The organism is Geodermatophilus sp. URMC 65 (assembly GCF_053502545.1).
On record NZ_CP199954.1, the window covers coordinates 5,333,947 to 5,448,500 of the forward strand.

At 72.6% G+C, this 114,554-nt stretch carries 101 protein-coding genes, 1 tRNA gene and 4 pseudogenes (2 of these 106 only partly in view); 66 read left to right on the forward strand and 40 right to left on the reverse strand.

Annotated elements, in window-relative coordinates; all coding sequences use genetic code 11:
• On the forward strand, positions 1-899 hold the 3' portion of the coding sequence (locus ACWIX7_RS25690) for a hypothetical protein (protein ID WP_448619234.1). 28 nt of this gene lie to the left of the window's left edge; the window shows 899 of its 927 coding nt (coding positions 29-927); its start codon lies beyond the left edge, outside the window; it ends in the stop codon at positions 897-899.
• Positions 896-2,059 carry an alpha/beta hydrolase-fold protein gene (locus ACWIX7_RS25695; RefSeq protein ID WP_448619235.1) on the forward strand — a complete coding sequence of 388 codons (1,164 nt, stop codon included), beginning with the start codon at positions 896-898 and terminating at the stop codon, positions 2,057-2,059. The genes ACWIX7_RS25690 and ACWIX7_RS25695 overlap by 4 nt, the downstream gene beginning before the upstream one ends.
• A gap of 363 nt (positions 2,060-2,422) precedes the next feature.
• Here ACWIX7_RS25695 and ACWIX7_RS25700 read toward each other — a convergent pair whose 3' ends face one another.
• Positions 2,423-3,220 carry a MerR family transcriptional regulator gene (locus ACWIX7_RS25700; protein WP_448619236.1) on the reverse strand — a complete coding sequence of 266 codons (798 nt, stop codon included), beginning with the start codon at positions 3,218-3,220 and terminating at the stop codon, positions 2,423-2,425.
• Positions 3,221-3,298: 78 nt separating this feature from the next.
• Here ACWIX7_RS25700 and ACWIX7_RS25705 point away from each other — a divergent pair, with 78 nt between their 5' ends.
• The 3 genes from ACWIX7_RS25705 (at position 3,299) to ACWIX7_RS25715 (ending at position 5,782) form a co-directional block, all read left to right on the forward strand.
• On the forward strand, positions 3,299-3,655 hold the full coding sequence (locus ACWIX7_RS25705) for a nuclear transport factor 2 family protein (RefSeq protein ID WP_448619237.1): 357 nt from the start codon (positions 3,299-3,301) through the stop codon (positions 3,653-3,655).
• A 381-nt stretch (positions 3,656-4,036) separates the two neighbouring features.
• Entirely contained in the window at positions 4,037-4,786 is a 750-nt protein-coding gene (locus tag ACWIX7_RS25710) for an alpha/beta fold hydrolase (RefSeq protein WP_448619238.1), read from the forward strand.
• Between the two features lie 87 nt (positions 4,787-4,873).
• The gene (locus ACWIX7_RS25715; protein ID WP_448619239.1) at positions 4,874-5,782 is read left to right on the forward strand and encodes an NAD-dependent epimerase/dehydratase family protein; all 909 of its coding nucleotides are present in this window, start codon (positions 4,874-4,876) and stop codon (positions 5,780-5,782) included.
• Between the two features lie 482 nt (positions 5,783-6,264).
• On the opposite strand, the gene ACWIX7_RS25720 is transcribed toward ACWIX7_RS25715, so the two are convergent.
• Entirely contained in the window at positions 6,265-6,861 is a 597-nt protein-coding gene (locus tag ACWIX7_RS25720) for an RNA polymerase sigma factor (protein ID WP_448619240.1), read from the reverse strand.
• 888 nt (positions 6,862-7,749) lie between these two features.
• On the opposite strand from ACWIX7_RS25720, the gene ACWIX7_RS25725 reads away from it, so the two are divergent.
• The 4 genes from ACWIX7_RS25725 (at position 7,750) to ACWIX7_RS25740 (ending at position 12,709) form a co-directional block, all read left to right on the forward strand.
• Positions 7,750-8,349 (forward strand): FHA domain-containing protein, encoded by a 600-nt coding sequence (locus tag ACWIX7_RS25725; RefSeq protein WP_448619241.1) that lies wholly within the window; start codon positions 7,750-7,752, stop codon positions 8,347-8,349.
• A gap of 47 nt (positions 8,350-8,396) precedes the next feature.
• Entirely contained in the window at positions 8,397-10,454 is a 2,058-nt protein-coding gene (locus ACWIX7_RS25730; RefSeq protein WP_448619242.1) for an RCC1 domain-containing protein, read from the forward strand.
• A 369-nt stretch (positions 10,455-10,823) separates the two neighbouring features.
• Complete coding sequence (gene sbnA / locus ACWIX7_RS25735) at positions 10,824-11,810, forward strand: 2,3-diaminopropionate biosynthesis protein SbnA (RefSeq protein ID WP_448619243.1); 987 nt, start codon at positions 10,824-10,826, stop codon at positions 11,808-11,810.
• Positions 11,811-12,466: 656 nt separating this feature from the next.
• A complete protein-coding gene (locus ACWIX7_RS25740; RefSeq protein ID WP_448619244.1) occupies positions 12,467-12,709 on the forward strand; it encodes a tyrosine-type recombinase/integrase in 243 nt (80 codons plus the stop codon).
• A 420-nt stretch (positions 12,710-13,129) separates the two neighbouring features.
• Here the strand turns inward: ACWIX7_RS25740 and ACWIX7_RS25745 are convergent.
• The 5 genes and pseudogenes from ACWIX7_RS25745 to ACWIX7_RS25765 all read right to left on the reverse strand — a co-directional run.
• Positions 13,130-13,590 (reverse strand): annotated as a pseudogene (locus ACWIX7_RS25745) (transposase); the annotation flags it as partial.
• A gap of 95 nt (positions 13,591-13,685) precedes the next feature.
• Positions 13,686-15,452, reverse strand: a complete 1,767-nt coding sequence (locus ACWIX7_RS25750; RefSeq protein ID WP_448619245.1) for an ABC transporter family substrate-binding protein — start codon at positions 15,450-15,452, stop codon at positions 13,686-13,688.
• Complete coding sequence (locus ACWIX7_RS25755) at positions 15,437-17,497, reverse strand: ABC transporter ATP-binding protein (RefSeq protein ID WP_448619246.1); 2,061 nt, start codon at positions 17,495-17,497, stop codon at positions 15,437-15,439. Before ACWIX7_RS25755 ends, ACWIX7_RS25750 begins: the two co-directional genes overlap by 16 nt.
• Complete coding sequence (locus tag ACWIX7_RS25760; RefSeq protein ID WP_448619247.1) at positions 17,494-18,435, reverse strand: ABC transporter permease; 942 nt, start codon at positions 18,433-18,435, stop codon at positions 17,494-17,496. Before ACWIX7_RS25760 ends, ACWIX7_RS25755 begins: the two co-directional genes overlap by 4 nt.
• Positions 18,432-19,439: an ABC transporter permease gene (locus ACWIX7_RS25765; protein ID WP_448619248.1), complete on the reverse strand. Its 1,008-nt coding sequence runs from the start codon at positions 19,437-19,439 to the stop codon at positions 18,432-18,434. Before ACWIX7_RS25765 ends, ACWIX7_RS25760 begins: the two co-directional genes overlap by 4 nt.
• Before the next feature lie 101 nt (positions 19,440-19,540).
• On the opposite strand from ACWIX7_RS25765, the gene ACWIX7_RS25770 reads away from it, so the two are divergent.
• Complete coding sequence (locus ACWIX7_RS25770) at positions 19,541-19,870, forward strand: tyrosine-type recombinase/integrase (RefSeq protein WP_448619249.1); 330 nt, start codon at positions 19,541-19,543, stop codon at positions 19,868-19,870.
• 397 nt (positions 19,871-20,267) lie between these two features.
• Here the strand turns inward: ACWIX7_RS25770 and ACWIX7_RS25775 are convergent.
• A pseudogene (locus ACWIX7_RS25775) lies at positions 20,268-21,440 on the reverse strand (IS701 family transposase).
• Between the two features lie 137 nt (positions 21,441-21,577).
• On the opposite strand from ACWIX7_RS25775, the gene ACWIX7_RS25780 reads away from it, so the two are divergent.
• Together ACWIX7_RS25780 and ACWIX7_RS25785 are read left to right on the forward strand one after the other, a co-directional pair.
• Positions 21,578-22,383, forward strand: a protein-coding gene (locus ACWIX7_RS25780; protein WP_448619250.1) for an IS5 family transposase whose coding sequence is annotated in 2 segments (ribosomal slippage) — positions 21,578-21,917 and positions 21,917-22,383 — 807 coding nt in all. Because the reading frame shifts where the segments join, the coding sequence is not laid out codon by codon here.
• Between the two features lie 43 nt (positions 22,384-22,426).
• Complete coding sequence (locus ACWIX7_RS25785) at positions 22,427-23,200, forward strand: enoyl-CoA hydratase/isomerase family protein (RefSeq protein WP_448619251.1); 774 nt, start codon at positions 22,427-22,429, stop codon at positions 23,198-23,200.
• Positions 23,201-23,660: 460 nt separating this feature from the next.
• Here the strand turns inward: ACWIX7_RS25785 and ACWIX7_RS25790 are convergent, their stop codons facing one another.
• Entirely contained in the window at positions 23,661-23,960 is a 300-nt protein-coding gene (locus ACWIX7_RS25790; RefSeq protein ID WP_448619252.1) for a hypothetical protein, read from the reverse strand.
• Positions 23,957-24,724 (reverse strand): ParA family protein, encoded by a 768-nt coding sequence (locus ACWIX7_RS25795; RefSeq protein ID WP_448619253.1) that lies wholly within the window; start codon positions 24,722-24,724, stop codon positions 23,957-23,959. The genes ACWIX7_RS25790 and ACWIX7_RS25795 overlap by 4 nt, the downstream gene beginning before the upstream one ends.
• A 239-nt stretch (positions 24,725-24,963) precedes the next feature.
• Here ACWIX7_RS25795 and ACWIX7_RS25800 point away from each other — a divergent pair, with 239 nt between their 5' ends.
• The 5 genes from ACWIX7_RS25800 (at position 24,964) to ACWIX7_RS25820 (ending at position 30,014) form a co-directional block, all read left to right on the forward strand.
• Complete coding sequence (locus tag ACWIX7_RS25800) at positions 24,964-26,856, forward strand: DUF4407 domain-containing protein (protein ID WP_448619254.1); 1,893 nt, start codon at positions 24,964-24,966, stop codon at positions 26,854-26,856.
• 16 nt (positions 26,857-26,872) lie between these two features.
• On the forward strand, positions 26,873-27,364 hold the full coding sequence (locus tag ACWIX7_RS25805) for a tyrosine-type recombinase/integrase (RefSeq protein ID WP_448619255.1): 492 nt from the start codon (positions 26,873-26,875) through the stop codon (positions 27,362-27,364).
• 332 nt (positions 27,365-27,696) lie between these two features.
• Complete coding sequence (locus tag ACWIX7_RS25810) at positions 27,697-28,056, forward strand: MmcQ/YjbR family DNA-binding protein (RefSeq protein WP_448619256.1); 360 nt, start codon at positions 27,697-27,699, stop codon at positions 28,054-28,056.
• 169 nt (positions 28,057-28,225) lie between these two features.
• Entirely contained in the window at positions 28,226-28,882 is a 657-nt protein-coding gene (locus ACWIX7_RS25815) for a TIGR03086 family metal-binding protein (protein ID WP_448619257.1), read from the forward strand.
• Between the two features lie 196 nt (positions 28,883-29,078).
• Positions 29,079-30,014, forward strand: a complete 936-nt coding sequence (locus ACWIX7_RS25820) for an NAD-dependent epimerase/dehydratase family protein (RefSeq protein WP_448619258.1) — start codon at positions 29,079-29,081, stop codon at positions 30,012-30,014.
• 440 nt (positions 30,015-30,454) lie between these two features.
• Here ACWIX7_RS25820 and ACWIX7_RS25825 read toward each other — a convergent pair whose 3' ends face one another.
• Positions 30,455-31,060 (reverse strand): dihydrofolate reductase family protein, encoded by a 606-nt coding sequence (locus tag ACWIX7_RS25825; protein WP_448619259.1) that lies wholly within the window; start codon positions 31,058-31,060, stop codon positions 30,455-30,457.
• A 563-nt stretch (positions 31,061-31,623) separates the two neighbouring features.
• Between ACWIX7_RS25825 and ACWIX7_RS25830 the strand changes: the two genes are divergently transcribed.
• Complete coding sequence (locus ACWIX7_RS25830) at positions 31,624-31,956, forward strand: tyrosine-type recombinase/integrase (RefSeq protein ID WP_448619260.1); 333 nt, start codon at positions 31,624-31,626, stop codon at positions 31,954-31,956.
• 228 nt (positions 31,957-32,184) lie between these two features.
• Here the strand turns inward: ACWIX7_RS25830 and ACWIX7_RS25835 are convergent, their stop codons facing one another.
• Both ACWIX7_RS25835 and ACWIX7_RS25840 read right to left on the reverse strand, forming a co-directional pair.
• On the reverse strand, positions 32,185-34,527 hold the full coding sequence (locus tag ACWIX7_RS25835; RefSeq protein ID WP_448619261.1) for a penicillin acylase family protein: 2,343 nt from the start codon (positions 34,525-34,527) through the stop codon (positions 32,185-32,187).
• A 45-nt stretch (positions 34,528-34,572) separates the two neighbouring features.
• Positions 34,573-35,484 (reverse strand): polysaccharide deacetylase family protein, encoded by a 912-nt coding sequence (locus ACWIX7_RS25840; RefSeq protein ID WP_448619262.1) that lies wholly within the window; start codon positions 35,482-35,484, stop codon positions 34,573-34,575.
• A 459-nt stretch (positions 35,485-35,943) separates the two neighbouring features.
• Here ACWIX7_RS25840 and ACWIX7_RS25845 point away from each other — a divergent pair, with 459 nt between their 5' ends.
• From ACWIX7_RS25845 to ACWIX7_RS25865, 5 genes are read left to right on the forward strand one after another with little or no spacing between them, the layout of a single operon-like run.
• Positions 35,944-36,672, forward strand: a complete 729-nt coding sequence (locus ACWIX7_RS25845; RefSeq protein WP_448619263.1) for a DUF5058 family protein — start codon at positions 35,944-35,946, stop codon at positions 36,670-36,672.
• 23 nt (positions 36,673-36,695) lie between these two features.
• A complete protein-coding gene (locus tag ACWIX7_RS25850) occupies positions 36,696-37,442 on the forward strand; it encodes a hypothetical protein (protein ID WP_448619264.1) in 747 nt (248 codons plus the stop codon).
• Between the two features lie 18 nt (positions 37,443-37,460).
• Positions 37,461-38,708, forward strand: coding sequence for an amidohydrolase (locus ACWIX7_RS25855; protein ID WP_448619265.1), 1,248 nt, complete (start codon positions 37,461-37,463; stop codon positions 38,706-38,708).
• Positions 38,708-40,156: an amidase gene (locus tag ACWIX7_RS25860; RefSeq protein WP_448619266.1), complete on the forward strand. Its 1,449-nt coding sequence runs from the start codon at positions 38,708-38,710 to the stop codon at positions 40,154-40,156. The genes ACWIX7_RS25855 and ACWIX7_RS25860 overlap by 1 nt, the downstream gene beginning before the upstream one ends.
• A 60-nt stretch (positions 40,157-40,216) precedes the next feature.
• A complete protein-coding gene (locus tag ACWIX7_RS25865) occupies positions 40,217-40,594 on the forward strand; it encodes a tyrosine-type recombinase/integrase (RefSeq protein ID WP_448619267.1) in 378 nt (125 codons plus the stop codon).
• A gap of 282 nt (positions 40,595-40,876) precedes the next feature.
• Here ACWIX7_RS25865 and ACWIX7_RS25870 read toward each other — a convergent pair whose 3' ends face one another.
• Positions 40,877-41,236 (reverse strand): hypothetical protein, encoded by a 360-nt coding sequence (locus ACWIX7_RS25870; protein ID WP_448619268.1) that lies wholly within the window; start codon positions 41,234-41,236, stop codon positions 40,877-40,879.
• 340 nt (positions 41,237-41,576) lie between these two features.
• Between ACWIX7_RS25870 and ACWIX7_RS25875 the strand changes: the two genes are divergently transcribed.
• The 3 genes from ACWIX7_RS25875 to ACWIX7_RS25885 all read left to right on the forward strand — a co-directional run bounded on the left by ACWIX7_RS25875 (position 41,577) and on the right by ACWIX7_RS25885 (position 45,650).
• A complete protein-coding gene (locus tag ACWIX7_RS25875; protein ID WP_448619269.1) occupies positions 41,577-41,720 on the forward strand; it encodes a hypothetical protein in 144 nt (47 codons plus the stop codon).
• Between the two features lie 462 nt (positions 41,721-42,182).
• Positions 42,183-44,420, forward strand: coding sequence for a malate synthase G (locus ACWIX7_RS25880; RefSeq protein ID WP_448619270.1), 2,238 nt, complete (start codon positions 42,183-42,185; stop codon positions 44,418-44,420).
• Positions 44,421-45,203: 783 nt separating this feature from the next.
• Positions 45,204-45,650: a hypothetical protein gene (locus ACWIX7_RS25885; RefSeq protein ID WP_448619271.1), complete on the forward strand. Its 447-nt coding sequence runs from the start codon at positions 45,204-45,206 to the stop codon at positions 45,648-45,650.
• 235 nt (positions 45,651-45,885) lie between these two features.
• On the opposite strand, the gene ACWIX7_RS25890 is transcribed toward ACWIX7_RS25885, so the two are convergent.
• Complete coding sequence (locus ACWIX7_RS25890) at positions 45,886-47,598, reverse strand: L-lactate permease (RefSeq protein WP_448619272.1); 1,713 nt, start codon at positions 47,596-47,598, stop codon at positions 45,886-45,888.
• A gap of 491 nt (positions 47,599-48,089) precedes the next feature.
• Between ACWIX7_RS25890 and ACWIX7_RS25895 the strand changes: the two genes are divergently transcribed.
• Positions 48,090-49,247 carry a hypothetical protein gene (locus ACWIX7_RS25895; protein ID WP_448619273.1) on the forward strand — a complete coding sequence of 386 codons (1,158 nt, stop codon included), beginning with the start codon at positions 48,090-48,092 and terminating at the stop codon, positions 49,245-49,247.
• Between the two features lie 58 nt (positions 49,248-49,305).
• On the opposite strand, the gene ACWIX7_RS25900 is transcribed toward ACWIX7_RS25895, so the two are convergent.
• The 3 genes from ACWIX7_RS25900 to ACWIX7_RS25910 form a co-directional block, all read right to left on the reverse strand.
• Complete coding sequence (locus ACWIX7_RS25900) at positions 49,306-51,720, reverse strand: TOTE conflict system archaeo-eukaryotic primase domain-containing protein (RefSeq protein ID WP_448619274.1); 2,415 nt, start codon at positions 51,718-51,720, stop codon at positions 49,306-49,308.
• Between the two features lie 67 nt (positions 51,721-51,787).
• Positions 51,788-52,072: a hypothetical protein gene (locus ACWIX7_RS25905; RefSeq protein WP_448622191.1), complete on the reverse strand. Its 285-nt coding sequence runs from the start codon at positions 52,070-52,072 to the stop codon at positions 51,788-51,790.
• Between the two features lie 5 nt (positions 52,073-52,077).
• Positions 52,078-52,320, reverse strand: coding sequence for a hypothetical protein (locus ACWIX7_RS25910; RefSeq protein WP_448619275.1), 243 nt, complete (start codon positions 52,318-52,320; stop codon positions 52,078-52,080).
• A 353-nt stretch (positions 52,321-52,673) separates the two neighbouring features.
• Between ACWIX7_RS25910 and ACWIX7_RS25915 the strand changes: the two genes are divergently transcribed.
• The 3 genes from ACWIX7_RS25915 (at position 52,674) to ACWIX7_RS25925 (ending at position 55,077) form a co-directional block, all read left to right on the forward strand.
• Entirely contained in the window at positions 52,674-53,474 is an 801-nt protein-coding gene (locus ACWIX7_RS25915) for an alpha/beta fold hydrolase (RefSeq protein ID WP_448619276.1), read from the forward strand.
• An 87-nt stretch (positions 53,475-53,561) separates the two neighbouring features.
• Positions 53,562-53,843, forward strand: coding sequence for a hypothetical protein (locus ACWIX7_RS25920; RefSeq protein WP_448619277.1), 282 nt, complete (start codon positions 53,562-53,564; stop codon positions 53,841-53,843).
• An 856-nt stretch (positions 53,844-54,699) separates the two neighbouring features.
• Positions 54,700-55,077 carry a nuclear transport factor 2 family protein gene (locus ACWIX7_RS25925; protein WP_448608567.1) on the forward strand — a complete coding sequence of 126 codons (378 nt, stop codon included), beginning with the start codon at positions 54,700-54,702 and terminating at the stop codon, positions 55,075-55,077.
• A 12-nt stretch (positions 55,078-55,089) separates the two neighbouring features.
• Here ACWIX7_RS25925 and ACWIX7_RS25930 read toward each other — a convergent pair whose 3' ends face one another.
• Complete coding sequence (locus ACWIX7_RS25930; protein ID WP_448608566.1) at positions 55,090-56,376, reverse strand: MFS transporter; 1,287 nt, start codon at positions 56,374-56,376, stop codon at positions 55,090-55,092.
• 680 nt (positions 56,377-57,056) lie between these two features.
• Between ACWIX7_RS25930 and ACWIX7_RS25935 the strand changes: the two are divergent.
• Positions 57,057-57,224, forward strand: a pseudogene (locus tag ACWIX7_RS25935) (tyrosine-type recombinase/integrase); the annotation flags it as partial.
• A 101-nt stretch (positions 57,225-57,325) separates the two neighbouring features.
• Here the strand turns inward: ACWIX7_RS25935 and ACWIX7_RS25940 are convergent.
• A tRNA-Leu gene (locus ACWIX7_RS25940) sits at positions 57,326-57,410 on the reverse strand.
• A gap of 68 nt (positions 57,411-57,478) precedes the next feature.
• On the reverse strand, positions 57,479-58,513 hold the full coding sequence (locus ACWIX7_RS25945) for a GGDEF domain-containing protein (protein ID WP_448619278.1): 1,035 nt from the start codon (positions 58,511-58,513) through the stop codon (positions 57,479-57,481).
• Between the two features lie 83 nt (positions 58,514-58,596).
• On the opposite strand from ACWIX7_RS25945, the gene ACWIX7_RS25950 reads away from it, so the two are divergent.
• Complete coding sequence (locus tag ACWIX7_RS25950; RefSeq protein WP_448619279.1) at positions 58,597-59,916, forward strand: M20/M25/M40 family metallo-hydrolase; 1,320 nt, start codon at positions 58,597-58,599, stop codon at positions 59,914-59,916.
• Between the two features lie 6 nt (positions 59,917-59,922).
• Here the strand turns inward: ACWIX7_RS25950 and ACWIX7_RS25955 are convergent, their stop codons facing one another.
• Positions 59,923-60,780 carry a LysR family transcriptional regulator gene (locus ACWIX7_RS25955; protein WP_448619280.1) on the reverse strand — a complete coding sequence of 286 codons (858 nt, stop codon included), beginning with the start codon at positions 60,778-60,780 and terminating at the stop codon, positions 59,923-59,925.
• Between the two features lie 98 nt (positions 60,781-60,878).
• On the opposite strand from ACWIX7_RS25955, the gene ACWIX7_RS25960 reads away from it, so the two are divergent.
• Both ACWIX7_RS25960 and ACWIX7_RS25965 read left to right on the forward strand, forming a co-directional pair.
• On the forward strand, positions 60,879-61,577 hold the full coding sequence (locus ACWIX7_RS25960) for an aspartate/glutamate racemase family protein (protein WP_448619281.1): 699 nt from the start codon (positions 60,879-60,881) through the stop codon (positions 61,575-61,577).
• A 7-nt stretch (positions 61,578-61,584) separates the two neighbouring features.
• Positions 61,585-62,388, forward strand: coding sequence for an SDR family oxidoreductase (locus ACWIX7_RS25965; RefSeq protein WP_448619282.1), 804 nt, complete (start codon positions 61,585-61,587; stop codon positions 62,386-62,388).
• A gap of 16 nt (positions 62,389-62,404) precedes the next feature.
• On the opposite strand, the gene ACWIX7_RS25970 is transcribed toward ACWIX7_RS25965, so the two are convergent.
• Positions 62,405-62,974: a class I SAM-dependent methyltransferase gene (locus ACWIX7_RS25970; protein WP_448619283.1), complete on the reverse strand. Its 570-nt coding sequence runs from the start codon at positions 62,972-62,974 to the stop codon at positions 62,405-62,407.
• A gap of 100 nt (positions 62,975-63,074) precedes the next feature.
• On the reverse strand, positions 63,075-63,281 hold the full coding sequence (locus ACWIX7_RS25975; protein ID WP_091214422.1) for a DUF5703 family protein: 207 nt from the start codon (positions 63,279-63,281) through the stop codon (positions 63,075-63,077).
• A gap of 120 nt (positions 63,282-63,401) precedes the next feature.
• Here ACWIX7_RS25975 and ACWIX7_RS25980 point away from each other — a divergent pair, with 120 nt between their 5' ends.
• The gene (locus ACWIX7_RS25980; RefSeq protein WP_091438014.1) at positions 63,402-63,668 is read left to right on the forward strand and encodes a hypothetical protein; all 267 of its coding nucleotides are present in this window, start codon (positions 63,402-63,404) and stop codon (positions 63,666-63,668) included.
• Positions 63,669-63,786: 118 nt separating this feature from the next.
• Positions 63,787-64,140: a hypothetical protein gene (locus ACWIX7_RS25985; RefSeq protein ID WP_448619284.1), complete on the forward strand. Its 354-nt coding sequence runs from the start codon at positions 63,787-63,789 to the stop codon at positions 64,138-64,140.
• Here ACWIX7_RS25985 and ACWIX7_RS25990 read toward each other — a convergent pair.
• The 3 genes and pseudogenes from ACWIX7_RS25990 to ACWIX7_RS26000 form a co-directional block, all read right to left on the reverse strand.
• Positions 64,047-64,775 (reverse strand): annotated as a pseudogene (locus ACWIX7_RS25990) (IS5 family transposase); the annotation flags it as partial. The gene ACWIX7_RS25985 and the pseudogene ACWIX7_RS25990 overlap by 94 nt on opposite strands.
• A gap of 110 nt (positions 64,776-64,885) precedes the next feature.
• A complete protein-coding gene (locus ACWIX7_RS25995) occupies positions 64,886-66,460 on the reverse strand; it encodes an alpha/beta hydrolase (RefSeq protein ID WP_448619285.1) in 1,575 nt (524 codons plus the stop codon).
• 233 nt (positions 66,461-66,693) lie between these two features.
• Positions 66,694-68,301, reverse strand: coding sequence for an alpha/beta hydrolase (locus tag ACWIX7_RS26000; RefSeq protein WP_448619286.1), 1,608 nt, complete (start codon positions 68,299-68,301; stop codon positions 66,694-66,696).
• Positions 68,302-68,498: 197 nt separating this feature from the next.
• On the opposite strand from ACWIX7_RS26000, the gene ACWIX7_RS26005 reads away from it, so the two are divergent.
• A complete protein-coding gene (locus tag ACWIX7_RS26005) occupies positions 68,499-69,260 on the forward strand; it encodes a DUF2470 domain-containing protein (protein WP_448619287.1) in 762 nt (253 codons plus the stop codon).
• On the opposite strand, the gene ACWIX7_RS26010 is transcribed toward ACWIX7_RS26005, so the two are convergent.
• Together ACWIX7_RS26010 and ACWIX7_RS26015 are read right to left on the reverse strand one after the other, a co-directional pair.
• Positions 69,257-71,218: an AAA family ATPase gene (locus ACWIX7_RS26010; protein ID WP_448619288.1), complete on the reverse strand. Its 1,962-nt coding sequence runs from the start codon at positions 71,216-71,218 to the stop codon at positions 69,257-69,259. The two genes, ACWIX7_RS26005 and ACWIX7_RS26010, sit on opposite strands and share 4 nt — an antisense overlap.
• Positions 71,215-72,195 (reverse strand): aldo/keto reductase, encoded by a 981-nt coding sequence (locus ACWIX7_RS26015; protein WP_448619289.1) that lies wholly within the window; start codon positions 72,193-72,195, stop codon positions 71,215-71,217. The genes ACWIX7_RS26010 and ACWIX7_RS26015 overlap by 4 nt, the downstream gene beginning before the upstream one ends.
• Positions 72,196-72,362: 167 nt before the next feature.
• On the opposite strand from ACWIX7_RS26015, the gene ACWIX7_RS26020 reads away from it, so the two are divergent.
• Positions 72,363-73,196 carry an undecaprenyl-diphosphate phosphatase gene (locus ACWIX7_RS26020; protein WP_448619290.1) on the forward strand — a complete coding sequence of 278 codons (834 nt, stop codon included), beginning with the start codon at positions 72,363-72,365 and terminating at the stop codon, positions 73,194-73,196.
• Positions 73,197-73,312: 116 nt separating this feature from the next.
• Here the strand turns inward: ACWIX7_RS26020 and ACWIX7_RS26025 are convergent, their stop codons facing one another.
• Complete coding sequence (locus ACWIX7_RS26025; RefSeq protein WP_448619291.1) at positions 73,313-74,176, reverse strand: alpha/beta fold hydrolase; 864 nt, start codon at positions 74,174-74,176, stop codon at positions 73,313-73,315.
• A gap of 50 nt (positions 74,177-74,226) precedes the next feature.
• On the opposite strand from ACWIX7_RS26025, the gene ACWIX7_RS26030 reads away from it, so the two are divergent.
• From ACWIX7_RS26030 to ACWIX7_RS26045, 4 genes are all read left to right on the forward strand, one after another.
• A complete protein-coding gene (locus tag ACWIX7_RS26030) occupies positions 74,227-74,682 on the forward strand; it encodes a MarR family winged helix-turn-helix transcriptional regulator (protein WP_448619292.1) in 456 nt (151 codons plus the stop codon).
• Between the two features lie 172 nt (positions 74,683-74,854).
• Positions 74,855-75,556 (forward strand): histidine phosphatase family protein, encoded by a 702-nt coding sequence (locus ACWIX7_RS26035; RefSeq protein ID WP_448619293.1) that lies wholly within the window; start codon positions 74,855-74,857, stop codon positions 75,554-75,556.
• Between the two features lie 48 nt (positions 75,557-75,604).
• A complete protein-coding gene (locus ACWIX7_RS26040; protein ID WP_448619294.1) occupies positions 75,605-76,156 on the forward strand; it encodes a DUF3090 family protein in 552 nt (183 codons plus the stop codon).
• A 19-nt stretch (positions 76,157-76,175) separates the two neighbouring features.
• Positions 76,176-76,931, forward strand: a complete 756-nt coding sequence (locus tag ACWIX7_RS26045) for an SCO1664 family protein (RefSeq protein WP_448619295.1) — start codon at positions 76,176-76,178, stop codon at positions 76,929-76,931.
• A 127-nt stretch (positions 76,932-77,058) separates the two neighbouring features.
• Here ACWIX7_RS26045 and ACWIX7_RS26050 read toward each other — a convergent pair whose 3' ends face one another.
• The gene (locus ACWIX7_RS26050; RefSeq protein ID WP_448619296.1) at positions 77,059-77,415 is read right to left on the reverse strand and encodes an ester cyclase; all 357 of its coding nucleotides are present in this window, start codon (positions 77,413-77,415) and stop codon (positions 77,059-77,061) included.
• A gap of 86 nt (positions 77,416-77,501) precedes the next feature.
• On the opposite strand from ACWIX7_RS26050, the gene ACWIX7_RS26055 reads away from it, so the two are divergent.
• Positions 77,502-77,888 (forward strand): VOC family protein, encoded by a 387-nt coding sequence (locus ACWIX7_RS26055; RefSeq protein ID WP_448619297.1) that lies wholly within the window; start codon positions 77,502-77,504, stop codon positions 77,886-77,888.
• Between the two features lie 81 nt (positions 77,889-77,969).
• Here ACWIX7_RS26055 and ACWIX7_RS26060 read toward each other — a convergent pair whose 3' ends face one another.
• Entirely contained in the window at positions 77,970-78,686 is a 717-nt protein-coding gene (locus ACWIX7_RS26060) for a maleylpyruvate isomerase family mycothiol-dependent enzyme (RefSeq protein ID WP_448619298.1), read from the reverse strand.
• A 105-nt stretch (positions 78,687-78,791) separates the two neighbouring features.
• On the opposite strand from ACWIX7_RS26060, the gene mshC reads away from it, so the two are divergent.
• A complete protein-coding gene (mshC, locus tag ACWIX7_RS26065) occupies positions 78,792-80,129 on the forward strand; it encodes a cysteine--1-D-myo-inosityl 2-amino-2-deoxy-alpha-D-glucopyranoside ligase (protein ID WP_448619299.1) in 1,338 nt (445 codons plus the stop codon).
• Positions 80,129-81,157, forward strand: coding sequence for an HD domain-containing protein (locus ACWIX7_RS26070; RefSeq protein WP_448619300.1), 1,029 nt, complete (start codon positions 80,129-80,131; stop codon positions 81,155-81,157). Before mshC ends, ACWIX7_RS26070 begins: the two co-directional genes overlap by 1 nt.
• 215 nt (positions 81,158-81,372) lie before the next feature.
• Here the strand turns inward: ACWIX7_RS26070 and ACWIX7_RS26075 are convergent, their stop codons facing one another.
• Positions 81,373-82,233: a PAC2 family protein gene (locus tag ACWIX7_RS26075; protein WP_448619301.1), complete on the reverse strand. Its 861-nt coding sequence runs from the start codon at positions 82,231-82,233 to the stop codon at positions 81,373-81,375.
• 114 nt (positions 82,234-82,347) lie between these two features.
• On the opposite strand from ACWIX7_RS26075, the gene metH reads away from it, so the two are divergent.
• Positions 82,348-86,157 (forward strand): methionine synthase, encoded by a 3,810-nt coding sequence (gene metH, locus ACWIX7_RS26080; protein WP_448619302.1) that lies wholly within the window; start codon positions 82,348-82,350, stop codon positions 86,155-86,157.
• Here metH and ACWIX7_RS26085 read toward each other — a convergent pair.
• Entirely contained in the window at positions 86,073-87,266 is a 1,194-nt protein-coding gene (locus ACWIX7_RS26085; protein WP_448619303.1) for a GNAT family N-acetyltransferase, read from the reverse strand. The genes metH and ACWIX7_RS26085 overlap by 85 nt on opposite strands.
• A gap of 312 nt (positions 87,267-87,578) precedes the next feature.
• Between ACWIX7_RS26085 and ACWIX7_RS26090 the strand changes: the two genes are divergently transcribed.
• The gene (locus ACWIX7_RS26090; RefSeq protein WP_448619304.1) at positions 87,579-88,283 is read left to right on the forward strand and encodes an HAD family hydrolase; all 705 of its coding nucleotides are present in this window, start codon (positions 87,579-87,581) and stop codon (positions 88,281-88,283) included.
• Here ACWIX7_RS26090 and ACWIX7_RS26095 read toward each other — a convergent pair.
• Both ACWIX7_RS26095 and ACWIX7_RS26100 read right to left on the reverse strand, forming a co-directional pair.
• The gene (locus tag ACWIX7_RS26095) at positions 88,280-89,461 is read right to left on the reverse strand and encodes an amidohydrolase family protein (RefSeq protein WP_448619305.1); all 1,182 of its coding nucleotides are present in this window, start codon (positions 89,459-89,461) and stop codon (positions 88,280-88,282) included. The genes ACWIX7_RS26090 and ACWIX7_RS26095 overlap by 4 nt on opposite strands.
• Positions 89,462-89,605: 144 nt before the next feature.
• A complete protein-coding gene (locus tag ACWIX7_RS26100; RefSeq protein ID WP_448622192.1) occupies positions 89,606-90,568 on the reverse strand; it encodes a RecB family exonuclease in 963 nt (320 codons plus the stop codon).
• Positions 90,569-90,659: 91 nt separating this feature from the next.
• Between ACWIX7_RS26100 and ACWIX7_RS26105 the strand changes: the two genes are divergently transcribed.
• The 8 genes from ACWIX7_RS26105 to pafA all read left to right on the forward strand — a co-directional run bounded on the left by ACWIX7_RS26105 (position 90,660) and on the right by pafA (position 100,027).
• Positions 90,660-91,550, forward strand: coding sequence for a tRNA (adenine-N1)-methyltransferase (locus ACWIX7_RS26105; protein WP_448619306.1), 891 nt, complete (start codon positions 90,660-90,662; stop codon positions 91,548-91,550).
• Between the two features lie 197 nt (positions 91,551-91,747).
• Positions 91,748-93,472: a proteasome ATPase gene (gene arc, locus ACWIX7_RS26110; protein ID WP_448619307.1), complete on the forward strand. Its 1,725-nt coding sequence runs from the start codon at positions 91,748-91,750 to the stop codon at positions 93,470-93,472.
• Between the two features lie 272 nt (positions 93,473-93,744).
• Positions 93,745-95,250, forward strand: a complete 1,506-nt coding sequence (dop, locus tag ACWIX7_RS26115) for a depupylase/deamidase Dop (RefSeq protein ID WP_448619308.1) — start codon at positions 93,745-93,747, stop codon at positions 95,248-95,250.
• A gap of 113 nt (positions 95,251-95,363) precedes the next feature.
• Positions 95,364-95,573, forward strand: coding sequence for a ubiquitin-like protein Pup (locus ACWIX7_RS26120; RefSeq protein ID WP_448619309.1), 210 nt, complete (start codon positions 95,364-95,366; stop codon positions 95,571-95,573).
• A 21-nt stretch (positions 95,574-95,594) separates the two neighbouring features.
• Complete coding sequence (locus ACWIX7_RS26125) at positions 95,595-96,320, forward strand: endonuclease VII domain-containing protein (RefSeq protein ID WP_448619310.1); 726 nt, start codon at positions 95,595-95,597, stop codon at positions 96,318-96,320.
• Between the two features lie 140 nt (positions 96,321-96,460).
• The gene (prcB, locus tag ACWIX7_RS26130; protein WP_448619311.1) at positions 96,461-97,303 is read left to right on the forward strand and encodes a proteasome subunit beta; all 843 of its coding nucleotides are present in this window, start codon (positions 96,461-96,463) and stop codon (positions 97,301-97,303) included.
• A 5-nt stretch (positions 97,304-97,308) separates the two neighbouring features.
• A complete protein-coding gene (gene prcA / locus ACWIX7_RS26135; RefSeq protein ID WP_448619312.1) occupies positions 97,309-98,172 on the forward strand; it encodes a proteasome subunit alpha in 864 nt (287 codons plus the stop codon).
• Between the two features lie 496 nt (positions 98,173-98,668).
• The gene (pafA, locus tag ACWIX7_RS26140) at positions 98,669-100,027 is read left to right on the forward strand and encodes a Pup--protein ligase (RefSeq protein WP_446767004.1); all 1,359 of its coding nucleotides are present in this window, start codon (positions 98,669-98,671) and stop codon (positions 100,025-100,027) included.
• A gap of 106 nt (positions 100,028-100,133) precedes the next feature.
• On the opposite strand, the gene ACWIX7_RS26145 is transcribed toward pafA, so the two are convergent.
• On the reverse strand, positions 100,134-101,237 hold the full coding sequence (locus tag ACWIX7_RS26145; RefSeq protein ID WP_448619313.1) for a DUF3866 family protein: 1,104 nt from the start codon (positions 101,235-101,237) through the stop codon (positions 100,134-100,136).
• A 55-nt stretch (positions 101,238-101,292) separates the two neighbouring features.
• Here ACWIX7_RS26145 and ACWIX7_RS26150 point away from each other — a divergent pair, with 55 nt between their 5' ends.
• From ACWIX7_RS26150 to tatC, 5 genes are all read left to right on the forward strand, one after another.
• On the forward strand, positions 101,293-102,276 hold the full coding sequence (locus ACWIX7_RS26150; protein ID WP_448619314.1) for a helix-turn-helix transcriptional regulator: 984 nt from the start codon (positions 101,293-101,295) through the stop codon (positions 102,274-102,276).
• Positions 102,273-103,268 (forward strand): helix-turn-helix transcriptional regulator, encoded by a 996-nt coding sequence (locus tag ACWIX7_RS26155; RefSeq protein WP_448619315.1) that lies wholly within the window; start codon positions 102,273-102,275, stop codon positions 103,266-103,268. The genes ACWIX7_RS26150 and ACWIX7_RS26155 overlap by 4 nt, the downstream gene beginning before the upstream one ends.
• Positions 103,269-103,278: 10 nt before the next feature.
• The gene (locus ACWIX7_RS26160) at positions 103,279-103,473 is read left to right on the forward strand and encodes a hypothetical protein (protein WP_448619316.1); all 195 of its coding nucleotides are present in this window, start codon (positions 103,279-103,281) and stop codon (positions 103,471-103,473) included.
• Positions 103,474-103,551: 78 nt separating this feature from the next.
• Entirely contained in the window at positions 103,552-103,875 is a 324-nt protein-coding gene (gene tatA / locus ACWIX7_RS26165; protein ID WP_448619317.1) for a Sec-independent protein translocase subunit TatA, read from the forward strand.
• Positions 103,876-103,895: 20 nt separating this feature from the next.
• Entirely contained in the window at positions 103,896-104,882 is a 987-nt protein-coding gene (tatC, locus tag ACWIX7_RS26170; protein WP_448619318.1) for a twin-arginine translocase subunit TatC, read from the forward strand.
• A 130-nt stretch (positions 104,883-105,012) separates the two neighbouring features.
• Here the strand turns inward: tatC and ACWIX7_RS26175 are convergent, their stop codons facing one another.
• On the reverse strand, positions 105,013-105,177 hold the full coding sequence (locus tag ACWIX7_RS26175) for a hypothetical protein (protein ID WP_448619319.1): 165 nt from the start codon (positions 105,175-105,177) through the stop codon (positions 105,013-105,015).
• Between the two features lie 402 nt (positions 105,178-105,579).
• Here ACWIX7_RS26175 and ACWIX7_RS26180 point away from each other — a divergent pair, with 402 nt between their 5' ends.
• The 3 genes from ACWIX7_RS26180 (at position 105,580) to ACWIX7_RS26190 (ending at position 110,081) form a co-directional block, all read left to right on the forward strand.
• Positions 105,580-106,464 (forward strand): diacylglycerol kinase family protein, encoded by an 885-nt coding sequence (locus ACWIX7_RS26180; protein WP_448619320.1) that lies wholly within the window; start codon positions 105,580-105,582, stop codon positions 106,462-106,464.
• A 127-nt stretch (positions 106,465-106,591) separates the two neighbouring features.
• Positions 106,592-109,450 (forward strand): DEAD/DEAH box helicase, encoded by a 2,859-nt coding sequence (locus ACWIX7_RS26185; RefSeq protein ID WP_448619321.1) that lies wholly within the window; start codon positions 106,592-106,594, stop codon positions 109,448-109,450.
• Between the two features lie 28 nt (positions 109,451-109,478).
• Positions 109,479-110,081, forward strand: a complete 603-nt coding sequence (locus ACWIX7_RS26190; RefSeq protein WP_448619322.1) for a DUF4333 domain-containing protein — start codon at positions 109,479-109,481, stop codon at positions 110,079-110,081.
• 4 nt (positions 110,082-110,085) lie between these two features.
• Here the strand turns inward: ACWIX7_RS26190 and ACWIX7_RS26195 are convergent, their stop codons facing one another.
• A complete protein-coding gene (locus ACWIX7_RS26195) occupies positions 110,086-111,003 on the reverse strand; it encodes a 5'-3' exonuclease (protein WP_448622193.1) in 918 nt (305 codons plus the stop codon).
• Positions 111,004-111,069: 66 nt separating this feature from the next.
• Here ACWIX7_RS26195 and ACWIX7_RS26200 point away from each other — a divergent pair, with 66 nt between their 5' ends.
• Genes ACWIX7_RS26200 through ACWIX7_RS26210 form a run of 3 tightly spaced genes read left to right on the forward strand, consistent with a single transcriptional unit; the run spans position 111,070 to position 113,841 of the window.
• On the forward strand, positions 111,070-112,227 hold the full coding sequence (locus tag ACWIX7_RS26200; RefSeq protein WP_448619323.1) for a M24 family metallopeptidase: 1,158 nt from the start codon (positions 111,070-111,072) through the stop codon (positions 112,225-112,227).
• Complete coding sequence (locus tag ACWIX7_RS26205; protein WP_448619324.1) at positions 112,202-112,687, forward strand: Lrp/AsnC family transcriptional regulator; 486 nt, start codon at positions 112,202-112,204, stop codon at positions 112,685-112,687. The genes ACWIX7_RS26200 and ACWIX7_RS26205 overlap by 26 nt, the downstream gene beginning before the upstream one ends.
• A gap of 35 nt (positions 112,688-112,722) precedes the next feature.
• Positions 112,723-113,841 carry an Rv2578c family radical SAM protein gene (locus ACWIX7_RS26210; protein WP_448619325.1) on the forward strand — a complete coding sequence of 373 codons (1,119 nt, stop codon included), beginning with the start codon at positions 112,723-112,725 and terminating at the stop codon, positions 113,839-113,841.
• 414 nt (positions 113,842-114,255) lie between these two features.
• Here ACWIX7_RS26210 and ACWIX7_RS26215 read toward each other — a convergent pair whose 3' ends face one another.
• Positions 114,256-114,554: the 3' end of a hypothetical protein gene (locus tag ACWIX7_RS26215; RefSeq protein ID WP_448619326.1), read on the reverse strand. Its footprint extends 559 nt past the window's final position; 299 of the gene's 858 nt are visible here — the last part of the coding sequence; the start codon falls outside the window, past its right edge; it ends in the stop codon at positions 114,256-114,258.

The following is a 114,554-nucleotide window of genomic DNA, read 5'->3' on the forward strand; positions in this document are numbered from 1 at the left end:
CGCAGCGGCGTCCGACCTTCGATCGGGTCCTGTCGTCCCTGGGCGTCGAGGGGCCGGTCGCGGTCGTCAACGCCGGCTGGCAGGAGCGGGAGGCGGACGACGCCGAGATCCTCGCCCTCGCCGGCGGTCAGGCGGTGAACCTGCGGTTGTTCGCCCGGTGGATGACCGTGCTGCAGGCCGATCCCGAGTACGCGGAGGCCGAGCGCGAGCACCGGTTGGTGCTCGACGAGATGCAGCAGCTCTACCTGATCCGGCTGGAGCACGCCCTGCAGGCGGTGTCCGCGGTGGCCTCGCGGACCGACGGGCACGCGCACACGCAGGCGATGGCCCTCGACGACGCGCTCGCGGCGCTGCGGTTCCTCGACGCCACGCACCTGGCCAGGGTCGGTGAGCTGCAGGAGGCCTTCTACGGGACGTGGCGGCCGGAGGAGCGGGGCACGATCGCGGGGCACCGCGAGGAGGTCCGCGGGCTGCTGTCGGCTGCCGAGTGCCTGGTCGTGGCCGGCGGGCACGTCGGCGACCTGCTCCGGGTCCTGCACCTGTTCCACCTGTCGCCGCACCTGCCCCCGCGGGTGGTGGCGTGGTCGGCCGGGGCGATGGCGCTGACCCCGCGGGTGGTGCTCTTCCACGACCGGGCGGCGCAGGGCGCCTCGCTGACCGAGGTCTTCGACGCGGGGATCGGCGTGGTTCCCGGCCTGGTCCTGCTGCCGCACGCGCGGCGGCGGTTGCGGACCGACGACCACCTCCGGATGTCGATCCTGGCCCGCCGGTTCGCGCCGGCGTCCTGCCTGGTCCTGGACGACGGTGTCCGGGTCGACCTCGGTCCCGACGGAGCCCTGCCACCGGATGCCCGGGTGATCGACACCGACGGGCGGATCGCGGAAGGACGCGCGGCGTGACCGCCGCCCAGCCCCGGACGGGCCGGCTGGCCATCAACCGGCTCAAGTCGGCGAAACCCCTGGACCGCGAGACGGTCGATCGGTTCCTGGGACGGCACGAGGTCCCGGTGGTCGAGGGGGACCGGTGCACCTTCCTGTGGCGCGGCGAGGCGGACGAGGCGTGGGTCTGCCAGCGGATCGTCGGGCTACCCGACCGGATCCCGCTGCGCCGCCTGCACGGCACCGACCTGTGGTACCTGGTGCTCGAGCTGCCGGAGGGCTCGCGGGTCGAGTACCAGATCGAGATCCGGCGCGGCGACCACTACGAACGCTTCAACGACCCGCTCAACGAGAAGCGGTCGCACAGCCCCATGGGCTCGTCGTCGGTCTGCTTCGCAGCGGGCTACGAGACGCCGGACTGGGTGCTCCCGGACCCCGAGGCACGCCCGGGCGAGTTGAAGGAGCTCGTGCTGCGCAGCCGCGCGCTCGGCCGCGACGCGCACGTCACGGTGTATCTGCCGGCCCGGTTCCGGCCGACGGCGTCCTATCCGCTGCTGGTGGTGCACGACGGCGGGGACTTCCTGCAGTACGCCTCGATGAAGACCGTCCTGGACAACCTGATCCACCGGCTCGACGTCGCGGAGACCGTGGTCGCCTTCACCCACCCCGGCGAGCGCTTGGACGAGTACGCGAACTCCGCGGCGCACTCCCGGTTCCTCACCCGGGAGCTGCTGCCGGAGCTGGAGTCGTCGCTCCCGCTGGTCGAACAGCGTGCCGGGCGGTGCCTGCTGGGCTCGTCGTTCGGCGGGGTGGCCGCGCTGTCGGCCGCGTACCGCTCGCCCGACACGTACGGGTCCCTGGTGCTGATGTCGGGATCGTTCGTCTTCACCGACATCAGCAGCGATCACGGCGGGGGGCCGGTCTTCGATCCCGTCGTCAAGTTCGTGAACCGGTTCCGGGCGAAGCCGCGCTGCGTCGCAGACAGGATCTTCATGTCCTGCGGCGTCTACGAGCAGCTCATCGTGCCCAACCGGTCGATGGTGCACGTGTTCGAGGACGCCGGCATGCAGGTTCGCTACACCGAGGCGCGCGACGGCCACTCGTGGGAGAACTGGCGGGACCGGCTGCGCGACGCGCTGTCCTGGGTGTACCCGGGGCCACAGAAGCTCTACTACGAGTGAGCACGTGCCGCGGGTCGTGTCGGAGGTTCCGCGTCACCCAGCGGGGGAAGCGCAGGCGCTGCGCTCGGCCGGGGGAGTAGGGGCGACCGTCGGGACCGAGAGCCACCGACGCGCTCGCGGGCATCCGCACGAAGGACGGCTCACCGTCGCCCGTGCTTCGGTCGTCGCACCACTGTGGCCGTCGAGTCGTGGGGTTCAACTCGGTGTCCCAGGGGCGACACGGTACATGCGCACACGGCTCTCGCCTGTCGAGTGACCGCTCCGTGCTGTGAGGGGGCCATCGGCCGGAACACCGGCCAGGCGCGCAAGACGCTCGTCGCTCACCGCCAGAGGCGGGGCTCCTCCACCGCTGTCCTCCGCTGGTCAGGGCCGGGCCATCCGGAAGACGGGCCAGCCGATCTCGGTGCGCCAGGCGGCCGGTTCTGCAGTGTCGCGGGGCCCGACCAGGTAGGTCTCCCGGACCGGTCCGGCCACCACGAGCGCGTTACTCACGACCCAGGCGCCCAGTTCTCCGTAGGTGACGTCGATGTCGTCGTGCTCGCCGACGTGGGTGGTGACGGCCAGCTCGACGGCCGGCAGCGTCACCGGGTGCACCCGGCCGCTGTGCGGGGCGTACGCCGTCGCCCGGTACACCAGCAGGTGCCCGCGGCCGGTCTCGAACAGCGCGTTGTCGTACAGGCCGCCCGGGGGGCCGGTCGGCTGCCGCACCACGGCGTCCAGCTCGGCCATGGCACCGGCGTACCAGTCGAGGACGTGGTCGTGCTCCACGTCGTCCTCGACCGCGGCCACCGTGGTCGCCCGCACCGCACGCAGCTCGACGTCGAGCGGGGCGGGCTCCGGCCGCAGCAGCCGACGCAGCGACGCGACCGCGGCACGGGTCCGGTCGAGCTCGGACTCGAGTCGCTGCAGGTGGTCGGAGACCAGACAGGCACGGGTGCTGGGGTCGGCGGAGCGCAGGATGCGCTGGACGTCGGACAGCGGGACGTCGAGCTCGCGCAGGCGGTGGATGACCTGGGCGGTCGGGATCTGGTCCGCGTCGTAGTACCGGTAGCCGCTGGCGGGGTCCACCGTCGCGGGCTCGAGCAGGCCCGCGTCGTGGTAGCGGCGCAGCGTGCGCACGCTCAGGTGGGTCAGCCGGGAGAACTCGCCGATCGCCAGCACCGGAGCACTGTGCACCCTCTCCCCGGGGAAGAGTCCAGTGCTCGACCCTCCCGGAGCGGGAGGCCGCACCGTCGGGGCATGACCACACCGACCAGCATCCAGCCCAGCGAGCTCCCGGCCACGATCGGGGGCTTCCTCACCGCCCACGCGGCCCGCGACGTCGACGCAGCCATCCACGCCTTCAGCTCCACGGCCGTGGTCGTCGACCAGGGACAGACCTTCCGCGGGACCGACGAGGTCCGCGAGTTCCTGCGGAACGCCGGAGCCGAGTTCACCTACACGACCGAGCTCATCGGCGCGCAGCGCATCGACGACACGCACTGCGCGGCCACCAACCGTCTGGAAGGGAACTTCCCCGGCGGACTGGCCGAGCTGGACCACCGCTTCGTGATGGACGGCGATCTCATCGCGGAGCTGGTCATCACTCCTCGATGACTCCGGTCCGCCGGGCGACGGGTGCATGGCCCCGCAGCGAGCCGAACCGCAGCGGCTCCGCACGCCGCAAGGCCGGGAGTGAACCGCTCGAGGACCGTGGCGCGTGCGCGGTTGCCGGGGATGGTCACGAGCACGCCGTGCAGCTCGTCGTCGGCGCGGAGAGCAGCTTCGACGTCGCCGGCCTCGATGGCGGCGGCAACGGCGGTCGGCGTCGCGCATGGTGGCCAGGTCCGCCGCGACGAGGCCGGTAACCGGCATGCGGCGATCAGCACGAGAGCGAGCCGGTCCGGCTCCTTCCTCGTGCCCTTGCAGACCCGCAGCCCCTGGGCTGCGGCGTCGAACCGGGCGGCTCAGCTGCCCACGACCGGAGAGGAACGAACCATGTCCGCGAACACCGCAGCGACCCTCACGGACGCGTCGAAGCCCACGGTGGTGCTGGTCCACGGGGCTTTCGCCGACTCGTCCAGCTGGAACGGCGTGATCGCCCAGCTCAGGGGTGACGGCTATCCGGTGATCGGGGTGGCCAACCCGCTCCGTGCCCTGGACAGCGACGCCGAGTTCCTGGGCAGCGTCCTGGCCAGCGTGGACGGGCCGATCGTGCTCGCCGGCCACTCCTACGGCGGAAGCGTGATGAGCGAGGCCGCCGACGGGAACCCGGAGGTGAGGGCGCTCGTGTACGTCGCCAGCTTCGTCCTCGAGGAGGGCGAGAGCACCGGCGAGCTGGCCGGGAAGTTCCCCGGCAACGAGCTCGGGCCGGCGCTGCGCCCGGTGCCCGTCGTTGGTCCCGACGGGCAGACGGTGCACGACCTGTACATCGATCAGGAGGAGTTCCGGGAGGTCTTCGCCGCGGACGTGCCGGAGGAGGTCGCCGCGCTGCTGGCCGTCACGCAGCGGCCCATCGTCGCCGACGCGCTCGAGGAGAAGGCGACGAAGACGGCCTGGAAGACCATCCCGTCCTGGACGCTCATCACACTCCAGGACCTCGCCGTCCCGGCCCAGTCCCAGCGGTTCATGGCCGAGCGCGCGAGGTCGCACGCCGTCGAGGTCGACGCCTCCCACGCCGTGACCGTGTCCCAGCCGGAGGCCGTCGCGCAGCTGATCGACGAGGCCGCACGCGCGACGGCCGGCTGACCGGACGACCGCCCAGCGGGCGCGCCCCGACGCCGCGACGTGCGGCGCAGCAGGCGTCGTCGTGTGGTCGCTGGCAGTGTGGACGGCATGGCCACTTCCGCTCCCGTCGTCGTGGTGACCGGTGCGAACGGGTTGGTGGGCGCCGCGGTGTGCCGGGCGCTCGTCGAGCGGTCGGCGCGGGTGCGCGCCGTCGTCCGACGCGTCGGCAGCGCGCCCGCACTCGACGGAGTCACCGAGCACGTCGGCGACTTCGCTGACGAGGGCCTCGCCCGCGCGGTGACCCAGGGAGCCGACGCGGTCGTCACGACAGTCCACCCGATGGGCGCGTCCCGAGAGGTGCAGCACCGGGTGGGCGTCGAAGGCACGCCGGTTCTCGCTCGGGCTGCCCGGGACGCCGGCGTCGCCCGGTTCGTGCACGTGTCCACGGCCGGGGTCTACGACCGCTCGGCCGGTGTCGGGGACGTGGCCGAGGACGGTGCTCTCCTGCCCGGGGGCAGCGGCGACTACCCCGACACCAAGAACGCCACCGACGTCGCGCTGGCGCAGGTCGGCGGGCTCACGACCGTGCTGGTCCGCCCGCCGGCGATCATGGGCGCCGGCGACACGTCCGTCTGGAACACGCTGCGACCGCAGGGGATCCGTGACGGGGAGCGCCGGGCGAACCCGGCCAAGACCTGGGCCTGGGTGCACGTCGACGACTTGGCGGCCCTGATCGCGGACGTCGCCACGGGCGCCGTCGCGACCGCCGACGACCCGGAGCGAGGCCCCGTGGCCGGCGGCGCGACCCCGGTCATCGTCGCGGGCGAGGCTGCGACGTGGCGGGACTACCTCGGCACGGTGACCGACGCGCTGGGCGTCGTGCCCGAGTGGACCGACGAGCCGGTCTGGACCGGGCAGCTGCTCACCGAGCGCGCGCGGGGGTGGGGCTGGGTGCCGCGGGTGAGCCTCGCGCAGGCCATGGACGAGCTGCGGCGGGGCCTGACGACGCGCGCGTGACAGCAACGCCGGGTCTGCCACCGGCAACCGAGAAGCGCACACCGAGCGGTGCGCCTCGACTGTGTCCGAGGGGCGACACGCCACACACGCACACGGATTCGCGGGCTTCGGTGAGACCCATGGGGCGCTCTCCGGTGGGTCCGGTCCGGGTGATCGTCGAGCGGGACACCACGCACCAGTAGACCGGCACGTCGTGGGTGACGCCGTGGCGCAGGTGCACCAGGGTGGTCCGCAGCCGGTCGAGGAACACCCGGTGCCGGGCACCGCTTCGACAGCCTGCTGGCGCGGCCGATCGGCCAGCCGTGCGCTCTGGCGCGTCCAGCAGCGCGGGCCCAGCTCGGCGACCAGCTCCGCCCGGCCCTGCGGGAACGGTCCGGTCACCCGGCGGTCGGCGACAGCAGCTCAGGCCGAGCTCCTCGACACGCCACGACCCTGCCCCGTCCTCCACGAGCAGGTCGTCCCGCTGACCATGCACCAGGTCGTCAGGGGACGGCCGGGGCCAGCGCCGTACGCAGCCGGGTGAGGAGACGGGCGCGGGTCGGGCCGATGCTGCCCACCGGCATGCCCAGCCGCGCACCGATCTCCTCGTAGCTCAGCGGCGGTGACGCGACCAGCAGCTCGAGCAGCTGCTGATGCCGCTGGGGGAGCTCGCCCAGCGCCTCGCGCACCATGGCCGCCCGCTCCTGCCGCAGGACGTGCGCCTCCGGGTCATCGGCCCGCCCCGCGACCTGCTCGAGGGCCGTGTGCCTCTGCGGGTCCACCGGGCACTCGCGGCTCGCTCGGCGGACGGTCTCCAGGCAGACTCGGCGCGCGGTCGTCCTCAACCAACCGGCCAGCCGCTCGGGTTCCCGGATCGCGTCGAGATTCTCCAGCAGTCGCACCCACGTCGTCTGGACGGCGTCGGCGGCCTGTGCGTCGGTCATCCGGAACCCGCGGACGACCGACCAGAGCAGGCGGCTGTACCCGTCGACGATGGCGTCCCAGGCGGCTTCGTCGCCGCCCGCGGCCCGCCGGACCAGCTGCGCTGTGATCTCGTATCCATCGGTCCGGGGAACGGTGGACTCGCGGCCGTGCGCCACGCCATCGGGACGAGTCCTGCCGGACCGTCCGATCGTCCGGTGCCCGAGCGCAGGCACCGGCCTCGAAGCCGGTCGCCCCGGCCGCGGACGGGAGGTGGGGTCCACGGTCAGTGCGGTGCTCCCGGGACGCCGGGATGCTGGGTCTGCGTGCCCTCGGTGGTGGGCGGTGGACTGCAGCGGACTGGCGACCACGGAGCACCTCAGGTCCTCGGCCGCGGCGGTGCGGCGCACTCCCGGGTCCGTGCCATCGAGGCTGCTGACGAGGCCGTCCGGTGACGATCGAGACGGCCTCCGATCCGCGGGGCGCTGCCCCAGCCCTGGGGATGGATCGGCGGTCTGGTGGCCGAGATGCCAGGCGGTGCATTCCGAGCAATAGGCCATCCATACTCCGGTGGCGTGGCGATGACAGGGACGATTGGCAGACGCGCCCCTGGCCTGTCCGAGTCGCAATCCGGGAGATTGTCCAGACATCGAATTCCTCTGACGTGTAGCAGCGCTCGCTGTGACCGGCGCTCGTGGTCTTGCGGACTTCTCCAGGATTGCCAGCGCGAATCCGACGCGGCATGGCGTCCGACGGCACACTTCCGGCACGGGCGGGTAAGTGTCTTGTCCTGGAATCATAAGGACGGCGGCCCTCCGGGGTCTGTCCACAGCTGTGCCCGCCCGCTCGAGAGGGCGTGGTGGTGGGAGCCGCCGGGGGCCCATGGCGACCCACTTCTCGGCCAGGATCGGGACTGGGTGACGGGTCAGGTCGGTAAGCTCGGCCAGCCGGGGCGGGTAGTAGTGGTCTCCAGGGAGACTTGCCATGTCGTCACGCTGGATCTGGGGGCTGGCCGGGGGATCGTCGGTGCGGAGCCGGGAGCCATGGCTCGGTGGCGGTCGGCGGGCATGACGGCGTATCTGGAGGTGTGGAAGCCCTCGGGTGTGGAGCTCGTGCTGCTGGAGACGCGCCGGGTGACGATCGGCCGCAACAGCAGCAATGACGTCCCCCTCGCTGACGACAAGACGGTCTCCGGCCTGCACGCAGTCCTGGAGCCGGTCGGCGGGGGCTGGTGCGTGCAGGACGTCGGTAGCCGCAACGGCACGTTCGTGCGGGGGGAGCGCATCCTGGGGATGTGCGCACTGCGGCACGGCGATGACCTTGCGGTGGGGCGGACGAAGTTGGTGTACCGAGCGGCGGAGCCGGCAGGAACCACGCGAACCGAGGGAGCAGCGCCGGCGCCGGAGCTGACCCGTCGCGAGCGTGATGTGCTGCGCGCGCTGTGTCGGCCCCTGGTCGGCGGTCAGGTGTTCACCGAGCCGGCATCCCTGCACGAGATCGCCACCACATTGGTCGTCACCGAGGCCGCGGTACAGCAGCACCTGCTGCGGCTCTACGACAAGTTCGGCATCGCCCCCGGCACGGGCAGCCGTCGAGGCCAGCTGGCCAACGAGGCCATTCGCCGCGGCGCGGTCCCCCTTGCCGACCTGTGGGACTCGCCGCCATGACCACCACCGGATCGCTGCCACCCGGTGCGGCGGTCGGCTCGTTCACCGTGGAGGCGCTCATCGGTCGGGGCGGAATGGGTGAGGTCTACCGTGCGGTGCACCGTGAACTGGGTCGCCCGGTGGCACTCAAGCTGCTGCTCCCGGCCCTGGCCATGCAGGAGGAGTTCGCCGCCCGGTTCGTACGGGAGGCCCGGATGATGCAGAGCCTCGACCATCCCTGCATCGTCACGGTGTTCGACGCCGGAGACGCCGACGGACGGCTCTACCTGGCGATGCGCCTGGTCACCGGGATCAGCCTCAAGGAACGGCTCGCCGAGGGCCTGCTCCCGCCCGAGCAGATCGTCTCGATACTCGAGCAGCTCGCCGAGGCGCTGGACCACGCGCACAGCCGCGGAGTGATCCACCGCGACATCAAGCCGTCCAACATCCTGATCGACCCGCAGGGCCGGCCGGTCCTGGTCGACTTCGGTCTGGCCAAGGCACTCGGCGACACCTTGGTCACCGTGAGCAGCCGGTATCTGGGGACGCCGACGTACATGGCGCCCGAACAGGCCTCCGGGGACCCGATCGGTCACCGCGCCGACCTGTACTCCCTGGCGTGTGTGGCCTTCGAGGTGCTGACCGGCACCCCGCCTTACACCGAGCAGGACACCTTGGCCCTGCTGCTCGCCCATGGAACCCATCCGGTGCCGCGTGCCACCGAGCGGAACAACGACCTGCCGGTGCCGGTGAACGCCGTCTTCCAGCGTGCACTGGCCAAGTCCCCCATCCAGCGCTACCCCTCCGCCGGCGCATTCGTCGACGCGCTCGAGACCGCGCTCCCGGCCGACCGCGAGCTCCCGCGGGCAACCCGCCCCGGTCTGAGCCGGCGCACCTTCCTACTGGCCGGCCTGGGCTCGGCAGCTGTGCTCGTGGCCGGCGGAACAGCCGTGGTCCGGAACATCGCCGCGCCCGGACCACAACCGTCACCGAGGCCGGCGGCTGGTCCCGGAGTGCGACAGGTCGCCGCCGGCGCCACGCACAACCTGGTCCTACTCGCCGATGGCACCGTCAAGGCTTGGGGCTTCAACGGTTCTGGTCAGCTCGGTGACGGCACCACCGCATCGCGGCGATCCAGGCCGGTGGCGCTGCCCGACCTGACCGATGTCACCACCGTCGACGCCGGTGACTGGCACAGCATGGCGCGCCTGCGGGACGGCACCGTCAGGATCTGGGGCGACAACCAGTTCGGCGAGCTCGGCGACGGCACCACCACCAACCGGTCCACCCCGACAGCGCTGCCCGACCTGACCGGTGTGACCGCCCTCGCCGTCGGCGGATTCCTGGGCAACGACGGCCGCGACGATCCGGTCAGCTTCGCGCACACCCTGGCCCTGCTGGCTGATGGCACGGTCAGGTCCTGGGGCAGCAACGACGACGGACAGCTGGGCGACGGCACCACCACCGACCGCCTCACACCGGCTGAGGTACCCGGCCTCACGGCTGTCAGCGCCATCGCCGCCGGCGGCACACACAGCCTGGCCCTGCTCACCGACGGCACCGTCGGGACCTGGGGAGACAACGGTCTACGCGGCCCGACCGGCAGAGGTACCTCGGCACAGACCGAACGGAGCGCCAACACCGCCCCGATGGCTATACCGGGACTGGCCGAGGTCACCGCCATCTCCGCCGGCAACTTCCACAGCCTGGCCCTGCTGGGGGACGGGACCGTCCGAGCCTGGGGCTGGAATGCCTTCGGTCAGCTGGGCGATGGCACAACGGACGACCGGCCGTCCCCGGTCACGGTGTCTGGGTTGACCGACATCACCGCCGTTGCCGCCGGCGACCGGTTCAGCCTCGCCCTACGCCGAAACGGCCGAGTCACGACATGGGGAGCCAACGAACGTGGCCAGCTCGGTAACGGCACCTTCGACGATCAACCCCTCCCCGTCGACGTCCTCGACCTCACCGAGGTGACCACCACCTCGACGTCGACCCAGCACAGCCTCGCGCTGCTCGCCGACGGCACGGTCATGGCCTGGGGTTGGAACGCGGAAGGTCAGCTCGGCGAGGGCACAGCGGATGACCAGGCCGTTCCCGTCGAGGTGTCCAGCTTGACCGCCTGAGAAACGGCGGCGAACCGATCATCACGCGGGTTGCCCGTTTGATGCCACGTTCCCTGATCCCTTTCGCAGCAGGTGCAGGCGCGGTCCGTCAAACGATCCGACCACACGAAGGGGCGGGGTCTGCTCGGCTCCAGCCCAGATGCCCGTAGAACATCGCAACTGTGCAGTGATTGCTTCTCGATCTCGGGGGGCCCGAGCGTCACACGACGATGCCACCAGCACGTCTTATATCGGTATAAGAAGCGCCTCACACGTGAGCAACGGAGTTGCTCCACGCACGGGATACTGCACCGGCGTAGCGGTCGCGCATCCTATGGACGTCAGGACGACACCCGTGAGGGAATCCGAGCGCACCAGGCGAGGGTGATCATGCCAGTCGTTGCTTCTCCCCAGGATTTCAACGAGCACGACCTGTACGTAGACCTGCAGTCGGTCTTCGGGCAGTCGCTGTTCCTGAAGTGCGAAGGCTTCAACTTCGCCGGCTCGGTCAAGCTCAAGGCCGCCACCGAGATGGTCGAGGCCGCCGAACGCGACGGGACCCTGCAACCTGGGGCGTTCCTGATCGAATCCTCGTCGGGGAACCTGGGCGTGGCGCTGAGCATGGTCGCCGCAAGCAAGGGCTACCGGTTCCTGTGCGTCACCGACTCCCGGTGCAACCTGGCGACCCGGCTGCTGATGGAGGCGCTGGGTGCACAGGTGCACACCATCACCGAGCCCGACCCGGTCACCGGTCTGCTCGGCGCCCGGATGGACTTCATCCGCGCGTTGTGCGCCCGTGACGACCGGTACGTGTGGCTCAACCAGTACACCAACCCCAATGCCTGGAAGGCGCACTACCGCACCACCGGCCCGGCGATCGCCCGGGAGTTCCCGCAGCTTGACGTGTTGTTCGTCGGCGCCGGTACCACCGGCACGCTGATGGGCTGCGCCCGCTACTTCCGCCAGCACCACCCCCACGTGCGGATCGTGGCCGTCGACCCGGTCGGTTCGGTGTCCTTCGGCGCTCCGGCGGCCCGGCGGATGATCCCCGGCCTGGGCATGGGGGTGCGGCCGCCGCTGCTCGACGAGTCCTACGTCGACGAGGTGATCTACGTCCAGGAGGCCGACGCCATCCGGGCCTGCCACCGCCTGGCTCGGCGTGGGTTCCTGTTCGGCGGCTCCACCGGCACCGTGGTCAGCGGCGCCATGGACTGGCTGGCCGACCACGGCACGCCTGACCTGACCACGGTGGCCATCGCCCCCGACCTCGGGGAGCGCTACCTCGACACGATCTACCAGACCAACTGGGTGGCCGACCTCTACGGCGAAGACGTCCTCACCTCCAACGAGCTGGCTGACGCCTCCCCGGCCGCCTGACCAGTGCCCCCGATGCCCCGCTCCGATGACTTCTCCCACCCGCTGCGCCGGTAGGGACCAACGGCCGGATCATCAACGAGCGGGAGCCCCCGTTGACCTTCGGTCGATCCATTGCACGCCGTGCCCTCGTCGGACGATCTCGTGGGCGACGGGGACCGCGGGCGGGTGTGCCCAGCGAGCGGGAGGGCGGTGGACAGGAAGTCGGACACGGGGTTCTCGTCACCGAGCAGAAGCGGCAGGAGGCAGGGTTCCGAGCCCGACGGGACCCGGTGATGTCGTCGGCGGAGGGCATCGGCCGTCGGGACGGACCGGCCCCCGCCGGTGCGATCAACCCCCGGTGAGGCCGCCAGCTCACTTCGACCCGACGCAGCGTGACCCGCCCGGAGTACCAGTCCGGACCGGTGTACGGGGCCGTCGGCGCAGATCGACGACGAGCCGGGTCGGTCCCGGACCGGTCAGGTCGAGACTGGACGTCAGGTGGCGCCGGCGTCGACCCAGCGGTGTGGCAGCCGACCTGCGAGCTCGCGGGCAACCTCGTCCTGGGCGGGACAGCGACTGCCCTGCAGCTCCTGGAGCCGAGGAGGTTGTGCTCGACGACCGGCCGCCGTTCGTCCTCAGGGCTGTCCAGCAGGGCTTCCTGCCGCTTCGCCGGCCAGGTGGTCCAGGCCCGCAGGGCGCGGGAGGAAGAGCGACTGCCGGTGATCCGGCTGCACGACCTGCGCCACACCCACGCCACCTTGCTGCTCGCCGACTGGGTGCCGGTGAAGGTCGTCTCCGAGCGCCTCGGTCACGCCAGCACCAGCGCCAGCGCCACCATCACGCTCACCGTGTACCAGCACGTCCACCCCGGCATGGGCCGCGAGGCGGCCGACCGCTTCGCCGCGCTGCGCGAGGGCTGATCCGAGGCGCGAAATCCCACGCGGGTGTCACGAGGGCCTGAGGAGCCCCGACAGCAAGACACCCCGGGCTCCTGAGCTGCAGGAACACCGGGGTGAGGCTGTGTCCGAGGGGCGACACAATACATACGCACACGTCTGCGCGTGAGCTGACGTCGCTCGCGTAGGGGGTGCTCCTGCGGCCCGGTTGCGGGAGCGTCGTCCGCCAGGCAGAAGGGAATCCCGGCTTCAGTCGATCGGCCCCCGTCGCACGCAGAAGAGAGTCATCCTCGTCCCCGGCAGCGTCCCCAGGAAGTCACCCGCGCCGATGGGCGCGTGCAGCAATTCGCGCCCCTAACGCTGATACTGGACAACCGAGTGTCCCTCAAGCCGCCGTTAGGGTTACGTCCCGCTCAATGGTGGATGTAGTCCTCACCATGTTGGTCAGCGGCGGGATGACCATGACGCGATCAGTGCCGGCTGCGCCACCTTCTCAACCGGCTCGGGTCGGTCGAGCAGGGCCATCGAGCCTTCGGGGAGATGGCGGTGGTCGAAGACCTGCCACTCGTCGTGGTCCTCGACCAGGACGGCGCCGGCCAGGCTCAGCAGCCCTGCGGGATTGGGATACACGCCGATGACGTCGGGGCGCCACTCGATCTCCTTGCTGAGGCGCTCCAGCGGATTGGTCGACCAATTTTTCTTCCAGTGGCTGATCGGGAAGTCGGTGAAGGCCAGCAGGTCGCCTTCGGATTCCCGCAGCATGGCTCGACGGCGGAGGCCGCCCGTAGGGCGAGCATTCCGGCGATGACGTCGAGCCGGGCGTGCACCTGCCCGGCGTCGGGCTGCGCGACAGTCGTGCGGATCGCGGCGGTGACCATCTCCGCGTCGTCCTCGGGCGCGTCGGCGCGCCTGCTGGGGTCTCGGGCTGTGATGTAGGACGCCCATCCGAGTGGCCCGTGTGGCAGGACGGCGCGGGAGGAGACCGCTGGCACCCGCCGACCTACTTCTGCCAACCGATCATCTCCGGGGTTGCCACGAAGAATCGCCCGGCTCCGTAGTTGGCGAGTCCGGTCTTGACCGCGACGATCGCCGGCGGGTTCACCGTGGGCAGTACGCCGTAGGTGCTCAGCGCCGTCGTTTCCGCGTCGGCGGCCTTCGCGTACTGGTCGTCGGGGGTGGGCAGCGTGTTCACAGACTTGATCAGGTCGTCGTTCTTCGGATCGTTCACCCCGGACTTGATGAGGCCGCTGTTGGAGCAGTAGACCTGGCAGATGTAAGCGATTCCAAATGGATCGGACTGCGAGATTCCCGAGTAGAACATGTCGAACTGCTTGCCGATGACGATCTTGGAGAAGTCGCCGGAGGGTACTTGGCGTATGTCCATCTGTGCCCCGATGTTCTTGAGCATGGCAGCGGTGCCGCCGGCGACGGCCTTGCCGACCGCATCGTCACCGGTGTTCACGTAGGTGAACTTCAGCGGCTGCCCGTTCTTTACGCGCACCCCGTCCGAACCGACGGCCCATCCGGCAGCGTCGAGGTCCTTCTTGGCCTGCTCCGGATCGAACTTGATGACGTTGGCGACGTTGTCGGTGTAGCCGTCCTGGAAGGGCAGCAGGATCATCGAGCCCTGCGGGTCGGCGGTGTAGTCCAGTCCGTTGAAGTGGAACTCGGCAATCTGCTTGCGGTCGATGGCCTCGAAGATGGCCTTGCGCACCTGCGGGTCGGACAGGATCGGGCTCTGGCCGTTGAGCGTGAAGTAGTCCAGGGACAGCGACGGGCCCTTGCGTACTTCGGTGTCCGGCTGTCCCTGCACCTGCGCGAGCCGGTCCTTGCTGCCGACGCCGACGGCGTCGATCTGACCGTTCTTGAAGGCGTTCAGGCTGGCGACGTCCTCCATCGTCAGGAACGTTCTGGTGTCCAGTTTGCCCGCCTTGCCCCACCATTTCGGGTTGCGCTCGAAGACGATGACGCCGTTCTGTTGGTCGTACTTCTGGACCTGGTAGGGTCCCGCGCCCCACTCGTTGTGCGGATTGTTGATGTAGCCCTGATTGTATACGCCCGGGTCGGCGGCCTCCGGGTTGAGCAGCACGTTGAACAGGCTCTGCCACCACAGGTTGATGCCCTGGAAGGTCACCACGGCTTGGCGGTCGTCGGCGCCGCGGACGACCGAGGTGATCCGGTCGTAGCCGTCGGTGGAGCTGACGAGGTAGGTCGGGTCCGAGCCGTTACTGGTCTTCCAGGTGGACTCGAAGGAGTGCCAGTCGATCGGCGAACCGTCGTTGTACGTGGCCTTCGGGTTGATCGAGTAGGTGATCTTGGTGTTCCCGTCGACTGTCTCCTGCTTGACATCGGTCAAGTAGTCCGGGTTGTAGACCGCGTCGCCCTCGGACGTGAAAGTGATCAGGATCGGGTTGTACCAGCGCCACACGGTGAGGGTGTAGGCCGTGCCGTCGGTCTGGAACGTATTGAACTGCGGCGAGATCTCCGGCAGCGACGTGGTCAGGGTGCCGCCGTCCCTGATGTTCTCGTAGGGCTGAGGGTTGTACTGGACCTTCTCGGCGAGCGACTGGGCGGTCTCGCCGCCGTTCGCGTCATCCGGGCCGGAGCCGCCAACGCAGGCGACCAGGGCCATCGACAGCGCGGCCAGCGCGGCGAGGGCTGCGTTCCTCTGCGCGGTTCTTCTCACAACGGTCATGAGCTTCTTCTCTACGAGGTCGGCGTGTTGCAGACGTTGTACGGCCAGGACCGGCGTCAGCGGAAGTGGCACGCGTTGCGGTGATCGGAGTCCGCTCCACCGGCCAGCGCCGGGGTCTCGTTCCTGCAGCGGGCCTGCCGGGCGCCGTCGAGCGCCAGGTGGAGGGGGCACCGGTTGACGAAGCGGCAGCCCGGGGAGGAGTCGGTCGGGCTGGGCAAGTCGCCGCGCAGCAGCACCCGTTCGCGGGTGCGCTCGACTTGCGGGTCGGGCACCGGTATCGCCGAGAGCAGGGCTTGGGTGTAGGGGTGCCGGGGGGTGACGAACACCTCCTCCACCGGGCCGACCTCCACGATCCGGCCCAGGTACATGACCGCGACCCGGTCGGAGATGTGGCGCACCACCGACAGGTCGTGCGCCACGAACAGGTACGACAGCCCCAGCTCGGCTTTGAGCTCGTTCAGCAGGTTGATCACCCCCGCCCGGATCGAGACGTCCAACGCGGAAACCGGCTCGTCGAGCACCACCAGCGACGGGCTGGTGGCCAGCGCGCGGGCGATGCCGATCCGTTGCCGCTGGCCGCCGGAGAACGCCGTCGGGAAGCGGCCGCTGTCCGCCGGGTCGAGCCCTACCAGCTCCATCAGGTCCTCGACACGCCGGGCGATCGCGGCGCGGTCGGTCACGCCGAGCACGCGCAGTGGTTCAGCGAGGATGTCGAAGGCGGTCAGCCGGGGGTCAAGCGACCCCATCGGGTCCTGGAACACCATCTGCAGCCGGCGGCGCAGGTCACGCTCCGCGTCGCGGCCACGCAGCCCGGCAACGTCGACGCCGCAGACCCGGATGGTGCCGTGCTCCGGCGGCCGCAGGTTCATGATCTCGAGCAGCGTCGTGGTCTTGCCGGACCCGGACTCGCCGACCAGGCCGAGGGTCTCGCCCTCCCGGATGTCCAGATCGACGTCGCAGACCGCGTGAACCCATCCCACCCGGCGCTTGAGCAGCGCGCCCTTGAGCAGCGGGTAGGTCTTGCTTACGGCGGTCAGCTCAAGCACGGCCGGGCGCTGGTCACGGGCTACCGCTGTGGCCCCTGACCGAGGCACCGAGGGGAGTGTGTAGACGAGCGCACCGTCGATCCGGCCGTCCTCGATCCCGTCGGCCCGGATGCAGGCCGCGCTGTGCTCAACTGAGGTGCCCAGCACCGGGGCGAGCTCAGGTTCCCCCTCCGCACACCGGGCGATCGAGATCGGGCAGCGGGGTTCGAACGGGCACCCTGGCGGCAGGTCGACCAGCAGCGGCGGATTGCCCTTGATCGGCACCAGCGGCGCACGGGCCGCAGCGTCGACCCGGGGGAGGGCGCCAAGCAGCCCGATCGTGTACGGCATCCGCGGCCGCGCGAACAGCTCATCAACCGGTGCCGTCTCCACCGGTCGCCCGGCGTACATCACCAGGACATCGTCGGCGGTCCCGGCCACGACACCGAGGTCGTGGGTGATGAGGATCAGGGCGGCGCCGGTCTCGGCCTGGGCGAGCTTGAGGACCTCCAGGATCTGGGCCTGAACCGTGACGTCCAGCGCTGTGGTCGGCTCGTCGGCGATGATCACCTTCGGGTTGTTGGCGATCGCGATCGCGATGACGACCCGCTGTCGCATCCCGCCGGAGAACTCGTGTGGGAACGACCGTGCCCGGGCCGCCGCGTTGGGAATCCCGACCAGGTCGAGCAGCTCGACCGCCCGTTTCCAGGCGACATCCCCGTCCAGGTCCTGGTGAATCTGCAGCGCCTCGACGAGCTGGCGCCCGACCGAGAAGATCGGGGTCAACGAGGACATCGGGTCCTGGAAGATCATGCCGAGCTCGCGGCCGCGAATCGTCGACAGCCGCCGGTCGTCGAGCCCGAGCAGCTCGCGGCCGTTCAGGGTGATCGACCCGGACACCGCGGCGTACTCCGGCAGCAGGCCCATCACCGCCAGGGAGGTGACCGACTTGCCCGAGCCGGACTCACCGACGATGCCCAGCGTCCGGCCCGGGAGCAGGTCGACGTCGACGCCGCGGACCGCATCCACCCGCCCGGCCTCGGACGGAAAGGAGACGTGCAGGTCGCGGACCGACAGCACGGGAGTGCTCATGCCCGGCCCCCGGACCGTGAGGTCGGGTCGAGGGCGTCGCGCAACCCGTCGCCGATCAACGCCATCGACACGGTCAGCAGAGTGACCAGGCCGGCGGGGACGTAGAACAACCACGGGGCGCTGGACACCGTGTTGGCCCCGTCACTGAGCATCGTGCCCAGCGAGACGTCGGGCGGCTGTACCCCGAACCCGATGAACGACAACGCCGTCTCGGACTGCACGGTCGCCACCACGCCGAGGGTGAACGAGACGATCAGCAGTGAACCGATGTTGGGAATGAGGTGGCGCACCACGATCCGGATCGGCCCGACCCCCATGTAGCGGGCGGCCTGCACGTACTCCCGTTCCCGCAGGGACGTCGTCAGGGACCACACGACACGGGCGCCAAACATCCAGCCGAACACGGTCAACACCAGGATCAGCACGGACCAGTCGCCGTGGGCCCGCTGCGAGACCAGCGCCAGGATCAGGAACGACGGCACCACCAGCAGGAAGTGGATGACCGCGAGGATGATCTTCTCGGCGAGACCACCAAGGTACGCCGCCGCTGCGCCCACGAACGCCGCGATCATCGTCGTCAGTGCCGACACAACCAGCGCGATGACCAGCGACCGCTGCAGGCCGTGCACGGCCTGGGCGTAGGTGTCGTTACCGGCGCCGTTGGTGCCGAACAGATGCTCGGGCGAGGGCGCCGAGCTCAAACTGGCGAAGTCGACGTCGGTGTAGGTGTAGGTGGTGAGCAGCGAGCCGAACAGAGCGAACAGGACCAGCAGGGCCAAGACGGCCAACCCGACCACCGCGCCCCGGTTCCGCAGAAACCGACGCAGGTAGAGCCGTCGCCGGCTGACGTGCGTTCGGCGGGTGCCCCGTTCCTCGGTCTCGCTCGGCGTCGACGCCACGTCGACAAGGGCCTCGAGGCCGGGGATGTTGGCGGTCACGAGCCGCTCACCCGCACGCGGGGATCGAGGGCCACCACGGCCAGGTCGGCCAGGATAGCGCCGACCGCGGTCATCAGGGCGCCGAACGCGGCGACGGCTACCGCGCCGTGCACGTCGTTCTTGCTGATCGTCGTCACGAAGTAGCGGCCCATGCCTTCCCAACCGAAGATCGTTTCGGTCAACACCGCGCCGGTGAACAGGGCGGGGACGGTAAACGCGATGGAGGTGGCAACCGGAATCAGCGAGGTCCGCAGCCCGTGCCGACGGATCGCCTCGGACCGAGTCAGCCCCTTGGCCCGCGCCATCCGCACGTAGTCGGCGTTGATGTTGTCCAGCAGTAGCGAGCGCTGCAAAAGATGGTAGCCGGCGTAACTGATCACTGTCAGGGCAATGGTCGGCAGGGCCAGATGCCGCAGCCGATCCAGCACCAGCGACCAGAACCCGGTGACCGTGGGGGATTGGGAGCCCGCCACAAAGAACAGCGTTTCGTCCAGGGATCGGTTGAGCGCGATCGCCAGCAACACCACCACCAGGCTCGCCACCGGAACCGGGATGTTCAACGTGATGATCGACAGGGTCTGGGTGAGCCGGTCGGCCAAGCGGTACTGACGGGCGGCGGTGTAGACGGCCAGCGCAATGCCGATGACCGTGGACAGGATCGTCGACAGCAGCACAAGTTGGGCACTGACCCCGATCCGGAACGCGATCTGGCCGTTGACGGCCTCTCCCTCAGGGGAGAATCCCCAATTCCAATGCAGCACAATGTTGCTGAGCCAATGCCACCAGCGCACGAGCAGCGGGGTGTCGGGGCTCAAGTCGTACTGCGCGAGAGCACGGTCGATCTGCTCCGGCGATCGAGGCGGGCGCAGCTGCAGGTAGTTCGCCCGCGGGTCGAGGAACCAGTTCGCCAGGAAATAGGTCAAGTTGGTAGCCACCACAATCATGAGCATCCAGCTGACGACTCTCCGGGCCACGTACCTCAGCACGGCGGCATCGCCCGACATCCACCAGAGGCTGCCCTGCGGCACGAGCCGCCGACGAACCTGACCGCCACGCGCCCGATCGTCCTCGTCGCCCGGTCACCGTCAAGACCATCGCAAGATCGGTGCAGCAGCGTGCCATGTCTGTAGGCCACCAACAGGGCCGCCCCCGTAGCGCTCCCGACGGGCTCGCCCCCGAAGCCACCCGCCGCTTCGCCGGCCAGGTCGCCCAGGCGCGCAGGGCGCTGGGGGAGGAGAGACTGCCGGCGATCCGACTGCACGACCTCCGCCACACCCACGCCACCCTGCTGCTCGCCGACGGCGTGCCGGTCAAGATCGTCTCCGAGCGCCTCGGCCACGCGAGCGCCACCATCACGCTCACCGTCTACCAGCACGTGCACCCCGGCATGGGGCGCGAGGCGGCCGACCGCTTCGCGGCGCTGCTCGAGGGGTGATCCGAGGCGCGGAGTATCACGCGGGTATCACGAGGGCCTCGAAGGCCCCTACAGCAAGACACCCGGGCTCCTGACCTGCAGGACCACCGGGGTGAGGCTGTGTCCGAGGGGCGACACGCTACATAGGCACACGGCTGCGTCCGCCTCGCTCGTAGCCGGTGGCGGGTTGACCATCGCCCTACCGTCTTGAGGGGCGAGACGTGTCCGCCGTCATGGCGGGTCCGGCCTTAGTACTGCAATGGCAGTTATGGGGGTGCCTGGCCTCGGGTGCGGTAGTGAGCGGCGCGGGCCTGGGCCTGGCGTCGTCGGCGCCACCAGGACCAGTCCGCGGCGTGGTCCAGGTCGGGCCGGGGAGCGCGGATGAGGGTGTTGAGCAGGCGCCGCAGCTCGGGCACGGTCAGCGCGATGAGCTGGTCGGTTCTGGCTGCGGATCCCCTTTTTCCGCGGTGGCGCGGGTGGCGGACAGATAGGCGTGGGCGAGCATCGCCAGGGTGATGTGCCGATACCAGGCGGTGTAGTCGCGCACCTGGTAGGAGGCCAGCCCCGCCTCGTTCCTGGCGGCCTGGAAGCACTCCTCGATGCGCCAGCGACCGCCGGCCACGGCGACCAGCTCCTCGAGGGTGGTGCCCGCCGGGCCGGCGCAGACGTAGAAGGCTAGCTCCGGCGTCTCCTCCGGGGTCTGCGGGATGCTGCGGCGGGCCAGCGCCCAGCGGGATCAGTCGGGATCGAACCCGGCTAGCAGCTCGACTCTTGCCCAGTCGTAGAGGCGCAGGCCGTGCGCGCCGGCGCCGGCCGAGCGCCGCTGCCAGTTCTCGGCCGGGACCTCGGCGATCAGCGCGCGGACCCGGCGCTGCCGCCAGTCGACGGTGGCCACCGTGTCGTTGCTGCGGGTGGCCAGCACGTAGGGCAGGCCGTGCTGTTCGCACCAGACCCGCAATCGCTTGTCCTGTCCGTAGATCTCATCGGCGGTCAGCCAGCCGACCGCCACCCCGGCGTCAAGGGTTCGCTGCAGCATGCTGCGGGCCAGCTCGGGCTTGGTGGCGAAGCCGACCTCGTCGCCGATGCCGGCGGCGCGGGCCCGCTCGCGGTCGTCGGTCCAAGCCTTCGGCAGATAGAGCTCCCGGTCGATCAGCGCCCGCCCGATGTCGGTGGCGTAGGCCAGAAAGACCCCGATCTGGCAGTTGTCGATCTTGCCGGTGGTGCCGGTGTACTGCCGGCCCACTCCGGCCGACCGGGTGCCCTTCTTGATGAACCCGGTCTCGTCGACGATGAGCACCCCGCCCGGGCCGAGCCCCTCGCTCACGTAGGAGCGCAGCTCGTCGCGCACGGCGTCGGCGTTCCAGTCCGCGGTGCGCAGCAGCCGCTGCATGCCATCGGGTGAGATCTCGCCGGCGGCCTCGGCCAGCGTCCAGCCGTTCTTGCGCTCCCGCTGGCCCAGCAGCCCCCGCAGATACGCCAGCACCCGGGCCCGCGGCTCCGCGCGGGCGAACACGCCGGCGATCCGCCGGTGGACCTCCTCCAGGCCCGCCGCCCAGTCCTGCACCTCGGCCACCAGGCCATCGCAGCGCATCGGCACACGCTGCTACCAGCCCTCAGCCGATCCCGGCAAGGACACGCGCAAGTGCCGTTGCAGTATTAGAGATCGTTTCAAGATGAACTCGGCGTGCCTCCCGCGAGGATCGGGCCGACCTGCTGAGGCTGTGGTGGGTGATCGAGGAGCTCGTACCTGACGGGTTGTGGGAGCGGGTCGCTCCCCTGTTGCCGCCGCGGAAGCCACGCCGCTACCGCCATCCGGGTCGGCGGCCGATCGATGACCGGGCCGCGCTGGCCGGCATCGTGTTTGTGCTCAAGACCGGGATCAACTGGAACCAGCTGCCCACGTCGCTCGTCGGCTGCTCCGGGGTGACCTGCTGGCGCCGGTTGCGGGACTGGACCGCCGCCGGCGTCTGGCCGGCCCTGCACGAGCTGCTGTTGGCGCAGCTGCGCGCGCTCGGTGAGCTGGACCTGGACCGGTGCGCGGTCGACGGCTCCCACGTGCGAGCGCTCAAAGGGGGGACCACGTCGGCCCGTCGCCGGTCGACCGCGGCCGGCCGGGCTCCAAGCACCACCTGATCGTCGACGCCGGCGGCATTCCGCTGGCGGTCAGCCTGACCGGCGGCGACCGCAACGACGTCACCCAGCTCATCCCGCTGGTCGATGCCGTTCCGCCGATCCGGGGCCGGCGCGGCCGACCCCGCCGCCGACCGCGGGAGCTGTTCGCCGATCGCGGCTACGACCACGACTGTTACCGCCGACAGCTGCGCGCCCGCGGCATCACCCCGCGGATCGCCCGCCGCGGCGTCGCCCACGGCTCCGGCCTGGGCAAGCAGCGCTGGGTGGTCGAGCGCAGTTTCGCCTGGCTGCACGCCTTCAAGCGGCTGCGCACCCGCTACGAGCGCCGCGGCGACCTGCACCTGGGCCTGCTCCAGTTGGCCTGTGCGCTGATCTGCTACCGCCACCTGCTGTCAATCTGAAACGAGTTCTTAGGGTCGGGCGACGGTGCGACGGGGAGGGCGGATGGCCGACTTCCTGCGGGTGACGGTGCGCGACCGGGTGGGGTGGATCGAGTACGACCGCCCGCCGGTCAACGCCTTCCACTGGGAGATGCTCCAGGAGGTCCCGGAGGCGTTGGAGCAGCACCTCGCGGACCCGGCTGTCCGAGTGGTGGTGTTCGGCAGCGCCCTGGACGCGCACTTCAGCGTAGGCGCGGACCTGCGGGTCTTCGCCGACATGGACGGCGAGGGCATGCGCAGCTGGGTCGACGTGTGTCACGACCTGGTGCGGAGGATGCGCGCGTCGCCGAAACCGCTGCTGGCGGCCGTCCACGGCACCGCGGTCGGCGGCGGTCTGGAGATGGTGCTGCACTGCGACGTCCGCTTCGCCGCGAGCACCGCCCGGCTCGGGCAGCCGGAGATCGGCATCGGGTTCATCCCGCCGGTCGGCGCGACGCAGGCGCTGGCCCGCCTGCTGGGTCGGCCGCGGGCGCTGCGCTTTCTCTACGACGGCACCCTGCTGAGCGCGGAGGAGGCCCACGTCATCGGCCTCGTCGACGTCGTGGTCGCTCCCGAGCGGCTCCACGGGGAGGTGCAGGACTACGCCGAGGGGCTGGCCCGGAAGCCGCCGCGGGCGCTGGCGGCGATCCGGCGCTGCATCACCGAGGGCGTCGACCTGCCCTTCGACGAGGGTCTGGCGATCGAGCGGGAGGAGGCGGTGGCGCTCGGTGCGACGGCGGACTTCCGCGAGGGGCTGGATGCCTTCCTCGGCAGGCGAGCACCGGTCTGGTCGGACTGACCGGGGGCCCGGGGCGCCGAGACAACCAAGGCCCTGGTCAGTGGTCCCTCAGCTGTGTCCGAGGGGCGACTCGCTACATACGCACACGGCTGCCTTCGTCCGACCGGTGACGCGGCGGGTGCGCTGGCTGAGGGTCCGGAGGCCGCTCACACAATGTGCGGCCACCGCCTTGTCGGCGATCGACGAGGCGGCGGCGCCACGCGCTTCTCCTCAAGCGCGGTCATCCCCGGGCCGAGGTGGGCGTCACTGCCGCGGCGGAGTCCTCGTCGAACTGGCGCATCAAGGGCCGCGGGGACGACGGCCAGCGCGGAGTCGGCGTCCAGCGCGGCGGCCAGCCCCTCGCGCTGCGGCGCGCCCTCCGATCGGTCGGTCTGCCGCCGTACCGTGAGTCACAACCGGCGACCCGGCACCCGATCAGTCGCCCAGCCATGTCGGCAGGCAAGCTCCGTGTGGGAGCCGGTCAGCGGACGAGGCCCGTCAGGGAGATCCGCACCGGCCCGGCGCTGAGTGCGACGCCATCGCGCAGGCGCCGGACACCGGGCGCCGCCCACTGCCAGAGCGTCACGCGCAGCTCCAGCGTCGGCCTCGGCGTCTGCGTCTGCACCCAGGCCGTGCCGCGGCGCCCCTCCGGCGGCGGAGCCGCGGGGTGCACCGGATGCGGGACCGGCATCGGCGCAGCCTGGCGCAGGTCGTCGAGCAGGTCGTCCTGCAGGGCTCGGGGGCGCTTGGCCCGTGGACCGGTCTTGTCGGCTGTTGTCATCGCTGGACCCTCTCGGCGGCGGTCAGGGCCTCGTCGGCGAGCGCGAGGTACGCGGTCGCCACCGGGCTCGTGGGGTGGGAGAGCACGACCGGACGCTTGGCCAGCGTGCTGGTCGGTACGCGTCGGGACAGCGGCACGCGCGTCTGGAGCAGGGGGAGGTCCGTGCCGTCGAGCGCCCCGGCGACCTCACGCGCCGCGCGACCGTGCTGGTCCCAGACCGCACACGCGACCCCGACGAGCACGGCCGAGGTGTTCTCGTACATGCGGTGCTGCTCCAGGAAGGCCGCGACGCGTGCGACGCCGACCGCGGAGCCGGGATCGCTGGTGAAGACGCTGAGGACGGCGTCGACCGCGCAGACGGCGGCGAGGGTGAGGCCACCGAGGTCCCCACGGGTGTCGAGGACGACGTGTTCGTACTCGCCCATCAGGGGTCGCAGCACGCGCCGCACGCTCGTCACCAGCCCGCCGGTCGTGGCCAGGTGGGCCGCCGCCGTCTCCAGCGACGGGTGGGACGGCAACAGGTCCAGGCCGGGCGCGACGTCGTGCCGGACCACGGCGCGCGCATCGGCGGAGGGGTCCTCGAGGAGTGCGGCCAGGCTGTCGTCGCCGGACTTGGCAACGACCCCGAAGGCCCGACCCAGGCTGTCTTGGGGGTCGACGTCCACGGCGAGCACCTTGCCGCGTCGGGCGAGGGCGACGGCCAGGTTCGCGGCCATCGCCGTCTTGCCCACACCGCCCTTGGAGGAACAGACAGCCAATCGCATGGGCGAAGTGTGCGGACCGCTCGCGGCCACGGGCGGGTGCCGGGCCGCCCACGCGGTGTCCGTTGTCCCACCCGACGCACTGTGCTCGATGTCACCACCGGCGGGTGCCCTGCGCCGGGTCGTCGAGTGCTGACGGCCGGAACCGCCCGGGCGCGATCACGCTTCTGGCACTGCCTGCCGATGAGGCAGGCGAGGCGACGGCCGACCCTCGACCTCCGTCGCCCGGGGAGAGCGCAGCGATGACTGATCCAGTCCGGCGGATCGGCGACGCGCTGGCCGTGCTCGCCGGCGCGCACCCGGACGTCCTCGAGGCGGCGCCTCGTGCCCGCGCGCGGTTCGTCGCGCTGGGTGGCGTCCTGCTGAGCACCGGCGCCCTCGCCGCCCTGTCGGCGTCGTTCGCGGTGCACATGGCGCTGGGCGCCTCGTGGCCGGTGGCGTTGCTCATCGGGCTGGGCTGGGGTGCGGTGATCGTCAACCTCGACCGGATGCTGCTGGTGGGGATGGCGCACGACCCGTCGCTCCGGCGGAACGTCGTCCTGGCGGTGCCGAGGATCGGGCTGGCGCTGGTGCTCGGCGCGGTCATCGCGACGCCGCTGACCTTGCGGGTGTTCGGCCCCGAGATCGACGCGGAGGTCGTCTCGATCCAGGCCGAGGCGGCGGATGCCTACAAGGCCGGCCTCGAGTCCGACGCCCGGTTCCGGCAGCTCCCTGCACTGCGGGAACGGATCGCCGCCCACCAGGCGGTCGTCGCCAGCGGTGGGCACGCGGACCCGGCGTTGGAGCCGGTGAACGACCGGCTGGCGACCGAGCAGGCCGCCTACGACAAGGCGGTCAGCAGCTACCAGCAGCTGGCGGCGAAGGCGCAGTGCGAGATGGACGGTACGTGCGGCACAGGGGACGCCGGGGACGGTGGGGCCTACCAGAGTGCCAAGGCGGCGGCCGAGGCGCAGGCCGCGGTCGTGACCGCAGCGAAGGCCCGTCTCGACGCCGCGGTGACCGCCGCCGAGGTGGCCGGGGCTCGCAGCGTCGCACAGGCACAGGCCGGCCTCGCCGCCGACGAGGCCACGCTCGCCGGCCTCACCGCGGAGCAGGACCGCCTGCAGACCGCGTTCGAGGCCACGAACGACAACGCTGACGGCATCCTGATCCGGCTGCAGGCGCTGAGCCGGCTGAGTGACCGCGACAGCACGCTGCAGATGGCACACCTGATGCTCTCGTTGCTCTTCGTCTGCATCGAGCTGCTGCCGGTGCTGATGAAGGTCCTGCTGAACTTCGCCCCTCCGAGTGCCTACGACCAGGTCACCGCGCTGCGCGACCACGACGACGTCGAGGCCATGCGGCTGCAGCAGAAGGTGCGGCTGGGGGTGGAGCAGGCGCAGGCGGAGCTGCTCCTCATGGCCGAGTCCGAACGGGTGGAGACCAGGAGACAGGGCATCCTCGCGCGGCAGCACGCCGCCGAGGCGGTGAAGGCGGCCCAGGAGCGCGAGGCGGCCGAGGCGGCCGAGGCGCGGCGGGCCGAGCGCCAGAAGCAGGTGATCCTGGCGCGTCAGCAGGCGGCCGAGGCGCGGCGGGCGGCCGAGGCGCGGGAGGCAGCCGAGGCGCGCAAGGCGGCGGAGGCGCGGCGGGCGGCGGAGGCCCGGCGGGCGGCCGAGGCGCGGCAGGCGGCCGAAGCGGCCGAGGCCCGCAAGGCGGCCGAAGCCCGGCGGGCGGCCGAGGCGGCCGAGGCGGCCGAGGCGCGGCGGGTGGAGCGCCAGAAGCAGGTGATCCTCGCCCGGCAGGAGGCGGCCGAGGCGCGGCGGGCGGCCGAGGCGCGGGAGGCAGCCGAGGCACGCAAGGCGGCCGAGGCGCGGCGGGCAGCGGAGACGCGCAAGGCGGCCGAGGCCCGCAGGGCGGCCGAGGCGCGGGAGGCGGCGGAGGCGCGGCGGGCGGCCGAGGCGCTGGAGGCGGCGAGGGCGGAGCTCGAGGCCGCGAGGCTCGAGCTGGAGCAGCAGGCGGCGAGGGACGCCGCGGCCGAGGGGAGCGCACGCTGGCCGTGGGGCATGGACCCGTTCGGCTTCGCCCGCGACGCCGCCGTGCGGACCGTCCGGACGGTCACCCGCCGAACCTCCGACCGGGTCCCGACGTCGGTCTGACGCCGGTCGGGTGGCCGTGAGCCTCGACGGTGCCCCTCGTGCCCAGAAGTCGGTGGCCGAGTCGGTGGCCGCGCTGCGTGCCTACCGGTCCGCCCGCGGAGGGCTGGCCTTGGACCTCGTGCGCGACTCGGCGCTCGTGCTGAGCAATCTGGACGGCACCCACCGGCACCCGGAGCGGTTCTCCTGTCGCTTCGCCGGCCAGGTCGCCCCGGCTCGCAAGGCGCTGGGGGAGGAGCGGCTGCCGGTGATCCGGCTGCACGACCTGCGGCACAACCACGCCACCCTGCTGCTGGCCGATGGCGTGCCGGTCAAGGTCGTCTCGGAGCGCCTCGGCCACGCGAGCGCCACCATCACGCTCACCGTCTACCAGCACGTCCACCCCGGCATGGGCCGCGAGGCGGCCGACCGCTTCGCGGCGCTGCTCGAGGGCTCATCCGGCGTGCGAAGTATCACGCGGGTATCACGAGGGCCTCAGAGGCTCCTACAGCAAGACACCCCGGGCTCCTGACCTGCAGGAACACCTGGGTGAGGCTGTGTCCGAGGGGCGACACGGTACGTACGCACACGGCTGCCTCGGTGAGCATGGGGCACGCCGAGGGTCAGAGGCCGCAGAGCCGTCCCTCCGACCTTCCGCGGGCCGGGATGGACGGCCCGGGCCGAGCGGACGTGTCACCACTCACCGGCGAACGCGACAACCGATGATTCCGGCCCGCTGCCGCAGTCGATCCGGTGTGCGACGCGGGAGGAGCGGACTGTGATAGCCGGTATCAAGCAGCGAGTCTCGGGTGACCGGCGGCGTACGGCAAGGCGGCCCGCCGGCCATGACGGATGAGCTCTGGCATGGCAGCGTTCGAGGACGTCCGGCCGCTGGGTGCCGAACTGGAGCGCTCGTACCAGGTGTACGTACGCGGCAGACTGAAGTTCCGCGTCAAGCAGATCGTCTACGTGGCCTTCTCCCTGGACGAGAGCGTGATGGGGTTCGCGTTCCCCAAGGAGGAGCGGGAGGTGCTGGTCCTGAGCGAACCGCACAAGTTCCAGATGCCGACGGCGTCGGATATGCGCTTCAACTGGGTCCACGCCGAACTTGCGGCATTGGACCCCACCGAAGCCCGCGAGCTCGTCGTCGATGCTTGGCGCATGGTCGTCCCCAAGAAGCTCTCGGACGCCTACGACATGACTCATCCCATCGGCCCGGAGTGAAGCCCAGTCTGTGTCAGTCGGCGGACAGCCCAGTTCGGAGGGCGCGAACCCGCTTGGCGAGTCGTCACCTTTCTCAACCTCTCAGTTGACCACGCCCGGTAGACCGCGTTAGCGTGGTTCTCAACCGGAAGGTTGACAACGATGTCGGCCGACCCGGCGTGACCTCGCCTTGCACGCCGGGGTCACCGAGGGCTTCGACGAGTCGACGACCTGCTCTCGAAAGGGACCCGACATGACATCCGCCCTCACGAGTCCGGCCCGGCGGCATGCCTACGAAGCGGCCCGGTTCACCGAGCTGGTCGAGTCAGCCTCGGCCGACGACTGGGCCCGATCCAGCCCGGTCGCGGAGTGGACGGCCCTGGACATCGTGAAGCACCTGGTCGAGTGGTCCCGCGGCTTCCTCAAGGGTGCCGGGATCGAGCTGCCGGCCCTGGACGTCGAGGCTGACCCCCTGGCCGCTTGGAAGCAGCACGTCACCGACATCCAAGCTGTCCTTGACGATCCCGCCGGACGGGTGCTCAGCAACCCGCACACGGGCCACAAGCCCGTGGACGAGGCGATCGACCAGTTCTACACCGGAGACGTCTGGATGCACTCCTGGGACCTCGCCAAGGCGCTCGGTCGCGAGCCTGACCTGGGCCAGGAGCGCTGCCGCGCCGCGCTGGCGGCCATGGAGCCGATGGAGCAACTACTGCGCGACAGCGGGCAATTCGGTCCCGCCGTGCCCGTCGGCCACAACGCCTCCCCGCAGGACCGGCTGATCGCCTTCATCGGCCGCGACCCGGCCTGGCAACCCGATGGTGGCTCGTCACAAACGGCAGGCTGAGTTCTCATCGACGACCAGGTTGAGCACGCAGTCATCGAGCACTGCGGCCCCTGACAACGCAGCCGCGTCGGTTCCCCGAACGACCCCTGCGAACAACGGCGCAAGAGACAGAACCCGCCTTGGGGCGAATCGTCCCGCCCGGTGTTGTGCCGGGCGGCCGACGCTGTGACGACGTCCCGGGTGGCGGGGGGCCATCGTGTCGTCGCTGGCAGTGTGGATGACATGGCTGATTTCCTCTCCCGTCGTCGTGGTGACCGGTGCGAGCGGATTGGTGGGCGCCGCGGTGTGCCGGGCGCTCGTCGAGCGGTCGGCGCGGGTGCGCGCCGTCGTCCGACGCGTCGGCAGCGCGCCTGCGCTTGACGGAGTCACCGAGCACGTCGGCGACTTCGCTGACGAGGGCCTCGCCCGCGCGGTGACCCAGGGAGCCGACGCGGTCGTCACGACAGTCCACCCGATGGGCGCGTCCCGAGAGGTGCAGCACCGGGTGGCCGTCCAGGGGACGCCGGTCCTCGCTCGGGCTGCCCGGGACGCCGGCGTCGCCCGGTTCGTGCACGTGTCCACGGCCGGGGTCTACGACCGCTCGGCCGGTGTCGGGGACATCGCCGAGGACGGTGCTCTCCTGCCCGGGGGCAGCGGCGACTACCCCGACACGAAGAACGCCACCGACGTCGCGCTGGCGCAGGTCGGCGGGCTCACCACCGTTCTGGTCCGCCCGCCGGCGATTCTGGGCGCCGGGGACACGTCGGTCTGGAACACACTGCGACCGCGTGCGATCCGCGACGGGGAGCGCCGGGCGAACCCGACGCAGACCTGGGCCTGGGTGCACGTGGACGATCTCGCAGCCTTCATCGCCGACGTCGCCACGGGCGCCGTCGCAACGGCCGACGACCCGGAGCGAGGCCCCGCGGCCGGCGGCACCACCCTGGTCATGCTGGCGGGCGAGCCTGTGACCTGGCGGGACTACCTCGGCACGGTGGCCGACGCGTTGGGCGTCGCGCCCGAGTGGACCGACGAGCCGGTCTGGACCGGGCAGCTGCTCACCGAGCGCGCGCGGGCGTGGGGCTGGGCGCCGAGAGTGAACCTCGCGCGAGCCATGGAGGAGCTGCGGCAGGGACTGATGACACCTTCGTGACAGCAGGTGGGGCGCCTGACGAGGGACGCCACCCCAGTGCCTGCACCAGGTCGGGGGCGGTTCAAGGGTCCGATAACGAGGACAACGGGCCGGCCGATGTGGTCCGTGAAGCATCCAGCGGGACGTGCCGACACCAGAAGCAGAAGAACCCCCAGTGGCCTGAAGGACGGGGGGGGTCAATCCAGTGTCCGAGGGGCGACACGCCACATGCGCACACGCCTCGGCTGGCTCGACAGCCGGACGTGAACAGGCCCACGACTCCTACTACGGCCGAGCTGTCGCGTGTGCACCTCGCGGCGGAGCAGTCGGCCAGGACGACGGGGGACGAGCCAGGTGCAGCACGTGCTCAGGCGCCAGGTACGTGACGACCGCGTTGCGCTCGACCAGTTCGAAGAGGCGGCGGGCGGTGGTGGCGTTCGGCACCGGCGGACGGGGCGACGTCACGCACGGGCGCCGAGCGGCGGGTGCTCGAGCACGCGTGGCTTGTACTCGACCAGCTGGATGCGGCCGTCGAATGTCCGGTGCTCGATCATCTCGAGGGCGACGTCCGGGTAGCCGTCGTAGATGCGTTCTTCCCCCGTGGCCCCGGTGATCACCGGGAACATCACGACCCGGAAGCGGTCGACGAGTCCGGCTTTCAGCAGGGACCGGCACAGGCTGAGGCTGCCGATCGTGCTGAGGAGCCCCGAGCCGTTCTCCTTCATGGCGCGGACCGCTTCGACGGCGTCGTCGCGGACGAGCGTGGAGTTGGCCCACGCCAGTGGCTCCTCGAGCGAGGAGGAGAACACCACCTTGGACGCTTGCGTGAGCTCGTCGACGGACGCCTCTTCCTCGGCCCTGAACTCGTCCTGGCCATGCGGGACCTCGCCCGCGGCGAAGCCCGACATCAGACGGTAGGTGTTCGCTCCCATCAGGTAGGTGACCTCGGGCTGCTCGCCGAGCCAAGCGAGGTACTCCGGGCCCTCAAGGCCCCAGAACCCGGGCCAGCCCTCTGCCGATGCGTAGCCGTCGAGGGAGGTGATGAAGTCGACGAGAAGCTCTGACATGGCGGTGTCCTCTCCCAGGGTGTTTCGAGCTTCGACCGGCCGGGAGCCACGAGTTCATCGGCCGCGCTGTGGGGAAACGAGGAACCCATCGGGCGGCGCCGACGGCCGGGGCGGCCTATCCGCGCGGACGGTGCGCTACGTGTTCACGATCCTGCGGTCGGCGCTGAACGACGCGGTCAAGCAGGGACGGCTCCCGGTGAACCCCACCGATCGCTCGACGGCCCCGAGCCCGTCGGAGGGCCGCCCACCGGAGATGCAGGCGTGGACCGCGCCGGAGCTCGCTCGCTTTCTTCGCTGGGCCGACCAGCAGGATCCCGACCTCGCCATGGGCTGGCGGTTGCTCGCGGCCACCGGGATGCGCCGAGGTGAGGCGCTGGCCCTGCGCTGGCGGGACGTGGACCTGGACCTCGGCCGCCTGGCGGTCCGCCGCAGTGTCGGCGTGGTCAAGGACAAGGGCGCCGGCGAGCGACTTGTCGAGGGCCCGACCAAGACCGGCCAGTCCCGGGTCGTCGACCTCGATGCCGGCACCGTGGCCGCGCTGCGCGCCTACCGCGCGGTTCGCGGTGCTGACGCTCGACCTCGTCCGGGACTCGGCGCTCGTCCTCAGCAACCTCGACGGCACCCACCGGCACCCGGAGCGGTTCTCCCGCCGCTTCGCCGGCCAGGTCGCCCAGGCGCGCAAGGCGCTGGGGGAGGAGAGACTGCCGGTGATCCGGCTGCCCGACCTCCGCCACACCCAAGCCACCCTGCTGCTCGCCGACGGCGTGCCGGTGAAGGTGGTCTCGGAGCGCCTGGGCCACGCGAGCGCCACCATCACGCTCACCGTCTACCAGCACGTGCACCCCGGCATGGGCCGCGAGGCGCCGGACCGCTTCACCGCGCTGCTCGAAGGCTGATTCGAGGCGCGGAGTGTCACGCGGGTGTCACGAGGACCTTTTGAGGCCCCTGCAGCAAGAGACTCCGGGTCCCTGGCCTGCAGGAACACCGGGGCGAAGGAGTGTCCGAGGGGCGACACGCTACATACGCACACGCCTCAGGACCTCGATGTGACTGCCCGCAGCAGCCGCTGCATCCAGGGACGCATGGGTGCAGCGGTCGTCGTCCGTGAGACGAACCGCTGGGGCTCATCTCTCCGGCTCGGGGCACTCACCGATCGGGCGCAGACGGATGCGCCGCTCGGTCACTGCCTCGACACGCGCACGGCTGTAGCACAGCGGAAACGCCTCCCCACGGCTCCAAGCCTCAAACAGGTCGGAGTAGTGCGGGCTGTCGGGGTCGCCCGACTGCCCTGGGCTGTTCATGACCAGAGAGCTGTCCCAGTCGCCGACGTCCACGACGATGCGGAAAGTCGCTCCGCCGGTCTGCACGAACGTGTCGGCGTTGTAGGCCGTGTTGCCGACGGTGTCGCCGCTTCCGCCGCGCGGCGCGGGCCCGACCGCGAGGCGCGCCCGGGTGTCCTCGCTCATCAACGGGGCCAGCGCATGCGCGAGGTGGGAGACGTGCAGCCGTCCCCACGCCCATGTCCCGCGGTCGGGGCCGAGTAGCTGCTCCACCTCGGCGACGGCCGGTGCGAGGGTCGACTGCAGGATCTCGTCGAGCACCGCCTCGCCGTCCTCACCCAACCAGTCGACGGGGTGCTCAAGGATCGCCAGGTCCGTCCGGGGGTCGGCGAGGAGACTCTCCTCGGGTGTCACCTTCCTCACGACGGTGTCCACCTGATCGGCCGGTACCAGCCGAGCCACCGCCGCACGCATCAGGGCCGGCCGGAGATGGCGCCGGTACCAGACCTCGAACAGCGCGCCCGGGGACGACTCCGGACAGAGGTCGCCGTCCCAGGTCGTAAGCAGCCGCAGCGCGTCGTTCGTGGTGTCGTCGTCGGCCGTCACAGAGGCCAGCCGCCGAAGGATCCGGCGGGCCGAAAGGCTGACGAAGTCCGATTGCAGCTGCACGCAGTCCTCCGGGGAGAACCGCCGGTCGCCCCCGAAGATCTCGGCGAGCCGCTCGGCTCTCGACGAGGGGTACCAGTCGAACGAGATCACCTTGTCGTGCGCCGGGTAATCCTCGGGCAGGTTCATCTCGTTCGCGGTGGCCAGCCAGCCCCGTTCCGGGTTGCTGGCGACCGGCAGTTCGTCCATGTCGCGGAAGCCGGCCCACTCGTAGCGCCCGTCGCCGGGCACCGGCAGCGTGCCCTTCCAGTTGGGCCGGATCGGGGTGAGTCCGGCCGGTTTCCAGCCGATGTTCCCGGCCGGGTCCGCGAAGAGCTGGTTCTCCGGCGGCGTGCCCCAGCGGTTCATCGCGGCGAGGAACTCGTCCCAGTTCGTCGCCCGCATGTAGTCCATGCTCCCGAGGTAGGGAGCCGTCCCCGGCTCCAACCAGGCCGCCCGGACGGCGAACGCGGTATGGCGCTCGGCGTCCTCGTGGATGACTGGGCCGTGCCGGGTGTACCGCAGCTCGACCTCGACGTCCTCGCTCCCCTTGACCCTGACCGTGTCACGGACCACTCGCATCGGCTCCCAGCGGTCCTGGTAGCGGTACTCCAACGGATTCTCCGGATTCGTCCGGTAGACGTACAGGTCTTCCTGGTCGATCGAGAAGATCGTCAGGCCGAAGGCGATCTGTCCGTTGTGACCTATGGAGATCCCCGGCAGAGCGGGTTCGCCGGCGCCGATCACGTCCAGGCCGGGCGCCGACAGGTGAGCCACGTAGCGCAACGAGGGGACCGACAGCGCCCGGTGGGGATCGTTGGCCAAAAGCGGTCGCCCGGTCGTCGTCCGGTGCGGGGCGAGCACCCAGTTGTTGCTGCCCTGCAGCGCCGGCTCCCTGACCCCGGTGAGGTCTGGTGGGTCGATCGCGAGACGGTAGATCCGCTGGACGTCGTCCGGGATCAGCGACAGGTCCAGGCCCTCGGGGACCACTAGATCGACGGGCGGCTCACGGCGCCGGCGCAGGTCCTCCACCCGGGGGTCGTGGTCGCGCAGGATCAGTGCGCGCGCGACCTCGGAGTCGAGGTTGTAGTACAGCCCGTTGGACCGGATGCGCGCGAAGTCCTCCGGCGCCCACAGCGCCGGTTCGTAGCCCAGCTCGCGGAACTCCAGCGGCAGCAGCCCCCGGTCCTGCAGGGCCAGGCGGACGTAGGCGTTGACGCCATCGACGAACGCGGTCGCGACCCGCTTGGTGTCCGAGCCGTACGACAGCCACTCCGGGTGCATGTCCCCGCGGTAGTAGAAGAGCCGGGACGCGCGATCGCGCTCGATCATCGACGGGCCGAACACCTCGGCGAGCAGGCCGAGCCCCCGGCGCCGCCAGAAGTCCAGCTGCCACAACCGATCGCGGGCGGCGTTGAACCCCTGCACCCGGAAGACGTCGTACAGAGTGGAGGCGTACATGTGCGGGACGCCCCAGCGGTCGATCAGGATCTCCGCCGGCCCTTCGAGGCCGGGTAGTACGAACTCCGCGTCAGCGGTCACGCCAGCCGTCCCTTCGACGACGAGATGCCGCATCTGGTCGCGGCGTCAGGAAGCGCCGCGCAGTCCGGGCTCGGCGTACTCGGGATGCTCGGTCTTCCACTGGTCGAGGGGGTTCGCGGCCTTCCACCGGTCCACGAACTCGCTGATCGTCTCGAAGACGACGCCGTCGTGGCCGGACATGTGCTGCAGGAGCCGTTCGAGCATGAGCATGCGGTGACCCCGGCCGATCACCTGCGGGTGCATCGTCAGCGCGTACACCGCGCCGTCGCCGTCGAGGTCGGCGTGCCGGTAGGCGTAGTCGAAGTCGCCGCGCCAGATCTCCTCGATGTCGGAGGGGCTGGCGAGGCCGGAATTGCTGCCCCACACGAACTCGAAGGGCGGGAAGTCGTCCAGGCCCCAGGTGACCGGGACCTCGACCAGCTCCACCGGTTGACCGAAGACGTACGGCTCCGTCGGGGATGCCTTGTCGCCCTGCCGTAGGTAGTACGGCTGGACGTCGTTGCCCATGCAGCTCGAGTCGTAGTCGAACCCGAACTCGAGCAGCAGGTCGATGGTGTTCTCACTGAAGTCCCAGGCGGGGGAGCGATAGCCGCGCGGGCGGATGCCGACCACCTTGTCAAACGCCTCGAACCCGCGCTCGAGGTTGCGCCGCTCCCCGTCCCGGTCGAACTTCTGCGGGTTCTCGTGGACCCAGCCGTGGTGGCCCAGCTCGTGGCCGCTGTCGTGGATGCGGCGGACCAGGTCTGGATAGGCGTAGACGCTGTGCCCGGGGATGCAGAAGGTCGCCCGGACGTCGTAGCGCTTCAGCAGGTCGAGGATGCGGGGAATCGCGGCCGCGCCGAACTCGCCTCTGGACATCATGCTCGGGCTGGTGGACCCCATCGACCCGATCCACAACGAGATGGCGTCGAAATCGAAGCCCAGGCAGACCGACACCCGTGCTGATCCGTTGGTCATGACGGCCTCCGCTCCTGCTGACGGCTGCACCGACCGAGGGGCCGGCGCGCTCGTGCAGGGGTACCGGTGCACGAGCACGGCTCCTCTGGTCCGGGTATCCCACCACGGAGCGGTGACGACCACCAGGGCATCGCGGACGGGGAGCCCGCTGGGCAGTCGCCTGTGCCGCCGTGTCCGCATGCAGGCCGCCAACGTCCCATCAATGGTGGGGAGGGCCTTTTGTCGTTTAGCAGCTCCACTGGCGGGAGCGTATGCGTCCGCTTGGCGGCTGCGGACTGGGCGACTGGAGCCCCTGGGGCTGTGCTGTCACAGATGCTGGGAGGCCGCAGCTCACCGACCGCAGATCGGGTCGCGCAGGATCCGACCGGACGTACTCCCGAAGAGAAGGAGTAGTCTGACGGGGTTTCCGCGCGGTCGGCGTCATGATCGGCCGGGTGCCGTCTCCTCCTGGAGCACGCCGTGGAAGAGCTCTCGACGTACGTGAATTCCCCGGTGTTGTGGCTCTTTGCCCTCGGGGTCTTCGGCGTCATCATCGTGCAGACCCTGATCTACATGCGCGCCGCACGGCGGGCAGGCCCGCAGCTCGACTTCCCCCGCAAGGACCTGAGGGCGTCGTTCCGTTCGGGTGCGGTCGCCGCGATCGGCCCGTCGCTGGCGATCGTCATCGTCGCGGTCGCGCTGCTCGCGCTGTTCGGAACGCCGGCCGTCCTGGTGCGCATCGGCCTGGTGGGGTCCGCTGCCACCGAAACCGCCTCGGCGAGCCTCGCCTCGGGAACCATGGGGGCGACTCTCGGCGGGGAGGGCTACACCCCCGAGGTGTTCACCGTCGCGTTCTTCGCGATGTCGCTGTCCGGTGGGATGTGGATGCTGGCCACCCTCGTCCTCACCCCGCTGCTCAAGCACGGCGATGTGAAGATGCGCGCCATCAACCCGGCGCTGATGGCCATCGTCCCCGCCGCGGCCCTGCTGGCCGCCTTCGCCTCCCTGGGCATCGCAGAGCTCGGCAAGTCCGCCGGCCACATCATCGTCGTCGTCGTCTCCGCGCTCACCATGACGGTGTGCCTCGCGCTGGCCAGGGCCCTGAACGCGGCCTGGCTCCGAGAGTGGGGACTCGGTTTCTCGATCATCGTCGGCCTGGTCGTCGCGTACTTCGTACACAGCACCGGTCTCGGCCCGCCACCGGCCTGACGCAAGCGGGAGGGGAGTCGACCATGACCACCGCCACCCAGACCGCGCAGTCGGCCTACGAGCAGTACGACCGCACCACGTCCCGGTGGGGGCGCATCACCATGGCGCTCGGCCTCCTGCTCTCCTGGGCCGGCCCCGTCTACCTGATCTTCTTCACCGACCTGCGGATCGCCCAGTCCGACCTGTGGACCGGTTTCCTGGCGGTCGGCGCCGTCTTCTGGGTGTTCTGGGTGCTCGAGCCGCTCACCTACTTCCCCGTCCTCGGTCCCGCGGCGATGTACCAAGCGTTCATGATCGGCAACATCGCCAACAAGCTGCTGCCATCGGCCGTCGTCGCGCAGTCCGCGATCAACGCCAGGCCCGGCACCAAACGGGCCGAGCTGGCCGCGGTGATGGCGATCTGCGGTGCCGCCACTGTGCACATCCTCTCGCTGCTGGTCTTCGTCGGGATCCTCGGTACCTGGCTGGTGAGCGTCGTCCCCGAGGACATCCGCAGCGTGACCCAGATCTACATCTTCCCGGCCATCATCGGGGCCGTCGTGGTGCAGTTCGCCGTGTTCGTCAAGCAGCACCGGATCACCGTGATCGCCGTCGTGGTGGCGGTCCTGGTGCAGCTGATCCTGGTTCCCAACGTCGCGGCGCTGGCCAACTACGCGACGGCCCTCGTGGTGCTGAGCACCGTCGTGCTGGCGTGGGTGCTGCGCGACCGGTCCGCGCACCCCGTTCCGCACCCGGAAGATCGCACCGAGCACATGGACGTCGGCGGCTGACCCAGGAAGGACCATCGGATGACGTCGGTGACGAGCGACACCAGGATCTCGCCGGAGCTCCGGGACGAGCTGCACGCGCTGTACCGGCAGCTCCACGCCGACCCCGAGCTGTCGATGCAGGAGCACCGGACCGCCGCGCTGATCACGGAGCGGATGGCTGCTCTCGGCTTCGAGACCTTCTCGTGTGGTGGCACCGGCGTGGTGGCGGTCCTGCGCAACGGTGAAGGTCCGGTCGTCGGCTTTCGCGCCGACACCGACGGCCTGCCCGTCGCGGAGGACACCGGGCTGGACTATGCGAGCACAGCCCAGGGCAGGCTGCGGGACGGTACCGAGGTGCCGGTCATGCACGCCTGCGGCCACGACACCCACATCACCTGCGCCATCGGCGTCGCCAGCCTGCTGGCGGGCGGCCGCGACAGCTGGTCCGGAACCGTGGTCATCCTCTTCCAGCCCGGCGAGGAGACCAGCGAGGGCGCCGCGGCGATGGTGGCGGACGGGCTGTGGGACCGCGCGCCTCACCCGGAGATCATCTTCGGGCAGCACGTCTGGCCCGGCCGGGCAGGGGAGGTGGAGATCTCCACCGGCCCGGCGATGGCGATGGCCGACAGCTGGCGGGTGACCGTGCACGGCCGCGGCGGACACGGCTCGCGACCGGAGGACACCATCGATCCCGTCGTTCTCGCCTGCCACATGGTGGTGCGCATCCAGAGCATCGTGGCGCGAGAGGTGCCCCCGCTGAAGTCGGCGGTGGTGACGGTCGGCAGCTTCCACGCGGGCCTGAAGGAGAACATCATCCCGGCGACAGCGGTGTTCACCCTCAACGTCCGCAACCTCGATCCCGAGGTGCGCGAGCGGGTGCTGGCCGCGCTGCGGCGCGTCATCGCCGCCGAGGCCCAGGCCTCCGGTGCCCCGGAGCCGGACATCGAGGAGCTGTACACCTTCCCGCTGCTGTACAACGAGCCCGAGGCGACGGAGCAGATCAAGGCGGCGCTCGCCGCGGCACTCGGCCCGGAGAAGGTCCGCGACACGCCGGCGCAGATGGGCAGTGAGGACTTCGGGCACCTGCCGGGCGCAATCGGCGTGCCCAGCGTGTACTGGTTCTTCGGTGGGATGCCGGACGAGGTGGTGGACGGCGACCAGCCGGTGCCGTCGAACCACTCGCCGTTCTTCGCGCCCGTGATCGAGCCGACCCTGTCCACGGCCGTCACCGCCGCGTACGCCGCGATCATGTCGCGGGTCGGGACGCCGCGCGGTGGGACGCCCTGATGGCGGCGTTCGAGGACCTGTCCGCCCGGGAGCTGGCGACCGCGATCCGGCGGAAGGAGATCTCGGCGAAAGAGGCCCTCGAAGCCCACTACGCCCGGATCGACGCGATCAACCCGGCGATCAATGCCGTGGTGACCCAGTGCCGCGAGCGCGCCTACGACGAGGCGGCCCGCGCCGACGAGCTCACCACGTCCGGTGCGGACCTGCCGCCGCTGCACGGCGTGCCGATGACGCACAAGGACACGAACAACACTCGCGGGATCCGCACCACCCAGGGATCGCCGGTGTTCAAGGACTTCGTCCCCGACTTCGATGACGTGATCATCGAGCGGTTCAGGGCCGCAGGCGTGATCAGCACCGGCAAGAACAACGTGCCGGAGTTCGGCGCCGGGTCGCACAGCCTCAATGAGGTGTTCGGCACCACGAGGAACCCCTACGACGCCACCCGGAGCGCCGGTGGCAGCAGCGGCGGGGCGGCAGCGGCGATCGCGGCCAGGATCCAGCCACTGGGCGACGGCAGCGACATGGGGGGTTCGCTCCGGAATCCGGCTGCGTTCTGCAACGTGTTCGGCTTCCGCCCTTCGCTGGGGGCGGTGCCGATGGCACCGACGCGCAACGCCTACCAGTGGCTCACGCGCACCGGCCCGATGGCACGGTCGGCCGAGGACATCGCGCTGGCGATGTCAGTGCTGACCGGCCCGGACCCCAGGGTGCCGTTCGCCTGCCCGGTCGACGCCGGCGACTTCACCGTCCTGCTCTCCGGTGCGCCGGCATCCGACGACGCGCGCTCGCTCGCTGGGGTGAGGGTAGGGCTGACCACCGACTTCGGTCTCGGCACACCCGTCGAGGCCGAGATCGTCGAGACCGTGCTCGAGCAGGCTGCCGTGTTCGAGGAGCTGGGGGCCGAGGTCACGCCCGCGCAGCCGGACCTGAGCGACGCCGACCAGGTCTTCGGGAACACCCGCGCCTTCGACATGGCGCTGAACCTGGGCACCGTGCTCGCCGAACACGGTGACCTCGTCAAGCCAGAGGTGCACTGGAACGTCAAGAAGGGGCTGGCGCTGACCGCGACAGACCTCATCGAGACGGCGCTCGCCCGGACCCGGCTGCTCCTGGCGGTGCAGCGGTTCTTCGACGAGTTCGACGTCCTGCTCGGTCCGACCACCCAGGTGCTGCCGTTCGACGCCAGCCTGCGGTACCCCGCCGAGGTGGCCGGCGTCGCGATGACCACGTACATCGAGTGGATGCGCTCGGTCTGCGTGATCTCCGCGACCGGCTGCCCAGCGATCTCGGTTCCCGCAGGGTTCAGCGCGTCGGGCCTCCCGGTGGGTGTGCAACTCGTCGCCGCAGAGGGCGAGGACGTCCTGCTGCTCCGGGTGGCCCAGGCGTACGACTGGGTGACGCGGCACGCCAGCCGACCACCGTCCCTTGCCGGGGCAGGCGCCTGAGCTGACTGCCCGTGGGATCGCCACACGTTCCGGTGAGGGAGCGCTGCGGGGTCCCGGCTCGTGCTCGGGGGACGTGATCGGCGTCCGGCCCGGCCGAGATCGGGGAGCCACTGGCCCTGCCCGCGAGATCCGCAGGACCGAGGTCGGGAGGGGGTCGAGCCGTCGCCGCAGCACTCCGAGCGGTTCGCCCGTCGCTTCGCCAGCCAGGTCGCCCAGGCTCGCGAGGCGCTGGGGGTGGAGCGGCTGCCGGTGGTCCGGCTGCACGACATCCGGCACACCCACGCCACCCTGCTGCTCGCCGACTGGGTGCCGGTGAAGGTCGTCTCCGAGCGCCTGGGTCACGCGAGCGCCATGATCACGCTCACCGTCTACCAGCACGTGCACCCCGGCATGGGGCGCGAGGCGGCCGACCGCTTCGCGGCGCTGCTCGAGGGCTGATCCGAGGCGCGAAGAATCACGCGGGTATCACGAGGCCCTCCGGGGCCCCTACAGCAAGACACCCCGGGCTCCTGAGCTGCAGGAACACCGGGGTGAGGCTGTGTCCGAGGGGCGACACGCTACATACGCACACGGCTGTCGCGATGTGAGAATTGACCTGCCCCATCCATTCGACAAGCCAACCGAAACGGAGAGAAGCCGTTCATCCCGAGCTCTGATGACACGCGGTGTGCGTCATCAGGGTTCGATCCGCCGGCGATCCTGAGCCCGACGGGCGACTCGTCAGAGGCCGGTGTCGTACAACCCGTGGTAGTAGCCCGACAGCCGGTCCTGGAAGCGGGCCGCCCGCATCTCCGCGCGCGTGACGTCCGGCGCGTCCTCGATCTCCTTGCGGGTGCGGTCCACGAAGACGACTCTCTTCTCGGGATCTATCCGTTCCACCGTGAAGGCCGGAAGAATGACCTGGTGGTCCGGGTGCCAGTCACCGGTGTCGATGACCAGATAACTGGCACTCACCTTGTTGGTCGCCTTGTCCACGACACCGATCGAACCATCGCGCCCCCTCACCTCGAAACCGGAGAGGTCTACATCCCCGGCGGAGACGGGCCGAAAGTCGCGAAAACTCCAGACGTCCGCGGTCATCGCCTTTCCTTTCCGTTGGGAATTCTCCTCTGGTGGTCGTGGGTCGACAAGACCCTCGGCCTCCGCCGATCACGATTTGGCGTGTTGTGAGCAGGCCTCAGCCGTCCAACCGACGTGGAGGAGCGATGCCCGGCACGCCCGGCCTCCAGCTCGGGACCGGTCGAGTGACTCCCGGGGGAAGGGCAGGGGAGAGGCCCGCCACGGGACCGGTGGGCCAGACAGCGCACACATCGCTCGTGGACATCAAGGCCATGACGGTCCTGCTGACTGACGGCTGCTCTCCGCCCTGCGCCGGTCAGCATGGCCGTGCTGGACCGCTGGCTGCGCCGGTGACGGGCAGGTGCATGAGGCGTTCGCTTCGATCCCGCTCACCTGGGCCCAGGAGTGCGCGGTCGACGAGGAGCGACTGAACCCCACCGGGGGCGCGATCGTGCTGGGACACACTCTGCCGCTGGCGGCGCCCGGTGATGACCACCATGGTTGACCAGGTGCGCGGCACCAGGATTCCGCTACGGCTTGCAGGTTCTGTGCGAACGCGGTGGCATGGCCAACACCACGCTCGTCGAGTTGCCCTGGATGCCCTGGACGATGGCGTCGAGCGAGCTCAGCGCAAGAGTGGGGACAAGCGTGACGACGTGCGCCGAGGAGTACCGCGAGCTGGCGGCGGGACCTCCGGAGGAGCGGGCACGGCGGCATCCGGGAGGGCGTCGCCAGAGCCCGGGACGCCTCGTCTCCGAGCTCGCCCAGCCGAGGACCTACGAGTGCGACGGGCTGACCACCCCGTCGAGCTGCTGGACGTCTCGATCCGCGAGGAGGACCGGATCGCCGCGACCAGGGATCACGGGACGGCCGCACATGTCGTGCTGACACGCCCGCGGCTCGGGGAACGAGACGGACGACGAGCGGGACATGGTCCCGAGCTACGAGAGGAATGAGGGTGGAGATCGTGACCGACGGAAACGAGACTGCAGGGCTGCGAGTGGACCCCGCTCTGCGGGACTTCGTGGCCGACGAGCTGCTTCCCGGGCTCGACCTGGAGCCGGCGTGGTTCTGGTCGACCGTCGCCGCCCTGCACGAGCGGTTCGCCGGGCGGGTCGAGCAGCTGCTGCGCCGCCGGGACGAGCTGCAGGAGCGCATCGACGGCTGGCACCGCGAGCACGGGACCGGTGACGTCGAGGCGCTGGAGGCGTTCCTCACCGACATCGGCTACCTCCTGCCGCTGGAGGAGCCCACTGTTCGCGTGGAGCGCGTGGACCGCGAGATCGCCGAGGTGCCCGGCCCTCAGCTCGTCGTCCCGGCGACCGTGCCCCGCTACGCGCTCAACGCCGCGAACGCCCGCCGGGGGTCGCTGTACGACGCGCTCTACGGCACCGACGCGCTGCCGACGGAGCACCAGCTGGCACCGGGCTACGACGAGCGCCGCGGTGCCCAGGTCATCGCCGAGGCCGACCGCCTGCTCGACCGCTTCTTCCCGCTCGCCGAGGGCAGCCACGCCGACGTCGTCGCCTACCGGGTGCCCTCGGCGGGCGAGCTGGCCGTCGAGACGGCGTCGGGGACCACCGGCCTGGCCGACCCGGCCCAGTTCGCCGGCCACCGGCCCGGCGACGGCGACGGCGACCGGCCGGCCGCGGTCCTGCTGCGCCGGCACGGGCTGCACCTGGAGCTGACGATCGACCCCTCGACCCGGGTGGGCGCCCAGCACCACGCCGGGGTGTCCGACGCCGTGCTCGAGTCCGCGGTGACCACCATCGTCGACCTGGAGGACTCGGTCGCCACGGTCGACGGGCCGGACAAGGTGGGCGCCTACCGGACCTGGCTGGGGCTGCGCACCGGAGAGCTGACCGCGTCGTTCAGCAAGGGCGGGCGCACCGTGACCCGCACCGTCCACGGCGACCGCAGCTACGTCGGGGTCGACGGCCAGGAGCTGACCCTGCCCGGCCGGGCGCTGCTGCTCGTGCGCAACGTGGGGCACCACATGCGGCTGGACGCCGTCCGCACCGCCGACGGCGAGCCGCTGCTGGAGGAGGTGCTCGACGCCCTCGTCTCCGCGGTTGCCGCGCTGCACGAGCTGCGCGGCCACGCCCGGGTCTCCAACACCCGGACGGGCAGCGTGTACATCGTCAAGCCCAAGATGCACGGCCCCGACGAGGTGGCCCTGTCCGTGGAGCTGCTGGCCGCCGTGGAGGAGGCGCTCGGCCTGGAGCCGACGACCCTCAAGATCGGGATCATGGACGAGGAGAAGCGCACCTCGACCAACCTGGAGGCCTGCATCGCCCGCGCGGCCGACCGGGTCATCTTCATCAACACCGGGTTCCTCGACCGCACCGGCGACGAGATCCACACCGACTTCGAGGCCGGCCCCGTGGTCCGCAAGGACGACCAGCGGTCGCAGACCTGGCTGAGGACCTACGAGGACCGCAACGTCGATGTCGCGCTGCGCGCCGGCTTCGCCGGGCAGGCGCAGATCGGCAAGGGCATGTGGGCCAAGCCCGCGGCCATGCGGGAGATGCTCGACACCAAGGGCGCGCACCCCAGGGCCGGGGCGAACACCGCCTGGGTGCCCTCGCCGACCGCGGCCACGCTGCACGCGCTGCACTACCTGGAGACCGACGTGCTCGCGGCGCAGGAGCAGCTGAAGAAGCGCCCGCTGGCCGACCGGCGCGGCCTGCTCGTGGCCCCGGTGCTGCCCGACGCCGGCGCCGCCCTGTCCGAGGAGGAGAAGCGGCACGAGCTGGAGACCAACGCGCAGTCGATCCTGGGCTACGTCGTGCGCTGGGTCGGCCTGGGGATCGGCTGCTCCACCGTGCCTGACCTGGAGGGCGTGGGCCTGATGGAGGACCGCGCGACGCTGCGGATCTCCAGCCAGCAGATCGCGAACTGGCTGCACCACGGGCTGGTCGACGAGACCCAGGTCCGCGAGACCTTCGCCCGGATGGCCGCCGTGGTCGACGAGCAGAACGCCGACGAGCCGGGTTACCAGCCGATGTGCGCCGACCTCGAGGGCAGCCCGTCCTTCCAGGCCGCGCTGGACCTAGTCTTCTCCGGACGCCGGGAACCCAACGGCTACACCGAGCGGGCGCTGACGACATGGCGGCAGCGGGCCAAGGCGACGACCGGCAGCGGCGAGGAGCCGCGGACCCGGGAGGCCGTCCTCGACGACAGTGCACCGAGTCCGGCCTCCTGAACCGGTCCCACGCCAGACGACCCCAGACGGGGAGTGCCTGACCATCGACCTGCGGACGGCCCGCACGGTCGGCGGGGATTGGCGGGCGTCCGCGCAAGGCTTGGAGCCGCTGACCGTCGTGGTCCTCGACGCCTGTGGGCAGGTCCTCGACGAAGAGGTTCGAGACCGCGTCGGCCACGGCCCACGGGCGCTCGCTCTCGGCATGGTCCTGGGCGCTCATGGCCAGGGCCGAGCAGCAGCCCTACTCGATCGCCGCGGCGACCGCGGCCGTCAGCGGTTCGCTGATCCCGGTCCCTGGCGGCGTGTTCGTCCGGGACCCGGCCGGACCCTGCTCGGCGCCGTGGGTTCCTCCGTTGAAACGTCCGACAACGACAAGGGCTGCCGCCGTGGCCGGCATCGAGGTGGCCGGTCGGTGGGCGCAGCCGGACTGAGCGGACCCGCAGGTGCACGTACGGCGACAGGCGCCCACCTCGATGGGAGGAAGACCCCCCGACCCCGGCTCTGACCACGCCGCGGGCGGCGAGCCGATCCGGGGGCACCGGTCCGTCCAGACAGAGAACGGGCGTGTCCGACGACTGCGTCCTCCTTCGCCGTGCTCCACGAAGCGGGTCAGGTCTGCGGTGCCCCGGCGCCGCGACGACCAGCGCTGGGCTGGGCCTCACGCTGCCGCGTGGCCATGTCCTTGCAGCGGGAGGAGCTACGCGCAGGCGGACTCGCGCTCGCCCCCGTGGCACCATTGCCGGCACGACGTGCCCTTGGACATCGGCGTTCGCAGGAGCGGAGATGACTCGCTATCTCGTCGTCGCACACGAGACGGTCACCAATCCGGAATTGCTCGATCAGGTTCGCGCCGTCCGAGAACAGGATGCAGAGGCGGAGTTCGTGCTGCTCGTACCGGCGACGCCGGTGCGGCACCTGCTGTTCCGGCGGGGCGACGAGCACGACGCCGAGGTCGCGGCCCGCAAGCTCGCAGACCGGGCCAGGGCACTCTTCGCCAAGAGGGGGGTGCCGCTCAGCGGCGTCCGGGTAGGCGCGCCCGATCCGGTCGCGGCGATCGACGGGGAGGTGGAGGTGAACCCGGGGTACGCCGGGTTCATCATCTCCACGTTGCCGGAGGAGAAGTCCCGTTGGCTGCGGATGGACCTGCCTCGCACGGTCCGGTCAAAGTACGGCCTCCCCGTCTACCACGTCGTGGCCCCCCAGGACTTCTCGCTCGGCGATCTGCCCTGACCGTGGCCGCGCCACGGCGAGCGCTGCCGCCGATCCCGACGAACACTCACCCGGGGCATCCGGACCAGCCCGCACGGTCCGCCGACGTCGACCCCCTGCTGTTCGAGGAGTTCCACCATGGCCTTGGCGGACTCCGGGAACGTCGGTCGTCGATGCAGGTCACGAACAGGGCGACCCCCCGGGGCTTCCTCGTCGAGCCCGTGGTGGAAGATGCGCGTCGGGTCGCTCCATCAGGTCACGGCAGCATCCAGGACAGGACATTGGACTGCAGGAAGATCAGCACGCAGAGCACGAAGATTAGGCCGATGCTCCAGAAGATCGTCTTGCGGAACAGGTCGGCCTCCCGCCCGACGATGCCCACGGCCGTCGCCGCGATCGTCAGGTTCTGCGGGCTGATCATCTTGCCCACGACGCCGCCCGAGGTGTTGGCGGCGACGAGCAGGGTCGGGTCGAGCCCGGCCTCCTGGGCCGCGGTCTGCTGCAGGGTCGCGAAGAGGGCGTTGGCCGAGGTGTCGGAACCGGTGACGGCGGTGCCCAGCCAGCCGAGGATGGGTGAGAGGAACGCGAACGCCGCGCCGGTGCCCGCGATCCAGGTGCCGATGGTGATCGTCTGACCGGAGAGGTTCATCACGTAGGCCAAGGCGAGCACCATGGCTACGGTCAGGAAGGCCCAGCGCAGCTTGACGGCGGTGGCCACCAGCTCGCGCAGGGCCCGCCCGAGCGGCACGCGGTAGACCAGCGCGACGATGAACCCGCAGATCAGCAACAGCGAGCCCGGCGACGACAACCACTGGAAGTTGTAGACCGTGGAGGTCACCGGCGTGCCCGCGGCGCTGAGCACGTTCTGGTCCAGGCCCGGCCACGGGATTTTGACGTCACGGCCGACCAGGAAGCTCGACAGCGGCGTCCACAGCTTCGCCAGCGAGAACACCACGATCACCAGCAGGTACGGGAAGAACGCCATCAGCACCTTGCCACGGGTGAGGCCCGCAGCGTGCTCGGCGAGCGCCTCCTGCTGCGTCTGCGTCTGCACGCCTGCACCCGCCGCCGTCACGGAGCCGGCCTCCCGCCGGTCCTGCGGGCCGGCCACCTCGGTCTCGTGCTCCCTGTGCAGTCGCGCCGCGGCCTCCTCGCCACCCCGCGGGTTCCACACCTTGAGCGTGACGACCGCCGCGACGAGGCCGGCGAGCGCGGCGACGATGTCGGTGAGCTCGACGGACAGGTAGTTGGCGGCCACGAACTGGCCGACCGCGAACGTCACACCGACGGACAGCGCCACCGGCCAGGTCTCCCGCAGCCCGCGCTTGCCGTCGACGAGCAACACCAGCAGCGCCGGCACGATGAACGCGAGCAACGGCGTCTGGCGGCCGACGTAGGCGCCGATCTCGGCGTACGGGATACCCGTCAGAGTGCCCGCGGTGATGATCGGGGTGCCGATCGCGCCGAACGCGACAGGCGCGGTGTTGGCCAGAAGCACCACCACGGCCGCGCGGACCGCGGAGAAGCCGAGCGCCATGAGCATCACACCTGTGATCGCGACCGGAGCGCCGAAGCCCGCGAGCGCCTCGAGCAGCCCGCCGAAGCAGAACGCGATGATGATCGCCTGCACCCGCGGGTCGTCGGAGATCAGGTGGAATGCGGCGCGCAGGTCCTCGAACCGCCCGCTGACCACCGTGACCTGGTAGAGCCAGATCGCGGTGAAGACGATCCACATGATCGGGAACAGGCCGAACACCGCGCCCTGCGTGGCCGACAGGAGCGCGAGGCCCACCGGCATGCCGTACGCGGCGACGGCCACGATGATCGCGACGACGAGCGACGCGAGGCCGGCCCAGTGCGCCTTCCACCGCAGAGCCCCGAGCAGGACGAAGATCGTCAGCAACGGGAGGAGCGCGACGAGCGCTGAGACGGTGACGCTGCCGAGTGGGGCGAGTTCCTGCTGGAACATGAGGTCTCCCGGGCGGTGTCGATAGTGACATGCAACTCGGTTCAACCAGCAGGAAGGACTTACCGCATAGCTGGCCGAAGAGCCAACTGAGCCCGACAGCCCGTCTGGTGCCCCGTCGCCACCACGAGAGCCGGAGCAGGTCGAGGCCCCGAGGTGCGGCGACAGGAGTCCGTCCCGCAGCACAGGACATCGGACTGCTGGGATCCTGCGATGGCGCTGGAGGGGCTGATCCGGCGCGCGGAGTATCACGCGGGTATCACGAGGCCCTCCGGGGCCCCTACAGCAAGACACCCCGGGCTCCTGAGCTGCGGGAACACCGGGGCGAAGGAGTGTCCGAGGGGCGACACGCTACATACGCACACGGTTGTGGCCCTGATCGGCCTGGGGCCTTCCCCCGGCCTTCCGGCCCCACCCGCAGGGAGGGGTTGTCGACGGTGATCCCGGCGCAGATGGTTGTCTCTCAGCCCAGTAACGCAGAGGACCTGATCGCGATGAGCGAATACCAGTACTACGAGTTCGCGGCCATCGACCGTCCACTGTCCGTCGAGGAGCAGGCCGACCTGCGTGCCATCTCGACACGGGCCCTGATCACGCCGACGAGTTTCGTCAACCACTACGAGTGGGGCGATCTGAAGGCCGACCCGCGTCAGCTCGTGGAACGTTACTTCGACGCGTTCCTCTATCTGGCCAACTGGGGGACGCAGCGGCTGATCTTCCGGCTGCCTGCCGAGTCCTTGGGCCCCTCCGCCTCGGCCGTGGCCGAGCAGTACCTGGGTGGCGACTGCACGAAGGCGTGGACGACCGACGGAAACGTCGTCATCGACTTGTTCGCCGAGGACGACGACGGCCTGTACGACGGGGAGTGGCTGGACGGCTCGGGATTGCTGGCCTCGATCGTCCCGGTCCGCGCCGAGCTGATGACCGGGGACCTGCGGCTTCTCTACCTCGCCTGGCTGCTCGCCGTCCAGAGTGGCGAGGTCGACCAGGACGAGGTCGAACCGCCCGTTCCGCCTGGCCTCGGTCGGTTGAGCGCAGCCGCGAGCGCAGTGGCCAGGTTCCTGCGCATCGATCTCGAGCTGATCGCCGTGGCAGCAGAACGCAGCGCTCCGGCCGGGACTGAGGACACGCTCACAGAGCTGCCCGACTGGTTGGCCCGGCTGCCGGCGGAGCGCAAGGACGTGTTGCTGTTGCGGGTTGCCCGGGGGGAGGGGGCCAAGGTGCGCGCGGAGCTGCTGGCCGGCTGCCGTCGGGCGACGTTGCCGATCCAGAGCGGCGACGTCGCCTACCGGACGGCCGGGGAGTTGCTCGCGCAGTCGCGGAGGCGCCGCGAGGAGCGGCAGCGTGCGGACCGGGAAGAAGTCAAACGACGGGCCGATGAGCGCCGTCGCACCGCTGAACACGCCCGCGAGAACCACCTGAGCGAACTCGCTGGGCGGCAGGAAAAGGCGTGGCGTGAGGTCGTCGAGCTCGTCGAGCGACGCACGGCGGCCGACTACGACGCGGCGGCGGGACTGCTCCACGAATTGGCTGAGGTCTGCCGCCGCGAGGGAACGAGCGAGACGTTCGCCGACCGGGTCCAGCAGCTTCGTCGGGAGCAGCGCCGCAAAATCTCGTTCATCCAGCGGCTCGACCGTCTCGGCGTGGTGTGACCCGACGCTGCGCACCTACGTGGCTCGGCCGCCTCGCTGGGCACCGCGTAGGTGCTGCTCACCTGACGAGGCGGCGCGGGTCGGGGAAGCCGAGGCTGGTGTAGCCGGGGGCGCGCTTGGTCAGCGATGAGGCGAGGACGCCGGTCGCGACGTCGTGGTAGTCATGCACCTCGGCGGTGGTCTTGCCGGGGAACGGGCGGAGGATCCTGCCGGCGTACTGCACGAGTCGGCCCTTGAAGGCGATCGGTGCGGCGAGGAAGAGGGTGTCGAGCGCGGGGCAGTCGAAGCCCTCGCCTACGTACGGACCGGTGGCGACGACCAGCAGTGGCGGTCCGTCGGTCTGCGGCACAAGTCGGACGAGCGCTGCGGCCCGGGACTTCGCGCCCATGCCACCACGCAGTACGACGGGCTCGTGGCCCCGCTGGCTGAGTGCGGGGACGAGCCGGTCCAGGTGTGCGGTCCACTGGGTGAGCACGAGGCAGTGCCTGCCACGGGCGAGGGCGGCGACGACGTCGTCGGTGATCTGGCTGGTGCGGGCGTCGTCCGCCACCAGGTCGCGGTAGATCGCCGCGATGCCGCCGGGGGAAGAAGGGTCGGCGTCCCCGGTGTAGCGGTAGGCCGTGGAGTGGACGTGCAGGACCGGTTTCGGTGTCTGTGCCTTCGGAGACCGGTTGCCCAGGGTGCCGGTGGGCGGTCGAACGAGGGTGTGGCGGATCGGCCCCAACTGCAGGGCGATGAGGTCGTCGAGCTGGTCGCGCCGGTAGGGGGTGGCGGTCAGCCCGAGCCAGCGGCGGGCCGGGATCTGCCGCACGGCGTGCTCGAAGGCGGCGGCGGGGACATGGTGGCATTCATCGACCACCACCAGGCCGTAGTCGCTGGTCCAGCCGGCGAGGTCGTCGTCCCGAGCGAGCGTCTGCAGGGTGGCGACGTCGATGACACCGGTGATCTTGCCGCGCCCGCCGCCGCGCTGCCCGGCCCTGACGTTGAGCAGTTCTCGAATGCGGGTCCGCCACTGGTCGGCAAGAGTTTTCCGGTCGACCAAGACGAGGGTTGAGACCGCGTGGCGAGCGATCAGCGCGCAGGCCATGACCGTCTTGCCGGCTCCCGGCGGGGCGACCAGCACGCCGAGTTCCTGGTCGGCGAGGGCGTCGAAGGCTTGGTGTTGCTCGGGGTCCAGTTCTGCGGCGAACCGGAAGGTCTGCGCCTCGCCGGCGGTCCGTTCATCGGCGAGCACCAGGCGGCTGCCGGCCTCTTCGACCAGTGCGGTGAGGCGGTCCTGCAGTCCACGTGGCAGGAGCAGGTCGCCGGTGAGCGTCTCGTCGTAGTTGCGCAGGAACCAAGGCGTGTCGCAGGTGGAGGCCCGGCGCCGCTGACGCTCGTAGAAGACCGGGTTGGGCATCGACGCCGCGTGCTTGAGCGTGGCCAGCAACGCTGGGGGTAGTTCCGCGGCTTCGACGGTGAAGGTGGCACCGAGCCGGGCACGTACCACGGCGGGCGGCTGCGTGGCGATCTTTGTGGATGTGGGGGAGCGGAGCCGGTTCACCTCCGCGCCGACGGCGACCTGGCCCAGCCGCCGGGCGAGCCGATCGACTTCCTTCGGGGTGAGCCGGCCGAGGCTGGACAGGTAGGCCCACTGGTCCTCGTGCGGTTCCATGGTTGCCAGGTCGAGGAAAACCGTGGCTCCCCGGCGGCGGGCACGGCCCTGCAAGGGAGCGGCGATCAGGTTGCCGAGGCCGCCGACCTGAACGACGTCCTGGGACGGGAACAGCCGGTCGTAGCTCGCCAGGTCCATCCGACCGCGCACCGCGATGGCCTCGCGTAGCAGCCCGGTGCCGAGTTGTCGCGCGGTGGCCGCAGGGACGGGGGCGGTGAAGAACAGCCAGACGTGTGCTCCCAGCCCGGACCGGGACACCTCCAGTGCCGCTGAGGCGCCGACCTCACGGGCGGCCTTGAGGTAGGCGAGCGCATCGAGCATGGCGGTGGGGCCGTCGAAGTCGGCGGCCAGCCAGTGGCACCGGTCGCCGTCCAGCAGCGGATACAGGCCTAGCTCCAGCTCGCCGGACAGATGGGCGGTGATGACCTCGTCGGTCAGCGGCAGGTACGCCCGCTCCGCGGCCGGAACGCCTTTGCGCCAGCCGCCGCGCACCGCGGGCACCCACCCGGCACGGCCGGTACGCGCGTTCTCCCACCGCACCGCGTAGACGTCGGGCCGAGCGGCGAAGAGGCTGGCGTAGAAGGCGACCTTTGCCGAGGCGGGGGAGCCGGCGTGTACCGGTCCCGGCTCGCCGTCGAAGACACCGGTCTGGACCGGACCGGGCGGGAGCGCCTGCTGCGGCGTCAGCTCCAGCAGGCGCTGCAGCCGGGCGTTCTCCGCCCGCAGCCGGACGACCTCGTCGCGCAGCGCCGAGAGCTCGTCGTCCAGACCGGTGAACGGCAAGATGCCCTGGTCCGCGGCCCCGGGCGGAATCGGCACGACTCCATACTGTCGCGAGAACCACACCTGGCGGCAGGCCGCACAGTCGCCGCATCCCGCGACGGGGTCAGTGACCGGTGGTGACCGGCTTCTTCTTGCCGACCAGGGCGCGGTACTTCTGCCGCGCCGCTTCGCCGCTGGTCCCCACTGCTTCGCCGATGCGATCCCAGGGGACGCCGGCCGTCCGAGCGGCGGCAACGGCCTCACCGAGTTCGCTTTCGGCCCGTGCGCGGCGGAGAGCGGCAGCTCGGACCGCCGCCTCCTCCTTGGAGATGGCCGGCTCGAAGTCCTCTTCGAAGGCGCGGGACAGCTCCTCGGCCTGGTTGACGATGTCCTCGTAGCTGCGCGGCATCGCGGTCACCCTCTCTCGACGTACTTCCGCCGGGCTCGCATGGCATGGACGACGACCAGGCGACCCTCCTCACTCATTAGGTAGCCGACTTCCAACATGGTCACGCCGTTGCGGGCGGGGCCGACGGCCATCGTGAGCTCGTGGTCACCCTGGTCGGGGTAGTCGAAGACGGCGTTGCGGAGTGCGTGCAGGATGTCCTCGTCCGCCACACCGTGCTTGCGTGCGGTGGCAAGGATGTCGACCCGCACCTCTCCAAGGTAACTTGCCGACCCTCGGTTCCGCAAGTTACTTTGGTGTCCACAGGCGGAGAAATCCATGGATCCCGGTGCAGGACTAGCGTCCACGCACGGGGGGCAGCGCCTGAACGAAGGTGTGGCCCAGTGTCGCTGGTGTGCATCGACTGGTGTCCGAGGGGCGACACGCCACATACGCACACGGCTGCACATGGCGCCGAGGTCTTGCTCCAGAATGGACTGAGTCCCGGTCGGCCGGGAGTAGGTGCCGTTCTCGGGCCCGGACCTGACCTCTCGAGGTGCGGTGCACGAGAGGACCTACAACTCCGTTCCAAGCCGCGAGACCTCACGACGAAGGGAGCGATCCCGTGCCGGTCGTCGAGCGTCCTGACACGGCCCGCATCTCGTGGGAGTCCGACGGGCCGGAGGACGCTCCCGCCGTCCTACTGCTCATGGGGCTCGCCTACCCGGCCGCGATGTGGTTCCGGCTGGTGCCCGCTCTGGCCGAGAGCTACCGGGTCATCCGGATCGACAACCGGGGTGCCGGCCGCACCGGTGACGTCCCTGGGGCGCCGTACACGGTCGAGACCATGGCGGCGGACTCCCTGGCCGTGTTGGACGCGGCGGATGTGGACACCGCCCACATCGTCGGCATCTCGATGGGCGGCCTGATCGCCCAGGAGCTCGTGCTCACCGCTCTGGAACGGGTCCGCTCGCTGTGCCTGATCGCCACGCACCCGGGCATCGCGCACGCCGTCATGAACCCCCGGGCGATGGCGATGCTGACGCAGCGCGGCCAGATGACGCCCCAGGAGGCGGCCGAGGCCTCCATCCCCTACAACTACGCGCCCGAGACACCTCGCGCGCGCATCGAGGAGGACTGGGCGGTGCGGTTCCCGCTCGCCGCCTCGAACGAGGGTTACCTGGCGCAGGTGGTCGGGTCGTCGCGGTGGGACGGCTACGGCCGTATGGAGGGCATCACCGCGCCGACGCTGGTCGTGCACGGGGAGCTGGATGCGCTCGTCCCGCCGGAGAACGGCCGCATCATCGCCGGCCGGATCCCCGGCGCCGAGCTCGTGATGATCCCGAACGCGAACCACGTGCTGATGACCGACCAGCCCGAGCACGTGTCGAAGGTGCTCCTCGAATGGCTGGATCGGAACCGGTGACCAGTCCGACAGCCGTGCCCGGTTCGGATGACGGATGACCGGCGTACGGTCCGGGCCAGTCCGCAGCCTCCCACGGAGGAAATGCACGTGCCGGATGACTCGCGCGTCCCGGAGGTCCTCGGAGACGGCGCGTCCGGCGTCGACCTCTTTACCGTGGCGCTGCACGCGCGCGATCCGGCCGGTGTCGTCCCGCTCTTCGGGTACGAGGTCCAGTTCATGAGCGGCGACGTACCCGCGCTGTTGGTCCGGCGGGGGGGCGAGGAATCCGATCGGCGGCAGGAACCAGCCCGGGCGCCGGCCGCCGCCGGCGTGTCGACCTCGGCCAGGCGCTCGGTGACGCGCGGGGTCAGCTCGGCGGCCGGTCCGTGAGCAGCCGCCCGGTCCGCAGGGGAGCGGTGACAGACCGGTGCCGGTGGCGCCGCAGCATGGTCCCGGAGGGCGCCTGCCTGCTGCGCCGACTCAGGGTGCGGGGTCGTAGAGGCGTTCGTGATCGACCTCTCGGCGGGTCGGCATGGTCGATCCCAACCATCCCGGAGGCGTGCTGCACTCTGCGACCACGCTCACCGTGTACCAGCACGTCCACCCCGGCATGGGCCGCGAGGCGGCCGACCGCTTCGCCGCGCTGCTCGAGGGCTGATTCCGGTCGCGAAGTATCACGGGGGTATCACGAGGGCCTCGAGGGCCACTTCATGCGAACGCCCCGGGCTCCTGAGCTGCAGGAACACCGGGGCGGGAGAGTGTCCGAGGGGCGACACGGTACATAAGCACACGGCCATGAGGTCGCTGTTGGGCGTTGCAACTCCGCTGCTGGGTCGCCGAGGTCGCCGTCGCCCGGGCGGAACTCCGACCGTCTGTGCTGGAGCGGCGAGCAAGGCGAGAAGCTTGCGCCCTCGCGTGCGTTGACACGAGGGAAGCCTCGACCGCGGGACCGATGCCGCTCGCCATGACGACGTCCGTCCGCCGTGGTCGCCAACCCGCAAGGGCGGCCGCGTGTCCCTGCGACGACGCCGCCCAGGCCGGCGCCTCGATCGGCGGGGTCATCCGGTCACACGTCGTTCGCAGCGGCTGGCCTTTCGCTCGAGACGTCCCGCTCCGTCCCGGGCTCGTGCGGCATGCTGCCGGGGTGACCGTGCCGGGCTGTTCAGAGGACTACGTGGCTCGACCAGGTGCCCGGCGGCCGGCCGCGCCCCGTGCCGCGCGCGGTCCGGGCCTAGGATTCCCGGCCGTGGAGGCCGAGGACGGGCGGGCGATCGTCGGGCGCTACTGGGACGGGCTGTGGCGCCATCGGGATCTCTCCGTTGTCGACGAGTTGCTCGGCGAGCCCTACGTGCGGCACTCCTCGGCCGGGACGCGGTCACTGAGCCGGGCGGAGTTCAAGCGGGAGTTGAAGCAGGCCTGGCAACTCTTGCACAACCCGGCCACGACCATCGATGACCAGGTCTTGGCTGGGGACAAGGTATGGACCCGGGCAACGACCCTGGGGGTGAACGTCGACACGGGCGAGACCTCGGTGGTGACCTGGCTGGTGGTACACCGCCTGGCGGGCGGGCGGCTGGTCGAGGCGTGGATCGCCTCCCTGCCGGGCGTGGACTGGCGCCGTTGAGCGGTTCCGGCGTTAGCCGAGATCCCGCAGTCGGTCGGTCCCGGCGGACCGCCGTCGGCTGCCCACCGCGAAGAGCGCCATCAGCAGCGTGACGGCGAAGCCCATCGCGCCGAGGGTCCAGCGCAGGCCCAGCGCGTCGGCCAGCAGCCCGAGCGGCAGCGCAGCGATCCCGAAGGCGCCGAAGCTCAGCATGATCAGCCCCTGGATGCGCCCGTGATACTCCATGTCCGACAGCGAGATCAGCAGGGACTGGTTGGACGTCTGGAACGCCATCATCGCGCCGCCGACGACGAGCAGGGCAGCGACCGCGACGGCGAACACCGGGGCGAGCGCCAGCGTGCCCAGGGCCACCCCGAACGTCGTCCCGGCCAGGATCAGCACGCGCGTCTCGGAGCGTCGGTAGGACCGCCGGCCGAGCAGTACTCCCGTGACGACCGCGCCCACGGCGGAGGTGGCCGAGAGGATGCCGTAGCCGGCCGACCCGAGGCCGAACAGGTCGCTGGCGACGGTGGGCAGGAAGGCGAGGTAGGGCAGCCCGGCCATCGTCACGCCGATGCCGCACCAGAGCAGCGCCAGGAGTTCAGGACGCCGGCGGACGTAGCGGACGCCGTCAGCCAACTCACCCAGGGGCGAGCGGTCCGACGCGTCGCCCACCCGCCGGCCGGGTGGCAGCGCCGCGGTGAGCAGCAGGCCGACCGCGGAGAGGACCGCGGTGGCCAGGAACACCGCAGCGGTGCCGAAGCTGAGCGAGCCGATGACCAGCCCGGCGATGGCGGGGCCGATGACCCGGTTGACCTCGGCGTTGACCAGCAGCAACGAGACCGCTGCGGGGACCGCCGTCCGGGGCACCAGTTCGGCGAGGAACGCCATCCGTGCCGGGTTGAACAAGGCGAACCCGAGCGCCTGCAGGACACTGGCAGCTAGCAGCATCCAGTACTCGACCACGTCGAAGGCCACCGCGAAGCCGACGCCCGCGCTGGCGATGGCGAGCAGGGAGACGGCGAGCTGCAGCACCAGTCGCTTCGGTAGCCGGTCGGCGGCCACCCCACCCCATGGCGTGGCGAGCAGCATCGCCACGCCGAACGCGAGCAGCACGCCGCCGAGGGCAGCATTGGACCCGGTGAGCTGGAAGGCCAGCCAGCTGCGGGCGACGGTCTGCGCCATCACCCCTAGGAACACGACCGTTGCATTGATGTAGAGCACCAGGAACGGGCCGATCCGCAGGATCCCGAGCGGACCAAGCGGGGCGGCGGGCGCATCCCGTGCCAGACCGGCTCGCTCGGTCGTCTCGCCGGTCATGGGTCCCTCGCTCGGCGGTGTGGGATGAAGGGACGGGCTCAGTCTGCGCCCCGGGACTGCCGGCGATCAGGGCGGCCTACCGATGCCCTGTGGAGCCGCGACCTGCCGACGCCGATAACCGAGTGTCCTTTGCCCGCTAGCCCGTCGCCACCAAGCATGGACGGCGTCTACCGGTGGAGACTGACCACTCCAAGATCAACCCGCGGGTCGATCCTGATCCGGCCCTGTGAGGCGTTTGCCGCAACCCGTCAGCGGTTGGCCAACTCGAGGAAGACGTTCGCGTAGTGGGGCTGGTCCAGCGGGCACAGCACGCGAGGTCGTGGCCGCGGAGGAGTCGTCGGGCCTCGGCGGCGTGGCCGCCCGCCGCCCAATGGCGGATTCACATCACCGCAGTGGCCGGTCCGGGCAACGGACGACGCGGACGGCGGACGCCATCGGGGTAATCGCCCGGCCAGGTGCGGTCCTCCTCACCTGCCGCCACATGTAGGTGGCGCCGACGCGGGAGGGGTTGCCCCAGCGGGTGGGTCGGACCACGACCACTGCGCCCGGACAGCTTGCGCCAGCCCCGGGCCCGGTGGTGAAAGCCAAGGGCGCCGGCGAGCGCCTCGTCGAGGGACCGACCAAGACCGGCCGGTCCCGGGGCGTCGACCTCGACGCGGGCACCGTGGCCGCGCTGCGCCCGCCACACCCACGCCACCCTGCTGCTCGCCGACGGGGTGCCGGTGAAGGTGGTTTCGGAGCGTCTGGGCCACGCCAGCGCCACCATCACGCTCACCGTGTACCAGCACGTGCACCCCGGCATGGGCCGCGAGGCGGCCGACCGCTTCGCGGCGCTGCTCGAGGGCTGACCCGAGGCACGGAGTATCACGCGGGTATCACGAGGGCCTCAGCGGCCTCTACAGCAAGACACCCCGGGCTCCTGACCTGCAGGAACACCGGGGTGAGGCTGTGTCCGAGGGGGGACTTGAACCCCCACGCCCGATAAAGGGCACTAGCACCTCAAGCTAGCGCGTCTGCCATTCCGCCACCCGGACGAGTGCGGGAGCAAGACTACCCGACCCAGGTCGGGGTCCGGGACACCCCCTCCGACCGCGCGGCGCACTCAGCCTGCGGCCACGCCGACGCGTCCGCGGCCGGCCCGCTTCGCCTCGTACAGCGCGCCGTCGGCGGTGGAGTAGAGGGCCCGCAGGTCGGCCGACCCGGCGGCCACGTGCGCGACCCCGAGGCTGACCGACAGGGACAGCAGGGTGCCGTCGGGCAGGTGCAACGGCGTCGAGCGGACCGCCTCCAGCAGCTCCTCGGCCCGCCGCGCGGCGACGCCGGCCGACGAGCCCGGCAGCAGGACGGCGAGCTCGTCGCCACCGAGCCGGGAGAGCACGGCGTCGTCCGCCCGCACGTGGCTGCACAGGATGCCCGCCAGGTGCACCAGGACGTCGTCGCCGACCGGGTGGCCGTACGTGTCGTTGATCGACTTGAAGCTGTCCACGTCGACCAGGACCAGCGCCGTGCCGGAGTAGGCCGGCCGGGTGAGCGAGCGCTCCAGCGCCGCGTCGAACACCCGGCGGTTCACCAGGCCGGTCAGGCCGTCGACCGTCGCCTGCTGCTCGAGCGCCGCCACGAGCCGGTCCTGCACCTCACGGGCGCGCACCAGCAGCACGGCCATCACGACCAGCACGGTCCCGAAGAAGACGAGGTCGGGCACCGCCGTCGCCAGCGGCCGCAACGCCGTCAGGGTCACGGCCAGGGCGGTCACCGCCAGCGTGGTCACGAGCACCACGGCCGGCGGCCGCAGGTGGGAGGCCGCCCAGAGCACCGGGAAGGCGAGGAAGACCTGTGCGGCGGTGGAGGCGTCCTGGGTCACCATGTTCAACACCCAGGCCAGCAGCACCCCGGCGAAGGGCAGCGCGGCGAAGGCGCCCGTGCGGTCCAGCCGCTCGGCGGGCACCAGCGCGCAGGTGAGCGCTGCGGCGGTGAGCAGGCCCACGCCCATCCAGGAGACGACCGTCGTCGTCCCGGCGGAGGAGAACTGGACGACGGTGAAGGCGGTCACGACCGCGGAGCAGACGCCGAGGATGAACAGCGCGCTCCGGGCGGCAGCCCGTGCGTCGCGGGTCCGCGTGATCGCTCTGGTGCGCATGCCACGGGGATCGGCACGTCCGGCAGGGGGGTCCAGCCCTCCCTCACCCGATGGAGCGACATCGACGGCCCTACGCTCGGCGGGTGGCAGAGACCGACCTGAACCGGGCCCAGGGAGAGGTTGCGGAGCTGCTGTCCGACCTCATCCGCATCGACACGACCAACACCGGCGACACCGCCACCGGCAAGGGCGAGCGGACGGCGGCCGAGTGGGTCGCCGGCAAGCTCGGCGAGGTCGGCATCCCGTCGGTCATCCACGAGTCGGAGCGGGGGAGGGCCAGCCTCGTCGCCCGCATCGAGGGCCAGGACAGCAGCCGCCCGGCGCTGCTGGTCCACGGCCACCTGGACGTCGTCCCCGCCGACCCGGCCGAGTGGAGCGTGCACCCGTTCTCCGGCGAGGAGCGCGACGGCTACGTCTGGGGCCGCGGCGCGGTCGACATGAAGGACATGGACGCGATGACCCTCGCGCTCGTGCGCGACTGGGCCCGCACCGGCGTCCGGCCCCCGCGGGACGTCGTCCTGGCCTTCGTCGCCGACGAGGAGGCCGGCGGCCGGCTCGGCGCCCGCTACCTCGTCGAGGAGCACCCCGACCTCTTCGAGGGCTGCACCGAGGCGATCAGCGAGGTCGGCGGCTTCAGCATCACCGTCCGCGACGACCTGCGCCTCTACCTCGTCCAGACGGCGGAGAAGGGCCTGGCCTGGATGCGGCTGACCGCGGGCGGGAGGCCCGGCCACGGCTCCTTCGTCCACGACGACAACGCCGTCACGCGGCTCTGCTCAGCCGTGGCGAGGCTCGGCTCGGCCCGGCTGCCGACCACGCTGACCCCGCCGATGCGCCAGTTCCTCGCCGCGGTCGAGGACGCCTACGGCGTCGAGATCGACCCCGACGAGCCCGAGCAGGCCCTGGCCCGGCTCGGCAGCATCAGCCGGATGATCGGCGCGGCCCTGCGCAACACGGTCAACCCGACGATGCTCGACGCCGGCTACAAGGCCAACGTCATCCCCGGCACCGCCGGCGCCACCGTCGACGGCCGCTTCCTCTACGGGCAGGAGGAGGAGTTCGAGCGGCAGCTGGCGAGCCTCATCGGCGAGGGCGTGCAGCGCGAGTGGCTGGTGCACGACCAGGCCGTGGAGACGACGTTCGACGGCCCGTTGGTCGACGCGATGGTCGCCGCGCTCAGGGCCGAGGACGACGGCGCCCGCCCGGTGCCGTTCACCATGAGCGGCGGCACCGACGCCAAGAGCTTCGAGCGGCTGGGCATGCGTTGCTTCGGCTTCTCCCCACTGCGACTGCCGCCGGACCTGGACTTCGCCTCGCTGTTCCACGGCATCGACGAGCGGGTGCCGGTGGAGTCGCTGCGCTTCGGCATCCGGGTCCTCGACCGGTTCCTGCGCGCCTGCTGACGCCGCTCAGGCCGCGGCGCGCAGCGCGCCCAGCAGGGCGGCGACGCCGGGCACCCGCCGGGCGTCCGGGCGCGCCAGCGTCTCGACCACCCGGCCGTCGACGTCGGGCAGGTCGACGGAGACCACGCCGGGCTGCGTGCTCGCCGCCAGGGCCCAGCTCGGCAGCAGGGCCACGCCGAGCCCCTGGGCCACCAGGCCCTGCGCGACGACGTGGTCGTCGGTGGCGAAGCGGACGTCGGGTATGAAGCCGGCCCGCCGGGCGCAGCGCAGCAGGTGACCGCGGCAGCGCACGCACCCGGCTATCCACGGCTGGTCGCGCAGGTCGGCCAGCGTCGTGGGCAGCGGCCCGCCCGCCCGGACGACGGCCAGGACCGGGTGGCGCGCCAGCGGCTCGCGCAGCAGGTCGCCGGGGACGGCGTCCTCGTCGTCCTCGTGGCGGAACACCAGCGCCAGGTCCGCCGCGCCGCTGCGCACCGCCGCCTCGGCCTCCGGCGGTTCCTCCTCGGTGAAGTGCACCTGCAGGGCCGGCGCCCGCTCCCGCAGCGCGACCAGCGCGGGCGGCAGCAGGACCGCCGCGGCCGTCGGGAAGGCGGACAGCCGCACCGTGCCCGCGGCCAGGCCGGTCAGCGCGGCGATCTCCTGCTCGGCCGCGGCCAGCCGGTCGGCGACCCCCTCGGCGTGCCGGAGCAGGACCCGGCCGGCCTCGGTCAGCGCCACGCCCCGGCCCTGGCGCAGGACGAGAGCCGTGCCGATCTCGCGCTCCAACTGCCGTACCTGCTGGCTCACCGCCGGCTGCGTCCAGCCCAGCGCGCGGGCCGCCCCGGCCAGCGACCCGGCGCGGGCGACCTCACGGAAGACGAGCACCCGACGGGGATCCACGGTGGGACATCCAAGCAGCGCTTGGCTCAGGACGTCGACATCCCGGCCTGGACGATCCCCTCCCGGCGGGCGAGCCTGGGCGCATGAGGACCATCGGGTTGCTGGGCGGGATGAGCTGGGAGTCGACGGCGCTGTACTACCGCATCGCCAACGAGCTGGTGCGGGACCGGCTCGGCGGGCTGGCCAGCGCGTCGCTGCTGGTGCGCAGCCTGGACTTCCGCGTCGTCCGGGAGTGCCAGCTGGAGGACCGCTGGGACGACGCGGCCGCGCTGCTGGCCGCCGAGGCACGAGCGCTGGAGTCCGCCGGTGCCGAGCTGGTGCTGCTGTGCACGAACTACATGCACCGGACGGCGCCGGCGATCGAGGCGGCCCTGGGCGTGCCGTTCCTGCACATCGCCGACCCGGTGGCCGCCGCCGCGCCCGGCCCCACGATCGGCCTGCTCGGCACGGCGGGCACCGTGCGGGCGCCGTTCCTCCGCGAGCGGCTGGGGGCTGCCGGCCTCAGCGTGCTGGTGCCGCCGGAGGACGACGTCGACCGCGTGGACGCGGCCATCTTCGACGAGCTGTGCCGGGGCGTGCTCTCCGACGCCACCCGCGCCGACCTGCGCGCCGTCGTCCGCCGACTCGCCGCGCGGGGCGCCGACGCCGTGGCGCTGTGCTGCACCGAGCTCGAGCTGCTGCTGGACCCCGGCGACAGCCCGGTGCCGCTGCTGCCCTCGGCCCGGCTGCACGTGACCGCGGCCGTCGAGGCAGCGCTCGCCCCGCGGCCGGCCGTGGTCTGATGGCCGGGTGACCGCGCCCACTCCCCGTCCCGGATCCGTCGCACTGATCACCGGGGGGACCGGCGGCTTCGGCCGCGCCCTCGCCGCCAAGCTGGGGGAGCGGGCGGTCACCGTCGTCCTCGCCGACCTCGACAGCGAGCGGGCGCGCGCCACCGCCGCCGACCTGGGTGCGGAGTTCGAGGTCCTCGACGTCACCGACCGCGCGGCCAACGCCGCGCTCGTCGAGCGCATCGAGGCCCGGCACGGCCGGCTCGACGCCGCCTACCTCAACGCCGGCATCTCCGCGGCCAAGTCCGACGACGAGCTGGACCTCGACGAGTTCGTGCGGGTGGTCGACGTCGACCTGTTCGGCGTCGTCTACGGCGCGGTGGCCGCCCGCCCGGCGCTCAAGCGGGCCGGCGGCGGCGCGATCGTCGTGACGGCGTCCCTGGCCGGCCTCTCGCCGATGGCCACCGACCCCGGCTACAGCGTCGCCAAGGGCGGCGCCATCGCCTTCGTCCGGTCGATGGCCCCGCGCCTGGCCCGGGAGGGGACGACGATCACCGCGATCTGCCCGGGCTTCGCCGACACCGCGATCATCGACCGGATCCGCGACCAGTTCACCCGGGCCGGCTTCCCGGTGCTGTCGGCCGAGGAGGTGGCCGACGCGATGGTCGCGGCCTGGACCTCGGGCGAGCCGGGCGCGGCCTACGTCGTCCAGCCGGGCGTCGGCACCGTGCCCTACCGGTTCAAGGGTGTGCCCAGCGCGAAGACCGCCGGCGGCGAGACGGCCGTCGTCCCGGAGGCGCTGCGCCCGCCGTCGATGCGCTGAGCGTCAGGAGGGGGCGTCAGGAGGGGTCGGTGCGGCAGGCGTACAGGAACGCCGGGGGCACGTTCCACGGCGTGATCTTCTGCTGCACCGACGGGAACCGGCGGCGCAGCTCGCGCAGGATGAGTGGCGAGTACTGGATCACCAGCAGCACGCCGCCGGGTGCCAGCGCGACCGGCAGCAGGTCCAGCACCCGGCGGCGCAGCCCCGCCTCGAACGAGGTGTAGGGGAGCGCGGAGACCAGCACGTCGGCCCGCTTGCCGCCCAGGTGCACGTCGAGGTTCTCCGCCGAGTCGCAGACCACCTGCAGCCGGGGATCGTCGTAGCGCTCCTCGAGGAGCTTGGCCAGGTCCGGGTCGATCTCCAGCGCCACCAGCCGGGCGCCCGCGCCGAGCCGGGCGAGGACCTCGCCGGTCTGCACCCCGGTGCCCGCGCCCAGCTCGACGACCAGGTCGGCACGGGAGAGGTCGGCCAGGTCCAGCATGTCCCGCACCGCCCAGCGGGAGGTCGGCAGGATCGCGCCCACCTGGCGCGGGTTGGCCACGAAGGCGCGCAGGAAGCGGAACCGGTCGGTCAGGGTCTCTCGCATGCCGTCCTCCCAGGCCGCCCCGGGCAGCGGCGAACCAGCCCCGACCCTGACACGCCCGCGCCGCGTCGGCGACCGCAGCGGGCCGACGGCGCCGGCAGCGCTAGATGTGCGGCTTGGGCAGGTAGGACAACCGGGCCCGGCGGCGCAGGATGACCTTGCGCGTGCCGTCGGCGTGCAGCTGCAGCCGGGCCAGTTCCCAGCCACCGGTGTCCGCCTGCAGGCTCAGCATGGTCGCCGCTGCGGACCGGGACGTACCCGGCGGGATCCGCAGCGGCGCGAACTCGTAATCCCCGGCGACCGCCTCCATCTGGCCGATTGTGCCCGCCGGAGGCGCCGCGGTCACGTGACCGTCGTCTCCCGGACTGCCCGGCCACCCGCCGGGCGGCAGGATGGGACCGACCCCATCCCCGACGACACGGAGGACGACGTGACCGCTCCCGGCAACGACGTGCCCGACGCCGACCGCGCCGAGCAGGAGGCCCCGCTCGACCCGCCGGCCGTCGCCCTCGCCGGTGACGCCACCCCGCCGGGCGAGGACGTCCCCGAGGCCGACGCCCTCGAGCAGCAGCTGGCCGCCCGCCCCGGCGAGGCCGGCAGCCCGCTGCGCCCGGTCGGCGACCGCGAGGCCGACCCCGCCGACGTCCTCGAGCAGGAGGCCGACGTCCCCGTCGACGACGACGACGTCCCCCTTTAGCTCGCCATTCAACCTCGGCAGCCTGGGTTGCGTAAGTGTGATTCGGGGTCTGGCATGAGGGCGGCCACCGCTGGATCCCTCGGAGTTGCGACGCTTCGAAGCGACGGCGGTGGCCGTGATGGACAGTCTGACGCTGGCCGATGGGGGTGACCAGAGCCTGATCACCGCGGGGCTGCAGCAGCTGCAGCGCTTCCGCGGCGAGCTGCACCGATGTCTGGGCCGATGCCGGGACGCGCTGTTCGAGTTGATCGATGGGCTGCTGACGGCCGAGTCGATGTCCTCGCTGCCACATTTGAGTCTTCTGCCGGCCCATCGACGGGGCTGGGGCAGCGTGTATGCCGCCCTGGCCGCCGGCGAGGTCGACGGCGGACGGTTGGCCCAGCTGCTCCTCGCCTTCCGGGGCGGCGACGGGGCGCCGGAGTCCCGGCCGATCCGGGCGATGCGGGCGGTGATGCCGCGGCGGCGCAGGTAGCGGGGGACCCGCGGGTTGTCGTAGCCCAAGGCGGCGTGCAGCTTGACCGGCCGGTGGCGGGGATGGCCGCGGCCACCGCGCTTGATCGCCGGCATCGAGTCCAGGATCGGTTCGACGAAGAGGCTGTCGTGCCGGTTGGCGCCGGAGACCAGCACGTTGAGCGGGAGCCCGTGCGCGTCGACCAGCAGGTGGTACAAGCTGGGAGGCCTTGCCCCGGTCGGTGGGGTTGGGGCCGGTCAGCTCGCCCCTCTCTTCGCCCGGACGCTGACCGAGTCCAGGCTGGCCCGGGACCAGTGCAGCCGGCCCCCTCACCCAGGCGGTCGAGGACGGCCTGGTGGAGCTGATCGGAAGACGCCGGCCTCGTGCGATTCGCGCATCCGGCGCCAGCAGGTCCAACCCGACCCGTAGCCAAACTCGCGGGGCAGCTTGGTCCAGCCGATGCCAGTGGAGAGCACGAAGGCGATGCCCTCCAGCATGTCACGCTCGGGGACCCGCGGCCGCCCCGTCCGCCCGTGGATGGCGGGGTGGCGCGGTGGGATCGGTGACTCGGCCAGCGCCAGGATCGGTGGCTCGGCCAGCGCCCAGAGTTCGTCACTGACCAGCCGCGACGGCGGGGAAGACGCCGGTGACGACATGCGGCGAACCCTGCGCCGGAGCGCCCAAACCGGACAGAGCCCGAAGACCTACTTCTGCAACGTCTGCTTGAGTCCCTGGTCCGCCGGCACCCGCCGGCGGACCAGGGAGCTCACGGCAGCAGCAGGCCGTTGAGCGCCTGTGTGGCGGCGGCCGCGCTGGTCGGGGCCGGGACGGGGGACTCGAACACCGTCTCCTGGCGGCAGACGGTGCCCGCGGCCGGCAGCACGCCGTCGACCAGGTAGGTCGCGGTCGCACTGTCGATGCAGGTGGACTTGCCGCCGTACGCGGCGTGCCCGTCGCCCTCCATCGTCAGCAGCCGGGCCGTCCCCAGGTCGGCGGTCAGGCGCTCGGCCCAGGCGTACGGCGTGGCCGGGTCGTAGGTCGTGCCGATCACCAGTGGCACCGGCCCGGACCCGGACGCCTCGAAGGGCCCGGCGAAGGCGTCTTCATCACGCACGGGCCACAGCGCGTAGTGGATCTCGGTGTACCCGCTGTTGCCCCCGAAGTGCGGGAAGGACGCCCACGACTCCGCGCCGCGGTCCAGGTAGACCTGCAGGTCGTCCCGGGGGAAGCGCTGCTCTGACGCGCTGATGGCGAACTGCCGGTCGCCGGCCGCGGTGTCGGCCAGGAAGACCTGGTGGAGCAGCGCCCGGATGAACGAGGCGTCCCCGTTGGCGGCCTCGGACAGCACCAGACCCAGCAGCCCCCACAGGTCCTTGGCGTAGAGCAGCTGGATGGTCACCTTCCGGACGTCGTCGGCGGTGACCGGCCGCGGGTCGGCCGGGTAGGCGTCGGCCGGGATGGGCCTGGCCTCGGCCGCGGCGAGCAGCTGGTCGTAGGCCAGGTAGGGGTCGGTGCCGCCGAAGCCCGAGCAGGCGACCTGGTCCACGGCGCAAGCCTCGGTGAAGCGAGCCAGTGCGACCTCGAAGCCAGCGGCCTGCTCCGCGGTCAGGCTCAACGGGTTGTTCATGTATTCGTCGGCGTCGACGGCGCTGTCCAACACCAGCGCGCGGTACCCGTCGGGGTAGAGGCTGGCGTAGGTGGCGCCGATGACGGTGCCGTAGGAGAACCCCAGGTAGGTGAGCTGCTCGTCGCCGACTGCCGCGCGCAGCAGGTCGAGGTCGCGGGCGACGTTGGCGGTCGAGAGGTGCGCGAGGACCTCCCCGTTGTTGGCCAGGCAGGCGTCGACGTAGCTCTGAGCCCGAGCGATGAGGGCGTCCAGGTCCACGTCGAACGGGGTCGGGGTCGGCGTCACGGTGGGGCCCTGGGTCTCCGGATCGACCTGGCAGTCGATGGCGGGCGTGCTCGGCGCGACCCCACGCGGGGCGAAGGCGACGATGTCGAAGCGCGCGTTGAGGTCTGCGAACGGGCCTGCACCGGCTTCCTGCAGGTACCCCACGAACTCGCCGCCGGGGCCGCCGGGATTGACGAACAGCGAGCCGATCCGGTTCGCCGGGTCGGTGGCCGGCACCCTGGCGAGGGCGATCCGCACGCTCTCGCCCTCTGGCTCGTCGTAGTCCATGGGGACGTCGGCGCTCGCGCACTCGACGCCGGCCGCAGTCCCGTCCTCCGTCGTCCCGCAGGCCGCCCAGCTCAGTTGCGGGACCATCTCGGACAGCGGCTCGGCCGGGGGAACAGCGGCACCGGCGACCGTGGTCCCGGCACCGGAGACGAGGGCGGCCACAGCCACCACGACGAGCGATCGACGACACCTGGCCATGGACCCCAGCCCTCTTCGAGGATGCCGGGACGCCACGAGGTCGGCGCCCCTCTGAACGCCGAACATGCAACACCCGGGGGATCGGCGCAGGCAACGGCTGCGGTACCTCGCCGTTCCGGCCCCGGCGCGTCGCGGACGGCGCGCCGGGCACTCCCCGCCGAGCGGCGGGGGGGGGGCGACCGACCGGGCCCGGCCGCTCAGCCGCCGACCGAGGCCAGCCGCTGGGTCGCCGTGGACGCCGCCACCGGCACCGCCTCGACGCCCACGAAGGGGACCTCCTGCCGGCAGACGGTGCCCTCGGGGGACAGCGCGCCGTCGATCAGGTAGGCGTCGGTCGCCGCGTCGATGCAGGTGGACTTGCCGCCATAGGCGGTGTGGCCGTCGCCCTCCATGGTCAGCAGCCGCGCGTTGCCCAGGTCCGCGACCAGGCTCACCGCCCCCGAGTACGGCGTCGCCGGGTCGTAGGTCGTCCCGATGACGAGCGGGGTCGCCGCGGACTCCGGCACGTCGAAGGGCCCGGCGAATGCGTCCTCGTCGTGGGCCGGCCAGAGCGCGTAGTTGATCTCGGCGTACCCACTGTTGAACCAGAAGTGGGGGAAGGACGCCCACGACTCCGCGCCGCGGTCGAGGTAGACCTCGAGGTCGCCCTGCGGATAGCGCTGCTCGGACGCGCCGATGGTGAAGTAGCGGTCGGTCGAGGCGCCGTCGGCGTAGACGGCCTGGTCGAGGAGCGCGCGGACCGTCGACCCGTCCCCGGCCGCGGCCTCGGCGAGCACGGCGCTCAGCAGGCCCCAGTTCCGCTTGGCGTAGAGCAGCTGCGAGGTGACGAGCCGGATGTCGTCGGCGGTGACCGGGCGCGGGTCGGCGGCATAGGCGTCGGCGGGGATGGGCCTGACCTCGGTCGCTGCCAGCAGCTGGTCGTAGGCCAGCTGGGGGTCGGTGCCGCCGAAGCCGGAGCAGGCTTCCTGGTCGACCGCGCAGGCCTCGGTGAAGCGGGCGAGCGCCGTCTCGAACCCGGCGGTCTGCGCGGCGATCCCGTTGAGCGGGTCGTTGATGTACTCGTCGGCGTCCAGCGCGCCGTCGAGGACCATCGCCCGGTACCGGTCAGGGAACAGGCTGGCGAAGGTGGCCCCGAGGAAGGTGCCGTAGGAGTAACCCAGGTACGTCAGCTGCTCGTCGCCGACGGCGGCGCGCAGGGCGTCCATGTCGCGGGCGACGTTGGCTGTCGAGACGTGCTCGAGGATCTCCCCGTTGTTGGCCAGGCACGCGTCGACGTAGCCCTGCACCTTGGCGACGTAGGCGTCGACGTCGATGTCCAGCGGGCTCGGTACCGGGGTCGAGTAGATGCTCTGGGTCTCCGGGTCGACCTGGCAGTCGATGGCGGGCGTGCTCGGCGCGACCCCACGCGGGGCGAAGGCGACGATGTCGAAGCGCGCGTTGAGGTCGGCGAACCGGCCGGCGCCGGCCTGCTGCAGGTAGGTGACGAACTGGCCACCGGGGCCCCCGGGGTTGACGAACAGCGAGCCGATGCGGTTGGCCGGGTCGGCGGCCGGGACGCGCGCGACGGCGATCTGCACCCGCGCGCCCTCGGGCTCGTCGTAGTCCATCGGGAGGTCGGCCGTCGCGCATTCCACGCCGGCCGCGGCGGCCTCGGCCGTCGTTCCGCACCCCGTCCAGGTCAGTGGCGCGACTGCGCTCGCGGGGGCCTCGCCGGCGGGGCTCTCGGCCGCGGCGACCCCTGTCCCCGTTCCCAGGACCAGGACGGTCAGCGTGCTGACGGCAGCGGCACGGCGGCATGCGCTCACGGCGGCTCCCGAGGCAGGGGCGGTCGGTGAGCGCCCGGGGTCCGCCATGCAACACCCGCGAGCGCGTGGGTCGCAAGGCTCCTGGGATGGACCATTCCGTCACGACTCGGCGTGTCGCTCGGGGCGCGTCGTGGCTTTCGTCTTCGGTCCACTCAAGTTAGCCTTACCTAACTCGCCACTGACCCCGAGGGAGCCCCGTGACGTCGAGCCCCGCAGCGCCCGTCCTCCGCGCCGACGCTGCCGAGCGCGCTCGCACCGTCGGCAGCCGCACCTCCGCTGCGCTCTGCGTGCGCGGACTGGACGCCGGGCGCCCGCTGGCGCACGCGACGACCACCACGGGCACCACCTACGTGCTGGTGCCGGCCGGCGGGGAGGTCGACGCCGCACTCGCCGGCCGCGAGGACCTCACCGCCGTCCTGATGGTCAGCGACCGGGCGCCGGTGCCGCTGCGGGACCCGCTGCGCGCCCAGCTGTGGCTCTCCGGCTGGCTCACGCCCGTGCACCCGGCCGCCCGGCGCGCCGCGGCGCTGGCCTTTGCCGAGACCCGGCCGGTGGGCCCACTGCTCGACGTGGGCCAGGGCGCCACGCTGGTGCGGCTCGACGTCGCCGAGGTGGTGCTGCGGGAAGGCGAGCGCTGCACCGAGGTCGGCCCGCAGGCCTTCACGCAGGCTCGTCCCGACCCGCTGACCGCCGTCGAGGCGCGGGTGCTGCAGCACCTCGACCGCGACCACCCCGAGGTGCTCGACCTGCTGCGCAGCCGCATCCCGGCCGGCGACCTCGGGCCGCGGGACGTCGTCCGCCCGCTCGGGCTGGACCGCTTCGGGTTCCGGCTGCGGATCGAGCGCCCGGCCGGCCGGCGGGACCTCCGGGTGCCGTTCCCACGGCCGCTGACCTGCCCGGGTCAGCTGCAGGCCGCCACCCGCCAGTTGGTCTGCGCCGCGCGGGCGGCCCGGGGCTAGTCGGGCGCGTCGTCGGCCAGCAGCTGGGCCAGCCGGGTGCGCCGCGGCCGGACGTCGACCTGGCTCACGGCGCGCGCCAGCGCGGCCCCGGAGGCGTGCACGACCGACAGGTGCCGCTGGGCGCGGGTCAGCGCGGTGTAGACCAGCGGCCGCGACAGCATGCCGCCGGCCTCCGGCGGCAGGACGACGACCACGCCGGGCCACTCGGAGCCCTGCGCGCGGTGCACGGTGATCGCCCAGCCGTGCCGCAGGTCGCTCATCGCCGACCCGGTCACCGTCACCGGCCCCGAGGCGAAATCCACGTCGAGCGTGCCGTCACCGGTGCCGGTGACCACCCCGACCTCGCCGTTGGCGAACCCGATCGGCTCGAGGTCGAGGTGGTTGGCGGTGGCCACCACCCGGTCGCCGACGTCGAAACCCCACACCGTGCCCTCGCCCGGGTTGAGCTGCGCCTTGAGCGCCTTGTTGAGCTCGATCGTCCCGGCCGGGCCGCGGTGCACCGGCGTGACCACCTGCACGGTCGCCGGGTCGATCCCCAGCGCCCGCGGGATCGAGTCGGTGACCAGCTGCACGACCCGTTTGGCGGCCTCCGCGCTGCCCGACGCCGGGACGACGACCACCTCGCGGTCGGGGGAGTCCACCGGCGGCAGCTCCCCGGCCCGGACGGCGTTGGCCAGCCGGGCGATCGCCCCGCCCTCGGCCTGCCGGTAGAGGGTGGTCAGCTCGGTGACCGGCACGACCCCGGAGTCGATGAGGTCGCCCAGCACGTGCCCCGGGCCGATCGAGGGCAGCTGCGCCGGGTCGCCGACGAGCAGCAGGTGGGTGCCGTCCGAGCAGGCCTCCAGCAGGGCGGCGGTGAGCTCGACGTCGAGCATCGAGGCCTCGTCCACCACGACGACGTCGGCGTCCAGGGGCCACTCCTCGTTGCGGGCGAACCCGCCGGAGGTGCCCTGCGCGCCCAGCAGCCGGTGCACGGTGACCGCCGGGTGGTCGGTGAGCTCCTCCAGCCGCTTGGCCGCCCGCCCGGTGGGCGCGGCGAGGGCGACCTCGGTGCCCTTGGCCCGCAGCAGCCTGACCACGGCGGCGACCGTGCGGCTCTTGCCGGTGCCCGGCCCGCCGGTCAGCAGCGAGACGCCGGCGCCGAGGACCTGTGCCACGGCCTGCTTCTGCGCGTCGTCCAGGCCCTTGGCCACCGAGCGGACGGCGGCGGGGTCGGCGATCCGCTCGGCGGTGGCGGCCAGCCGGGCGACGTTCTCCGCGACCGCCTCCTCGGCCATCCCGTAGCGGGCCAGCGACAGCATGCGCAGCGCCGGGTCCGGCTCGGGCAGCTCCTCGATGTCGGCGTCCTCGTCGTACTCCGGCTCCGGCGGCTCGTGCTCGAGCACCTCGCCGGACTCGACGGCGGCGACGATCGCCGCGGCCGGGTCGGCGACGTCCTCGGCGCGCAGCGCGGCGACCACCAGGTCCGCGGGGAGCACGGTGTGCCCGTCACGGGTCGCCGTCCGCAGGGTCTGGGCGACGATCGCGCGGCCGCGCCGGGAGTCCTGCTTGTCGGCGCCGGGCAGGACGGCGATGGCCAACCGGTCGGCGTCGCCCAGGGTGACCCCGGTCAGGCCGAGCAGCGCCCACGGGTCGTCGCGCAGCCGGCGGGCGGCGTCGTTGCCCAGGGCGTCGGCGGCGGTCGAGGCGAGCTTGGCGTCCAGACCCGCGCCGACCAGCAGCGCCACGACCTCGTAGGTCGGCTGCGCCGACAGGAAGCCGGAGAAGAGGCGCTCGGCCCGCTGCCGGCCCACGCGGGGGAGCCTGAGCAGCCGGTCGGCGGTGACGTCGTCCGGGGAGGTGATCCCGGCGGCCGGCAGCTCGGCGGCCGCCCGCTTGCCCAGGCCCGGCCACAGGCCCGCGGCGCAGAAGGCGGCGAAGACCGGGTCGGCGCCCGGCGTGGTCGCGGCTGCTGTCATCGGTCGTGCCGCCGCTCGGGGTAGCCGAAGTAGGGCGCCGAGACGTCCTCCAGCGCGGTGCGGATCGCCGCGGGCAGCCGCACCGCCTCGGCGTCCAGCGAGGACTGCAGCTGCGCGGCGGTGCGCGCGCCCACCACCGGCGCGGTGACCCCGGGGCGGTCGCGCACCCAGGCCAGCGCGACCGCCAGCGGCGTGGTGCCCAGCCCCTCGGCGGCGGTGACCACGGCCTCCACGATCCGGTCGGCCGTCGCCGAGCGCAGCCCGTCGATGAAGCCCTGCCACAGCGGCGAGGCGCCTCGCGACCCGTCCGGCGCGCCCTGCCGGTACTTGCCGGTGAGCAGTCCACGGCCCAGCGGCGACCAGGCCAGCACGCCCAGGCCCAGCGCCTCGGCCGCGGGCACCACCTCGCGCTCGACGCCGCGCTGCAGCAGCGAGTACTCCACCTGGGTGCTCACCAGCGGCGCCCGGCCGGGCCAGGCGCGCTGCCAGGTGACCGCCTGCGCGGTCTGCCAGCCGGTGAAGTTGCTGATGCCGACGTAGCGCGCCCGGCCCGAGGCGACGGCGGTGTCGCAGGCGGCGAGGGTCTCCTCCAGCGGGGTGGTGTCGTCCCAGGAGTGCAGCTGCCACAGGTCGACGTGGTCGGTGCCCAGGCGCTCCAGTGAGGCGTCGAGGGCGGCGAGCAGGTGGCCGCGGGACGCGCCGCGACCCATCGGCCCCGGCGCGGTGCGCCCGACGGCCTTGGTGGCCACCAGCACGTCCGAGCGGGGGACGACGTCGGCCAGCAGCCGGCCCAGGAGGCGCTCGCTCCCCCCGTCGCAGTAGATGTCAGCGGTGTCGACCAGCGTGCCGCCGGCGTCGACGAAGGCCGTCAGCTGCATCGCGGCCTCGTCCTCGTCGGTGTCCCGGCCCCAGGTCATCGTGCCCAGGGCCAGGCGCGAGACGACCAGGCCGCTGCGCCCGAGTGCGCGTTGCTCCACGGGAGGCCAACCTACCGGCGGGTCCGGACGGGTTCCGGGGACCGCGGCAGTTCCTGCGTGCCGCGCGGGGAGCGCGTCGGGCGCGGCCTAGGGTGGCCTCCCGTGCTCGTCGTGACCGCTCCACCCGTCCCACCGACCGCTCCCGGCCGACGGGGGTTCTGCGGGCGATGAGCTGGATCGAGGCCGTCGTCCTGGGGTTGGTGCAGGGCCTGACGGAGTTCCTGCCGATCTCCTCCAGCGCGCACCTGCGGGTGGTGGGGGAGGCCTTCGGCTGGGGTGACCCGGGTGCGGCGTTCACCGCCATCACCCAGATCGGCACCGAGGCCGCGGTGCTGCTCTACTTCCGCCGCGACATCGGCCGGATCATCAGCGCCTGGGTCCGCTCGCTGGGCGACCGCGGCATGCGCCGCGACCCCGACGCCCGGATGGGCTGGCTGATCATCGTGGGCACGCTCCCGATCGGGATCCTGGGCCTGCTGTTCCAGGACCGCATCGAGACGACCTTCCGCGACCTGCGCATCGTCGCGATCGCACTGGTCGCCTTCTCGCTGGTCCTCTACTGGGCCGACCGGGTGGGCCGCAAGAAGCGCGAGCTGGACCAGCTGACCGTCGGGCACGGCATCGCCTTCGGGTTCGCCCAGGCCATGGCGCTGGTGCCCGGCGTCTCCCGCTCCGGCGGCACGATCACCATGGGCCTGTTCCTCGGCTACTCACGGGCCGCCGCGGCGCGGTACTCGTTCCTGCTCGCCGTCCCCGCCGTCCTGGCCTCGGGCTTCTTCCAGGTCTACGAGGCGCTCACCGGGGGCGTCGCGGGGGAGGCGGTCGCCTGGGGGCCGACGATCGTGGCCACGGTGCTGGCCTTCGGCGTCGGCCTGGCCGTCATCGCCTGGCTGCTGCGCTACCTCGACCGCGGCAGCTTCACGCCGTTCGTCGTCTACCGGGTGCTGCTGGGCCTGCTGATCCTCGCCCTCGTCGGCGCCGGGGTCCTCGCCCCGCAGTGACGCGGAGGCGGCGCTCCCGCCTCCCGCCTCCCTCCTCCCGACTTTCTGGGTTGATCATGGGGTCGTTGCACGCGGACGCGCCCGACGCGGCGCGTCTCCTAGCAACAACCCCATGATCAACGCCTCCGTGGTCGATGCGGGGGCGGCGTGCTGCGGACGACGTGGTCGCTGACGGCCGCGGCGATCTCCCCGGCGTCGAGGACGGGCACGGTGTGGTGGGTGGCCTGCGGCAGCTCGACGACGGTGGTCTCCGGCACCAGGGTCCGCGCGCCGCGCGCCACCCGGGACGGGTCGTGCGCCCGGCTGCGTCCCGCGACCAGCACCAGGGTCGGCGTGGTCAGCCCGGCCAGCTGATCCCGTGACGGGCGACGGGTCCGGACGATCGGCGCCGAGTCGAAGTCGGTCGAACCCCGGACGCAGACCTCCAGCCAGGCCGGGTCCAGCGCGCGCCCGCGGGTCTCCCAGGCCAGGAAGCGCCGCACCCGGTCCGGCGTGGGACGCACCAGGTGCGGCGCGGCGTGCACCAGGTAGCGCACGCCGAACCCGGCGAAGCACGCCGTCGGGTCGAGCAGCGACAGGGAGGCCGGGGCGGGACCACCCCCGAGCGCGCCGGCGAGCGCCAGGTGCGCCCCGGCCGAGTGGCCCACCAGGTGCACCGGCCCGACGTCGAGCGCCTCGATCAGCTCGGTCAGCCACGCGGTCTGGTCGGCCGTCGTCCGGAAGGGGCGGCTGCTCGTGCTGCGACCCGGGCTCCCGGGCACGTCGGGAGCGAGCACCCGGAACCGCCCGGACAGCTCCCGGGCCACGCCCGCCCAGGCCGTCGCCGTCGCGCCACCACCGTGCAGCAGCACCAGCGGGGTGGCCCCGGCCGGTCCCGCGGCCAGCACGTGCGTGCCTCCCCAGGACGTCGGGACGTCGAGCGACTCGGTGCCGGCCGGCCAGCGCGCGGCCGCAGCGGTGTAGGCCTCGGCGAACTCCATGGCGACAGGTAACTAGACTGTCTAGCTACTTGGCAAGCTAAGATCTTGGCATGCCGGAGGACAGGCAGGCGCCGGCCACGGTGCACCGGCTGCGGGCGCTGACCCTGCTGCTCGACGCCGCGGGTGCCGCCTTCGCCGCCCGCAACGGGCTCAGCGCCACCGACGTCCGCGCCCTGGTCTGCCTGCTGGACCGGGAGCGGGCCGGCGGCCCGGCCAGCCCCACCTGGCTGGCCGGTCAGCTGCGGGTCACCACCGCCTCGGTCACCGCGCTGCTCGACCGGTTGGAGCGGGCCGGGCACGTGCGCCGGGTTCCGCGCAGCGACGACCGCCGGCGGGTCGACGTCCTCGTGCAGGACTCGGCCAAGGACCTGGGCTGGGCCTTCTTCGGACCGCTCATCGACGCCACGGCGGCCGTCCTCGACCGCCGCAGCGCGGCCGAGCGGGCGGTGATCGACGCCTTCCTCGACGACATGGTCGCCGCCGTCGCGCCCGCGGGAGAGGGCTGAGCCTGGGCCCTCCAGCGAGGCTCCGCCGAGCATGGGGCGTGGGGAACGGCCTCCCTGCGGGGGCCCACCGCGAGCCTGCGAGCGGTGGGGGGCAGAGAAAGGACCCCGTCCTGCCCACCCTTCGCAAGCTCAGGGCGGGGCCCGGGACGGGGCCGCCCTAGGCTCGGGCGTCGTGACCACCGTGATCCTGCTGCGGCACGGCCGCACGACGGCCAATGCCGGCGGCGTGCTCGCCGGCTGGACCCCGGGCGTGCAGCTCGACGAGACCGGCGAGCAGCAGGTGAGGGCGGTGGGGGAGCGGCTGGCGCCGGTGCCCCTGGCCGCCGTCATCAGCAGCCCGCTGGAGCGCTGCCGGCAGACCGCCGCAGCCGTCCTCCCCGGACGTGACCTCGAGCCGGCCCTCGACGACCGGCTCGGCGAGGCCCGCTACGGCGACTGGACCGGCCGCCCGCTCAAGGAGCTGGTCAAGGAGCCGCTGTGGAAGGTCGTGCAGCAGCACCCCTCAGCCGCGGTCTTCCCCGGCCCGGAGGGGGAGGGCCTGGCGCAGACGCAGGCCCGCGCGGTGGCCGCCGTCCGCGAGTGGAACGCCCGGCTGGGGCCGGACGCCGTCTGGCTGGCCTGCAGCCACGGCGACGTCATCAAGGCCGTGCTCGCCGACGCGCTGGGCCTGCACCTCGACCAGTTCCAGCGGATCGTCGTCGACCCGGCGTCCATCTCGGTGGTCACCTACACCGACACCCGCCCGTTCGTGGTGCGCGTGAACGACACCGGCGGGGACATCACCGCGCTGATCCCGCCCAGGAAGAAGGGACGGCGCCGCCGCAAGGCCGACTCCGACGCCGTCGTCGGGGGCGGTGCGGGCGCGACCGGCTGACCTCGCCGCCTGGCTCGCCCACCGCGACCGCCCGCGTAACCTGATGCCGTGCCGCGCCAGCTGTTCCTCTTCGACCGCCCGTCCCGGTTCGTCGCCGGCACGGTGGGCCAGCCCGGCGACCGAACCTTCTACCTGCAGGCCGCCGACGCCGCGGGCCGCGTGGTCAGCGTGGCGCTGGAGAAGGCGCAGGTGCAGGTGCTCGCCGACCGGATGAACGAGCTGCTCGACGAGGTCGCCACCCGTCCGGGCACCGTCGTCCCGCCGGATGCCGAGGTCGACGACCTCGAGCCGCTCGCCGCCCCGGTCGACGAGGAGTTCCGGGTCGCGGCCATGGGGCTGGCCTGGGACGGCGAGTCGCAGGCCGTGGTCGTCGAGGCCGTGGCCGCCGGCGACGAGCCGGTCGAGGAGGACGTCATCCTCTCCGACAGCGAGGAGGGGCCCGACGCGCTGAGGGTGACCATCACGCCGGCCGCCGCCCGCGCCTTCGTCGTCCGGGCCCGCCGGGTCGTGGCCGCCGGCCGCCCCGCCTGCCCGCTGTGCTCGCTCCCGCTGGACCCCGCCGGGCACGTGTGCCCGCGGCAGAACGGCTACCGCCGCTGAGCGCGATCCGGCCGCCCCGATGACCGAGCGCCCCGCCGACCCGGCCGCGGGTCTGCGCGCCCCGGCCGACGACGCCGAGGCGCGCGCCCTGCTGCTCGGGGGCGCGATCGACCTCGAGGGCCGGATGCTCGACGCCAGCAACGTCACGCTGGTCGGCTACATCCGCACCGGCGAGCTCGAGGCCGAGTGCGTCTACAAGCCGGTCGCCGGCGAGCGGCCGCTGTGGGACTTCCCCGACGGCACGCTCGCCGGGCGCGAGGTGTCCGCGGCTCTGGTCAGCGAGGCGACCGGGTGGCGGGTCGTGCCGCCGACCGTGCTGCGCGACGGGCCGTTCGGTCCCGGCATGGTGCAGCTGTGGGTGGACGGCGACCCCGACGTCGACCTCGCCGCCTTCGTCCGCTCCGACGACCCGGGGCTGCGGCGCATGGCGGTCTTCGACGCCGTCGTCAACAACGCCGACCGCAAGGGCGGGCACATCATCCCGACCTCCGACGGGCACGTGTACGGCGTCGACCACGGCATCTGCTTCTCCGTCGACCCCAAGCTGCGCACCCTGCTGTGGCGCTGGGCCGGGCAGCCCCTGCCGGCCGAGGCGCTCGAGGTGCTGGAGAAGCTCTCCGGTGACCTGATGGGCGACCTCGGCGACCAGCTGCACGAGCACCTGACCCGGCGCGAGGTGCGGCGCACCCAGCAGCGGGTCGCCGAGCTGCTGCGCAGCGGCCGGCACCCCCAGCCCAACGGCGACTGGCCCGCCCTGCCCTGGCCCCCGTTCTGAGCCGTGTCACTGCGGTCCTCCGGACCGCAACGCGGCCAGGTGCCGTCCCCTGCGGCGCTGAGCCCGTCCGTCGCACTGCGTCGGGAGGCCCCCGGCCCCGCGCCGCAGCACGACCGCCCGCGCGGCGTCAGCCCGCGGGCAGGCGCCAGAGCGTCGGACTGAGGCCGACCGCGCCGAGCCCCCGGCCGTAGAGCTGCCGCATCTGCCCGCGGACGTCGGCCCGCTGGACCCGCTCGACGATCAGCCCGTCAGCGATCCGGACCCGGTGGAAGTAGCTCGCCCGGTACCGCCGGTGGGTCGCCGGCGCGCCGTGGAGCCGGCCGTGGGCGGTGCCCGCGGCCTGGCCGTGGCGGTCGACGCAGCGCTCCGCCGCCTCGAGGTCCTGGTCGTCCAACGCGGTCAGGAAGGTGCGGTGGACCGCCTCTGCGGCGGTCGTCGACGACGGGTCGGCTGCATGCCGGTCGACCCTGGGGCCGACCGGCACCACGGGAGGGGGTCCGTCTGCCAGGCTCCTCAGGGGGTCCGTCTGCCAGGCTCCTCACGTCCGTGCCCCGCCCGTGAGGAGCGCCCGTGCCGCACCGTTCGCGTCTCGCCGTCCTCATGCTGGACCTGCCCCCCGACCTGCACGACGCCGGGCAGGCCTTCTGGTCCGCCGCCACCGGTCACGCCGTGTCCCCGGACCCCTCGGACGAGAACTGGTCCTCGCTGGGCTCGTTCGCCGGCGGTTTCCACCTCGAGGTCCAGCGCACGGGGACCGGGACACCACCCCGCTGGCACGTCGACGTCGAGACCGACGACGTCGACGCGGAAGCGGCCCGGCTGGAGGCCCTGGGGGCTCGGCGCATCGCCGACATGGGCGGCTTCTGGCAGATGAGGGACCCCGCCGGGATGGTCTTCGACGTCGTCGGCGTCCAGACCGGTGAGGACTTCGAGCGGCACGCCACCACCTGGCCCTGAGGAGGACCATCCTCCTCCCCACGCCTCGCAGGCTCGGCGCGGGCCCCTGGAGGATGGCCGTCACAGCACCTCGCCATCCCATCACTCGAGGCGCACCAGGTCGATCATCGCGGCGGCCTGCAGCCCGTCGCCGTCCACCGTGAGCACCTCCAGCGGTACCCGCCGCCAGACCGCGAGCAGCAGGTCGCCGGCGGTGCCGATGAGCCGGGCGATCGGCACCGGCCGGGAGCCGGGGAACAGCACCCGCTCGACGTCGGCGTCCACCGCGTGCAGGACGACGGGGTGCGCGCCCTCCGGCGGGCCCTGCGGCAGCGCGCCGGGGACCATCACCTCCAGCCACTCGTCGAGGCCGTCCAGGCCGACGTCGGCGCGGATCGGGCGCACGTCGCCGAGCACCTGCTCGACGTCGGTGGTGTGCACGACCGCCTCCATCGCCTGCCGGCGCAGCACGAAGCCGACGTCCTGGCGGGGCGCCCAGGTCCACACCCTCTCGGCCGGGTCGGTCCCGGCCAGCACCGTCTCCAGCTCCGCCGACTGCGCCAGGCCGAACCCGAGCAGCTCGTCGTCCGGACGGCGCGCCGGCCCGACGTAGGCCCCGGGGTCGCTGGCGCGGGTGCGCACCACCCAGGTCCAGAAGTGCTGCACCTCGGCCAGGTGCCAGACCAGGTCGGCCAGGGACCAGCCCGGACAGCCGGGCACCGGCGCCTGCCAGCCGCGGGCGACCACCGCCTCGGCGGCGGCTCCGGCGAACCGGTCGTCGGTCTCCTGCAGCACCTGCAGGTACTCGTCGAACTCCACGGCCCCTCCTCCCGCGGGCGGCGCCAGGGTCGTCCGCGGCGCCAGGGTCCTCCGACAGGATGAGGGCCGACCGGGCGCGTGGGTAGCCGCCTCTACGCTCGGTACGTGCTCGCCTGGCCCGCCCCGCTCCTCCCGACCCTCCCGGGCACCGGTCCGGTCCTCACGCTGCACGACACCGCGCGCGGCGAGGTGGTCGCCACCTCCCCTGACACGACGGCGCGGATGTACGTCTGCGGCATCACCCCGTACGACGCCACGCACCTCGGCCACGCCGCCACCTACCTGGCCTTCGACCTGGTCAACCGGGTGTGGCGGGACGCCGGCCACGCCGTGCACTACGTGCAGAACGTCACCGACATCGACGACCCGCTGCTCGAGCGGGCCGAGCGGGACGGCGAGGACTGGGTCGTGCTCGGCATGCGCGAGACCGCGCTGTTCCGGGAGGACATGACCGCGCTGCGCGTGCTGCCGCCCGACGACTACGTCGGCGCGGTCGAGTCGGTGCCGCGCATCGTCGCCCACGTGGAGACGCTGCTCGACGAGGGCCTGGCCTACGTGCTCGACGACGGCACCGGCGACGTCTACCACGACATCGCGCAGGCGCCGGGCTTCGGCAGCGAGTCCGGCTACGACGAGGCGACCATGCTGCGGTACTCCGCCGAGCGCGGCGGCGACCCCGACCGCCCCGGCAAGCGAAACCGGCTGGACCCGATGCTGTGGCGCGGCGAGCGGCCGGGAGAGCCGTCCTGGCCCGGCCCCCGCGGCATCGCCGGGCGCCCCGGCTGGCACATCGAGTGCGCCACGATCGCGCTGGAGACGATCGGGATGGGCTTCGACGTCCAGGGCGGCGGCAGCGACCTGGTCTTCCCGCACCACGAGTTCTCCGCGGTCCACGCCGAGGCGCTCACCGCCACGGTGACCGGGGAGAAGCTGCCCTTCGCCCGGGCCTACGTGCACGCGGCGATGATCGGCCTGGACGGCGAGAAGATGAGCAAGAGCCGCGGCAACCTGGTCTTCGTCTCCAAGCTCCGCGGCGAGGGCGTCGACCCGATGGCCATCCGCCTGGCCCTGCTGGCCGGGCACTACCGCACCGACCGCGCCTGGACGCCGGACCTGCTGGCCACCGCCGAGCAGCGGCTGGACACCTGGCGGCGCGCCGTGGCCCGTGACGCCGGCGCCCCGGCCGCGCCGGTGCTGCACGGGCTCCGCGAGCGGCTCGCCGACGACCTCGACAGCCCGGGCGCCATCGCCCTGGTCGACGACTGGGCCGCGCGGACGCTGGCCGCCGGGCCGGACGACGACCCCGACGACGGCGCCCCGCGGGTCGTCGCCGACGCGGTCGACGCGCTGCTCGGCGTCGCCCTCGACCCCGCGCTGGACCGGTGCGCCGGGGGCCGAGCCCCGGACTCCGCGACGGACGGCCCCGCGCCCCGGTCGCGCTGATGGGCGGAGGGTCCTTCCACCTGGTCGACCGGGCGGCCCGGGAGCGCGAGGAGGAGGCCCTCGCGCCGGCGGCCACGCGCTCGACGGCCATCCGCGGCCGCGCCGTCCCCGAGCCCGAGGACCCCCTGCGCACCGCCTTCGAGCGCGACCGCGACCGGATCCTGCACGCCAAGGCCTTCCGCCGGCTCAAGCACAAGACGCAGGTGTTCCTCAACCCCGACGGCGACCACTTCGTCACCCGGCTGACCCACACGCTGCAGGTCACCCAGGTCGCCCGCTCGCTGGCCCGCGCGCTGGGCCTCAACGAGGCCCTCGCCGAGGCCATCGCGCTCGGCCACGACCTGGGCCACTCGCCGTTCGGCCACATCGGCGAGGACGCGCTGGAGCCCTACGTCCCCGGCGGCTGGCACCACGCCGCCCAGGGCGTGCGGATCGTCGAGGTGCTCGAGCACCTCAACCTCACCTGGGAGGTCCGCGACGGCATCCGGGCGCACAGCTGGAAGATCACGCCGCCGCCGACCACCCGCGAGGCGGAGTGCGTGCGCTACGCCGACCGCATCGGCTACCTGTCCCACGACGCGCTGGACGCCGTCCGGGCCGGGGTGCTGCAGGTCGGCGACCTCCCGTCCCGGGCGCGCGCCGTCTTCGGCGACCCGGGCAGCCGGATGGTCGCCGCGATGATCGACGCCGTCGTCGCGGGGTCGCTCGCCGACGGGGGAGTGGTGGTCATGGCGCCCGAGCCGCTGGAGGCCATGCACGAGCTGCGGGCCTTCATGTTCGAGCGGGTGTACGCCTCGGAGACCGCGGCGGGGCAGAAGCAGCTGGCCATCGACGTCACCCGCCGGCTCGTCGACCACCACCTGGCCCACCCCGAGCTCATCCCGGCGACCTACCGCGACACCTCGGCCGACCCGGTCACCCAGGTCGTCGACTACGTGTCCGGGATGACCGACCGGTACGCGCTGTCCACCCACGACCGGCTCTTCGACGCCGACGCGACGAGCCGGATGCGCCCGCTGCTGCGCTGAGCGCGGTCCTCCGGACAGCACCCCCGTCCCGCCGTCCGCGGACGGTGACCGTTATCCCCAACTACGCCACCGCTCCTGCACGCGGTCGAGATCACGGGATCTCGACGGGACTACGCGCCAGGCTCAGTTGGGGGAGGAACCCCTGCGCCGCAGCGAGAGGACCGCCTCCCCCTCACCCCTCGCCGGCTCGGCGTGAGCCTCCGGAGGCGGCCAACTCAGGACGTGCCGCCACGGCGGCGCAGGTACCTCTCGAACTCGCGGGCGATCTGGTCGCCGTCGGCCTCGGACAGGTCGGTCTCGGTGGCCCGCTCCTCGAGCGAGCGCACGTACTCGACGACCTCGGCGTCCTCGTTGGCCATCTCGTCGACCGTGCGCACCCACTCGTCGGCCTGCTTGGGCAGCGCGCCGAGCGGCACGGCGATCTCGAGGACCTCCTCGACCCGCTGCAGCAGCGCGACCGTGGCCCGCGGGGACGGCGGCTGGGAGACGTAGTGGGGGACGGCGGCCCAGAAGCTGATCGCCGGCAACCCGGCCTGCACGCAGGCGTCCTGGAAGACGCCGAGGATGCCGGTGGGCCCCTCGTAGGTGGAGGTGCCCAGCCCCCACTTCTCCGCGGACTCGGCGTCGTAGGCCGAGCCGGTCACCGGGGTGGGCCGGGTGTGCGGGGTGTCGGCCAGCAGGGCGCCGAGGCCCACGACGGTGTGCGCGTCGAGCTCCTGGCACAGCTCGATGAGCTCCTCGCAGAAGCTGCGCCAGCGCATGTTGGGCTCGATGCCGCGGATGAGCACGACGTCCCGGCCGGAGCCCGGCGGGCGGGCCACCGAGATGCGCGTCGTGGGCCACTCGATCCGGCGGCTGACCCCGCCGATGAGCGAGACGGTCGGCCGGTTGACCTGGAAGTCGTAGTAGTCCTCCGGGTCGAGCGCGGCGAGCGGGGTGGCGTCCCAGATGAGCTCGAGGTGCTCCAGCGCCCCGGTGGCGGCGTCCCCGGCGTCGTTCCAGCCCTCGAAGGCGACGACCACCACCGGGTCGTCGAGCCGGGGCAGGTCCTCAGGGGTGGACTTCGGGTCGATCACCCCTGCGAGCCTACGTCGGTCGGGCTCCCCGGCCGCGGTGCTCGGCCGTGCATCGGGGCCGGCGTCCCCCGCGCGGGCGACCGGGCCACCCCCGCGGGCGGCTACCCTGGCTCGGTGCAGTCCCGCAACGTGTCGCCCGACCTCCGCCCGGACGCGACCGCGGAGCTCACGGCCGTGCTCGGGCAGCGCATCCTCGTGCTCGACGGCGCCATGGGGACGGCGATCCAGCGCGACCGGCCCGACGAGGCCGGTTACCGCGGCGAGCGCTTCGCCGACTGGCCCACCGACGTCCAGGGCAACAACGACCTGCTGGTACTCACGCAGCCCGAGCTGATCGCGGGCATCCACCGCGAGTACCTCGAGGCCGGCGCGGACGTCATCGAGACCAACACCTTCAACGCCACGGCCATCTCGCTGCGCGACTACGCCATGTCCGACCTCGCCTACGAGATCAACGTGGCGGCCGCACAGCTGGCCCGCCGCGAGGCCGACGCGGCGACCGCGCGCACGCCGGACCGGCCGCGCTACGTCGCCGGGGCGCTCGGCCCGACGAGCCGGACGGCGTCCATCTCCCCGGACGTCAACGACCCGGGCGCCCGCAACGTCACCTTCGACGAACTGGTCGAGGCCTACCTGGAGCAGGCCGACGGCCTGGTCGACGGCGGCGTCGACGTCCTGCTCGTCGAGACCGTCTTCGACACGCTCAACGCCAAGGCGGCGGTCTTCGCGCTGGAGACGCTGTTCGAGCAGCACGGCCGGCGCTGGCCGGTGATGGTCTCGGGCACCATCACCGACGCGTCGGGCCGCACCCTGTCCGGCCAGGTCACCGAGGCCTTCTGGCACTCGATCCGGCACGTCCGCCCGCTGCTGGTCGGCCTCAACTGCGCCCTGGGTGCCGCGGAGATGCGGCCCTACCTGGCCGAGCTCTCCCGGGTCGCCGACACGTACGTCTCCTGCTACCCGAACGCCGGCCTGCCCAACGCCTTCGGCGAGTACGACGAGTCGCCGGAGGAGACCGCCGCCGTCCTCGCCGAGTTCGCCGACGCCGGCTTCGTCAACATGGTCGGCGGCTGCTGCGGGACCACCCCCGCGCACGTCGCCGCGATCGCCGCGACGGTCGGGGGCCGCGCCCCGCGGACGCCGCCGCAGGTGCGCCCCGCGCTGCGCCTGTCCGGGCTCGAGCCGCTGACCGTCGACGAGGACTCGCTGTTCGTCAACGTCGGCGAGCGCACGAACATCACCGGCTCGGCCCGCTTCCGCAACCTCATCCGCGCCGGCGACTACGCCACCGCGCTGGCCGTCGCCCGCCAGCAGGTGGAGGCCGGCGCGCAGGTCATCGACGTCAACATGGACGAGGGGATGATCGACGGCGTCGAGGCGATGGACCGCTTCCTCAAGCTGGTCGCCGCCGAGCCGGACATCTGCCGCGTCCCGGTGATGGTCGACTCCTCCAAGTGGGAGGTCATCGAGGCCGGCCTCAAGTGCGTCCAGGGCAAGTCGATCGTCAACTCCATCTCCCTCAAGGCGGGGGAGGAGGAGTTCGTCCGCCACGCGCGGCTGTGCCGCAAGCACGGCGCCGCCGTCGTCGTCATGGCCTTCGACGAGCAGGGCCAGGCCGACTCGCTGCAGCGGCGGCAGGAGATCTGCCGGCGGGCCTACGACATCCTCGTCGAGCAGGTCGGCTTCCCGGCCGAGGACGTCATCTTCGACCCCAACGTCTTCGCCGTCGCCACCGGCATCGAGGAGCACGCCCGCTACGGGCTGGACTTCATCGAGGCCACCCGCTGGATCAAGCAGAACCTGCCGGGGGCGCTGGTCTCCGGCGGCGTCTCCAACGTCTCGTTCTCCTTCCGCGGCAACAACCGGGTGCGCGAGGCCATCCACGCGGTGTTCCTGTTCCACGCCATCGCCGCCGGCATGGACATGGGCATCGTCAACGCCGGGGCCCTCGAGGTCTACGACGAGGTGCCCGAGCGGCTGCGCGAGCGGATCGAGGACGTCGTCCTCGCCCGCCGACCCGACGCCACCGAGCGGCTGCTGGAGATCGCCGCCGAGTACGCCGGGGACGGCGCCGCGAAGGAGGTCGCCTCCGAGGAGTGGCGCGCGCTGCCGGTCGAGGAGCGGATCACGCACGCGCTGGTGAAGGGCATCGACGGGTTCGTCGAGGCCGACACCGAGGAGCTGCGGGCGCAGATCGCCGCGCGCGGCGGCCGGCCGATCGAGGTGATCGAGGGCCCGCTGATGGGTGGCATGAACGTCGTCGGCGACCTGTTCGGCGCCGGCAAGATGTTCCTGCCCCAGGTGGTGAAGTCCGCCCGGGTGATGAAGAAGGCCGTCGCCTACCTGGTGCCCTTCATCGAGGCGGAGAAGCAGCCCGGGGACGCCGAGCGCAGCAACGGCAAGGTCGTCATGGCCACCGTGAAGGGCGACGTCCACGACATCGGCAAGAACATCGTCGGCGTCGTCCTGCAGTGCAACAACTACGACGTCGTCGACCTCGGCGTCATGGTGCCGGCGCAGCGGGTCCTCGACACCGCCAAGCAGGAGGGCGCCGACGTCATCGGCCTGTCCGGGCTGATCACGCCGTCGCTGGACGAGATGAGCACCCTGGCCGCCGAGATGGAGCGGCAGGGCTTCGACATCCCGCTGCTCATCGGCGGGGCGACGACGTCGCGCGCGCACACCGCGGTCAAGGTGGCCCCCCGCTACCACGGGCCGGTCATCTGGGTGAAGGACGCCTCCCGGTCGGTGCCGGTCGTGGCCGCGCTGCTGTCCAACGAGCAGCGGCCGAAGCTGCTGGCCGACGTCGAGACCGAGTACGCCGGCCTGCGCGAGCGGCACGCCGCCCGCCAGGACACCCGCGCGCTGCTGCCGCTGGAGGCCGCCCGCGCCGCCGCGCCGGCGCTCGACTGGTCGTCCTACGCCCCGCCGCGGCCGCGCATGCTGCTGCAGCAGGCCCGGGACGTGTGCGCCGGGCCGGACTGCGACCACCTGCACGGGCGGGTCACCAGCTTCACCCGGGTCTTCGACGACTACCCGCTGGAGGAGCTGCGCCGGTACATCGACTGGCAGCCGTTCTTCAACGCCTGGGAGATGCGCGGCCGGTTCCCCGACATCCTGCACAACCCGGCGACCGGTGAGGCCGCGCGGCGGCTGTACGAGGACGCCCAGGAGATGCTCGACCGGGTCGTCGAGGAGCGCTGGCTGCGCGCCCGGGGCGTGTTCGGCCTGTTCCCGGCCAACCGGGTGGGCGGTGAGGACATCGAGGTCTACACCGACGAGTCGCGCACCGCCGTCCGGACGACGCTGCACCAGCTGCGCCAGCAGACCGGGGGCCGCGACGGCTCGCCCCGCAAGTCGCTGGCCGACTTCGTCGCGCCCAAGGAGACCGGCCTGCGCGACCACGTCGGCGCGTTCGCCGTCACCGCGGGCCTGGGATCGGCCGAGCGGGTGGCCGCGTTCAAGGCCGCGAACGACGACTACAGCGCGATCATGCTCGAGGCGCTGGCCGACCGGCTGGCCGAGGCGTTCGCCGAGCGGCTGCACGAGCGGGTGCGCCGGGAGTTCTGGGGCTACGCCGCCGACGAGCACCTCGACAACGACGCGCTGATCGCCGAGAAGTACCGCGGCATCCGCCCGGCGCCGGGCTACCCGGCCTGCCCGGAGCACACCGAGAAGCGCACCATCTGGGAGCTGCTCGACGTCGAGGCGACCACCGGCATCACGCTCACCGAGAGCATGGCCATGTGGCCCGGCGCCGCCGTCAGCGGCCTGTACTTCGCCCACCCGCAGGCGCGCTACTTCGTCCTGGGGCGGCTCGGCCGCGACCAGGTCGAGGACTACGCGCGGCGCAAGGGCTGGACGCTCGCCGAGGCCGAGCGCTGGCTCTCGCCCAACCTGGGGTACCGCACCGACGACGAGTGACGGCCCGGGGCTGTCCCCTCACCCTCGCGAGCCGGTGCCGGCTTCGACCAGCGGCGGGCGGCCAGCGCGATCGCGCCGGTCTTGACCTGGTCCTTGGCCGTCCGCAGGGCCGTCACCTGTGCCGGCTCGATCCGCAGGTCGATCGCCTCCCGCGTCCGAGCGCCCAACGATTGCTTGAACTTCAGCAGCTCGGGGACCCCGCCGGACTGACCCAGGTCGAACCACCGGCAGCCCGAGTCCGCGGCGTTCTGGAGGCCGGCGACCTGGACGAGCGTGTTGGCTGCCACCGGCGCGGCCAGTTCCTTGAGGCTGTAGCTCCGCCAGCCGATGGCGTGCTCGCCGAACACGTAGTTGACGCAGCTGGCCACCGCACGACCCTCGTGCCGCGCGATGAAGACCCGGCAGCGGTCGCCCATCGCCCGGGTCACCGCCTCGAACTTCGCCTTCGGCTCCTGCCTCAACGCCACTCTCCTGGCCACCAGGGGAGGCAGCCCCGACCGGGGGATCCACCGCTCCACCCAGGCGAGGTAGAGGTCGTAGAACTCCGACACCAGCTCCCCGCCGGTGCCGCACTCGACGTGGACGCCGGCCCGCTCGGCCTTGCGCAGGCTCTGCCGCACCGTTCGTTCAAACCCCCGCTGCCGCAGGTGGTCCATCCCCACGGACAGGTCGATCACCTCGACGTTCCGAGGCATCGCGACGACACCGGGAACCGGTCCGATCGCGCACCAGGGGGCCGTGTGGTGGGCGAAGCCGATGCGGGTGCTCACGGTGTGCCCCCTCAGGTCCTCAGCCACCGTCCGCACGTCGTCGGTCTGCAGGCCGCCCTCGGCCAGCAGGCCACCGTGTCCGTAGCCGCCGGGGAAGCTCGCATCCAGGTGCAATCCGGCAGACCAGCGCCGACGGATCAGCGGCAGCACCAGCCGGCGACCGTCGCCGAGGACGTACAGCCGGCTCACATCGCGCCCGCCGGTGGCGATGAGCACCGCATCGAAGTACTCCCGGGTCTGCAGGGCGGTGGCACCCGGGTCAGCGCGCAGGACCTCCAGCCAGACCGACCTCGCCACCGGGCTGCTGACCTCGATCACCCTGCTGGACGTCTGTGCCACCTGGCGCCTCCCATGAGTCCGGTCCGAACAACGCAGCGGACACCGGGGTGACCCACCCCGCCGCATGATCTTGATGGCCGACTCTAGGAGGTGGTGCGGTGATGGTCACCTCATCACGGGTTCCACCCGCGGACCTCCGTCGTCGGACGTCGCGCTGCCTGGCACACTGGAGTTCGAGGCCACCCACCCGGGCGCGCACGAGGCGCCCCGACGGGCAGGCCATCCGCGCGACGCCGCGCGGGCCATGTCCAGCCTCGATGCGTAGCCGTCGTGCACGGGGACACCCGAGCAGCTGAGGAAGATCGCCGTCACATGCCCAAGAGCCTTGCCGCCGTCCTGTTCGACATGGACGGCACCCTCGTGGAGACCGAGCAGCACTGGGGTACGGCGATGTTCGCCCTCGCCCGCCGGCTGGGCGGGGAGATGTCGGCGGAGGCACGCGAGCGGACCGTCGGCACCAGCATGGCGACCGCGCTGGGGATCCTGTACGCCGATGTCGGGGTGACCCGCACCGGGGCCGAGGCCCGCGCCGACGCCCGCTGGATCGAGGACACCGTCGCCGAGCTGCTGACCGGCCCGCTCACCTGGCGGCCCGGCGCCCGCGAGCTGCTGCTCGAGGCCCGGCACGCCGCGCTGCCGACGGCGCTGGTGACCACCACGCCGCGGCGGCTGGCCGACGTGGTGCTCGCGAAGGTGGACCGGGACCTCGACGGGCTGCCCGCCTTCGACGTCACCGTCTGCGGCGACGAGGTGCCCGCCCGCAAACCCGACCCGTCGCCCTACCGCCGGGCGATGGCTGCCCTGGAGGTGGACGCCGCCGGGTGCGTGGTCGTGGAGGACTCGCTGTCCGGGGCCACCGCGGGGCTCGCCGCGGGCGCCGCGGTGCTTGGCGTGCCGTCGCTGCAGACGCTGCCGGAGCTGCCGGGGCTGGTGCTGCGCGACACCCTCGCCGGGGTGCGGCTGACCGACCTGACCGAGGTGCTGGCCGTTCGCGACGCCGTGGACGCCCGCGCCTAGAGCGGCACCTCGCGGCCGCGGGAGACGACGACGCGGGGCCGCTGCAGGGCGGTCACGTCGGCCCGGACGTCGCCGTCGGCCACCAGCAGGTCGGCCTCGTACCCGGCCGCCAGCCGGCCCGTGCGGTCGCCCAGCCCGCAGGCGCGCGCCGCCCTGCTGGTGGCCGCGGTCAGCGCCTCCGCCATCGGGACGCCGCACTCGCCGACCAGGTCGGCCACCGCCTGGGGCACCGACCCGTGCGGCTTGGTGGGGCCGATGCCGGCGTCGGTGCCGGCCAGCAGGGTCACGCCGGCCCGGTGCAGCCGCGCCACGTGCGACAGGTGCGCCTCGAACGTGGCGCCGACGGCGTCCATCCGGGCTTGCACGTGCGGCGGCGGGTCGACGCCGGGTGCACGCCCGAGGGTCGGGCAGACCTGCACGCCGGCGGCGGCGAGCCCGGCGGCGAGCTCCGGCGGGGTGCGGACGCCGGTGCCGGTGAGGCAGCTGCAGTGCTCGATGCCGTCGACGCCGGCCGCGACGCTGCGCTCGACCGCCGCCAGGCCGTGCGCGTGCGCGGTCACCGGCAGGCCGAGCCGGTGCGCCTCGTCGACCAGCACCTGCAGCTGCTCGGGGGTGAACTGGCACGCGGTGACGTCGGTGCCGGGGGTGAGCACGCCGCCGCTGGCCATGACCTTGACGACGCCGGCGCCGCGCTCGGCCCGCTCGCGGACCGCCCGGCGCAGCGCCTCGACCCCGGACGCCTCGCCGCCCATCGACCAGCAGTGCCCGCCGGGTGAGGTGATCGGCGGCCCGGCGGCGACGACGGTCGGCCCGACGCCACCGCGCCCGGCACGCGCGAGCACTGTCCAGTGGTGGTCGCCGAGGTCGCGGACGGCGGTGACGCCCGCCCGGAGCGTCGCCTGCTCGGCGGCGGTGACGACGGCGTCGAGCTCCGCCGGGTCCAGCTCGGGGAGCTGCTCCAGCGCCTGCGGACCGCCGTCCCCGCAGAGGTGGACGTGGGTGTCGACCAGCCCGGGCAGCAGCGTGCCGTCGGGGACGTCGGTGACCGCGCAGCCCTCGGGGGCCGGCGCGGTGGCGGGCTCGACGCCCACGATGGTGCCGTCCTCGACGAGCACCAGCGCCCCGCGGTCGAGGAAGCGCTCGCCGTCGAAGGCCCGCGGTGTCCGGTATCCGCGCATGCGCGACGCTCCCGCGGTGCCCCGTGACCGGTCCAGAGTCGTCGGTCACGCGCTGTCCGGCGGTGAGTCGGCCCCGTCCCCGAGCCCGTCCGGAGCCTGCGGAGGACGGGGCCCTTCCACGGTGGAGCCCTGCAGGGGCCTCCTTCAATCGCGCTCGACGATCGGCAGCGTCTGCCAGCCGGCTGCGGCCGCGGCCTCGGCGGGGAAGGGCGGAGGCGTGCCGCCGAACGACGGGCACAGCGCCTGGTGGTCGCACCAGTCGCACAGCCGGGTGCGGTTGGGCCGGAAGTCGCCGGTCGCCACCGCCCGCTCGATCGCCGCCCAGATCGCCTGCAGCGTGCGCTCGAAACGGACCAGCTCGGCCTCGTCGGGCGCGTAGGTGAGCGCGTCGCCGTTGCCGAGGTAGAGCAGCTTGAGCTGGCTGGCCACCACGCCCCGGGTGCGCCACAGCACCAGCGCGTAGAACTTCATCTGGAACAGGGCCTTGCCCTCGAACGCCTCGCGCGGCACCGAGCCCGTCTTGTAGTCGACCACCCGGATGGCGCCGTTGGGGGCGACGTCGAGCCGGTCGACGAAGCCCCGCAGCAGCAGCCCGTCGGGCAGCGTGACCTCGACCAGCTCCTCGCGGCCGTCAGGCTCGATCCGCGTCGGGTCCTCCAGGGAGAAGTAGTTGTCCACCAGCTTCCCGGCCGACGCCAGCCACGCCTCCAGGGACGGGGCCTCCAGGGACTGCTCGGTGGGCGCGTCATCAGCAGCGGCACCCTCGGCGAACAGCTCGGCGACCTCCGGGTCGGCCCGCAGCTCCTCCCACGCCGGGGCGACCAGCTCGCGCGCCGCCTCGGGAGTGCGCTCGCGGGCGGGCAGGTCGTAGAGGCGCTCGAGCACCGAGTGCACCAGGGTGCCGCGGACCGCCGCCAGGCTCTTGCGCTCGGGCAGCCGGTCGATCGTGCGGAAGCGGTAGAGCAGCGGGCAGGTCTTGAAGTCGGCCGCCCGGCTCGGGGACAGCGAGGGGCGGCGCGGCGGCCGTCCCTCGCCCGTCCCCGTGTCGGCGACGGGGGCGTCCGGGGAAGAGGCAGCCGCGTCCGCGGTCTGCCCGGTCTGCACCATCGTCGTCACCCCTCCGAGGCTAGGCGCGGGGGGTGACGGTTTCCGAGAGCGCACGCCGGGCACCGCGCGCGCCTCCGTAGGGTGGCCGCCCGTGGACGAGCAGCAGCAGACCGCCGAGACGACCGACGACGCGTTCGAGGCCCCGCGCGGGCAGCCGACCCCCGGGGCCTTCGTCGCCGGCGACCGGGTGCAGCTCACCGACCCCAAGGGCCGGCTGCACACCGTCGTCCTCGAGCCCGGCAAGCTCTTCCACACCCACCGCGGGGCGATCGCGCACGACGACCTGATCGGCGCGCCGGAGGGCTCCGTCGTCCACTCGACGGCCAACACCGGCTACCTCGCGTTCCGGCCGCTGCTGGCCGACTTCGTGCTCTCCATGCCGCGGGGTGCGCAGGTCATCTACCCCAAGGACGCCGCCCAGATCGTCGGCTTCGGCGACATCGGCCCGGGCATGCGGGTGCTCGAGGCCGGCGCCGGCTCCGGGGCGCTGACCTGCTCGCTGCTGCGCGCGGTGGGGGAGCACGGCCGCGTCACCAGCTACGAGCGCCGCGAGGACTTCGCCGACGTCGCCCGCGCCAACGTCGGCGCCTTCTTCGGCGAGGTGCCGGCCACCTGGTCGCTGCGGCTGGGCGACCTGGACCAGCACCCGGCCGAGGAGGTCGTGGACCGGGTCGTGCTGGACATGCTGGAGCCGTGGGCGGTGCTGCCCACCGTGGCCGCCGCGCTGCGTCCCGGCGGCGTCCTGGTCGGCTACGTGGCCACGACGACGCAGCTGTCCACCTACGTCGAGGGGCTGCGGGCGCAGGGCGTGTGGACCGAGCCGCACGCCTGGGAGTCCCTGCTGCGGCCCTGGCACGCGGTCGGCCTCGCCGTCCGCCCGGAGCACCGGATGGTCGCGCACACCGCGTTCCTGGTCACCGCGCGGCGGCTGGCCGAGGGCGTCGTCGCCCCCGTGCGGCAGCGACGGGCGCAGAAGCACTGACCCGGCCCGCTGCGAGGGCCCGCGCCGAGTCCGCGGGGCGTGGGGAGCAGCGGGGTCCTTCTACAGCGCGCCCCGGGCACGCTGTCGCCACGCGTGTATAGATTTGCGTCCTGGCTCTCCCGATGTGTCGGAGGTGCGCGATGGGCCCCGGTCTTGGCAATGGTCCCGACGAGTTCAGAGCGCGGCGCGAGCGTGACGTGACGGCGCTGCTCAGCCAGATCTCCTACCTGGAGGAGGAGATCGGCCTGCTGCGCCGCAAGGTGGCGGAGAGCCCTCGCCAGCTGCGGTTGCTCGAGGAGCGCCTGGCGGAGGCGGAGGGCCGTGCGGCGTTCCTGTCCGAGCGCAACGACAAGCTCGCCGGCACGCTGCGCGACGCGCGTGAGCAGCTGGTCACGCTCAAGGAGGAGGTCGACCGGCTCGGCCAGCCACCGTCGGGCTACGGCGTCTTCCTCACCCGTCACGACGACGGCACGGTCGACGTCTTCACCGGCGGCCGCAAGCTGCGCGTCTCGGTCTCCCCGGCGGTGGAGGTCGACGACCTCCAGAACGGCCAGGAGGTCATGCTCAACGAGGCGATGAACGTCGTCGAGGCGTGCGGGTTCGAGCGCGCCGGCGACGTCGTCATGCTCAAGGAGATGCTCGAGCCGGTCGAGGGCGAGGCGCCGCGCGCGCTGGTCATCGGGCACACCGACGAGGAGCGCGTCGTGCACCTCGCCGACTCGCTGGCCGACCAGCCGCTGCGCAGCGGCGACTCGCTGCTGCTGGAGACCCGCTCGGGCTACGTGTACGAGCGGATCCCCAAGAGCGAGGTCGAGGAGCTCGTGCTCGAGGAGGTCCCCGACATCGACTACAGCGACATCGGTGGGCTGTCCCGGCAGATCGAGCAGATCCGGGACGCCGTGGAGCTGCCGTTCCTGCACGCCGACCTGTTCCGCGAGTTCGAGCTGCGCCCGCCCAAGGGCATCCTGCTCTACGGCCCGCCCGGCTGCGGCAAGACGCTGATCGCCAAGGCCGTGGCGAACTCGCTGGCCAAGAAGGTCTCCGCGGTGAAGGGGGAGGGGCAGGCGAGGTCCTACTTCCTCAACATCAAGGGCCCCGAGCTGCTCAACAAGTACGTCGGCGAGACCGAGCGGCACATCCGGCTGGTGTTCCAGCGGGCCCGGGAGAAGGCCGGCGAGGGGACGCCGGTCATCGTCTTCTTCGACGAGATGGACTCGATCTTCCGCACCCGCGGGTCGGGCGTCTCCTCCGACGTGGAGAGCACGATCGTCCCGCAGCTGCTCAGCGAGATCGACGGCGTGGAGGGGCTGGAGAACGTCATCGTCATCGGCGCGTCCAACCGCGAGGACATGATCGACCCGGCGATCCTGCGACCGGGCCGGCTGGACGTGAAGATCAAGATCGAGCGCCCGGACGCCGAGGCCGCGCGCGACATCTTCAGCAAGTACCTGACGACGTCCCTGCCGCTGCACCCCGACGACCTCGCCGAGCACGGCGGCAGCCGCGAGGCCACGATCGCCGGGATGATCCAGCGCACCGTCGAGCGGATGTACACCGAGAGCGAGGAGAACCGCTTCCTCGAGGTGACCTACGCCAACGGTGACAAGGAGGTCCTGTACTTCAAGGACTTCAACTCCGGGGCGATGCTGCAGAACATCGTCGACCGCGGCAAGAAGATGGCGATCAAGGAGCGGCTGGAGACCGGCGCCGGCGGCCTGCGGGTCGGCCACCTGATGCAGGCCTGCGTCGACGAGTTCAAGGAGAACGAGGACCTGCCCAACACCACCAACCCCGACGACTGGGCGCGGATCTCGGGCAAGAAGGGCGAGCGGATCGTCTACATCCGCACGCTCATCAGCGGCAAGGGCACCGAGAGCGGCCGCGCCATCGACACGGCGACCAACACCGGCCAGTACCTGTAGGGGGAGGACCCCACCCTTCGCGAGCCCCGGGTGGGCCTCTCGACGAGGCCGGACGACGGCCCGGCTCCCGCACCGCGGGGGCCGGGCCGTCCGCCGTCCCGGGGCCGTGCGCCCCCGGGGGGATCGGCGATCCCGCACGCTCGAGGTACCTCAGCCGCGCGAGACCGCCGATCCCGCCGCCGGTGGTCCGACTCCTGGGCGGGCGGCCGACCGTCCGCCGGACGGTGTCGCCCCGGGTCCGGGCGCGGAGCGCCCACGCCTAGGGTGGCGACATGAGCGTGCGGCGGGTCATGGGGACCGAGGTCGAGTACGGCATCTCGGTGCCCGGGCAGCCGACGGCGAACCCGACGACGCTGTCCAGCCAGGTCGTGAACGCCTGGGCGGTGGCCGAGGCACCGACCCCGCGCCGGCCGCGCTGGGACTTCGAGGAGGAGTCGCCGCTGCGCGACGCCCGGGGCTTCGACCTGTCCCCGGCCCAGGCACTGGACCACAACGACCTGGAGGAGGACTCGGGGATGGCCAACGTCATCCTCACCAACGGGGCCCGCCTCTACGTCGACCACGCGCACCCGGAGTACTCGACGCCGGAGGTCACCAACCCGCGCGACGTCGTCCTGTGGGACAAGGCGGGGGAGCAGGTGATGGCCGAGGCGGCGCGCCGCGCCGCGCGCGTCCCCGGCGCCCAGCCGATCCAGCTCTACAAGAACAACACCGACGGCAAGGGCGCGTCCTACGGCGCGCACGAGAACTACCTGATGGACCGGCGGACGCCGTTCCTCGACATCATCCGCGGGCTCATCCCGTTCTTCGTGACCCGCCAGGTGGTGGCCGGCTCCGGGCGCGTGGGCATCGGCACCGAGAGCCGCACGCAGGGGTTCCAGCTCTCCCAGCGCGCCGACTTCTTCGAGGTCGAGGTGGGTCTGGAGACGACGCTCAAGCGGCCGATCATCAACACCCGCGACGAGCCGCACGCCGACGCCGACAAGTACCGCCGGCTGCACGTGATCATCGGCGACGCCAACCTCGCCGAGCTGTCGACCTACCTCAAGGTCGGGACGACGGCACTGGTGCTGGACATGATCGAGGCGCGCACCCTCACCCAGGACCTCTCGATCGAGGAGCCGGTCGCGGCGCTGCAGGCGATCAGCCACGACCCGTCGCTGACCCACCGGGTGCGGCTGCGCGACGGCCGCCGGATGACGGCCCTGGAGGTGCAGCAGGCGTACCTGGAGATGGCGCAGCGCCACGTCGACCGGCGGAGTGAGGACGACGGCCAGGCCGCCGACGTGCTGCGCCGGTGGGCCGAGGCGCTCGAGGACCTCGCGGTCGACCCCATGCGCTGCGCCGACCGCCTGGACTGGCCGGCCAAGCTGCGGCTGCTGGAGGGCTACCGCTCCCGCGACGAGCTGTCGTGGGGCGACTCGCGGCTGCACCTGGTCGACCTGCAGTACTCCGACGTGCGACCCGAGAAGGGGCTGTACCACCGGCTGGTCTCGCGCGGCTCGATGCAGCGGCTGCTCACCGACGACGAGGTGCTGCAGGCGATGGTGCGCCCGCCGTCGGACACCCGGGCCTTCTTCCGCGGGGAGTGCCTGCGCCGCTACCCGGCCCAGGTGGCCGCGGCGTCGTGGGACTCGGTCGTCTTCGACCTGGGCCGGGAGAACCTGGTGCGGATCCCCACCATGGAGCCGCTGCGCGGCACGCGGGACCACGTCGGCGCGCTGTTCGAGTCCACGTCCTCGGCGCAGGAGCTGGTCGACACGATCACCGGCGGCTGACCACGCCGGTCGGTCGACCTCCGTTCGTCACACCGCGCGGGTAGCTTCTGCACCAGGCACCTGTCACGGCACCTGTCACGGCACCTGTCACGACCTGCACCGGGAGGAACCCCATGGCCACGAGGGACAGCGGCGGTCAGCAGCGCTCGACGCGCAGCCGGGAGGAGACCGAGGAGGTCGAGGCGTCGGTCGACACCGAGGTCGCCGAGCGCCACAAGGAGGTCTCCGAGGACCTCGACTCCATCCTCGACGAGATCGACGAGGTGCTCGAGGAGAACTCGGAAGAGTTTGTGCGTAGTTACGTACAAAAGGGCGGGGAGTGAGTAACCCCGTACAAAGTGTCTATGCGGACCAAATTCTGCAAGGACTGCCTCGAACACCGGCCGGTCTCTGAGTTCTCCAGAAACGCTCGCTCGCGGGACGGCTTGGCCTTCTACTGCCGCAAACACCTGGCCGAGCGCTCTGCTCGCAGTCGCGAGGCCCGTCGCACCAAGCCCCGGGTCTACCGCCGACCGCCCGAGGGGCTCGTCATCCCCGAGGCCCACAAGTGGTGCGCAGACTGCGACGGGGTCCTTCCTTTGTCCGTCTTCGTCCGCACGATCCGGACGGCCAGCGGCTACCACGCCTACTGCAAGCCGTGTCACAACAAGCGCGGCAAGATCTCCAGGGACAAGGTCGGCGGCTCTCGGCGCTATCACCTGAGCAAGCGTTACGGGATCTCCGCTGAAGAAGCGGATCTCATGCTGGAGGCGCAGGGCGGGTTGTGCGCCATCTGCCGGACTGAGCCGGCGCAACACGTGGACCACGACCACGCGACCGGGGCGGTCCGGGCACTGGTGTGCTTCAACTGCAATGGTGGGCTCGGGCAGTTCAAGGACGACCCTGAGGTCCTCCGTGCAGCCGCCGGCTACGTCGAGCGGCATCGGGCCCTGCGGCGGTCCGTCAGCAGCCGGCCGGAGACGGGGGAGGAGCCCGGCGTTCCGCTTGGCCGACGCCGGCCGGGCGTCTTGCGTGACCGGCGGTGCAGCCATGGGTTCGCCCGCTGGCAGGCGCTGCAGGCGAGTAGCTGATCGTCGAGCGACTGCTCGGTCCGCTCCGTGCCGAGGCGGCACGCTGTGTGCCCCCAGCCGGACAGCCACCCGTCCGGGTCGCCGGTAGGGTCGCCAGCGACAGCACGAGAGACACCGGCACACGGGCGAGAGGCGGATGGGTGAGCGAGTATTCGGCTGGCCGGAGCGGGTTCCCGCCCGCGTACCTGGACCGGGTGGGTTCCTCGTTCACCGACTTCCTCGCGGCGGCCGCGCCCGACCTGCTGCCGAGCCGGCGTCCGGTGCCGCAGCTGCCCGTCGGTGACGTCACGCCGCACGGCACCACGATCGTCTCGGTCACCTATGACGGCGGCGTGCTCATGGGTGGCGACCGGCGGGCGACCATGGGCAACCTGATCTCCAGCCGCGACATCGAGAAGGTCTACCCGGCTGACGCCTGGTCGGTCATCGGCATCGCCGGTGCGGCCGGCATCGCCATCGAGATGGTCCGGCTCTACCAGGTCGAGCTCGAGCACTACGAGAAGATCGAGGGCCTCACGCTCTCCCTCGACGGCAAGGCCAACCGGCTGGCCCAGATGATCCGCGGCAACCTCGGCGCGGCGCTGCAGGGGCTGGCCGTCGTCCCGCTGTTCGCCGGCTTCGACCTCGACGCCGCGCCCGGCACCGCGCCCGGGCGGATCTTCAGCTACGACGTCACCGGTGGGAACTACGAGGAGCGCGGCTACGCCGCCGTCGGCTCGGGCTCGCTGTTCGCCCGCAACTCGCTGAAGAAGACCTGGCGGCCCAACCTGGACGGCGACGCCGCCACGCGCAGCCTGGTCGAGGCGCTCTACGACGCGGCTGACGACGACTCCGCCACCGGCGGCCCCGATCCGGTGCGCCGGCTGTACCCGATCGTCTACCGGGTCGACGCCGAGGGCGCGGTCCGGCTGACCGACGAGGAGGTCGCCGCCGTCGCCACGACCATCACCGACGAGCGGGCCGCCGCCGAGGGGCAGGGCTGATCGCCATGACCATGCCGTACTACGCCTCGCCCGAGCAGTTGATGCGCGACAAGTCGGAGTACGCCCGCAAGGGCATCGCCCGCGGTCGCAGCGTCGCCGTCGTCACCTACGCCGACGGGGTGCTGTTCATCGCCGAGAACCCCAGCTCCACGCTGCACAAGGTCGGCGAGCTGTACGACCGGATCGGCTTCGCCGCTGTCGGCCGCTACAGCGAGTTCGAGAGCCTGCGGGTGGCCGGTGTGCGGCTGGCCGACGTCCGCGGCTACAGCTACAACCGCCGCGACGTCACCGGCCGGGTCATCGCCAACGCCTACGCGCAGACCCTGGGCGAGGTCTTCACCCAGCAGCTGAAGCCCTTCGAGGTCGAACTCTGCGTCGCCGAGGTGGGCGACACCCCCGAGACCGACCAGCTGTACCGGCTGACCTTCGACGGCTCGGTCGTCGACGAGCCCGACTTCGTCGTCATGGGCGGTCAGGCGGAGGCGGTCAGCGCCAACCTGCGCGAGCACTTCCTGCCCGGCATGGGCCTGGCCGAAGCGCTGCGGGTCGGCGTCCAGGCGCTCTCGGCCGTCAGCCCGGCCACCAGCACCGGCAACGGCGGCCCCACCCTGCTGTCCGCCGAGCAGCTGGAGGTCGCCGTCCTGGACCGGCGGCGGCCCAAGCGCGCCTTCCGGCGGATCACCGGTGCGGCGCTGCGCACACTGCTCGACCGCGACGGGAAGGACACCGCCGCCGGGGGCGAGCAGCCGCACACCGCCGCGCACTCCCCGAGCGTGCCCCAGCCGGGCACCCCGGCCGGCCTCGGCGAGCCGTCGGCTCCCGACAGCGGCGGGACGGCGGGCAGCGGGGGAGAGGCACCGACCACCTGAAACAGGGGAGGCCGGCCACCCTCGGTGCGGCGACGAGCCGTCCTAGAGGGGTGGGACGGACGCGTGCCGGAGTACCGGGGTCAACGACAGGGCCGTCCGCCAGGCCAGGCAGCTCATCGACGACGGCCGGTTCGACGACCGCACCGAGTGGTCCGATGCCGCGCCGGACGCCACCGCGGCCGACGACGTCATCGAGCAGGAGGGCTTCGACTCCTTCGCCGCCTGGCACCTGGCCGAGGACCCGGACGCCTCGGAGGGCACCAGGGGCCGCGACGCGTTCCCGTACGGCGAACCGCCTCCTGCAGCGTCCCGCCGCGAGCCTGCGAGTGGCGGGGGCAGTGAGTCCTCCCGCACGACGCCATCCAGAGGTGGCCGACGACCTGCTGCAACGCCTCGCCGCGCACCGGGAGGGCTGACGCCCGCCCACCCGCCACGGCGCAGGCGGCGCGAGCGCGGACAGGGAGCTTTCGTCGGGTCCGGCGCCTAGAGTCGGTGCGTGGAGCGACGCATCTTCGGCATCGAGACCGAGTACGGCGTGACGTGCACCTTCCGGGGGCAGCGGCGGTTGTCGCCGGACGAGGTGGCCCGCTACCTGTTCCGCCGCGTGGTGTCGTGGGGGCGCAGCTCCAACGTCTTCCTGCGCAACGGCTCGCGGCTGTACCTGGACGTGGGCAGCCACCCCGAGTACGCCACGGCCGAGTGCGACGACCTGACCGAGCTGGTGGTGCACGACAAGGCCGGCGAGCGGATCCTCGAGGGGCTGCTGGTCGACGCCGAGCAGCGGCTGGCCGAGGAGGGCGTCACCGGCGACATCTACCTGTTCAAGAACAACACCGACTCGGCCGGCAACAGCTACGGCTGCCACGAGAACTACCTGGTCGGCCGGCACGGGGAGTTCAGCCGGCTGGCCGACGTGCTGATCCCGTTCCTGGTCAGCCGGCAGATCGTGGTGGGCGCGGGGAAGGTGCTGCAGACCCCGCGCGGGGCGATCTACTGCATCAGCCAGCGCGCCGAGCACATCTGGGAGGGCGTCTCCTCGGCGACCACCCGGTCGCGGCCGATCATCAACACCCGTGACGAGCCGCACGCCGACGCCGAGCGCTACCGGCGGCTGCACGTGATCGTCGGGGACTCGAACATGAACGAGACCACGACGCTGCTCAAGGTCGCCGTCACCGACCTGGTGCTGCGGATGATCGAGGCCGGGGTGCCGATCCGGGACATGAGCCTGGAGAACCCGATCCGCGCCATCCGCGAGATCAGCCACGACATGACCGGACGGCGCAAGGTGCGGCTGGCCAACGGCAAGGAGATGTCGGCGCTGGAGATCCAGTCCGAGTACCACTCCCGGGCCGCGGAGTTCGTCGACCGGGAGGGCTTCGGCCCGGTGCACCGGCAGATGCTGGAGCTGTGGGGGCGGGTGCTCAAGGCCGTCGACACCGGCGACCTCTCGCTGATCGACCGGGAGATCGACTGGGCCACCAAGTACCAGCTCATCGAGCGCTACCGGGCCAAGCGGGACCTGCCCATGAGCTCCCCCCGGGTGGCCCAGATGGACCTGGCCTACCACGACATCAGCCGCACCCGGGGGCTGTACTACCTGCTCGAGCGCAACAACCAGGTCGACCGGGTGGCGCACGAGCCGCGGGTGTTCGAGGCCAAGAACGTGCCCCCGCAGACCACCCGCGCCCGGCTGCGCGGGGAGTTCATCCGCAAGGCCCAGGAGAAGCGCCGCGACTTCACCGTCGACTGGGTGCACCTCAAGCTCAACGACCAGGCCCAGCGCACGGTGCTGTGCAAGGACCCCTTCAAGGCCGTCGACGAGCGCGTCGACAAGCTGATCGCCTCCATGTGATCTGCGGTCCTACCGGCCCGCACCGCGACCAGGAGCCGTCCCCGCCCTGCGCTGAGCCGCTGCGTCGTACCTGCGCGGACCCCTCCGGAGCCCACTCGGCACGACCTCACTCCTCGAGCGGCACCTGGAGCGCGGCGTACCGTCCCGCGGCGGCGGCGGCCAGGAAGTAGGCGCGCTCCTCGGGCCAGCCGCGCCCCATCGTCGACAGCGGCACGGGGGACAGGCCGAGGGCCTCCTCGAGCCCGTCGACGTCCATCCACACCACCTGGTTGCGCTCCGGCTGGCCGGCGAGGTCCTCCTCGACCTGGCTGCCCAGCTCCGAGCCCAGCCCTCGCGGCGCGACCAGCGTCACCCCGCCCAGCGCGACCCGGCCGAACGCGGTCAGCGAGTGGTGCGAGACGCCGTGGTGCCGCGGCCGCGGGTCGGCGTCGGAGATGCGCAGCGCCCCGACCGGCTCCCCGCCGAGCACGGTGACCGCGTTGCACGCCTCGCCGGCGGCCACTCCGGAGAAGCCCCACGGCGTCCCGGTGCCGAGGTTGCCCGGACCCTGGGTGACGATCGTGACGTCGGCGCCGAGCACGTGCTTGGCGGCGAGCAGCCCGGTGTGCAGGGTGACCGCCTCCAGGTCCCCGCCGAACGCCTGGCCGACGGTGACCACGCCGGCCAGCGAGGTCGCCAGCGCCGACAGCGTGCGGGAGAACCCGGCGACCAGCGCGCCCCCGTCGGTCATGACGTAGGCGACCTTGAGGTCGGGGTCGGTGGCCAGGACGCCGATCAGCGCGGCCGGCAGCGCCGAGTGCAGGTCGGCGACGACGACCGGCATCCCGGCGAGGTCCTCGGCGTCGGCGATGGTGCGGTGGTGCTCGGTCTCCTGCTCGTCGACGCCCTGCACGGTCACCTGCAGCGGCGTGTACCGGGCCTTGACCAGGTGGCCGGGCCCGGAGGGGTCCGGCGGCAGCCGGTCGGGGACGGCGACGACGAGCGCGTAGCCGCCGGTGCCGAGCCCCTGCGCCCAGGCGGTGGTGTTGAGCAGCACGGTGTCGCCGACCTCCGGGACGCCGACCAGCGAGGGGTGCGCCAGCGCCCGCACCTCGCCGTCGCCGTCGACCTCGGCGGTGAGCTCCTGGGCGTCGCGCCAGGCCCGCCCGAGGGCGGTCACCGTGCCCCGTCGCCACCGGATGCGTTGCTGCGTCGTCCCGCGTTCCCCCACCCGGGCAGGCTAGCCAGCGCGCTCACCCGCTGCCGATCGTGACTAGCCTGGGCGCGTGGCGGCGAAGCGGGCGGAGCGGCTGGTGAACCTGGTCATCGCCCTGCTCGGCACCCGGCAGTACGTGACCGCCGCGAAGATCCGGGCCACCGTGCCCGGCTACGAGCCCGACGACGGCACCGCCCGCGCCGACGAGGCGTTCAAACGGATGTTCGAGCGGGACAAGGCCGAGCTGCGCGAGATGGGCGTGCCGCTGGAGACCGGCCGCACCAGCGTCTTCGACACCGAGGACGGCTACCGCATCGCCCGCGCCGACTACGAGCTGCCCGAGATCACCCTCACCGGCGAGGAGGCCGCGGCGGTGGGCCTGGCGCTGCGGCTGTGGGAGTCCGCCCAGCTGGCCGGCGCCGCGCAGAGCGCGCTGGTCAAGCTCAAGGCCGCCGGGGTGGACGTCGACACCTCCCGCGCGATCCCGCTGCGCCCGCGGCTCGACTCCGACGAGCCGGCCTTCGAGCCCTGCTACGCCGCGGCCCGCGACCGCCGGGTGCTGACCTTCGACTACCGCCGTCCCGACGAGGACGCCCCCACCCGCCGGCGCGTGCAGCCGTGGGGCGTCGTCGCCTGGCACGGCCGCTGGTACCTCGGCGGGCTGGACCTCGACCGGCAGGCGCCGCGCGTCTTCCGGCTCTCCCGGGTCGTCGGCCGGCCCGCGGCCACCGGCCCGGCGGGTGCCTTCGAGCCGCCGGAGGACGTCGACCTGGCGGCCATGGTCGCCGGGCAGTCCAGGGGCGAGGAGCAGCTCGTGGTGGTGCGGGCCCGCCCCGGCACCGCGGTGGGGCTGCGCCGGCACGCCGTCCCGCTCGGCCCGGCCGAGGACGGGGACGACCGGCTGGAGCTGCGCACCACCGAGCCGATGCGGCTGGCCGGCGAGATCGCCTCCTACGGGCCGGACGTCGTGGTCGAGGCCCCCGCCGCGGTGCGCACGGCCGTCGTCGAGCGGCTGACGCGCCTGGCCGCGATGGCGCCGGAGGGGGCGGCATGAGCGCCCCCACGACCACCGAGCGGATGACCCGGCTGCTCTCGCTGGTCCCCTACCTCACCGCCCGCCCCGAGGGGGTGCCGCTGGCCGAGGTGGCCCGCGACTTCGGCGTCCCCGAGCGGCAGCTGCGCCGCGACATGGAGCTGCTGTGGATGTGCGGCCTGCCCGGCTACGGGCCCGGGGACCTCATCGACCTGGCCTTCGAGGGCGACCGGGTGCGGGTCACCTTCACCGCCGGCATGGTCCGCCCGCTGCGGCTGACCACCGACGAGGCCGTCGCGCTCGTGGTCGCGCTGCGCACCCTGCTCGAGCTGCCCGGCCTGGCCGAGCGGGAGGCGGTCAGCCGCGCGCTGGCCAAGGTGTCGGCGGCCGCCGGGCACGCCGGCGAGCGGGTCACGCCGGTCGCGCTGTCGGTCGACGCGCAGGAGCAGGCGCTGGCCGTCGTCCGCGAGGGGCTGGAGCGCAAGCGGGCGCTGCACCTGCACTACTACGTGCCCACCCGCGACGAGCGCACCGAGCGCACCGTCGACCCGCTGCGGCTGCTGCTGGTCGACGGCCGCTGGTACCTGGAGGCCTGGTCCCGGGAGGTCGGCGGCGTCCGGCTGTTCCGGCTGGACCGGATCGATGACGTCGAGGTCCTCGACGAGCCGTCGGCGCCGCCGCCGGGGGTGCCGCTGCGCGATGTCGACGCCGGGCTCTACCAGCCCGAGCCGGGCTCGCCGGTGGTGCGGCTACGCCTGGCCCGCACCGCCCGCTGGGTGGCCGAGTACTACCCGGTCGAGGACGTGCGCGAGGTCGAGGACCCGCCCGGCGGTCTCGCGGTCGCCCTGCGCACCGCCGACATGGCGTGGGCGCGCCGGCTGGTGGCCTCCCTCGGCGGGGCCGCCACGGTCGACGCGCCCGCCGAGCTGGCCGCGGCCGTCGCCGCCGACGCCCGGGCCGCGCTCAGCCGCTATGCAGCCGAGGGACAGCTGCCGTCCACCTCCGGCGACTAGGGTCGGGCCCGTGCTGCTGACCGTCGTGTGGATCGCCGTCGCCGTCCTGGCCGTCGTCGTGCTGGGCGCGCTGGCGTACGGGGTGCTCGGCGCGGCCGGCCGGCTGCGGCGGGAGGTCGCGGCCTTCGAGCGGGAGGTCCGGCCGCTGCTCACCGAGGCGCAGGCGACCGCCGAGCGGGCGGCGCAGGTCCAGCGGCCGTCCTGACCATCCCCCCGTTTCGGGGGCGGCAGGACGCCTGCGGGCACGTAGCATCGACGACGCCACCCACGTTCGGAGGACCCGATGAACCTCGGCCCGATGGAGATCGGCCTGATCATCCTGGCCATCCTGCTGCTCTTCGGTTACAAGAAGCTGCCGGACGCCTCGCGCTCCCTGGGCCGCTCGCTGCGCATCTTCAAGGGCGAGATGAAGGGCATGAAGGACGACGACGTCCGCACCAAGGACGCCGCCAGGACGGCCCCGGTGCGCGGTGAGGTCCTCCCGCCGGCGACCGCGGCCGACCGCGAGCGCGAGGTCCTCGAGGCCGAGGCGCGGGCCGCGGAGGCCCGGGCCGCCGAGCTGCGGGCGCGTGCCACGCAGGCCGGCCCGGCCGACAGCACCCGCTGACCCTTCCCCCTGGCACCACCATGAGCGAGCCCGCCCGCCGGTCCGGCCTGCGCCGGCGCCGCCGTCCCCCCCGGGACCCCGCGGCGACGATGACGCTGGTCGCGCACCTCACCGAGCTGCGCAACCGGATCGCCAAGGCGCTGCTCGCGCTGCTGGTCGCCACGGCCGTCGCGTTCTGGTGGTACGAGCACGGCCTCGGCGACTTCATCCGGGCGCCCTACTGCGACCTGCCGGCGGGCCTGCGCTACGGCGGGTCGGCCGACGGCGGGTGCGGCCTGCTGATCACCGACGTGTTCGGCGGCGTCTTCATCCGGCTCAAGGTCAGCCTGCTGGCCGGTGCCGTGCTGTCCGCGCCGATCTGGCTCTACCAGCTGTGGGCGTTCATCACCCCGGGGCTGAAGCGCAACGAGAAGCGCTACGGCTTCGGTTTCGTCGCCGTCTCCACCACGCTGTTCGCCCTCGGCGCGGTGCTGGCCTACGTCTCCCTCTCGGCCGGCCTGGAGCTGCTGCTCGGCCTGGCCGGCGAGGGCACGGTCATCGCGCTGACGGCCCCGGACTACATCGGCTTCATGCTCTCCCTCCTGGTGGCGTTCGGGGTGAGCTTCGAGGTCCCGCTGGTGGCCGTGGCGCTCAACCTGGTCGGCGTCCTGTCCTACGAGGTGCTGCGCGGCGCCCGACGGTGGATTTTCTTCCTGACCATCGTGTTCGCCGCGTTCGTCACCCCGACGCAGGACCCGTTCACCATGCTGCTCATGGCCGGGCCGATGATCGTGCTCTTCGAGCTGGCCATCCAGGTGGCCCGGTTCGTCGACCGGCGCCGGGCCAAGCGGGACGCCGTGCAGCACTTCCACGACCTCTCCGACGACGAGGCCTCGCCGCTGGACGCGCAGCCGTCGGCGCTGGACGCGACACCGTCGGCGCTGGACGTGCAGCCCGCCCCCTACGACGACCTCCGGCGGGAGGACGACGCCGCGCCGCTGGACGGCCCGGCGCGCTCGCGCGGCTGAGAGCGGACCCCCCGTCCCCACCGTGGAGGACCCCGTCCTCCGCACCGCTCGCAGGCTCGCGGCGAGCCTCCGGACGGGGCCGGCCCGGGACGGGGCCGGAGCGGGCCCAGCAGGGAGGCCGGTGTCGGCGTCAGGCCGGTTGCGCGGCCGCGACGTCGGTGAGCTGCTCCACCAGCCGGCTGCGCGGCGGAGCCGCGAAGCCCGCCGTCGGCCCGGGGACCCCGGGCGCGGGGCGACCGGGTGCCCAGCCGGTGGCCAGCAGCTCGGCGACCCGCGGGTGCACCGCCTCCAGCACGTCCGGCAGCCCAGCGGCCAGCTCGGCGTGCAGCCGGGCGAGGGGGCGTGCGGCTGACCGAAGTGGGCGACGCCGCGACGCTCCCAAGCCGCGGCGTCGGCGACCGCGGCCGGTCGGGACCCGTCGTCCCGGTCGAGGACCTGCACCCGGTGACCCTGGAGGGCGAGGGCGAGGGCGAGGGCGAGGGCGAGGGCGAGGGCGAGGGCGAGGGCGGCAGCGGCCCCGGCCCCGGCCACCCCGGCACCGGTGACGACGACGCGCATGACCCCTCCTGCGGGACCCGCCTGCCAGGCGGGGTCGGCGACGAAGGTCATCCCCGGGTCGCGCCAGGATCCGACCTCGGTCGTGCGCCGGAGGTCGTAGGGTCCGGGCGCCCGACCCGCGACCTCCGGAGGACCCTGCATGCCCGCCGCCGAGGTCGCCGTCCTGGTGAGCCCGGCGGCCGGCCGGGGGCGGGGCCGGGCCGCCGTCGGCGCGGTGTTCGACGTGCTGCGCGCCGCCGGGCTGGCCCCGCGGGTGCTGCCCGCGACCACCCGCGCCGCCGCCGAGACCCAGGCCGCCGCCGCGGTCGCCTCCGGCGCGGCCGCCGTCGTCGCGGTCGGCGGCGACGGCGCCGCGCACGCCGCCCTGCAGGCGGTCGCAGCGACCGGCACCCCGCTGGCCGTCGTCCCGGCGGGCACCGGCAACGACCTGGCCCTCGCCCTCGGCGTGCCGGTCGACCCCGCAGCCGCGGCCGGGGCGGCGGCAGCGGACCTGCGGGCGGGGAGGTCCGCTCCGTGGACGCCGGCCGCACCAACGACCGCTGGTGGGCCACCGTGCTGTGCTGGGGCTTCGACTCCGCCGTCACCGACCGGGCCGACCGGCTGCGCTGGCCGCGCCGCTACGACCTCGCGGTCCTCGCCGAGCTGGCCCGGCTGCGGCCGCGGGAGCTCACGCTGGTGCTGGACGGCGAGCCGCGGACCCGTGGCCGCCACGCTGGTCGCCGTCGGCAACACCGCCTGGTACGGCGGCGGCATGCGGATCTGCCCGGCCGCCGACCCCGCCGACGGCGCCTTCGACGTCACGGTCGTGGGGCCGGTCAGCCGCCGCGAGCTGGTGCGCGCCCGCCCGCGGCTGACCACCGGCACGCACGTCGAGCACCCCGCGGTCACCGTGCACCGCGTCTGCCGGGTGGAGCTGGCCGGGGAGGGGCTGCGCACCCACGCCGACGGGGAACCGGTCGCGCCGCTGCCGGCCGCCAGCGTGTGCGTGCCCGGCGCGCTGTCGGTGGTGGGCACCGGCCGCTGAGCCGCGTCCCTGACGGCCAGCCGGGGGGATTCCTGGCGTACCCAGCCGCCACTGTGCCGTTATCTCCAACACTGTCGCTGACGGGGCCGGCCGCGCCGAGCGGAGGAGACGCGCCTAACGTGGAGGCATGTCCAGCCCCGCTGAGCGGTACGCGGCTGCCCGGCGGCGCGGCGCGCACCCCGCCCTGGCCGACTTCACCGCGGAGCTCGGCTTCTCCCTCGACCCGTTCCAGGTGAAGGCCTGCGAGGCCCTCGACGAGGGCGCGGGCGTCCTCGTCTGCGCGCCGACCGGTGCCGGCAAGACGGTGGTGGGGGAGTTCGCCGTCCACAAGGCGCTGGCCGAGGGGCGCAAGGCCTTCTACACGACGCCGATCAAGGCGCTGTCCAACCAGAAGTACAACGACCTGGTCGACCGCTACGGCGCCGACCGGGTCGGCCTGCTGACCGGCGACAACGCGGTCAACGGCGACGCGCCCGTGGTGGTGATGACCACCGAGGTGCTGCGCAACATGCTCTACGCGGAGTCCCCGGCGATCGACGGCCTGGGCTACGTGGTCATGGACGAGGTGCACTACCTCGCCGACCGCTTCCGCGGCGCGGTGTGGGAGGAGGTGATCATCCACCTCCCGCAGTCGGTGACGCTGGTGTCGCTGTCGGCCACGGTCAGCAACGCCGAGGAGTTCGCCGACTGGCTGGTCACCGTCCGCGGCCACACCAAGGTCGTCGTCAGCGAGGTGCGGCCCATCCCGCTGTGGCAGCACATGCTGGTGGGCAACCGGGTGTTCGACCTGTTCAGCCTGCGCCCGGCCGCGCACGCCGCCGAGCAGGGCGACGACCCGCGGGGCCTGTCCACCCGGGAGCGCGGCGCCAGCGTCGTCGACCCGGAGCTGGTCCGCTACGTGCGCGAGTACGAGCGGCGCCTCGACACCTGGGGCGGCGGCGGCAACGGGGGCTCGCGCCGCGAGCGGGACTGGCACAAGCCGCGCTACCGCCCGCCGGCCCGACCCGACGTCATCGAGCGGCTGGACCGCTCCGGCCTGCTGCCGGCGATCACCTTCGTGTTCAGCCGCAACGGCTGCGACGCCGCCGTCGACCAGTGCCTGCGCTCCGGGCTGCGGCTCACCGACGAGCACGAGCGGGCCGAGATCGCCGCGATCGTCGACGAGCGCACCGGGTCCCTGCCGGAGGAGGACCTGCACGTCCTCGGCTTCTGGGAGTGGCGCGAGGGGCTGCTGGCCGGGATCGCCGCGCACCACGCCGGCCTGGTCCCGGCGTTCAAGGAGACCGTCGAGGAGTGCTTCGTCCGCGGACTGGTCAAGGCCGTGTTCGCCACCGAGACCCTCGCGCTGGGCATCAACATGCCGGCGCGCACCGTCGTCCTGGAGCGGCTGGTCAAGTGGAACGGCGAGGCGCACGTCGACGTGACGCCAGGGGAGTACACCCAGCTCACCGGTCGGGCCGGCCGCCGCGGCATCGACGTCGAGGGGCACGCCGTGGTCGTGTGGGCGCCGGGCATGGACCCCTCCGTCGTCGCCGGGCTCGCCAGCACCCGCACCTACCCGCTGAGGTCCAGCTTCCGGCCCAGCTACAACATGGCCGTCAACCTGGTCAGCTCCTTCGGCCGGGCCCGCGCCCGTGAGCTGCTGGCCTCCTCGTTCGCCCAGTTCCAGGCCGACCGCTCGGTCGTGGGGCTGGCCAGGTCCGCGGCCCGGCATGAACGCGACGCCGAGCGCTGGGCCGCGGAGATGCACTCCGAGGGCGGGGACGTCGCCGGGTACGCGCGGCTGCGCCAGGAGGTCGCCGACCGGGAGAAGGAGCTCTCCCGCGACTCGGCGGCCAAGCGCCGGATGGAGGCCTCCGAGGCGCTCGCCGCGCTGCGGCCCGGTGACGTCATCCGGGTGCCGTCGGGACGGCGGCAGGGGCTGGCCGTCGTCCTCGACCCCGGGGTGACCGACCTGACCGAGCCGCGCCCCCTGGTGCTCACCGAGGACAAGTGGGCCGGGCGCCTGGGCAGCGTGGACTTCCCGACGCCGGTGACCGCCCTGGCCCGGGTGCGGGTGCCCAGGAACTTCAACCACCGCAGCCCGCACGCCCGCCGGGACATGGCCGCCACGCTCCGCAACGCGCGGGTCGAGCACGACCTGGGCGCGCGGCGGGTCAAGCAGCGCTCCGCGGCCGCGGACGACCCGGTGCTGCACGACCTGCGCCGGGCGTTGCGCGCGCACCCGGTGCACGCCCTGCCCGACCGGGAGGAGCGGGTGCGGGCGGCGGAGCGCTGGCTGCGGGCGACCCGGGAGGCCGAGGCCACCCACCGGCGGATGGCCGAGCGCACCGGCTCGCTGACCCGCCAGTTCGACCGCACCTGCGACGTCCTGGAGGAGCTGGGCTACCTGGTGCCCGACCCGGCGGCGCCGCCCGTGGTCGAGGGGGAGGACCCGGTGGACCACGAGGTCGCCGACGTCTCCCCGGTGGCCACCGACGACGGCCGCCGGCTGGCGCGCATCTGGTCGGAGGCCGACCTGCTCGTCGCCGAGTGCCTGCGCGCGGGTGTGTGGCGCGGGCTCACCCCGGCCGAGCTCGCCGCCGCGGTCTCGACGCTGGTCTTCGAGGCCCGCCGCGAGATGCCCGGTCAGCCCGCGGTCCCGGCCGGCAAGGTCGCCGCGGCGATCGCGGAGATGCGGCGGATCCGCTCGCGGCTGCAGGACGTCGAGCTCGACCACGGCGTCCCGGCGACCCGCGACCTGGACCTCGGCTTCGCCTGGGCGGCCTACCGCTGGGCCGACGGGCAGAGCCTCGACCGCGTCCTGGCCGGTGCCGAGCAGGCCGGCACGGAGCTCTCCGGTGGGGACTTCGTGCGCTGGGCCCGCCAGCTGCTGGACCTGCTCGACCAGCTGGCCAAGGTCGCGGACACGACGCTCGCGGTCACGGCCCGGACGGCGGTGGAGCGGGTGCGGCGCGGCGTGGTCGCCGTGGCGGTCGGCGGCTGAGCCGTGGGTGGGGCAGGATCTGTCGACGATGACCAACCCCCCGCACGGCGGCCCGCCGCCCGGTGAGCCGGGCCGGCCGCCGCAGCAGTGGCCGCCGCAGCAGTGGCCGCCGCAGCAGTGGCCGCCGCAGCCAGGGCCCCCGCAGCCCGGGCCCTGGGGACCGCCGGGCCCCGGCCCGCACGGCGGCCAGCCGCCGCAGGGGCCGCCGTACGGGCAGCCGGCCTACGGCCCGCCGTCCCCGCAGTACGGGCCGCCCTGGGGTGGGCAGCCGGCTGCCGGCCAGCCGTGGGGCCAGCCGCCGTACGGGCCGCCGCCCGCTCTGCCGCGCAGGTCGCGCAAGGGGCTGGTGGCCGGCATCGTCGTCCCGGCGGTCCTCCTGCTGGTCGCCGTCGTGCTCGCCCGGCTCTTCGCCGACACCGTGCTCGACCCCGAGCGGGTCGAGGCGGACGTCGCCGAGCAGTTCGAGCAGATCGAGGGCGTGGCGATCGACCTGACCTGCGACGACGAGATGCAGGTCGAGCAGGGTGCCGACTACGAGTGCACCGGCACCACGGCCGATGGCGAGGAGGTCACCCTCCGCATCGTCATCACCGACGAGACCGACGCCTCCTACACCTGGGAAGAGGTCTGAGGGCTCAGCGGAGCGCGTCCTCCGGCCAGCCCAGCGCCGCACCGAGCCGCCGCAGCGAGGACTCGATGCCGTGCGCGGCGGCCAGCGCCGCCAGCGCGTCGGGGTCGGCCGGACGGCGGGGGAGCGTGCCCTCCACCGCGGGCAGGTCGACGTCGCGGGCGACGGCCACGACCACCGGGGCGGCGTCGAGGTAGTCCGAGCCGGCGTGCAGCTTCTTGAGGACGGCGGCGGTGAGCGGCGGCTTCGGGACGACGGTCCGCGCGGCGGCCTCCCGGATGCCGGCCAGGTCGCCGAACTCGGTGATCAGCGCCGCCGCGGTCTTCGCCCCGATGCCGGCCACCCCGGGCAGCCCGTCGCTGGGGTCGCCGCGCAGCACCGCGAAGTCGGCGTAGGCCCGCCCCGGGATGCCGTACTTCGCGGTCACCGCCGCCTCGTCGACCAGCTCGAGGTCGGTGATGCCGCGGGCGGTGTAGAGGACGCGCACGCCGCGCTGGTCGTCCACCAGCTGGAACAGGTCGCGGTCGCCGGTGACGACGTCGACCGGGCCGCGGGCGCGGGTGGCCAGCGTGCCGATGACGTCGTCGGCCTCGTAGCCGGGGGCGCCGACCCGCGCCAGCCCGGCCGCGGCGAGCACCTCCACCAGCACCGGCACCTGCGGGCCGAGCTCCGCGGGGGTCTCCTCGCCGCCGTCGGGGGAGAGCCGGTGCGCCTTGTAGGAGGGCAGCGCCTGCACGCGGAAGGCCGGGCGCCAGTCGTCGTCCCAGCAGGCGACGAGCCGGTCGGGCGCGTGGGCGGTGACCAGCCGGGCGGTCATGTCCAGGAAGCCGCGGACCGCGTTGACCGGGCGCCCGTCGGGTGAGGTGACGCTGGTCGGCACCCCGTAGAACGCCCGGAAGTAGAGGGAGGCGGCGTCGAGCAGCATCGTCGTCACGACTCGGGACGGTAACGGCGGGGGGTGCGCGACGTACCGCCTGGTTAGGCTCCGATCGTGCCCTCTCCGACCGACGCTCCGACCGTCGTCGCGCCGCTGGTGACCATCGACCGCGTCCTCGCCGCGCGGCAGGTCGCCGCGGAGACCGGGGTCGACCTGCTCGTCGTCACCCCGGGCTCGGACCTGCGCTACCTCTGCGGCTACTCCGCCCACGCGATGGAGCGGCTCACCGCGCTGGCGGTGCCGCGGCGGGGCGAGCCGTTCCTCGTCGTCCCCCGGCTGGAGGCGCCGATGGTCGACGCCAGCCCGGCCGGCGGCCTGGGCCTGGAGGTGCTGGCCTGGGACGAGACGGACGACCCCTTCGCGCTGCTGGGCCGCACCGCCACCGCCCGGTTGGGTGCCGCGCCGGTGCGGGTGGCAGTGGGCGACCGCACCTGGGCGCTGCACGCGCTCGGCGTCGCGGGCGCCCTGCCCGGTGCGGCGCTGGAGCTGGCGAGCCCGGTCGTCGACCGGCTGCGGATGGTGAAGACGCCGGCCGAGGTCGCCGAGCTCGCCACCGCCGGCGCGGCCATCGACCGGGTGCACGCCCGGATGGGGGAGTGGCTGCGGGTCGGGCGCACCGAGGCCGAGGTGGGCGCCGACATCGCCGCGGCGATCCTCGCCGACGGGCACGTGTCGGTGGACTTCACCATCGTCGGGTCCGGGCCCAACGGCGCCAGCCCGCACCACGAGCTCTCCGGCCGGGTCGTGGAGGAGGGGGACGTCGTCGTCGTCGACATCGGCGGTGAGACGGCCACCGGCTACCGCTCGGACTGCACCCGCACCTACGCCGTCGGGCGCGCGCCGGGGCCTGAGGTCGCCGAGTGGTACGCCGTCCTGCAGGAGGCCCAGCGCGCCTCGACCGCCGCCGTCCGCCCCGGGGTCACGTGCGAGCAGGTGGACGCCGCCGCGCGCGACGTCATCGCCGCCGCCGGCTGGGGCGAGCACTTCATCCACCGCACCGGGCACGGCATCGGCCTGGACACCCACGAGGCGCCCTACATCGTCGCCGGCAACGACCTGCCGCTCGAGCCGGGGATGGCGTTCTCCGTCGAGCCGGGCATCTACCTGCCCGGCCGCTGCGGCGCCCGCATCGAGGACATCGTCGTCTGCACCGACGACGGCGTCACCGCGTTGAACGAGGGTCCGCGTGAGCTCGTCGTCCTCCCCGGCTGAGGGCGGCGGCGGGCCGCTCACCTCCGGGGACGTCGACCGGGCGCTGCTGGCCGCCCTGGCCCGCGACGGGCGCGCCAGCTACACCGAGCTCGCCGAGCGGGTGGGCCTGTCGGTGTCGGCGGTGCACCAGCGGGTGCGCCGGCTCGAGCAGCGCGGGTTGATCACCGGGTACCACGCCAAGCTCGACGCGGGGTCCCTCGGCCTGGGGCTGACCGCGTTCGTCGCGATCACGCCGTCCGACGCCGCCTCGCCGGACGAGGCGCCGTCCCTGCTGGCGCACCTGCCCGAGATCGAGGCCTGCCACTCGGTGGCGGGGGTGGAGAGCTACCTGCTCAAGGTGCGGACGTCGTCCCCGGACGCGCTGGAGGCGCTGCTGCGGACCATCCGGCAGACCGCCAACGTCACCACGCGCACGACGGTGGTGCTCTCCACCTCCTACGAGGATCGCCCACCGCTGTAGCGCCGGCTGGACACCGCAGTCGAACGTGTGTTCGAATGACCGGCGTGCGGTGGGATCCCCAGCGGCTGGACGCCGTCGACCCGGCCACGCTGCCCGGCATGCCGACGATGCGCGGCCTGCTCCGCAGCGTCCAGGTCCCGGAGTTCCCCGGGCTGACCTTCCACGAGGTCCGCAGCAAGAGCGCGCTCAACGAGGTCCCCGGCGACTCGCCCGTGCCGTTCCGCTGGACGATCAACCCCTACCGGGGCTGCTCGCATGCCTGTGTGTACTGCTACGCCCGTGGCACGCACCAGTGGCTGGAGCTGGACACCGGGCGGGACTTCGACACCCAGGTCGTCGTGAAGACCAACCTGGTCGACGTCCTGCGCCGCGAGCTGGCCCGACCCTCGTGGCAGCGCGAGCACGTCGCCCTGGGCACCAACACCGACCCCTACCAGCGGGCCGAGGGACGCTACCGGCTGATGCCCGGCGTGATCTCGGCGCTGGCCGGGTCCGGCACGCCGTTCTCGGTCCTGACGAAAGGCACGCTGCTGCGGCGGGACCTGCCGCTGCTGGTGGCCGCTGCCCGCGACGTCCCGATCGGGCTCGGGGTCTCGATGGCGATCTGGGACGACGAGCTGCACGCCTCGCTCGAGCCCGGCGTGCCCAGCCCACGCGCCCGCCTGGACCTGGTGCGGGCGATCACCGACGCCGGGCTGACCTGCGGGGTCTTCCTCGCGCCGGTGTTGCCCGGCCTCACCGACCGGCTGGCCGACCTCGACGCCGCGCTGCGTGCCGTCGTTGAGGCGGGCGCCACCGGCGTCACCGTCGTCCCGCTGCACCTGCGCCCCGGCGCCCGGGAGTGGTTCTCGGCCTGGCTGGGCCGCGAGCACCCGCAGCTGGTGCCGCGCTACCAGCAGCTCTACCGCCGCGGCGCGGGGGTCGCGCCGGGGTACCGCAGCTGGCTGGCCGGGCGGGTGGCCCCGCTGCTGGCCCGGTACGGCCTGGACCGGCAGGCCGGGGGAGCGGCCCGCGGGGTCGACGGTGGGAGCGCGCCGGCCGGCATCCCCGGGGACGGGGACCGCGACTTCCCGGCAGGCAGCCTGCCGGCGACCCCACCGGGGCAGGTCCGACGCGCTGCGGTCGTGGAGGGTGAGCAGCTCACGTTGCTCTGACCCGCCGCCGCACGGGACCGGGACCGTCGTCCCTGACGCGCCCCTCCGGCGCCGGACCGTTATCCCCAACTGACCGACGCGCGCCCCGGCAGAGACGACCTGCACCGACGGGGGAGGGGAGCCCCCAGATCCCCGACGGGCCGGGTGGGTCCGACGCAGGGGCCGGCGGCCGCGAGGGCTGTCGCGCCGAGCCGCTCGCGGGTGGAGCGGGCGGCGAGGGCGGCGCGGCGCCGCGCCGGTACGGTCCCGGACGATCCGAGCCGGCCGGAGAGCCGTCTCCGCTGCAGCCGTGCGGGAGTCCCTGGCGGCGATGACGCGGACTGAAGTCGCGCCTTCGACCGTTATCCCCAACGTATGCGCTGCTGCAACGAAGAGACGAGAAACCGCACCTACACCCAAAGAGCCGCGCTCGAGTCACGAACCGCGGCCCTCGGCTTCCCGCGCCGCCCGGGCGGCGCTGCGCTTGGCGCGCACGGCGCCGCGGGGGGCGACCGGCTCGGCGCCGCCCGCGAGCGCGAGGCGGCGGTAGGAGTCGTAGGAGAGGGTCAGGTACTGCACGGCCAGCGCCTCGGCCCACTCGCGCCGCGACGGTGGTGCGGTCATCCGCAGGTGCTGTGCCGTCCGCACGGCGTGCTTGGCGAAGGTCACCTGCAGGGCCTGGGTGGACAGCTGGGCGCCCACGGCCGAGGCGGGGCCGGGGCCGCGGCGCAGTG

Coding starts and splice junctions, on each gene's coding strand:
- ACWIX7_RS25705 (WP_448619237.1), top strand. CDS start 3,299: ATGACCACACCGACCAGCATCCAGCCCAGCGAGCTCCCGGCCACGATC.
- ACWIX7_RS25710 (WP_448619238.1), top strand. CDS start 4,037: ATGTCCGCGAACACCGCAGCGACCCTCACGGACGCGTCGAAGCCCACG.
- ACWIX7_RS25715 (WP_448619239.1), top strand. CDS start 4,874: ATGGCCACTTCCGCTCCCGTCGTCGTGGTGACCGGTGCGAACGGGTTG.
- ACWIX7_RS25725 (WP_448619241.1), top strand. CDS start 7,750: ATGACGGCGTATCTGGAGGTGTGGAAGCCCTCGGGTGTGGAGCTCGTG.
- sbnA (WP_448619243.1), top strand. CDS start 10,824: ATGCCAGTCGTTGCTTCTCCCCAGGATTTCAACGAGCACGACCTGTAC.
- ACWIX7_RS25755 (WP_448619246.1), bottom strand. CDS start 17,497: ATGAGCACTCCCGTGCTGTCGGTCCGCGACCTGCACGTCTCCTTTCCG.
- ACWIX7_RS25765 (WP_448619248.1), bottom strand. CDS start 19,439: ATGTCGGGCGATGCCGCCGTGCTGAGGTACGTGGCCCGGAGAGTCGTC.
- ACWIX7_RS25785 (WP_448619251.1), top strand. CDS start 22,427: ATGGCCGACTTCCTGCGGGTGACGGTGCGCGACCGGGTGGGGTGGATC.
- ACWIX7_RS25790 (WP_448619252.1), bottom strand. CDS start 23,960: ATGACAACAGCCGACAAGACCGGTCCACGGGCCAAGCGCCCCCGAGCC.
- ACWIX7_RS25795 (WP_448619253.1), bottom strand. CDS start 24,724: ATGCGATTGGCTGTCTGTTCCTCCAAGGGCGGTGTGGGCAAGACGGCG.
- ACWIX7_RS25800 (WP_448619254.1), top strand. CDS start 24,964: ATGACTGATCCAGTCCGGCGGATCGGCGACGCGCTGGCCGTGCTCGCC.
- ACWIX7_RS25810 (WP_448619256.1), top strand. CDS start 27,697: ATGGCAGCGTTCGAGGACGTCCGGCCGCTGGGTGCCGAACTGGAGCGC.
- ACWIX7_RS25825 (WP_448619259.1), bottom strand. CDS start 31,060: ATGTCAGAGCTTCTCGTCGACTTCATCACCTCCCTCGACGGCTACGCA.
- ACWIX7_RS25840 (WP_448619262.1), bottom strand. CDS start 35,484: ATGACCAACGGATCAGCACGGGTGTCGGTCTGCCTGGGCTTCGATTTC.
- ACWIX7_RS25850 (WP_448619264.1), top strand. CDS start 36,696: ATGACCACCGCCACCCAGACCGCGCAGTCGGCCTACGAGCAGTACGAC.
- ACWIX7_RS25855 (WP_448619265.1), top strand. CDS start 37,461: ATGACGTCGGTGACGAGCGACACCAGGATCTCGCCGGAGCTCCGGGAC.
- ACWIX7_RS25860 (WP_448619266.1), top strand. CDS start 38,708: ATGGCGGCGTTCGAGGACCTGTCCGCCCGGGAGCTGGCGACCGCGATC.
- ACWIX7_RS25870 (WP_448619268.1), bottom strand. CDS start 41,236: ATGACCGCGGACGTCTGGAGTTTTCGCGACTTTCGGCCCGTCTCCGCC.
- ACWIX7_RS25885 (WP_448619271.1), top strand. CDS start 45,204: ATGACTCGCTATCTCGTCGTCGCACACGAGACGGTCACCAATCCGGAA.
- ACWIX7_RS25890 (WP_448619272.1), bottom strand. CDS start 47,598: ATGTTCCAGCAGGAACTCGCCCCACTCGGCAGCGTCACCGTCTCAGCG.
- ACWIX7_RS25895 (WP_448619273.1), top strand. CDS start 48,090: ATGAGCGAATACCAGTACTACGAGTTCGCGGCCATCGACCGTCCACTG.
- ACWIX7_RS25905 (WP_448622191.1), bottom strand. CDS start 52,072: ATGCCGCGCAGCTACGAGGACATCGTCAACCAGGCCGAGGAGCTGTCC.
- ACWIX7_RS25930 (WP_448608566.1), bottom strand. CDS start 56,376: ATGACCGGCGAGACGACCGAGCGAGCCGGTCTGGCACGGGATGCGCCC.
- ACWIX7_RS25945 (WP_448619278.1), bottom strand. CDS start 58,513: ATGCGCACCAGAGCGATCACGCGGACCCGCGACGCACGGGCTGCCGCC.
- ACWIX7_RS25960 (WP_448619281.1), top strand. CDS start 60,879: ATGAGGACCATCGGGTTGCTGGGCGGGATGAGCTGGGAGTCGACGGCG.
- ACWIX7_RS25970 (WP_448619283.1), bottom strand. CDS start 62,974: ATGCGAGAGACCCTGACCGACCGGTTCCGCTTCCTGCGCGCCTTCGTG.
- ACWIX7_RS25975 (WP_091214422.1), bottom strand. CDS start 63,281: ATGGAGGCGGTCGCCGGGGATTACGAGTTCGCGCCGCTGCGGATCCCG.
- ACWIX7_RS25985 (WP_448619284.1), top strand. CDS start 63,787: ATGGACAGTCTGACGCTGGCCGATGGGGGTGACCAGAGCCTGATCACC.
- ACWIX7_RS26010 (WP_448619288.1), bottom strand. CDS start 71,218: ATGACAGCAGCCGCGACCACGCCGGGCGCCGACCCGGTCTTCGCCGCC.
- ACWIX7_RS26020 (WP_448619290.1), top strand. CDS start 72,363: ATGAGCTGGATCGAGGCCGTCGTCCTGGGGTTGGTGCAGGGCCTGACG.
- ACWIX7_RS26025 (WP_448619291.1), bottom strand. CDS start 74,176: ATGGAGTTCGCCGAGGCCTACACCGCTGCGGCCGCGCGCTGGCCGGCC.
- ACWIX7_RS26030 (WP_448619292.1), top strand. CDS start 74,227: ATGCCGGAGGACAGGCAGGCGCCGGCCACGGTGCACCGGCTGCGGGCG.
- ACWIX7_RS26045 (WP_448619295.1), top strand. CDS start 76,176: ATGACCGAGCGCCCCGCCGACCCGGCCGCGGGTCTGCGCGCCCCGGCC.
- ACWIX7_RS26070 (WP_448619300.1), top strand. CDS start 80,129: ATGGGCGGAGGGTCCTTCCACCTGGTCGACCGGGCGGCCCGGGAGCGC.
- ACWIX7_RS26090 (WP_448619304.1), top strand. CDS start 87,579: ATGCCCAAGAGCCTTGCCGCCGTCCTGTTCGACATGGACGGCACCCTC.
- ACWIX7_RS26095 (WP_448619305.1), bottom strand. CDS start 89,461: ATGCGCGGATACCGGACACCGCGGGCCTTCGACGGCGAGCGCTTCCTC.
- ACWIX7_RS26100 (WP_448622192.1), bottom strand. CDS start 90,568: ATGGTGCAGACCGGGCAGACCGCGGACGCGGCTGCCTCTTCCCCGGAC.
- dop (WP_448619308.1), top strand. CDS start 93,745: ATGAGCGTGCGGCGGGTCATGGGGACCGAGGTCGAGTACGGCATCTCG.
- ACWIX7_RS26120 (WP_448619309.1), top strand. CDS start 95,364: ATGGCCACGAGGGACAGCGGCGGTCAGCAGCGCTCGACGCGCAGCCGG.
- ACWIX7_RS26125 (WP_448619310.1), top strand. CDS start 95,595: ATGCGGACCAAATTCTGCAAGGACTGCCTCGAACACCGGCCGGTCTCT.
- prcA (WP_448619312.1), top strand. CDS start 97,309: ATGACCATGCCGTACTACGCCTCGCCCGAGCAGTTGATGCGCGACAAG.
- ACWIX7_RS26155 (WP_448619315.1), top strand. CDS start 102,273: ATGAGCGCCCCCACGACCACCGAGCGGATGACCCGGCTGCTCTCGCTG.
- tatA (WP_448619317.1), top strand. CDS start 103,552: ATGAACCTCGGCCCGATGGAGATCGGCCTGATCATCCTGGCCATCCTG.
- tatC (WP_448619318.1), top strand. CDS start 103,896: ATGAGCGAGCCCGCCCGCCGGTCCGGCCTGCGCCGGCGCCGCCGTCCC.
- ACWIX7_RS26180 (WP_448619320.1), top strand. CDS start 105,580: ATGCCCGCCGCCGAGGTCGCCGTCCTGGTGAGCCCGGCGGCCGGCCGG.
- ACWIX7_RS26185 (WP_448619321.1), top strand. CDS start 106,592: ATGTCCAGCCCCGCTGAGCGGTACGCGGCTGCCCGGCGGCGCGGCGCG.
- ACWIX7_RS26190 (WP_448619322.1), top strand. CDS start 109,479: ATGACCAACCCCCCGCACGGCGGCCCGCCGCCCGGTGAGCCGGGCCGG.
- ACWIX7_RS26195 (WP_448622193.1), bottom strand. CDS start 111,003: ATGCTGCTCGACGCCGCCTCCCTCTACTTCCGGGCGTTCTACGGGGTG.
- ACWIX7_RS26210 (WP_448619325.1), top strand. CDS start 112,723: ATGACCGGCGTGCGGTGGGATCCCCAGCGGCTGGACGCCGTCGACCCG.